A 114,177-nucleotide genomic window follows, 5' to 3' on the forward strand; every position below is an offset into this window, starting at 1 on the left:
ATGCTGCTGCACGCGCGCCGGCTGATCGTGCCGCGCGGGGCCAGGGCGGCGATCGACGCCACGGCGCCGCTGCCGCCGTCCTTCGGCGCCGCCGGCTTCGGCGCCGGCATCGGGGATGCGGGCGATGCCGCCGCCTGAGAGCCACCCGGTGCCGGAGGAGGCGCTCTCCGAACGGTTCCTCGCCGCGACCGGACCGGGTGGCCAGAACGTCAACAAGGTGGCGACGGCCGTGCAGATCCGGCTGGACGTCTACGCGCTGCGGCTGGCGCCGGCGGTGTTCGCGCGGCTGAAGGCGCTGGCCGGCAGCCGCTTTACCGACGAGGGAGTGATCGTGCTCACTGCACGGACCCACCGGACGCGCGAAGCCAACCGGGCCGATGCGCGCGAGCGGCTGGGCGAACTGCTCGCCCGGGCGCATGTCGCGCCGGTGCGGCGGGTGAAGACGAAGCCCAGCAAGGCGGCCAAGGCGCGGCGGCTGGAGGGCAAGGGCCTGCGCGGCGCGGTGAAGCGGGCGCGCGGCCGGGTGGACATGGATTGACGGGGGCGGGATTGAGGGAGGCGGAGATGTACGAGTTCGCCATCGACACGCACGACAAGGCCGCGCTCTATCGCGACCTGCTCGCCGCCGCCGACGCGCTGACCGCGGGCGAGCCCGATCCGGTCGCGAACATGGCCAATGTCGCGGCCCTGCTGTGGCAGTATCTGCCACGGCTGAACTGGGCGGGCTTCTACCGTGCGCGCGGCGGCGAGCTGGTGCTCGGGCCGTTCCAGGGCAAGCCCGCCTGCATCCGCATCGCCTATGGCAGCGGCGTGTGCGGCACGGCGGCGGCGGCGCGGCGGCCGCTGTGCATCGAGGATGTCCACGCCTTCCCCGGCCACATCGCGTGCGATGCCGATTCCGCGGCCGAGCTGGTGGTGCCGCTGCTGCACGGATCGCGGCTGGTGGGCGTCATCGATCTCGACAGCCCGGTGCGCGGCCGGTTCGACGAGGAGGACATCGCCGGCTGCGTCGCCCTGGCGGCGCTGATCGCCGGGCGGGTGAGCGAGGGCTGAGCCCGCCACTGATCGCCGCGCGCCAGCGCGGCGGCGGCCATGCTCAGCCGTCCGCCCGCAGGCGATAGCCGACGCCGAGCTCGTTCGCGATCACGCTGCCGACGGGCTCGGGCGCCTCCAGCTTCTGCCGCAGGTTGCGGATGACGATGCGGAGATACTCCACGCGCGGATCCTCGTCGCCGCCCCACGCCGCCGCGATGATGCGGTCATGCGTCACGACCCGGCCGATGTGGCGGGCGAGGACCGCCAGCACGTCATGCTCCTTGCGCGTCAGATGCAGTTCCTCGCCGCCGCGATGGACGATGCGGCGATCGAGATCGATCGTCAGGTCGCCCTTCTTCACGACCTTCGGCGTCGTCTCCGGCCCGCCGCGATGGCGCAGCGCCACGCGCAACCGGGCGAGCAGCTCCTCGGTATCGAACGGCTTGGTCACGAAGTCGTCGGCGCCCAGATCGAGCGCGGCGACCTTCTCGTCCGTCGCGTCGCGGGCCGAGACGACCAGCACCACCGTGTCGCCATCGTGGCGCAGCAGCGGGATCAGGCCCAGTCCGTCGCGATCCGGCAGGCCGAGGTCGAGCAGCACGGCGCCCGGATGCTCGGCCGCAGCGCTTGCGATCGCCTCGCGCCCGTTGGCCGCCTCCACCACGCCGTAGCCCGCACGTTCCAGCGTGTTGCGCAGCAGCCGCCGGATCGCGACCTCGTCGTCCACCACCAGGATCCTGACCGGCATCAGGCGATGCTCTCGGGGGCGACGGGTCGCACGATCAGCGGCGTCGGGAAGACCAGGGCGAAGGCGGCGCCCGATCCGTCCTCGCGGTTGCCGGCCTCCACCGTCATCCCCATCGCCTCCGCGAACGCCTTGACGATGGCGAGGCCGAGGCCCGTGCCGCCGGCCGCGCGATCGGAGCCTTCGAGGCGGCGGAACGTCTCGAACACCTCGCTCTCGCGGCCCGGCGGCAGGCCCGGTCCGTTGTCCAGCACGGCGAGGCGGATCTCGCCGTAGCGGTGGCGCCCCTCGATCACGATCGCCGTGCCGGGATCGCCGTAGCGCCCGGCATTGTCGAGCAGGTTGAGCAGGCAGTGGTGCAGCAGCTGCGGATCGGCGCGGATCAGCGGCAGATCGGGCGGCACGTCCAGCTGCACGGCATGCCCTTTCAGCGCGCGGCGGGCGTCGTGCGTGGCGCTGGTGACGGCGTCGCTGAGGTCCACCGGCTCGACGTTCAGCTTCAGGGCGCCCGCCTCTACCCGGGCCATGTCGAGCAGATTGGCGACGAAGCGGTTCAGCCGCGCCGCCTCCGCCTTGATCGTGCCGATCAGCTCCGGCGTGGCGCCGTGATCGAGCTGGTCGGCGGCGGCGATCACCGCGGTCAACGGCGTGCGCAGATCGTGGCTGACCGAGGAGAGCAGGGCGGCGCGCAGCCGGTCCCGCGTCCTCACCACGTCCACGTCGCGCATCTCGGCCTCCAGGCGGAGCCGTTCCAGCACCAGCGCGGACTGATCGATGAGGCTGGTGAGCAGCGGACGCTGGTCCGCGCGCACGGGATCGCCGCCGGCGTCGCGGGCGATGCCCAGCACGCCGAGCACGTGATCGCCCGTCTTCAGCGGCTGGAACAGCCATTCGGAGGCGGTGAGCGTGCCCGATCCCTTGCCGGCGATGTTGCCCGTATCGAACGCCCAGGTGGCCGCCGCCTGATCCATCGTGTCCAGCCGATAGCCGGGATCGCTCGCCGCCAGTATCTCCAGCCCGGCCTGGGCGGCGGGGGCGAGCACCAGCACCTGCACGTCGAACAGCCGCTTGACGTCGTCGCAGATCATCTGCGCGGCCGCCGCGGCATCGTTTACGCTGGTGATCTGGCGCAGGAAGCCGGCGAGGGTCGCGTTGCTCCGCGCGCTCGCCGCCGCCAGATCGGCCTGCGCCCGCACCCGCGCGGTCAGCTGGCTGGTGGCGATGGCGATGCCGAGCAGCACGATCACGGAAACGAGGTTCTCCGGGTTGCTGATGCTGAGCGTGCCGACCGGCGGCAGGAAGAAGAAGTTGTAGGCCAGGCTGGCGGCGATGCCGGCGAAGATGCCCGTGCGGAGGCCGTAGAAGCTGGCGGCGGCCATCACCGGCAGCAGATAGAGCAGGGCGACGTTGCCGAGGTCCAGGATGTGGAACAGCGCGCTCGCCACGGCGGTGACGGCGGCGACCATCAGCGCGGTGATCGCATAGCCGGCGGGCGATCCCCAGGCGGCGGCCGGGCGCCGGCGGCCGGGGTCCGTCGGCGTCGGCGCATGTTCCATCGGCAGCACGTGCACCGTCACGCCCGGCGTATCGCGGATCAGCCGATCGACGACCGAGCCGTGACGCAGCTCGAACCAGCGCGAGCGGCGCGACTTGCCCATCACCAGCTGCGTGGCCCGCGCATCGGCGAGGAAGGTCTGGATGCCCTCCACCACGCCGGTCGCCGGAACCGTCGCCACGGCCGCGCCGAGCTGGGTGGCGAGCGTCATCGTGCTCGCCACGCGGCTGTGCTGCTCGGCGGTGAAGTGGGCGGTGCGCGGCGTTTCGATGAACAGGGCGGTCCACGGGCCGCGCAGGCCGTCCGCCACGCGCTTGGCGGCGCGGACGAGGGTGTCGGCGCCCGGCAGCTCGTTTATGGCCACGACGATGCGATCGCTGCCCGCCCAGGTTCCGCCCACGCCCATCGCGCGGACATGCTCCAGCATCTGCGCGTCCACCGCCTGCGCCGCCCGGCGCAGCGCCAGCTCGCGCAGCGCCGAGAGGTTCGACTTGGAGAAGAAATGGCCCAGCGCCCGCGTCGCCTCGTGCGGCAGGTAGACCTTGCCGGCCTTCAACCGCTCGATCAGCTCGTCCGGCGGGATGTCGACCACCTCGATCTCGGCCATTTCGAGGACGCTGTCGGGCACAGTCTCGCGCACGCGCACGCGGGTGAAGCTGGCGACCACGTCGTTCAGGCTCTCGACGTGCTGAATGTTGATCGTCGAATAGACGTCGATGCCGGCGTCAAGCAGCTCCTCGACGTCCTGGAAGCGCTTGGGGTGGCGGCTGCCGGGGGCGTTGGTGTGGGCAAGCTCGTCCACCAGCACCAGCCGCGGCGCCCGCGCCAGGATGGCGTCGAGGTCCATCTCGTGCAGTACGCGGCCCTCGTAGGGTACCTCGCGCCGGGCGACGATCTCGTGGCCGCGGGTCAGCGCCTCGGTCTCGGGGCGGCCGTGGGTCTCGACCACGCCGACGACCACGTCGACGCCGTCGCGCTTGCGCGACGCACCTTCGGACAGCATCTCGAACGTCTTGCCGACGCCGGGTGCCGCGCCCAGGAACACCTTCAGCCGACCGCGCCCCTCCTGCGCCGCCTGGCGCAGCAGGGCATCGGGATCGGGCCGGTCCCCACCGCCGCCGATGGGACCGCCGCCGGCCATCAGCGGCGAAGGGCGTCCAGCGCGCGGTTCAGGGCGAGCACGTTGACGGTCGGCTCGCCCAGCAGCGAGTCCTCCGTCCCGCGCGCCACCAGCGCCCGGACCTGTTCCACCGGCAGGCCGCGCATGCGCGCGATGCGCGGCGCCTGCGCCTGCGCGGCGGCCGGCGACAGATCCGGATCGAGGCCGGATCCGCTCGCCGTAACCAGATCGGCCGGAAGCGGCGTCGCCATCCCCTCCGCCCGACGCCGGGCCACGTCCGGCCGGACGCGATCGACGAGCGCCCGGCTGGCCGGCCCGAGGTTCGAGCCCGAGGAGGCGAGACCGTCATAGCCCTTGCCGGCGGCGGACGGGCGCGTCTGGAAGTAGCGGTCGGCGGTAAAGGCCTGCCCCACCACCTCCGACCCGATCGTGCGCCCGCCGACCGTGACGAGGCTGCCATTGGCCCGGTGCGGGAACACCGCCTGGCCGATGCCCGTCATCGCCAGCGGGTAGGCGAGGCCCAGCAGGAGAGCGAACAGGATCGTCATGACGATCGCGGGCCGCAGCGCCGAGGTGAAATCACTGCCCATCATCCGGATCCTTATGCGAGGCCGAGGCCGCCGACGACAAGGTCGATCGCCTTGATGCCGACGAACGGGGCGATCAGGCCGCCCAGGCCGTAGATTGCGAGGTTGCGCGCGAGCAGCGGGCCGGCGCCCATCGGCCTGTAGGCCACGCCGCGCAGCGCCAGCGGCACGAGCATCGGGATGATGATCGCGTTGAAGATGATCGCCGAGAGGATCGCCGACTGCGGCGTCGCCAGCCCCATCACGTTCAGCACGCCGAGCCCAGGATACAGCACCACGAACATGGCGGGGATGATCGCGAAATATTTCGCGACATCGTTGGCGACCGAGAAGGTGGTGAGCGCGCCGCGCGTCATCAGCAGCTGCTTGCCGAGGCCGACGACCTCGATCAGCTTGGTCGGATCGCTGTCCAGATCGACCATGTTGCCCGCCTCGCGCGCCGCCTGCGTGCCGGTGTTCATCGCCACGCCGACATCGGCCTGGGCGAGGGCGGGGGCATCGTTGGTGCCGTCGCCGCACATCGCCACCAGCCGGCCGCCGGTCTGCTCCTTGCGGATCAGCTCCAGTTTGTCCTCCGGCGTCGCTTGGGCGAGGAAATCGTCGACTCCCGCCTCGGCGGCGATGGCGGCGGCGGTCAGCGGGTTGTCGCCGGTGATCATCACCGTGCGGATGCCCATCTGGCGCAGCTCGCCGAACCGCTCGCGGATGCCGGCCTTGACCACGTCCTTGAGGAAGATGGCGCCGAGCAGCCGCCCGTTCTTGGCGACCGCCAGCGGCGTGCCGCCGGCGCGGGCGATCTCGTCGGTCACGCGGCGCAGCTCGGTTGCGGCGGCGGTCTCGCCAAGGCCGGCATTGGCCTTGAGGATCGATTCCACCGCCCCCTTCTGCACCAGCAGATCGGCCGTCCTGACGCCGGAGATGCGGGTCTGCGCGGTGAAGGGGATCACCTCGGCCGCGTCCGGCAGGGCGCTGGTGCGGATGCCGAACCTGTCGCGCGCGAGGACCACGATCGATCGGCCCTCCGGCGTCTCGTCGGCCAGGCTGGCGAGCAAGGCCGCCTCGGCGAGCTCGGCGTCGCTGGCGCCGCCCACCGCGCGGAACTCGGACGCCTGGCGGTCGCCGATGGTGATCGTGCCGGTCTTGTCGAGCAGCAGCACGTCGATATCGCCCGCCGCCTCCACCGCGCGGCCGGACTTGGCCAGCACGTTGAAGCGCACCAGCCGGTCCATGCCGGCGATGCCGATCGCCGACAGCAGCGCGGCGATCGTGGTGGGGATCAGCGTGATGAGAAGCGCAGCCAGGATCGCGACGGGGATCGACCCGCCGGCATAAGCGGCGAAGCCCGGAATGGTGCCGACCGCGATCAGGAAGATGATCGTCAGGCCGACGAGCAGGATGGTGAGCGCCACCTCGTTGGGCGTCTTCTGCCGCTCCGCGCCCTCGACCAACGCGATCATGCGATCGAGGAAGCCCTGGCCGGGATCGGCAGTGACGCGCACCGTGATCTGGTCGGAGATGACGCGGGTGCCCGCCGTCACCGCCGAACGGTCGCCGCCCGCCTCGCGGATCACCGGCGCGCTCTCGCCGGTGATCGCCGCCTCGTTGACCGAGGCCACGCCCTCGACGACCTCGCCGTCGGCCGGGATCAGGTCGTCGGTGGCGACCAGCACGAGGTCGCCGGCGCGCAGCTCGCTCGCGGCGACCTGCTCGGTGCGGCCGTTCCTCAGCCGCTTCGCCGTCAGCTCGGCCTTGGTGGCGCGCAGCGAGGCGGCTTGCGCCTTGCCGCGCCCTTCCGCCAGCGCCTCGGCGAAGGTGCCGAACAGCACCGTCAGCCAGAGCCAGGCGGCGAGCTGCGCCTTGAAGGCGACGCTCAGATCGTCCTGTCCGACGACCAGGAGGAGCGTCATCAGCGTCGCCACGGCGGCGGTGACGAACATGACCGGATTGCGGATCAGCTGCCGCGGATCGAGCTTGACGAACGACGCCCTGATCGCCGGCACGACGAGGTCGGCGGTGAACAGGCTCTTCGTCCGGGTTCGGCTTTGCGATGTCTGGGCCATGGTGGCGCCCCCCCGTCAGGACAATGTGCCGCGGATCATCGCGAGATGATCGGCGATGGGACCGAGCGCGAGGCTCGGCAGGAAGGTGAGGCCGCCCAGGATCAGGATGATCCCGACGAGCAGGCCGACCCAGAGGCCGCCGGTGGTGGGGAAGGAGCCCGCGCTCTCCGGCGTGTGCCGCTTCGCCGCCAGGCTGCCGGCGATCGCCAGCATCGGCACGATGATGAAGAAGCGGCCCACCCACATCGCGACGCCCAGCAGGCCATTATAGTAGGGCGTGTTGGCGGTGAGCCCGGCAAAGGCCGAGCCGTTGTTCGCGACGGCGCTGGTGAAGGCGTAGAGGATCTCCGAAAAGCCGTGCGGCCCCTTGTTCAGCGGCCCCGCCAGCCCCTGGCCGAGCACCGACGACAGAGCGGCCAGACCCAGGATGGCGAGCGGCAGCACCGCGATCGCCAGCACCGCCAGCTTCACCTCGCGGCTCTCGATCTTCTTGCCGACATATTCGGGCGTGCGGCCCACCATCAGCCCGGCGACGAACACCGCGAGAATGGCGAACAGCAGGAAGCCGTAGATGCCCGCGCCGACGCCGCCGACCACCACCTCGCCCAGCTGCATGTTGAACAGCGGGATCATGCCGCCGAGCGCCGTGAAACTGTCATGCATCGCGTTCACCGCACCGCACGACGCGGCGGTGGTGACGACCGAGAACAGCGCCGAGGCGGCGATGCCGAAGCGGACCTCCTTGCCTTCCATGTTGCCGCCGGCCACGCCCAGGCCGTGCAGCACCGGATTGCCGGCCGCTTCCTGCCAGTAGGTGACGGTGACGCCGGCGAGGAACAGGATGACCATCGCCGACAGGATCGCCCAGCCCTGGCGCGTGTTGCCCACCGCCTTGCCGAACGTCCACGTCAGGCCGAAGCCGATCACGAAGATCGACAGCATCTGGACGAGGTTGGTCAGCGCGGTCGGATTCTCGAACGGGTGGGCGGAATTGGCGTTGAAGAAGCCGCCGCCGTTGGTGCCGAGCATCTTGATCGCTTCCTGGCTGGCGACCGGGCCGATCGCCAGCACCTGCTGCGCGCCTTCCAGGGTGCCGACGTTCACCGTGCCGGCCAGGGTCTGCGGCACGCCCGAGGCGATCAGGAAGACGGTGTAGACGATGCAGAGCGGCAGCAGCAGGTAGAGCGTCACGCGCGTCACATCGGCCCAGAAATTGCCGACCGTCCTGCTCTCGCGCCGCGCGAAGCCGCGGAACAGCGCGAAGGCCAGGGCGATGCCGGTGGCCGCGGAGAGGAAGTTGTGGATCGTCAGCCCCAGCATCTGGCTGAGGTTCGACATGGTGCTCTCGCCGCCGTAGCTCTGCCAGTTGGTGTTGGTGGTGAAGCTGACGGCCGTGTTGAAGGCGAGGTGCGGCGACAGCCCGGCGAGCCCCTGCGGATTGCCCGGCAGCACGCCCTGCAGGCGCAGCACCGCATAAGTGAACGCCATCAGCGCGACGTTGAACAGCAGCATGTGCAGCGCGTAGCGCCGCCATCCCTGCTCCTGCTGCGGATCGATGCCGGCGAGGCGGTAGAAGCCGCTCTCGACCGGGCCGAGCACGACGTGCAGCGGCGTGCGGCGGCCCTCGTAGAGCGCGAACAGCCACGCGCCGACCGGCCGGGTGAGCGCGAGCAGGATGGCGACGAAGCCGAGGATCAGGATCCAGCCCTGTACGGTCATGATGCCGCCTCCTTCAGAAGCGTTCGGGGCGGATCAGGACCGCCACCAGGTAGAGGAGCAGGCCGAGCGCGGTGAGCGCCGCCAGCCACAGATCGAGGGTCATCGCATCACCTCAGGCGGGAGGGGGTCAGGCATTGTCGCACAGGCGGGCATAAGCGAGCGTCGCCGCCACCAGCCCGATCATGATCGCGATCCAGAGCAGGTCTTCCATCGCCGCTTCTCCTCAGAACGCCACGACCGGCCGGCCGCAGGCCACGCCGTGCCGCCCCCTGCCGGAGCCGGGCCGGGCGAGGCGGATCGCGCAATGCGGCGTCGTCGCCGTCGCGATGATCGGATGTGTGGACTTCATGCATGCCCCCAAGCGGAGTGGCCGCCGACACCATCGGCAAGGCCTTCAGGGACATGCGATTAGGCGCACGCCGCGTTTGAATGCGAGATCGATTCCGGTGTTTCGCATAGTGCGCGCATATGTTTCGGCCGATCTTCGGCGATTGCCGGCCGGCGTGCGCCCCGGCTAGGAAGATGGATCGATTGCGGAAGGGGAAAGCGCATGTCGGCAAGTGCCATCAGCCGCAGAGGATTGCTCGCGGCGGGCGGCGGCGGTCTCGCGGCGGCGCTCGCGGGCATTCCCGCCGCCGCGATGCCCGTCGGCGACTTCGCGCGCTTCGATCCCGCCTACATCGATGCCGAGGTCGAGCGGTTCAGGAAGGCGTTCGAGGTGCCGGGCTATGCGGTCGCGATCGTCGGGGCGACGCCGCAGCCGTACCTCAAGGGCTATGGCGTGCGCACGCTCGGCCGACCGGATCCGGTCGGCCCGCACACGCGCTTCGCCATCGCGTCGAACACCAAGGCGTACACGACGGCGGCGCTCGCCATCCTCGTCGACGAGGGCAGGCTGGGATTGGACGATCCGGTCGTCCGCCATCTGCCCGCGTTCCGCATGCACGATCCGGCGATCACGCCGCTGGTGACGGTGCGCGACCTGCTCTGCCACCGCAGCGGCCTGCCGCTGGGCGCGGGCGACCTGCTGTTCTTCCCCGACACCACGCACAAGGCGGCCGACGCGCTGAAGGCGCTGGCGTACCTGAAGGCCGAGCGCCCGTTCCGCAGCGGCTACGCCTATGACAATATCCTCTACACCGTCGCCGGGCTCCTGATCGCGCAAGTCTCGGGTATGCCGTGGCGCGATTTCGTCACGACGCGGCTGCTGCGGCCGATCGGCGCGGCGGACGCGGTGGCCAACCTGGACCTGCTCACCGCCACCGACGTCGCCGGGCGCCACGGGCGGCGCGGTGGCCGGCTGCTGGGCGAGGGGCCGATGACGGTCGTGCAGCCGCAGGGCGAGCGTGGCGACAATGTCGAGGCGGCGGGCGGGATCAACGCGAGCGTCGCCGATCAGGCGCGCTGGATGCTGACTCAGCTCGCCCGGGGCGTGGCGCCCGACGGCACGCGCATCTGGTCCGCCGCGCAGGCCGAGGAGATGTGGACGCCGCAGGTCATCGTCGGCACCAGCGACGGCCGGACGGCGGCGAATCCGGCGCGCTCGGTCCTCAGGGCCTATGCCCTGGGCTGGGGCGTCTCGGACTATCGCGGCGAACGGCTCATCGGCCATGCGGGCGGCCTGAACGGCCAGATCACCCGCACGGCGCTGTTGCCGGGAAGGGGGCTTGGCGTCGCCGTCTTCTCCAATGCGGAAGGCGCTTCGCCCGATGGACTGCGCAACGCGATCATCGATCATCTCATCGGCGCGCCGGCAGCCGACTGGGTCGCGATCCAGCGGGCCACCGATGCCGACAAGCGGCAGACGCTGCTGAAGACCGCGAACGCCTCGCTGGATCGGCCACCCGCCGGCGGCCCTTCGCTACCGCTGCAGGCCTATGCCGGGCGGTACGGCGATCCCTGGTACGGCGATGTCGTGGTGCGCCGATCCGGACAGGGCCTGGCGATCGCGTTCGTGCCGACGCCCGATCTGAAGGGCGCGCTGGAGCCGTGGGGTGCCGACACGTTCCGCACCCGCTTTCCGACCGGCTTCGAGGATGCCCTCGTGCGCTTCGCCGTCAGCGAGGGACGCGTGCAGCGGATCACCATGACGCCATTCTCGCCGCTGGCCGACTTCAGCTACGACTATCAGCATCTCGATTTCCGGCCCGCCTCGTGACGCACGGCCGTCGCCTACTCCGCTGATTGCGCGCGGAGGAAGGCGGCGCTTTCCGCCAGCACCGGCGCCAGGCCGCGGAACGGCCGGGAGAGCGCCATGACGATGCCCTGATGGCCGAGCCCGGCATAGGTGCGCAGCACCGTGCGGCGGCTGCCGAGCGCGCGCTGCCGTGCGGCAAGCGCGTAGGCGTTGCGCGGGCGGATCGTGCCGTCGGCGGTGCCGGTGGCGAGCCAGAGCGGCGGCGCATCGGCGCGGGCGAAGGTGATCGGCTGGGTCTGGCGCGGATCGGGCGCGGCGCCCATCGCATCCCGCGCCGGTTGCCAGGTGAAGGGATAGAAATCATAGGGGCCGGCCAGCCCGGCGGCGGCGCGCACGACCGCCGGATCGATCCCCTGCGCCGCCAGATAGCGTCGGTCCAGCGCCAGCATCATCGCCAGATAGCCCCCCGCCGAGTGACCGACGAGCAGGATGCGATCGGGATCGCCGCCGTAGCGGGCGATGTTGCGATGGACCCAGGCGACCGCCGCCGCCGCATCGCTGACGAAGGTGGGGAAACGCACGCCCGGCACCTTGCGATAGTCGGGCACCACGGCGACGAAGCCTTCGCCGGCATAGGCACGGGCGACGAAGCCGTAATCCTGCCGCCGCCCGCTCACCCACGAGCCGCCGTAGAAGAAGACGACCACCGGCCGCCGCGCGCCGCCGGAGGCCGCCGCCCAGATGTCGAGCCGGTCGCCCGCGGCCGGCGCGAACGGTACGCCCTGCGCCACGCGTGCGGCCGTGCCCAGGGTGAACAGGCGATCGACGGTGTCGAGCGCCCCCGGCGGCGATCGGGCGTAGAGCGCGCCGAGCGCGCCCGCGATCGCGATCAGCACCAGCAGCGCGCCGCCCGCCGCCCGCCGCCAGCCGCGCGGCTGCCCGGAGTGTGGCGGCGCGATCACTTGCTGCCGCTATTGTGCCAGACGCCGTTCCAGTCGGCGGCCGGCGGATCGGCGGCGAGCGCGTTGGCGCGATCGAGCATCAGCAGCGACGGCCGATCCTGCGGGTTGTTGACGAGGGCGGCGGCGAAATCGGCGGCGGCGCCCTTCCAGTCGCGCGCGAACAGGCGCTCGCGGCCACGGCGATAATCCGCCAGCATCGCCGCGCGGCCCTGCTCCACGCCACCGGCATCGTGCAGCACCTGGAAGATCTTGGCCGGCCGCTGCCGCCCGCGCACGGTGATGACGTCCAGCTCGCGCAGCTCGTGGCGATCGGCCACCGCCGCCGCCGTCGCCTCGTCGACGAGGATCTCGACGCCGTAGCCCTTGGTGAGATCCTGCAGGCGCGAGGAGAGGTTCACGCTGTCGCCGATCACGGTGTAGTCCATCCGCTTGGGGCTGCCGATCGTGCCGGCCACCACCTCGCCAGTGGCGATGCCGACGCCCAGGCGCAGCGGCGGCAGCGATCGCGCGGCGCGGCCCTGGTTCAGCAGGTGCAGCGCGCGCAGCATCTGCACGGCGCTGGCCACCGCGTTCTCCGGATCGCGCCCGGTGGTCAGCGGCGCGCCGTACACCGCCATGATCGCGTCGCCGATGAACTTGTCGAGCACGCCGTCATAGGCGGCCACCGCTTCGAAGAACTCGGTGAACGCCTCGTTTAGCATGTCCACCGTCTCGCGCGGGGTCAGCGCCTCGGCCATGGTGGTGAAGTTGCGGATGTCGGCGAACAGCACGCTGGCCTGGCAGGCGGTGCCGAAGAGCAGCTCGTCCCCGCGCGAGAGGACCTGATCGACCACCTTCTGCGTCATGAAGCGGCGCATCGCGCCCTGCATGCGCTTGCCCTCGCTTATATCCTCGATCAGTAGCAGCAGGCCCACCGAGCCGCCGTCGCCCAGCAGCGGCACGATCGTGATGTTGGCCGAGATCGTCTTCTCGCCGCCGACGACGAGGTCGACGTCGATCAGCGACTTGCGCTCGCCCGTGGCGGCCACGGCGTCGATCTCGGTCAGCAGCCAGGGGTTGGTGTCAGCCAGCAGCTGGCGCGCGTTCACGCCCTCCAGCACGTCGGCCGGCAGGTTCAGGATGGCGCTGGCGGCGGCGTTCAGCTTCGCGATCTCGGCGCTGCGATCGAGCGTGATGACGCCGCTCGACATCGAGCGCAGGATGCTCTCGTTATAGTTGCGCGAGGTGACGACCTCGGAGAACAGGGTCGCATTGTCGATCGCGATCGCGGCCTGCGCGGCGAAGGCGACCATCCGCTTGACGTCGTCGTCGCTGAACGGGCGGCCGTCGCGGCGGTTCAGCGTCTGCATCACGCCCAGCCGCCGCCCGTCGCGCGCCGTGACCGGCATCGTCAGGATGCTGCGGGTGTGATAGTCCGTTGAGGTATCGACCGTCCGGCTGAACCGCTGATCGTTATAGGCATCGGCGACGTTGACGATCTCGCCATGGGTGAAGGCGTGGCCGGCGAGGCCCTGATCCGATCGGATGCGGATCTCCCGCGTGGTCAGCCCCTCGGCCACCAGCGACCAGAGCTCGTCGGTGCGCTCGTCATAGAGCAGCAGCGAGCTGCGGTCGGCGTTGAGGATGCGGCTCGTCACCTCGATGATGCGGGCGAGCAGCACGTCCAGCTGCATCTCGGACGTGATCGCGGAGTTCACCTCGATCAGCTCGCGCAGGTCGGCGTTGATATGCTCGGCGGAGACGATCGCCAGCGACCACCGCTCCGCCACCACCACGAAGTGCGAGAACAGCAGCATCAGCATGCCGAGCGGCAGCGAGGCGGTGCTGAGGCCGAGCCCGACCGGCATGATGCCGGACCAGACAAGCGCGGCGTTGACCGCGAACAGGGTGAACACGGCGATGCCGACGAGGAACACCAGCGCCCCGTCCCGCCCGCGCAGGGCCGCGCGCAGCACGATCGTCAGGATGCCCAGCAGGCTCGATCCCAGCACCAGCGGCCAGGCGATCGCGATCTTGGAGGCGAGCAGCGTGTCGCCCCGAGCGAAGGCGAAGCATTGCGCGAGGAAGAAGGCGCCGACCAGCGCGATCAGCGCGCGGAACAGCAGCACCGGCGTCTCGCGCGGAAACAGGGCGCGCGAATAGGCCAGGAAGAAGCCGATGAAGAGCGCGGTCGGGATATATTGCAGCGCCAGCACGGCGGTGAAGCTCAGGCCCGGCAGCGCCAGCAGCAGGATATTGTCATAGCTGAGGATCGCCGTGCCCGGTATGCCGCACAGCGCCGCCAGCGACAGATAGAGGGACGGCCGGTCCTGCCGGCGGAAGAGGTAGGCCACCAGCCCGTTCAGCGCCAGCAGCAGCAGCGCGCTGTGGAACAGCAGGTCCTTCATCCATTCCAGCGCGATCCAGCGGCGCATCGCCGATGCCTCGCCGAAGATCAGCGAATCGACGAAGCCGTTGTCGCGGTGCAGGAAGGCGCCGAGATCGATGCGCAGCGAGAGCGGCCGGCCGCCCGCCTCGAACGATATCTCGTGCGATCGCAGATCGTAGCGGGTGCCGGCGCGGTTCGTCGCGATGCGCCCGCGCGCCTCCACCAGCCGCCCGTCGATGAACACGCGGTCGGCGGCGAAGGTGATCGGGATGTGCAGCGTGTAGCGGCCCGGCGCCAGATCGCGGATCACCAGCCGGTAGCTGGCGACGCCGGACGGCGGCAGGCGTCCGCCGCCGGGCATCGGCAGGCCGGCCCAGCCGCCCGGCACGTCCGCCAGCGTGCTGCTGCCCGGCGGCACGTCAGACCCGTCGGCGCCCAGCCAGACGAGGCGCCACTTGCCGTCCAGCTGCACCGGGGCGGCGAGGCGGCCCCAGCCGCGATAGCTGATCGATCCGTTCTCCGCGCGGGGTGCATCGTGGGCGATCAGATCGACGAACATCGGCGCGCACAGCGCCAGCATCAGGCCGAGCACCAGGATGCCGAACAGCAGCCGGCCGCGCGAGCTGTCGCTGTCGCCGCCGAGCAGGCCGACGCGCCGCGCGAGGGACGTGCGCATCAGCACCGATCGGCCTCCGCGCCTGCGGCGCGGCCGATCGCGCGGGCCGGTGATCGCACGGACATCAACCCTCCTTCAGGACGGCAGCCTTATGCGTGCGCCACGCCTGGTTCGTCGAGTGCCTAACGCCCGGCCGGTCATCGCGTCCGCCGCCGGCTCAATCCGACGCGGCGAGATCGAGCAGGTAGCGCCCGTAGGCGGTCTTGGCGAACATCTCGCCGCGCCGGCGCAGCTGGTCGCGATCGATGAAGCCGTTGAGATAGGCGATCTCCTCCAGGCAGGCCACCTGCGTGTTCTGCCGCTTCTGGATGACGCGGACGAACTCCGACGCCTCGACCAGGCTGTCGTGCGTGCCGGTATCGAGCCACGCGTAGCCGCGCCCCATCTTCTCCACATAGAGCGCGTCCCGTTCCATGTAGAGGCGGTTGAGATCGGTGATCTCATATTCGCCGCGGGCGGAGGGGCGCACCTGCGCGGCAAGCTCCGTGACGCGGCTATCGTAGAAATAGAGGCCGGTGACGGCCAGGTTGGAGCGTGGCGCCTTCGGCTTCTCCTCCAGGCTGATCGCGCGGCCGTGCTCGTTCAGCTCGACGACGCCATAGGCCTCGGGATGATCGACATGATAGGCGAACACCGTCGCGCCCTGGGTGCGGGCGGTGGCGCTGGCCAGCAGCTCGCGCATGCCGGCGCCGAAGAAGATGTTGTCGCCCAGCACCAGCGCCGCCGCCTCGCCGGCGACGAAATCGGCGCCGATCACGAACGCCTGGGCCAGCCCGTCCGGCTTCGGCTGCTCGGCATAGTCGATGCGCAGGCCGAACTGCTCGCCATCGCCGAACAGGCGCCGGTAATTGTCGATATATTCGGGCGACGAGATGATCAGGATGTCGCGGATGCCGGCCAGCATCAGGATCGACATCGGATAGTAGATCATCGGCTTGTCGTAGATCGGCAGCAGCTGCTTGTTGATCGCCAGGGTCGCCGGGTGCAGCCGCGTGCCGGAGCCGCCGGCCAGGATGATGCCCTTCATGCCGTGTGTCCCAGCCGCTCGCCGGCATAGGCGCCGGAGAGGATGTCGCGCCACCAGCGCTCGTTGTCGAGATACCAGCGGATCGTCTTCTCGATGCCGGTCTCGAACGTCTCGCGCGGGCTCCAGCCGAGTTCGTCGCGCAGCCGGGAGGCATCGATCGCGTAGCGGAAATCGTGGCCCGGCCGATCCGCCACATAGCTGATCTGGGTGGCATAGGATTGCCCGTCGGCGCGCGGGCGGATGCGATCGAGCGTATCGCAGATGGTGGTGACGACCGTCAGGTTCGTCCGCTCCGAATTGCCGCCGACCATGTAGCTTGCTCCCAGGCGGCCGCGCTCGAACACGGCGCGCAGCGCGCGGACATGGTCGTCGACATACAGCCAGTCGCGCACGTTGGCACCCTTGCCGTAGACCGGCAGCGCCTCGCCCGACAGGCACTTGATGATCATCAGCGGGATCAGCTTTTCGGGAAAGTGATACGGCCCGTAATTGTTCGAGCAGTTGGTGATGACCACCGGCAGCCCGTAGGTGTGGTGCCACGCGCTCACCAGATGATCCGATCCCGCCTTGGACGCGGAATAAGGCGAGCGCGGATCGTAGGCGGTGTCCTCGGTGAAATAGCCCTCGTCGCCCAGCGCGCCGAACACCTCGTCGGTGGAGATGTGGTGGAAGCGGAACGCCTGCTTCTCCGCACCCTCCAGCGAGCGCCAGTGGTCCAGCGCGGCCGACAGCATCGTGAAGGTGCCGACGACGTTGGTCTGGATGAAGGCGGCCGGCCCGTCGATCGATCGATCGACGTGCGATTCCGCCGCCAGATGGGTGACGATCGTCGGCCGGAACTCGGCGAACAGCCGGGCCATGGCGGCGGCATCGCAGATGTCCGCGCGGGCGAAGCGGTAGCGCGGGCTGCGCGCCGCCTCCGCGACCGAGCTCTCGTTGCCGGCATAGGTCAGCGCGTCGACGTTCAGCAGCTCATAGTCGCTCTCGGCGATCAGGCTGCGCACCAGCGCGGAGCCGATGAAGCCGGCGCCGCCGGTCACGAGGATGCGGGTTGGGCCTTGGTCTGTCATCGTCTTCCCCCGCGATCAGAGAGAGGCGAGCGGCTGCAGCGGCCGGCCGTCATAGGCGAACGGGCTGGTCCACTGGGCCAGGCGGGGCAGCCTGCGATCCTTGTCGGACAGGACGGGGCCGTCCGCCGGCGCCGGCCACGGCAGGGCGATGTCCGGATCGTCCCACGCGATGCCGCCGTCGCAATCGGGCGCGTAATAATCGTCCACCTTGTAGATCACCTCGCTGTCCGGCTCCAGCGTGACGAAGCCGTGGGCGAAGCCGGCCGGCATGAACAGCTGATCGCCATTATCGGCCGAGAGCGTGGCCGCGACCCACTGGCCGAAGGTGGGCGATCCGTTCCGCACGTCCACCGCCACGTCCCAGATGCTGCCGCGCACGCAGCGCACGAGCTTGGCCTGCGCGTGCGGCGGCGCCTGGAAGTGCAGGCCGCGCAGCGTGCCGACCGGCCGGGAGAGCGAGTGATTGTCCTGGCAGAAGACGGTATCGATGCCCTGTTCGGCCAAGCGGCGCTGATGATAGGTCTCCGAGAACCAGCCGCGATCGTCGGCGAAGCGCTTGGGGCGGATCAGTTGAACGGGCAAGATAGGGTTCCGGTCTCGTTGCGAACGACGCTCGATAGCGCAACTGTGCGCCGCGGCGAAACCTTAAGCTGTCGCGATCGATCGCACCACCGGAACGATCGCTCGATATCGGCGCGAACGGGGCGCAAGCGGGGGTGACGGCGACCGCCGCCTGCGCCGGGCTGATCCTGGATCCCGGCCGGCCCGCGCGCCGCGCGGCTGGCACTGGCGACCGTCGCGCCGCCGCCGCTCGTTTCCTGCATCATGGCGACGCGCGGGCGGATCGAGCCGGCGCGGCATGCGATCGCCTGTTTCGACCGGCAGACCCACGCGCCGCGCGAGCTGGTGATCGCCTGTGCGACGCCCGGCAGCGCGGTGGCGCGCCACGTGGCCGGCCGCACGGACGTCAGGCTGGTGGAGGTGCCATCCGCCGCCACCGTCGGCGCGCTGCGCAACGCGGCGATCGCCGCCGCCGCCGGACCTCTGCTGTGCGTGTGGGACGACGACGATCTCGCCTGCCCCGACCGGCTGGCATGGCAGGTGGCGGCGCTGGCGGAGGCGCGGGCGGCCGCCTGCGTGCTGGCGCGGGTGCTGCTGTGGTGGCCGGCGCGGCGGCGACTGGCGGCCTCTGCCGGGCGGATGTGGGAGAACAGCCTGCTCGTCACCCGCGAGGGCATCGGCGCCTATCCCGATGTGGCGCGCGGCGGCGACACCGCGGTGGTCGCCGGCATCCGCGCCGCCCGGCGCATCGTGGCGCTCGATCGGGCGGACGCCTACTGCTACGTCGCGCATGGCGGCAACCTGTGGGGCGAGCGCCACTTCGAGATGCTGTTCGCCCGCGCGACACAGACCTTTTCCGGCGCCGCCTACGACGCGGCGGTGGAGCGCCTCTCGGCGCTGCCGCTCGACGCCTATGCCGCCGGGCTGGCCGGCTGACCGCCGCCTCCGACATGTGGCAGGCGCGCGATCCCGCCGGCTGCTGCTAGGCATCGCGCCGAGAGACGCCGAGGGAGAGAGCGATGATCCGCCATGTCGTGATGATCAAGTTCAAGAAGGACGCGCCGCGCGAGAAGATCGACATCTTCCTTGAGGAGGTGAAGAAGCTGCCGCACCTCAACAAGGAAATTCGCGACTACAGCCACGGCGAGGTCGTCCATACGCGCTATCATAGCGGCGACTTCGATTTCGCCAATTGCTGCGACATCGACAGCTACGAGGCGATGGAACGCTATATGTCGCACTGGGCGCACCTGCGCATGACGCCGTTCCTGCCCGACATCCTGGAGAACATGATCTCGTTCGACTGGGAGATCGACTATTGGGGCCCGGGCTTCGACACCAAGGCGGCCAAGGAGGAGGCCGAGAAGGAGACGGCGCGCGTGCTGCCCCGGCACGACGACCCCGCCAAGGCCTTCGTCCCCGAGGTGCGTGGCCAGACGAAGAAGCGCGCGATCGAGATGCTGAGCGCCGTCGGCCTGGAGCTGGACCCCGAGGTGGACGAGATCATCGGCTCCGTCTGGGCGCCGGACCGGATCATGTTCGTGACCCCGGAGGCGGGCGCCGAGGTGGACAAGGGCACGAAGGTGAAGATCGGCATCACCGGCGACTGGCTGACCGGCCCCGCCGTGCCCGCCGAAGCGACCGCCTGGTAAGCGAAGGGACACCGGATGATCATTCTGAACGGACGCATCAAGACCTCTCCCGAGGATGTCCGCGCGCTGGCGGCCGATCTGGTCGCGGGCGTCGCGCGCACCCGCAAGGAGGATGGCTGCATCGAATATGGCTTCGCGCTGGAGGATGCCGAGGCGGGCACGATCCTGGTGATCGAGCGGTGGCGCGACCAGGCATCGCTCGACACCCATCTCGCCACGCCCGAGATCGCCGAGCTGTTCGGCAAGTGGGGCGGCCGCTTCGAGGCGCAGGTGCGCATGTTCGATGCGTCGAACGAGCGGGGCATGGGCGAGTAGAGCGGGGGAGCGAAGCATGAGCGAGCCGGCGAGGATCGTCCAGAATTGCTATGTCGTCCGCAACCTGGAGGAGGCGTGCGCGCGGATGCACGCCCTCTACGGCATCGGCCCGTTCATCGGCGGGGTGGAGGCGGAACTCTCCGACCACGAATATCGCGGCCGGCCCGCCCCGCCGATCCGCCTGCGCGGCGTGTTCGTCCAGTCCGGCGATCTCAACATCGAGCTGGTCGAGCTCGTCTCGACCAGCCCCAGCGCCTTTCACGACATGTTCGCCGCCGGCGCCGAGGGCTTCCACCACGTCGCGATGTTCTGCGCGGACTATGCGGCGGAGCGGGACGCGATGATCGCGCAAGGGTATGCGCTGGCGAGCGAGTTCAGCGTCACCTTCGGGCCGGGCGACGTGGCGCAGATCTGCTACCTCGATGCGCGCGACACGCTGGGCCACATGATCGAACTCTATCCCGAGCACCCCGTGATCCGCGATATGTACCGCCAGGCGCGCGTCGCGCCGGACGGGTGGGACGGCCAGCGGCTGATCATTCCCTGGGGCGAGGTGTAGGCCGCGGCGCGGGGAGCGCCGGGCTCAGCGGAGCGCCAGCAGCCGCTCCGCCTGCTTCAGGTGCGGCCGGTCGATCATGCGGCCGTCCAGCGAGAGGGCGCCGGCGCCCGGATCGGCGGCGAAGGCGGCGACGATCGCCTCGGCATGGGTGATCTCCGCCTCGGTCGGGGCGAAGGCCTGCTCGATCACCGGCACCTGCGAGGGGTGGATCGCCATCATGCCGGTGAAGCCGTCGCGCCGGGCGCGCGCGGCGAAGGCGGCCAGGCCCGACAGGTCGCGGAAGGCGGGATAGACCGTCTCGATCGGCGCGACGCCGGCCGCGCCCGCGCCGAACAGGGTGAGCGCGCGGCACATCTGGTAGGGTGCGGTGAAGCTGCCATCCTCCTCGCGCGAGGTGCTTGCACCGATCGCGGCGGGCAGATCCTCCGCCCCCCAGGTGATCCCGGCCAGACGCGGCGTGACGCCGCCATAGCTGCCGAGCCGGAACACGGCGGCCGGCGTCTCGCTGGCGATCGGCAGGATGGCGATGCCGCCCAGCGGCAGCCCGTGCAGCACCTCGCCCCGCGCCAGCGCGTCGTCCAGCGCCGCCAGCGAGGCGGCACCTTCCGCCTTGGGCAGCACGATGCCGTCCGGCCGGCCCGACATCACGGCGGCGAGATCGTCGTCGCTGAGGCCGCTATCCAGCGGGTTGATCCGCACGAACAGGGCGCAGCGCCGCTCCGCCGTGGCGAGGAAATCCGCCACCATCCGCCGCGCCTCGGCCTTGCGCGGCGGCGCCACGGCATCCTCCAGATCGAGGATCAGCGCCCGCGCGCCCAGCCCCAGCGCCTTCTCCATCCGTTCCGGCCGGTCGCCCGGCACGAACAGCAGCGATCGCAGATTCATCGCCGGCGTCACCGCGACGCCGCCGCGGCGACAGGGCAGGCGGTCGCGCCGATCGCGCCGAGCGCCAGGCAGCGCCCGTCCACGTCGCCCGGCGGCGTGAGGCCGAGGATCGCGGCGAGCGTCGGCGCGATATCCACCGTCTCCACCGGCAGGAAGCGGGTCTGCGCCGGCGCGCCCTTCCACCAGAACAGGATCGGCACGCGGCGATCATAGTTCCACACGCTGCCGTGGCCGGCGATGTAGCTGCCCGGGCGCGGCAGCGGCGCCGTGTACGGCCGCGCCGCGACCAGCAGATCGCCGGATCGGCCGCGATAGGCGCTCTCGGCGAACCGCTCCTGCAGGCTCAGTTCGTCGGGCGCCTTGCCGCGCGGCACCGGCGTGGCGAGGATCTCGTCCAGGGTGAAGGCGGCGGCGACGTCCGGCTCCCCGGCCAGCGCGCGCTTGGCGGCGGCCAGCATGCGCGGGCGATCGGCGGCGGCGATGGCAGGCACCAGCGCGAGCTCGTCGAGGCTGCCGGCGAATGGCGCGACGGTGGCGCCGGTCTCCGCCATCACCGCCGCGTTCATCCGCTGGACGATCGCGTCGCCATCGACGCGCCCGGCCGGATAGCCCTCGGCCGCGAGCCGCTCGACCAGATCGGAGCCGCCATGATCGGCCGTCAGCATCACCAGATAGGGGATCGCCAGCTTGTCCAGCTTGGCGAGCAGCGCGCCGATGCCGGCGTCAAGGCTGTGCAGCTGCTCGCACATCTCCGGCCCGCGCGTGCCGTAGGCGTGGCCGACATAGTCGGTGCCGGAAAAGCTGATCGCCAGCAGGTCCGTCGCCGGGCCGCGGCCCAGGCGGTAATGGTCGATCAGCCGCTCGGCCGCGGCCTCCGTCATCCGGTCGTCTGTGGGGGAGGCCATGACGTTGCGCCAGAGATCGGCCGGCTTGTCCGACGTGCCGTAGCCCGCAGGCGGCAGGTCCGAGCGGAACGGCTGGCCGGCGACCGTCCACGTTCCGGCGGCGGCGCGGCAATCGGCGTGGGCGTAGGTCCAGCGCGGCGGCTTCAGCCAGTTCCCCTTGAGCGAGGTGGTGAGGGCGGCCAGCGGGGCGAGCGCCTTGGCGCCATCCTCGCCGGGGCGGACATAGGTGGTGAAGCCGTAGCCGGGGAACAGCCAGAACACCCCGTCCGGATTGTGCCCGGCCATGTTGATCGCGCCGCGATCCTTGCCGGAGACGGCGACGACGCGGCTCTGCGGCGACGCCGCCTTCAGCCACTCGCCCAGCGTGTCGACGCGCAGCTTCTTCGGGCTGACGCCGGGCGCGGTCTTGTCGTGCGCCAGCTGCACATCGCTGTCGGCGAGGCAGTAGACCGTCTTGCCGCTGGTCTCGTCCCGCAGCGAGTTGGCGACGATGCCGGTCTTGTTCGGATGGCGCCCGGTGAGCATGGTGGAGTGGCCGGGGCACGTCTCCGTCGCGGCGTGGCTCTGATAGCCGCTCGGATAGACGATGCCGCCCGAGAGGCGCTTCAGCCCGGCGGTGAAGCGGGGCCGCCACTCCTCGAACAGGTTGGCGCTGAACTGATCGACCGAGATCGCGACGACCAGCCGCGGCGGCGCTGCGGCCGCCGTTGCCGGCTGCGCGCCTGCCGCGGCGGCGGGCGCGGTGGCGGCGGCCAGGCCTGCCGCCAGGCCGATCGACGTGAGGAAAACGCGCATCGGGAAACTCCTTGGCGCCGCGCGACGCGGCAGTACGGCCGATCCCCGGCCGTAGCTCCGCCATGTTACAGCGCCGTGCCAGCGCCGCGCCAGCCTCTATTCGACGGCCCTAGAGGGTGGTGGAGAAGGGCGTGAAGTTCGTACCCTCGTCGAAGATGTCGACGCCCTCGCGCCGTTTGAGGAAGCCCACCACCGCGTAGGTCAGCGGCGTCAGCAGCACCTCCCACGAGACTTTCAGCACCCACTGGGTGACGAGCACCTTGCCGACGAGCGCCGGCGTCCACCCCGCCGCGCCCAGGAAGGCGAGCGGGTAGAAGATCAGGCTGTCCACCCCTTCGCCGAACACGGTGCTGCCGATCGTGCGCATCCACAGGTGGCGTCCGCCGCTCCACAGCTTCATCCGGGCGAGGACGTAGCTGTTGGTGAACTCGCCCGCCCAGAAGGCGAGCATGCTGGCGAACACGATGCGCGGCACCTGGCCGAACACCTGCTCGTAGGCGCCCTGTCCCGTCCAGTCGGCGGCGGGCGGCAGGGCGACGACGATCCAAGACATCGCAGCCATGAACAGCAGCGCGCCGAACCCGGCCCACACGCAGCGCCGCGCGCGGGCATAGCCGTACACCTCGGTCAGCACGTCGCCCAGCACGTAGCCGACCGGAAAGAACAGGATGCCCGCGCCGAACGGCCAGTCGCCGATGCCGGGCAGCCGGATCGTCGCGACCTTGCCGGCGCCGATCACGTTGGACAGCAGCAGGATCGTGACGAACGCGGCCATCACGAAGTCGAAGTAGCGCAACGGGCGCGCGCCCAGCGTGGCGGCGCCGATCGCGGCGGGTCCAGCGGTGTCGCGGCGGCTCATGCCGGCGAGACTAGAGCGGTTTGCGCCTGTGTGGAACCGCTCCGGTCGGTTGTCTGCCGCGGTTGTCGAACCAGAAGGTAATTCCACCCGCCTTGCGACTGCTCTGATCGGTCGGCGCGCGGCGCAATGGCGCGCAAGGATGTCGGCCATTCCGGGGCGACAGGATCGGATTGCATGCTAGGGCGCGGACGGATCGGGAGATGATCGTGATAGCGTTCGACGCATCGATGGACGCCTATGAGGCATGGCTGCGCGCGCGGCTGGGCGAGGATCTGCGCGAGGACGACCTGGCCGAGAAGCACCGGAAGATGGCGAAGGGGCCGTTCGCCTTCCTGCGCGCGACCTACTGGCGCTGGGCGGAGACGATCCTGGAGATCTGCCCCGATCTGGCGGAGGCGCCGGCGGTGCTGGCGATCGGCGACATCCATCTGGAGAATTTCGGCACCTGGCGCGATGCCGAGGGGCGGCTGGTGTGGGGCGTCAACGATTTCGACGAGGCGGCGACGATGCCGGCCGTGCTCGATCCGCTGCGGCTGGCCGTCAGCGCGATGCTGGCGGGCAAGGTGCCGGCCGAGACGGTGTGCGACGCGATCGCGGCTGGCTACGCCGCTGGTCTGGAGGCGCCCGGCGCGACCGTGCTGGAAAGCGGCCAAGGCTGGCTGCGCAAGGCCCTGCTGCCGCCCGAGGAGGAGCGGGACGGCTTCTGGACGAAGCTGGCGGCGCCGGCGGAAGCGATCCCGCCCGCTTACGCCGCGGCCCTCCGCGACGCGCTGCCACCGGACGCGACGGACGTCCGCACCTTTCCGCGCTCCGCCGGCACCGGCAGCCTGGGCCGGCCGCGCTTCGTCGCCCTCGCCACCTGGCGGAACGGGCCGGTGGCGCGGGAGGCGAAGGCGATGCTGCCGCCCGCCTGGTCGCTGCACCATGGCGGCGCCGCCGCGATCCGCGCCGGCGAGATCGCCGCTGGCCGCTATCGCGCGCCTGATCCGTGCTACCGGACCGGCGCCGGCGACGGCATCGCGACGCGCCGCCTGTCGCCGGACAGCCGCAAGATCGAGGCGAAGGGCGATCCGGAACGCTTCCTGGCGCGCGACATGCTGGTGGCGATGGGGCATGACATCGCCAGCTGCCACGCGGGCGACGCGGGCGCGCTTGCCGCCGTGCGCGAGGACTGGCGCGGGCGCCCGCGCGGCTGGCTGGCCGCCGCGGCGACGATCGCCGCCCGCGCCGTCACGCGCGATCAGGATGCGTTCGAGCATGCGTGCGGACGCGGGCGGCGCTAGCGGCTTGCGGATCAGTCGCGAAACCGATCTAGGAGCAGTGGATGCGCATCTTCACCATCGGCTACGAAGGCGCGACCCAGGCCGAACTGGTCGCCGCGTTGCAGACCGCCGGCGTGCGCCGGCTGATCGACGTGCGGGCGGTGCCGCTGTCGCGCAGGCCCGGCTTCTCCAAGAACGTGCTCGCCAACGGGCTGCGCGAGGCGGGCATCGACTATGTCGGCCTGAAGGCGCTGGGCACGCCGCCGGAGGGGCGGGAGGCGGCGCGGCGGCACGACCATGCGACCCTGGAGCGCGTATATGACGGCCAGCTGGAACTGCCCGAGGCGATGGCGCAGGCGGCGATGATGCTGGATCTGGCGGCCGAGGCACCCGCCGCCCTGCTCTGTTTCGAGCGCGATCCGGCCGGGTGCCACCGATCGCTGCTGCTGCGCCGCGTGGCGCCCGACGCCGAGGTGATCGACCTGTTCGCATGAGCGGCCGTCGGTTGTCAGCCCGCCTTCTGGACGATTATCAGGTATGACGTGGCGATATAACCCTGCATCGCCAGCTTGATGTGACGGCTACCCGTCGAGAAATAGGGAGGCTCGTCATAATCGAGATCGTAGCGGTGCGTGCCGAGATCGAAATTGAGCGGCTCCAGCCCGCATCGCATCGGACGCAGGCTGTAGTCGAGCCGCTCCAGATCCTGCTTGCGGTAGATCACCGCGCCGCCATCGGTCACGGTATCGTCGTTTGAACTGCAATTATACTCGGTGGTGTGAACCGCGACGCCGCCTGGCTTCAATAGTCGCATCGCGTTGCGAACGAAGTCGAGCCCCTGATCCAGCCCGCCGAGATGCTCTATCGCGCAGGAACTCCACGCGAAGTCCCAGCTCGCGTCCGGCAGGCCGCTCAGATCGTTCATGTCGGTCGGCCGGAAACGGACGAGCCGGCGGAACGTCGCCTCGTCAAGATAGCGCGGATGGAACAGCGCATCGACGCTGACCGAGTGCTGGCTGCTCTGATCCCAGAATCCGTCCGACATCTCCTCCGGCAGATCGGAGGCGAGCACGTCCACACCGTATGACGCGAAGATCGAGGGTAGCGCCTCCATGCCGACGGCGAAGCCGATGCCCGCGCGGCCGGCTTGCAGCATCCCGCGCTCGGCAAGTGCCTGCATGATCGCGGACCATTCCCACAGCTTGCGGTAGCTGAGCGGCAAATCGTCGGACACGCCGGCGGGGTGGCCTGTCAGCGTCGCCCAGTGCGCATACCATTCCGTCTCGAAATGCTCATAGCGGCAGGCCATCGATCCGAGCATGGAGATCCTCTCAAGCGTCCAGATGTTTCTCCGCGATCACCGCCGCCAGCGGCAGCACGCCGTAGACATGGGGGAACAGGGCGCCGCCGCGCGAAACCTCCCACTTCACCGGATCGGCGACCAGATCGAGATCGATCGTCGCCACCACCAGGCCCCGCTGGCCGGCGAAATGCTTCTCCAGCGTGCCCGCCACCTGATCCCCGGTCGACAGGTGGATGTAGCCGTCCGCCACATCCACCGGCGCGCCGGCGAAGATGCCGTCGGCGGCGAACGCGGCCCACTGCTCCGCCGTCAGGATCTTGTAGGCGAGGGTCACGCGCCCTCGCCGCCGTCCGAGAGATCGTCGTCCGTGTCCGCGTCGCCGTCGTCGGGGTCGATCGCCGGCTCCGTGATATCGGCGGCCGGGCGCAGGTCCGCCTCGGCCTCCTCCTCATTCTCCTCGATGCGGGCGGCGCCGACGACATGCTCGTCGTCGGCCACGTTGAACAGGCGCACGCCGGCGGAGTTGCGGCCGATCACGCGGGTATCGCCCACCGTCATGCGGATGAGCTTGGCCTGATCGGTGACGAGCATCAGCTGCTCGCCATTATGCGCCGGGAAGCTGGCGACGACGGGGCCGTTGCGCTTGAGGTTGTCGATGTTGGTGATGCCCTGGCCGCCGCGTCCCGTGCGGCGATATTCGTAGGCCGAGCTGCGCTTGCCGTAGCCGTTGGCGCACACCGTCAGGATGAACTCCTCGGCGGTGGCGAACTCCGCCATGCGATCGGCCGGCAGGGTCGGCCCGGCGTCGTTCTCCTTCCAGGGCGCGGCGCGCAGATACTGGTCGCGCTCCTCCGGCGTGGCGTCGAAGCCGCGCAGGATGGAGAGGGAGATCACCTCATCCTCGCCGTTCAGGCTGATGCCGCGCACGCCGGCCGCGGTGCGGCTCTGGAACTCGCGCACGTCGGTGGCGGCGAAGCGGATCGCCTTGCCGCAGCGCGTGGCCAGCAGCACGTCGTCCGCCTCCGTCAGCAGCGACACGCCGATCAGGCGATCGTCCGATCCCTCTTCGAAGCGCATGGCGAACTTGCCGGCGGTGGGCACGTTGGCGAAGGCGTCCATCGAGTTGCGCCGCACCGAGCCCCGTGCGGTGGCGAAGAGGATATGGAGTCTCGCCCACTCCTTCTCGTCCTCCGGCAGCGGCAGCACGGTGGATACCGTCTCGCCGGGCGCCAGCGGCAGCAGGTTCACCATCGGCCGGCCTCGCGCCTGCGGCGCGCCTTCCGGCAGGCGCCAGACCTTCTGGCGATAGACCTTGCCGTGGGTGGAGAAGAACAGCACGGGCGTGTGGGTGGAGGTGACGAACAGCGCCGTCACCGCGTCCTCGTCCTTCGTGGACATGCCGGAGCGGCCCTTGCCGCCCTTGCGCTGGGCGCGGAACGCCTCCAGCGGCGTGCGCTTGATGTAGCCGCCGTGGGTGACGGTGACGACCATCTCCTCGCGCTCGATCAGATCCTCGTCGTCGATGTCGATGCCGCCGGCGGTGATCGTCGTCCTGCGCGGGGTGGCGAACTCGGCGGCGATCGCGTCGAGCTCCTCCTCCATCACGGCGTAGAGCCTCGCCCGGTCGCCGAGGATCGCGAGCAGCTCGCCGATCGAGGCGGCCAGCCTGGCGAGCTCGTCGCCGATCTCGTCGCGGCCGAGGCCGGTCAGACGGTGCAGGCGCAGATCGAGGATGGCGCGGACCTGGGTGTCCGAGAGGCGGTAGGTGTCGCCCTCCACCTCATGCTCCACCGCCTCGACTAGCGCGATATACTGGGCGATGTCGCCGATCGGCCATTCGCGGGCGGACAGCGTGGCGCGTGCCTCGGCCGGGTTGGCGGAGCCGCGGATGATGCGGACCACCTCGTCGAGGTTGGTCACGGCGACGACGAGGCCGAGCAAAATGTGGGCCCGCTCGCGCGCCTTCAGCAGCTCAAACTTCGAGCGGCGGGTGATGACCTCCTCGCGGAACCGGACGAACGCCTCGATGATGTCGCGCAAGGACAGCGTCTCGGGCCGGCCGCCGCGAATGGCGAGCATGTTGGCGGGGAAGCTCGTCTGCGCCTGGGTGTGGCGCCAGAGCTGGTTCAGCACCACGTCCGGCGTGGCGTCGCGCTTCAGCTCGATGACGATGCGGACGCCGAAGCGGTTCGATTCGTCGCGGATGTCGGAGATGCCCTCGATCCGCTTGTCCTTGGCGGCCTCGGCGATGCCTTCGACGAGGCCGCTCTTGCCGACCTGGTAGGGGATCTCGGTCAGCACGATGGCGCGCTTCTCGCCGCGCCCTTCCTCCACCTCGTGGCGGGCGCGCATGATGATCGAGCCCTTGCCCGTGTGATAGGCGTTACGCGCGCCGCCCTTGCCCAGGATCAGCCCGCCTGTCGGGAAATCGGGGCCGGGGATGATCTCGTGCAGCTCGTCCACGCTGATCGCGGCCGCCTCAGGATCCAAGGAACGCGCGATGTACGCCTTGCAGCCGGCGATCACCTCGCCCAGATTGTGCGGCGGGATGTTCGTCGCCATGCCGACGGCGATGCCGCCCGCGCCGTTGACCAGCAGGTTGGGGAAGCGCGCGGGCAGCACCAGCGGCTCCTCGCGCGAGCCGTCATAGTTCGGGCCGAAGTCGACCGTGTCCTTCTCGATGTCCTCCAGCAGCGTCATCGCCGCCTTGGTCAGCCGCGCCTCGGTGTACCGCATGGAGGCCGGCATGTCCGGATCCATCGAGCCAAAATTGCCCTGGCCGTCCATCAGCGGCACGCGCATCGCCCAGTCCTGCGCGAGGCGGGCGAGGGCCATGTAGATCGAGCTGTCGCCGTGCGGATGGTAGTTGCCCATCACGTCGCCGACGATCTTGGCGCACTTGCGATAGGGCCGGCCGGGGACGAAGCCACCCTCCTGGCTGGCGAACAGGATGCGGCGGTGGACCGGCTTCAGGCCGTCGCGCACGTCCGGCAGCGCCCGCGCGACGATGACCGACATGGCATAATCGAGGTAGGACGACTTCATCTCGTCGACGATCGAGATGGGCGAGATATCGGCGTTTTCGATGGACGGCGGGACGCTGGCCAATGTGGGTTCCGTGGGTAGTGGCAGGGGATCGCGCGCCGTGCGGCGGCACGGGCTCTACCGTAGCGGGAACGTCACGAAAACGCCAACACCAAAGGGGTCAGCGGCCGCGCACGAACCGCCAGACCGCCTCGTCAGAGCCCTCGGCGACGAAGCGGTAGCCGTCGCTGTCGAAGCCCTTCAGGTCCTCCGCCGCGCCGATGCGATGCTCGCACATCCAGCGCGCCATCATCCCCCGCGCTCGCTTGGCGGCGAAGCTGTTGAAGCGCAGGCCGTCCGGCCCTTCCTCGCGGAAGTCGATCGAGAGGATGCGCGCGCCGGCGGGCGGCGCCTGTTCCACCACGTGCCAATATTCCTTGCTGGCAAGGTTCACGATCACGGCCGATCCGCTCTCCGCCAGGTCGGCGGCGAGCAGGTCGCTGACCCGGTTGCCCCACCAGCGGTAGAGATCGGGCTTGCGGCCGGGCGCCCACTTCGTCCCCATTTCAAGCCGATAGGGGCGGATCATGTCGAGCGGACGCAGCAGGCCGTAGAGGCCGGAGAGGATGCGCAGATGGTCCTGCGCGAAGGCGATCGCCGGCTCGTCCAGCGTCTTCGCCTCGAACCCGACATAGACGTCGCCGGCGAAGGCGCGGATCGCCGGCCGCTCCGGCGCGTCGGCATAGTCGCGGAAGCGCTGGGCGTTCAGCTTCGCGAGCGTATCGGAGATGTGCATCAGGCCCATCAGCTTCTTCGGGCCGAGCTTGGCGGCGGCGGCGGCGAGCGTCGCCGCATCGGCGGCGAAGCGCGGCGCGGCCGTGGCGAGCGGCGGCAGCGGGCTCTTATAGTCGAGCGACTTGGCGGGCGAGATGAGCGCGATCATGCCGGGCGCGTAGCAGGCGGCCACCCCGCGGCAAAGTGGCGCCGCGCATCGGCCATGGACCCGATGGGGTTCAAGCGTCGTTCAGCGCACGGGCGGCATCCCGCCCGGCGTGCCCCGCTTGTATGGCTTGCGGGCGAGAGTGTATGAACGGGCAGCGAGGCGGCGTGACCGCAAGAGGAGGCTGAAGGGATGAAGTTCGTTTCCACGATGGCGCTGGGCGTGGCCCTGGCGCTGGGCGGCGCCGCGATCGTCGGCGTCGCGCCGGCCGTCGCCAAGGAGAAGGCGGAGAAGCCCGCCAAGGCCAAGAGCTACAATCTGAGCAAGCCGGTGCGCGAGGCGGTGGCCGCGGCGCAGGCGGCGCTCGCCAAGGGCGATGCGGCGACGGCGCAGGCCAGCGTCTCCACCGCGCTGGCGGCGGCGACCACGCCGGACGACAAATATGTCGCGAGCTCCGTGCAGTATGAGATCGCCGCCAAGAGCAACGACCAGGCGAAGATCAGCGACGCGGTGGACGGCATGCTCGCCAGCGGCGTGGCGCCGGCGGACCAGCAGGTCCAGCTCTACGCCGTGCAGGGCAAGCTGGCCTACAACGCCAAGAACATGGCCAAGTCCGAGCAGGCGCTGCAGCAGGCGGTAACGCTCGGCACCACCGATCCCGACGTCTACGCGCTGCTGGTCGAGGCCAAGGCGCGTGCCGGCAAGCCGGCGGAGGCGATCACCATGCTGGAGACCTCGATCGCCAAGCAGAAGGCCGCCGGCCAGAAGGTGCCGAGCGAGTGGTACGGCCGCGGCATCGCCATCGCCTACGGCGCCAAGCTGCCGAACGAGACCGAGCGGCTGACCCAGGCGTGGCTGGCCGACTATCCGGCGAGCAACAACTGGCGCGACTCGCTGATCACCTATCGCGATCTGCACAAGCTGGACGCCGACTATAATCTCGATCTGATGCGCCTGATGCGCACGGCCAAGGCGCTGAAGGGCGAGCGGGACTATTCGGAATATGCCGAGGCGGTGTACCTGAAATATCCGGGCGAGGGTAAGAGCGTGCTCGACGAGGGCGTCGCCGCCGGCATGGTGAAGCTGACGGCGGGCAGCAACTTCAAGTTCATGAGCGATCAGGCCGGCGGCCGCGTGGCCGCCGACAAGGCCGATCTCGCCTCCGCCTCCAAGGCCGCCAAGGCATCTGCCACCGGCAAGTCCGCCGCCGCCACCGCCGACAGCTATCTCGGCTATGGCGATTATGCGAGCGCGATCGATCTCTACAACGTCGCGCTCCAGAAGGGCGGCGTCGATGCGAACACGATCAACACGCGCCTCGGCATGGCGCTGGCGAAGGCCGGCCGCAAGGACGAGGCGAAGGCCGCGTTCGCCAAGATCACCGGGCCGCGCGCGTCGCTCGCCAAATACTGGATGATCTACCTGGACGCGCCGGCCGCCGCCTGAGGCTTACGCCGGCAAGGGGAGGGGCGGCGGGGCTCATGCCTCGCCGCCCCTCCTTTTTTTGCCCTCGCCGCGCCTACGAGTCCGCGCCGGGATAGGGCGATTTCGCCAGCAGGCCCGCCAGATGTGCCGCGTTCGTCGCGACGGTGGCGGCCGTCTGGCGGACCTTCTCGGGCACGGGATCAAGCTCGTTGAAGTTCTTCGATCCCATCGCCTCCCCCACCCAGTAGCAGGCGCCGACCGCCGGGATCGTCCAGCCGACATCGTTCAGCGCCTGGCCCAGTTCCGCCCACACATGGTGCGCGCCATCCTCGTTGCCGACGATCGCCGCCACCGCCACCTTGGACGAAGGCGGCATGCGGCCCTGATCGTCCGTCTCGCTGATGAAGGCGTCCATCCGCTCCAGCACGCGCTTGGCCACGCTACAGGGCTGGCCCATCCAGATCGGCGTGCCGAAGACGAGTATGTCGGCGGCGAGGATCTTCTCGCGCAGGTGCGGCCAGTCGTCGCCGTCGCCCTCGTCGGAGGTGACGCCGGGCAGGATCGCGTGCGCGGCCATGCGGATCGTCGGCTGCACGGTGACACCGCGCGCGGTGAGCGCCGCGGCCACCACCGCGATCATCGCATCGGTGGAACTCGCCTCCCCGGCCTTGAACTTCAGGGTGCAGTTGATCGGTAGTGCCGTCAGTGCCATCGCATCCTCCATCCCAGCGCAAGGCACGACGCGGGGCGGGGGAGCGGGTTCCCGCTCAGGCCGGATCGACGGGTATGCCGGGCTCGTCCTTCGAGGTGCGGATGGTGAGCGAGGTCTTCACGCTCGCGACGTGAGGCGCGGTGGTGAGGTGCGAGGTGAGGAAGGACTGGAACGCCTGGAGATCGTGCGCGACGATCTTCAGGATGAAGTCGATCTCGCCGTTCAGCATGTGACATTCGCGCACTTCCGGCAGATCGGCGACATGCGCCTCGAACCGCCGCAGATCCTCCTCGGCCTGGCTGCGCAGGCTGACGAGGGCGAACACGGTGATGGCGTAGCCCAGCGCGCGCGGGTTCAGCCGGGCATGATAGCCTTCGATGACGCCGCTCTCCTCCAGCGTGCGCACGCGGCGCAGGCACGGCGGCGCGGTAAGGCCGGAGCGGCGGGCGAGCTCGACATTGGTGATGCGCCCTTCGGCTTGCAGTTCGGCGAGAATGGCGCGATCGATGGAGTCGAGGGACGGAGACGAGACCAAGACCAATCCTTTCCGTCTATATGGCCATCTTATAATATAATTTCACGGCAATGCAATTGTCCCACAATGCGACGGGCGCGCATCGCGGCTGCGAAGCGGCTGTTGCAAGAGGGCCGGGCACGCTATCTAAGGCGCGGTGACGGCGTGGTAACCGCGCCGTAAATCATCGACAGGGGAAGGCCTTGCGCTTCGACGACAAGCTGGCGACGGTGCTGGCGCAGCCGCGGACAGACGCGGCGGCGCGCGCCGCCGCGTGGCGGCAGATCGTCGACATCCTGGCGCAGCGCTCGGCCGCCGAGGCGGATGTGCCGCTGGCCGACGACGCCCTGGCGCTGCTGCGCGCGCTGCGCGACGAGGTGCCGCAGGCGGTACGGGCGGAGGCAGTCGCCGCGATCGCCGGCCGCCGCGTCCACCCGGCCATCGTCGGGCTGATCGCCGAGGAGCGGCCCGCCATCGCCGCCGCGCTGATCGGCCGGGTGGTGCTGGACGATGCGGCGTGGCTGGCACTGCTGCCGCGCCTCTCGCCGGTGGCGCGTTCGCTGCTGCGGCACCGGCGCGATCTCTCGCCGGCGGTGACGGCTGGGCTGGCGAGCTTCGGCACGAGCGATTTCGCGCTGCCCCCGGCCGATCCGGCGCCGGTCGCGGCCGCGCTGCTGATCCCGCTGGAGACGCCGCAGCCCCCGGCCGAGGGACCGAGCGGCGAGACGCAGATCCGCGACCTGCTGGATCGCATCGCCGCCTACCGGCGCGACGAGCCGCCGGTCGCCGCCGCGACGCCGGTGTTGTCGCCGGCCGAGACGTTCCGCTTCGAGACGGGCGCCGACGGCGTCATCCTGTGGGTGGAAGGCGCGCCGCGCGGCCCCCTGATCGGCGCGACGATCGCGCGCGCGGCCGCCAGCCTGGGCCACGGCGTCGATGGGCAGGCGGCCGGCGCCTTCCGCCACCGCGCCGCCTTTCGCGAGGCGCGCCTCTCCGTCGCCGGCGAATCGGCCGCCTCGGGCGAGTGGCGCATCGCCGGCGTGCCGGTGTTCGATCCGCGCGACGGCCGCTTCACCGGCTATCGCGGCACCGCCCGCCGGCCAAGATCGGACGAGCGGGCGGCGGTGGACGGCGGCCTCTACGGATCGGGCCTGCCGGCCGATTCGCTGCGGCAGCTGGTGCACGAGCTGCGCACCCCGCTGAACGCGATCGTGGGCTTCGGCGAGATGATCGAGCGGCAGGTGCTCGGCCCCGCCGCCTTCCCCTACCGCGCCCGCGCCGCCGAGATCGTCGATCATGGGCGGCGGCTGCTCGGCGCGGTCGACGATCTCGACATGGCGGCGCGGATCGACACGCGGCGGCTGGAGGCGACGCCCGACCGCATCGACGCCACCGCGCTGCTGCACCGCCTGCGCGAGGATTTTCGCGGCGTCGCCGATGCGCGCGGCGTGGTGCTGACGGTAGCGGTGGCGGGCGGGATCGGGCCGGTCGCGGCCGATCCGCTGGCGATCGAGCGCATGTTCGCCCGGCTGCTGGCCGCCACCATCGGCCTGGGCCAGCCCGGCGAGACGATCGCCATCGATCTGGCGAGCGCCGGCGACGACGTGCTGCTGCGCCTGTCCCGCCCGGCGATCGTGGGCGGGTGTGACGAGCGCGGGCTGCTCGATCCCGGCTACACGCCCGAGGGCGACTGGCCGGACGCGCCGGTGCTGGGGCTCGGCTTCGCGCTGCGGCTGATCCGCAATCTGGCGGCCGGCGCCGGCGGCGAGCTGACGATCGAGCCGGGCAGCTTCCTGCTGCGCCTGCCCGCCGCGGGCCAGGCCGGCGTGCGGACGGGGGCGGCGCCGCTCTGACTTGCCACGGGGCCGACGCCTCCGCTATCGCGGGCCGGCATGGCGGGCCTGTAGCTCAACGGTTAGAGCTGGCCGCTCATAACGGCTAGGTTGCGGGTTCGAGTCCTGCCGGGCCCACCATGCCGTTGCCGCCGCGCGATCCTCAGCCTCGCGGCGCGAGCAGGATCAGGAGCGCGCCGGCCAGGCACAGCAGGCTGCCGCCCGCGTCCCAGCGATCCGGCCGCACGCCCTCGACCAGCCACAGCCAGACGATCGAGGCGATGATGTAGACGCCGCCATAAGCGGCAAAGGCGCGGCCGGCGGCATCCGCCGGGCTCCAGCTGAGCGCCCAGGCGAAGAACAGCAGGGCGGCGACGCCCGGCACCAGCCACCAGGCCGGGCGATCGAGCCGCAGCCAGCCCCAGAAGGCGAAGCAGCCGGCGATCTCGGCCATAGCGGCCAGCGGATAGATGAGGGCGGTCTTGACCATCGCCGCCACCTGGCGTCCTAAGCGGCACCAAGGCAAGCGTGTTGCGGAGGCGACCATCGGCAGCGGCCATCACCACGGCGGTCAGGCACACGGGCACGCCCACGATCACGCGCACGATCACGCCCACGATCACGGGGCGCACGCGCATGGCGGCCACAGCCACGCGCCGGCCGATTTCGGCCGCGCCTTCCTGATCGGCATCACGCTAAACCTGGGCTTCGTGGCGGTGGAGGCGGGGTTCGGCCTGGCGGTCGATTCGATGGCCCTGCTGGCCGATGCCGGGCACAATCTGTCGGACGTGCTGGGCCTGGTGATGGCGTGGGGCGCCTTCACGCTGGGCCGCCGCCCGTCCAACGAGCGGTTCACCTACGGCATGGGCGGATCGACGATCCTGGCCGCCCTGTTCAACGCATTGCTGCTGCTCGTCGCCTGCGGCGCGATCCTGCTGGAGGCGGTGCGCCGCTTCGCCACGGCGCCGGAAGTGCCGGGCGTGCCGGTGATGGCGGTGGCGGCGGCGGGCATCGTCGTAAACCTCGCTACCGCGCTGCTGTTCGCGCGCGGGCGGGAGGGCGACGTCAACCTGCGCGGCGCCTATCTCCACATGGCGGCGGATGCGGCGGTCTCCGCCGGGGTGGTGGTGGCGGGGCTGCTGACGCTGGTGAGCGGCATACGGTGGATCGATCCGGCGACCAGCCTCGTCATCGTCGCGGTGATCCTGGCGGGTACATGGGGGTTGCTGCGCGAATCGCTGACGCTGGCGCTGCACGCCGTGCCGCCCGGTATCGATCCGGCGGCGGTGACGGCGGCGCTCTCCGCCGTGCCGGGCGTCAGCGGCGTCCACCACGTCCACATCTGGGCGACGAGCACCACCCGCACCGCGCTGACCGCGCATCTGGTGATGCCGGCGGGGCCGCCGGGCGACGCCTTCCTGCGCGCGCTGGCCGACAATCTGGAGCATCGCTTCCGCATCGGCCACAGCACCTTCCAGGTGGAGCGCGGCGACGATCGCGACGGCTGCGGCGCCCACGCGTGACGGCAACGGCGCTGCAAGGATTGGCCGCTATCGTGGCCGGCGCCCGCCAGACGAGACCCAGCCGATGACCATGCCCGCCCGCGTCCACCTGATCGCCGCCGCCCGGCCGAACTTCATGAAGGTCGCGCCGCTGTGGCACGCGCTGGCCGCCGCGCCCGATTTCACGCCGGTGCTGGTGCATACCGGCCAGCATTACGACGCCAACATGTCGGACGCGATCTTCGCCGATCTGCGGCTGCCGGCGCCGGACCATCATCTCGGCGTCGGTTCCGGCACCCATGCCGAGCAGACCGGCCGGGTGATGATCGCCTACGAGGCGGTGGCGATGGCCGACCGGCCGGACTGGCTGATCGTCGTCGGCGACGTGAACTCCACCGCCGCCTGCGCGCTGGTCGGCACGAAGCTGGGCATCCCGACCGTGCACCTGGAGGCGGGCCTGCGCAGCCGCGACCGGGCGATGCCGGAGGAACTGAACCGGCTGATGACGGACGTGCTGGCCGACGTGCTGTGGACGCCCTCGCCGGACGCGGACGCGAACCTGGCCGCCGAGGGTATTCCGCCGGCGCGGGTGACGCGGGTCGGCAACATCATGATGGACGCGTTCGAGCTGACCCGTCCGGCGATCATGGCGGCGGACTATCCCGCCGCGCTGGGCTTCACGCCGGGCGGCTACGGCGTCGTCACCCTGCACCGCCCGTCCAACGTCGACGATCCGGCGCAGCTGGCGCGGCTGGTGGCGGCGCTGGAGCAGGCGCAGGCGCGGCTGCCGCTGGTGTTCCCGGTGCATCCGCGCACGGCGGCGCGGCTGGCCACGGCGGGCCTGGACACGCGATTGGCGGCCGCGGGCGTGCGGCTGGTGGCGCCGGCGCCCTATGTGCGGTTCATGAGCCTCGTCACCCAGGCGGCGGCGGTGATCACCGATTCGGGCGGGATCCAGGAGGAGACGACCTATCTCGGCATCCCCTGCCTCACCCTGCGCGAGAATACCGAGCGGCCGATCACGATCAGCGAAGGCACGAGCCGGCTTGTGCAGGTCGGCGATCTCGTCGCGACCCTGGTCTCGGCGCTGGCCGAGCCCCGGTCGCAGCGGCGCAGGCCCGATCGCTGGGACGGCAGGACGGCGGCGCGGTGCCTGGCGGACCTGCGGGCGCGCACCGCGGGAGCAGCCAGCGCGGCGGCGTGATCCGATATTCTTGGGGGATGGCGGTGCGCGGCCGCCGTGCCACGCTTCGGCGGGGGGAGCCGAAGCGTGGTCCAGCCGGCGATCAGAGCCGCTGGAGCGCTTCCTTGATCTTCAGCTTCTGCTTCTTCAGCGTCGCGAGCAAAGTGTCGTCGGGAGCGGGACGACTATTCTCGCTCGCGATTCGCGCTTCGATACCGGCATGCTTGGCGAGCAACGCGGAAGAATGGGCCGATTCCATAGGGATGTCTCCTTTCGTCTCCGATTGGGCGAACCAATAGATCACCAATGGATTGGAAAGTCGCGCGGTTAATAGCGTGAATGCGGCAGTTACCATCCTGAGCGGGATGGCCCGCGCGAGGGGCGGCCGGCGGCCTTGAGCGCCGCGCGCATCCGCCCTATCGACCCTCTGCAGGAAGCGGAGGAGCCGTGAGCTTGGATCAGGATGAGATCAGCCAGCGCGTCGCCCGCCTCCGCCAGGAGCATCGCGATCTCGACATGGCGATCGATGCGATGGGATCGGCGCCAACGATCGACCAGCTGGTGATGGCGCGCATCAAGAAGCGCAAGCTGCGCCTGCGCGACGAGATCGCCGCGCTGGAGGACCAGCTGATCCCGGACATCATCGCCTGAGGCGGGCATGTAAAACGGGGCCGGTCCGCATGGACCGGCCCCGTTTTACGGATCGCGGATCAGGCGGCTTCGCGCTGTTCCTCGACGCGTGCCTCGACCGTCGTCGGCGCGATGCCGTCGATGGCGATGCGGCGCGGCTTCTTGTGCTCCGGCACCTCGCGCACCAGCGAGATGTTCAGCAGGCCGTTCTCGTAACCGGCGCCCGTCACCTTGATGGTGTCGGCGAGCTGGAAGCGGCGCTCGAACGCGCGCTTGGCGATGCCGCGGTGGATGAACTGGCGGTCGCCCTGATCGGCGGGATCGCCCGCGCGGCCGACGACGATCAGCATATTCTCCTGCACCGTGAGATCGAGCTCGTCCTGGCCGAAGCCGGCGACGGCCATCGAGATGCGGTAGGCGCCTTCGCCGACCTTCTCGATATTATAGGGGGGATAGGCATCGTCGCCGCCACGGGTGGCGAAATCGACGAGGCGGTTGAGGTTCTCGAACCCGATCGAGGACCGCAGCAGGGGGGCGAAATCAACAGTACGCATGGCTCTCAACCCTTTCACATGGCGATGAGTGTGGATGCCCGCGGCAGCGCCGCCGGGCCTGCCGGCCAACCCCGAAGGCGATGGCCTGACGATTGCGGAAATGGGAACCGCACGCGTGCATTCAAGAGGGCGGGACGGCGTTCACCATCTTTGTCCGTTCTCGCTTATCCGGCGATATGGCATGGTCGCGGCCGTGCTGAGAGGAAATGATCCGATGCGGAGCAACGGCTTGACGATGCGGCTGGTCGACGCGCTCTACACCGAGGCGATGATCCTGGCCGACGAGGCGCGCGGCTACTTCGACGAGCGCGGCCGCTTCGAGCGGGAGGCGCTGGCGCCGATCGCGCGCGTGGCGTTCACCTGCGAATCGCTGAAGGTGACGACGCGGCTGATGCACATCATCGCCTGGCTGCTGACGCGGCGCGCATTGGAGGCCGGCGAGATCAGCGCGGAGGAAGCGCGCGAGCCCGCCCGTAGGCTGGGCCGCATCGACGCCGCCGATCCGGCGAGCGCGGCGGCGCTGCCGGAAACGGCCCTCGCTCTCGTCGCCGCGAGCGACGATCTCTACCAGCGCGTCCGCCGGCTGGACGAAGGGCTGGAGCAGCCGGCCGAGGCCTGCCCGGCGCACGGGCTGCTGCGGCGGCTGGAGCGGGCATTCTGACAGCGGCCTGCCGACGCGTCCGGCGCGGCGGGAAACGGCAGACAGCGGTGGTGCGGGCGGGGGGGATCGAACCCCCAAGGCCTTGCGGCCGACGGATTTTCTTACCCGCCACGGCTTTCGCCGCCATCCGCGCCGCCTGAGCGGCGGGATGTTCGGGGTCTGGACTATCCCTTCACCATCCCGGCCCGGCGGCAAGCCGGCGGCGGGTACAGGTGCTGCCCGTCTAGTCTCTACACCTTCCCGCGCGCCGTGCGGCGGGCTTGGCTCGGGATCGCCATCTTACAGGGTTCCCCGAATTTGAGCAGTTCTGCATCGCGGGTTTCCCGCGCGAGCACCCAATCGTTCAAGTCCGTTGCGTCTACCAGTTTCGCCACGCCCGCACGGCGCCGCGCACCGCGTGTAGAACGGCGCGCGCGAGCGGCCAAGCTCAGACGTTGAGGCGGAGCCGCATCTCCTTGCCGGGCTTGAAATAGGGCACGCTCTTGGCATCCACCTCCACCGGATCGCCGGTGCGGGGGTTGCGGCCGACGCGGGCGACGCGGGCGCGGGTGGAGAAGGCGCCGAAGCCGCGCAGCTCCACCCGCCGGCCCGTGGCGAGATGGGCCGCGATCGTATCGAAGAAGACACTGACGATTCGCTCGACCTCGCGCTGCGCAAGGTCCGGATTCTCTTCGGCGAGCAGCTGCACGAGCTCTGACCGGATCATCTCACATTCTCCCGCACCTATCCCCCCCCCGGGGATCGTGACCGAACGCCCTCCCGAAAAGGCGAGGGTAATGAATATCGCCCCTCGTGGAGGCGGCGATTACACACATACGTTAGTTGTTCCACCTGCGAAGCTTTTGCAACCGTTCCGTCTTGCCATAAAAGGGCGCAGTCGATTGTCCGGTCGGGTCCACCGGGAATGTTGGGAGAGTGTATGTCGCTGCGCCTTGACCATTGTTTAACGATGCTCGCCGCCGTCGCGAGCCCGGCCGCGCTCTCGGCCGCGCCGCTGCCGCGCCCGCCGGCCTTCGCGATGTGCGGCGTCTGCCACAAGACGGTCGCGACCGAGAAGTCCGTGCTCGGGCCGAACCTGTGGGGCGTCGGCGGCCGCAAGGCGGGCACCATGCCCGGCTTCGCCTACTCGCCGGCGATGCAGAGGTCGGGGATCGTCTGGAACCGCGATGCGCTGCTGGCCTTCGTCACCGCGCCGCAGGCCAAGGTGCCGGGCACGAAGATGGCCTATGGCGGCCAGAAGGATCCGAAGGTGGCCGGCGCCATCGTCGACTATGTGCTCTCGCTGAAGTGAGCCGCTAGCCAAAAGGGGCGCGGACCTCGCGGTCCGCGCCCCTTTTCTTTGTCCCCTGCGGGCGACGATCAATTCTCGTCGCGGCGGGCCTTCAGCGCGGCGCCCAGGATGTCGCCGAGCGACGCGCCCGAGTCGGACGAGCCGTACTGCGCCACGGCCTGCTTCTCCTCGGCCATCTGCATGGCCTTGATCGAAAAGTTCGGCTTCTTCGAGCGATCGAAGCCGATCACCATCGCGTCGAACTTCTGGCCGACCTGGAACCGCTCCGGACGCTGCTCGTCGCGATCGCGGCCAAGGTCGCCGCGACGGATGAAGCCGGTCGCGCCGTCGTCGCCGGCCTGCACGTCGAGGCCGCCGTCACCCACGTTCAGCACCGTGACGGTGACGATCGCATTCTTGTTCAGGCGGCTGCCGCCACCCGCCGATTCGCCCGCGCCGCTGCTGCCGCCGGCCGCGACGCCGCCGCGCTCCAGCTGCTTCATGCCCAGCGAGATGCGCTCCTTCTCGGTGTCGATGTCGAGCACCACGGCCTTCACCGTCTCGCCCTTGTGGTGCAGCGCCAGCGCTTCCTCGCCGGACACGCCCCAGGCGATGTCGGACATGTGGACCATGCCGTCGACGTCGCCGTCCAGGCCGATGAACAGGCCGAATTCGGTGGCGTTCTTCACCTCGCCCTCGACGACCGAGCCGACCGGATGCTGATCCAGGAACGAATCCCACGGATTGTTCTGCGCCTGCTTCAGGCCCAGCGAGATGCGGCGCTTGTCCTGATCGACCTCCAGGATGACCACGTCCACCTCCTGCGAGGTCGACACGATCTTGCCCGGATGGACGTTCTTCTTGGTCCACGACATCTCGGAGACGTGGACGAGGCCCTCGATGCCCGGCTCCAGCTCCACGAAGGCGCCATATTCGGTGATGTTGGTGACGCGGCCGGTGAACTTGCCGCCGATCGGGTACTTGGCGGCCGCACCCTCCCACGGATCGCTCTCGAGCTGCTTCATGCCGAGCGAGATGCGCTGCGTGTCCTTGTTGATGCGGATGATCTGCACCTTCACCACGTCGCCGATGTTGATCATCTCGGACGGGTGGCCGACGCGCTTGTAGCTGAGATCGGTGACGTGCAGCAGGCCGTCGATGCCGCCCAGATCGACGAAGGCGCCGTAATCGGTGATGTTCTTGACGACACCCTCGATCACCTGGCCCTCGGCGAGGCTCTGGATCAGGCCGGTGCGCTGCTCGGCGCGGGTCTCTTCCAGCACGGCGCGGCGGCTGACGACGATGTTGCCGCGGCGGCGATCCATCTTGAGGATCTGGAAGGGCTGCGGGATGTCCATCAGCGGGGTCACGTCGCGCACCGGGCGGATATCGACCTGGCTGCCGGGCAGGAAGGCGACGGCGCCGGAGAGATCGACGGTGAAGCCGCCCTTGACGCGACCGAAGATCACGCCCTCGACGCGGCTGTTGTGGCCGAACTCGGCCTCCAACTTGTCCCATGCGGCTTCGCGGCGCGCGCGATCGCGCGACAGCATCGCCTCGCCATGCACGTTCTCGACGCGATCGACATAGACCTCGACCTCGTCGCCCACCTTGAGATCGGCCTTCTGGCCGGGCGCGGCGAACTCGCGGAGCGCCACGCGGCCCTCGGACTTCAGGCCGACGTCGATGACGGCCATGTCGTTCTCGATGGCGGTGACGGTGCCCTTGACGACGCGGCCCTCGAAGCCTTCGCCCTCGCCGAGGGATTCGTTGAGCAGCGCCGCGAAATCATCGCGGGTGGGGTTGGCGGCAGTTGCCATATGCTAGCGGTTCCTGTCAGTCATGTTTCCGGCCATCCGGTTGTGTCCGGAGGTCTTGTGGCCGTTGACGCCACGGCGGCACCATGCCGGTCGCGGCACCGATCGCCCGTTTGCCCTCGCGAAAGCGACGAATGGCGAAAATGGGCACGCCGAGGAGCCGGTCTCACCGGATCCCCCGCGCACCTCGTTCCCTGGAGCAGCCGTGCCGGCGGGCGAGCCCGTCAGTCGTTGGCGGCCGCCCTGATCCGGGCCTCCACGAGCGCAAGCGCCCGATCGACGGCCGCCTCTATATCCATGAAGGTCGTGTCGAGCAAGTCGGCGTCGGCGGCCTGGGTGAGGGGCGCGTGATCGCGCAGCATGTCGCGCTTGTCGCGCTCGCGTATGTCGGCCAGCACGCGATCGTAGCTGATCTCCAGCCCGCGCGCGACGATCTCGTCGTGGCGCCGCCGCGCGCGCACGGCCGGCGCGGCCTTCACGAACAGCTTGGCGGCGGCGTGCGGCGCGATCACCGTGCCGATGTCCCGCCCGTCCAGCACCGCGCCGCCCGGCTGGCCGGCGAAGGCGCGCTGCCGCTCGATCAGCGCCGCGCGCACCGCCGGATGCGCCGACACGACCGAGGCGGCGGCACCGGCGGCCTCGCTGCGCAGCTGCTCGTCGGCCAGCAGCGGATCGGTGAAGGCGCAGGCGGCGAGGGCCGCATCCGGATCGGACGGATCGCCGCCGGTCCGCAGCACCTGCAACCCAACCGCGCGGTAGAGCAGGCCGGTATCCAGATAGGGCAGCCCGTAGTGGCGGGCGATGGCCCGCGCGATCGTGCCCTTGCCGGACGCGGCCGGCCCATCGACGGCGATGATCATGCGGCGACCGCCCCCAGCGCGGTCATCATGGCGGTGAAGCCGGGAAAGCTGGTGGCGACCGGCGCCATGTCGTCGATCCGCACGCCATCGCGGGAGGCGAGCCCCGCCACCGCGAAGCTCATCGCGATGCGGTGGTCCAGTTCCGCGGCGACCGTCGGGCGGGTCTCGTCGCCGGCCAGCGCCGCGCCGCCGCTGCCCTCGATCACCAGCCCGTCGGCCGCTTCCGACACCCGCGCGCCGCAGCGGGCCAGGCCGCGCGCCATCACGGCCAGCCGGTCCGATTCCTTTACGCGCAGCTCGTCCAGCCCACGCGTCACGGTGCGGCCCTCGGCCAGCGCGGCGGCGACGAACAGGATGGGGAACTCGTCGATCATGCTCGGCGCGATCTCCGGCGGCACCTCGATCCCGCGCAGCGCGGAGTGGCGCACGCGCAGGTCCGCCACGGGTTCGCCGCCCACCTCCCGCTCGTTCAGCAGGGCGATGTCGGCGCCCATCATCCGCAGCACATCGAACAGGCCGGCGCGGGTGGGGTTGATGCCGACGTTCGTCACCGTCACGTCCGATCCCGGCACCAGCAGCGCCGCCACCACCGGGAAGGCGGCGGAGGAGGGATCGCCGGGTACGACGATGTGCCGCGCTTGCAGGTCCGCCTCGCCCCGGAGCGAGATGATGCGGGCACCGTCGCCCGCCGTCTCCACCGTCAGATCGGCGCCGAAGCCGCGCAGCATGCGCTCGCTATGGTCGCGCGTCGCCACCGGCTCGATCACGCGGGTGATGCCGGGCGTGTTGAGGCCGGCGAGCAGCACCGCCGACTTCACCTGCGCCGAGGCGACCGGCAGGCGATATTCGATCGGCACCGCCGGGCACAGGCCGCGCAGCATCAGCGGCAGGCGATCGCCGCCATCGCCGCCGGGTGTGGCGAAGAACTCCGCGCCCATCCGCCCCAGCGGCTCGATCACGCGGGCCATCGGGCGGCGCGACAGGGAGGCGTCGCCGGTGAAGGTCGCGGTGATCGGGTGGCTGGCGACGACACCCATCAGCAGGCGGGTGGAGGTGCCGGAATTGCCCATGTCCAGCGCCGTCTGCGGCTGGAGCAGGCCGCCGACGCCGACGCCGTGGACGTGCCAGGCGCCGGCCGCGTCCCGTTCCACCGTGGCGCCCATCGCCCGCATCGCCCGCGCGGTGGCGATCACGTCCTCGCCCTCCAGCAGCCCCTCGATCACCGTCTCGCCCACCGCGAGCGCGCCGAGCATCAGCGCGCGGTGCGAGATCGACTTGTCGCCGGGCACCGCCACGGTGCCGCGCAGGCGGCCGGGCGCCGAGAAGGAAGCGGGGCGGGGCGGGGCGGCGGACGACATCGGCGCGGCTTTTGACAGCCGCCCTCCGCTATGGCAAGGCGCGCCGCGTCCATGGCCCGCAGCCCGCGCGGCCATGCCATATCTACTTTGAAATCGGAGGCCTATCGCGTGGTGAAACCTGAATGGGGCACCAAGCGGACCTGCCCTAAGTGCGGCACCCGCTTCTATGATCTGGGCAAGGACGACCCGGTGAGCTGCATCGAGTGCGGCGCCGCGTGGGAGCCCGATCCGATCCTCAAGTCCAAGCAGCCGATGCCCTACGACGCCCCCAAGAAGGAGGTCGAGAAGGAGAAGGACGATGCCGATCTCTCCGAGGATCTGGACATCGACGAGGACGAGGAGCCGAGCCCGGACGACGATGTCGACCTGGGTGGCGACGACGATATCGGCGTGGCGACGGGCGGCGACGACGACGAGCATTGATCGACGATATGGGGTTGCGAGCGCGCCGAGCCTGATCTAAAGGGCGCGCTCTCCCGATCGTTCCAGCCGATCGGGTGCGAAGGGATGGGGCCGTAGCTCAGCTGGGAGAGCGTCGCGATGGCATTGCGAAGGTCTGGGGTTCGATCCCCCACGGCTCCACCATTTCACCACTGACTGCATTTGCGGCGGCGACTGGCGACGGTTTCGGCATGTGCCGGGGCGATGGAAGCGCCAGCTCGGCCTTTCGCGCGGTCCCTCTCGCGGCCCTCCCTCCTCTACCTGAACGACTGGTCGAACGCGTCCTCTAGCCGGCACTGGCCGGTAATCGCGCCGGCTTCGGCGAAGTGGCGGAGCACGTCCCGCCCGCGATCGATCACCCGGGTGTCGATCGGTACGGGCTGCAGCTTCTGGCGCGCGGTGACGTAGCGGGCGACCGCCGCGGGATCCCGATGTCCTTGGCCGGCGCGTGCGGCGTTTCAAGCAAGCCGACGCCCTTCGGATGCGCCGCGCAGCTCAATCGCGCAAGCCGGCGCACGGGCGGGAACACAAGCCCGCCCAGCGCGTCATCGCATTCGCGCAGCCGTTGTGCGGGGATCCATGGGCCGGGACGCGAAGGGGGTCGATGCCGCAACTTTTCCGCCCCGGCGCCAACACGCTGGCCCGCTTGGCGCTGGCCGCGATCGCGATCGTACCGGCGGGGCTGCTGCTGCTGATCGCCGTGGTGACGCGATCCGGGGCGACGACCGGCGAGGGCCGCTTCGTCGAGCAGCCGGTGCCGTTCAGCCACCAGCATCACGCCGGCGAACTGGCGATCGACTGCCGCTACTGCCACGCGGGCGTGGAGACGGCCGCCACCGCCAGCGTGCCCGCCACCCATGTCTGCATGACCTGCCACTCGCAGATCTGGACCAATGCCGAGATGCTGGCGCCCGTGCGCGCAAGCCTGGCGAGCGGCCGGCCGATGGCGTGGCGGCGGGTGAACCGGCTGCCGGACTATGTGTATTTCGATCATCACGCGCACGTGAACAACGGCGTGCCCTGCGCCGCCTGCCATGGTGACGTCCGCCGCATGCCGCTCACCCGACAGGCCGCGCCGATGACGATGGGCTGGTGTCTCGATTGCCATCGCGCACCCGGCGACCGGATCGTCGCAGCCGACCGGCGCTTCGAGGCGGCGCCCTATCAGGATCGCAGCGCGGCGGACCGGCGGGCCGCCCGCGCGACGACGATCGCCATCGCCCGATCCGGCCGCAGGCTGACGGACTGTTCGACATGCCACCGATGACGCCGCCGCCGATCGACCGCCGCACGCTGCTCGGCATGATCGCCGCCGGGGCGGCCGCCACGGTGGCCGGGTGCAGCAAGCCCGACGAGACGATCCACCCGATGGTCGACCAGCCGGACGGGACGCGCCCCGGCGAGACGCGGCGCTACGCCACGGCGCTGCCGTTCGCCGGCTACGGCCGCGGCGTCACGGGGCTGGTGGTGAACGAGCGGCCGGTGAAGCTGGAGGGCCTTGCCGCCCACCCCGCCAGCCTGGGCGCGACCGATGTGTTCACCGAGGTGTCGATCCTGGATCTCTACGATCCGCAGCGGCTGAAGGCGCCGGTCGGGCCGGCCGGCCCGTCCAGCTGGCCGGCGGCGGCGCGCGCCATGCGCGAGCGCCGGTCGGGGCAGCAAGGCGGGCGGCTGGCGCTGCTGACCGGGCGGATCACCTCGCCTACCCTGCTCGCGCGCATCGCTGCGCTGAAGGCGGTGTATCCGGGCGCGCGGCATGTCCGCTGGGAGCCGTTCGACGACGATGCCGCGCTGGCGGGCGCCGAGGCCGCGTTCGGGCGGCGGCTCACCCTGCGCCCACGGCTGGCGGAGGCGGACGTCATCCTGTGCCTCGATGCCGATCCGCTGGGGCCGGGGGCGGAGCAGGTGGCGCTGGCGCGGGCCTGGGCGACGCGGCGGCGGACGGGCGCGATGCCGCGGCTGTTCGCGATCGAGCCGTCACCCACCGCGACCGGCGCGATGGCGGACGCCCGCGCCGCCGCCACGCCGCGCGAGATCGCGCTGGCCTGCCGCTTCCTCCACGCCCGCCTTGCCGGCGCCGCGCCGCCGGCGCTGCCGCCGGAGGTGGAGCGCGTGTTGCTGGCGGCGGTGGCGGCGCTGGCGGCGGCGCGCGGGCGGGCGCTGGTGCTGGCGGGCGATCGGCAGCCGGCCGGGGTCCACGCCTTTGCCGCCTGGCTGAACGGGCAGCTCGGCGCGCCGATCGATCATATCGCGCCGGTCGATCCCGACCCGGCGCCGCATCGCGCCGGGCTGGCGGCACTGGCGCGCGACATGCACGCGGGCACGATCGACACGCTGATCGTGATCGACGCCAATCCCTGCTACGCGGCGCCGCCGGCCCTCCGCTTCGCCGAGGCGATGGCGCGCGTGCCGCTGACGATCGCGGCGACGCGGATGCCGGACGAGACGAGCATGCGGGCGAAGTGGCGCCTGCCGCTGTCCCACCCGCTGGAGGGCTGGCATGACTGGCGCGCGCCGGACGGCACCGCCAGCATCGCCCAGCCGCTGATCCGACCGATGTGGGACACGCGGACGCCAAGCGACGTCGTCGACCTGCTGATCGATCCCGCCGCCGGGCCGGCCAGCTACGCGCGGGTACGGGAAACATGGGCGTCGCTGGACGCTGCCGGGTGGCGCGCGGCGGTGGCGGCGGGGATCGTGGCGGATACGGCGCGCGCGCCCGAGCCGGTGCCGGCGGCGCGGCTGGTGCTGCCGCCGGTGCCGCCGCCCGCCACGGCGATCGCGCTCACCATCGCGCCCTCGCCGGCGCTGCATGACGGGCGCTGGTCCGCCAATGCCTGGGCGCAGGAATGTCCCGATCCGCTGACCAAGGAGGTGTGGGGATCGAGCGCGCGGATGCACCCCGACGACGTGGCGGCGCTGGCGGCCGAGGATGGCGACCTGATCCGCATCGGCCAGGGTGGCGCCGTGGTGACGCTGCCGGTGCGCGCGGTGGCCGGCCAGGCGCGGCGAACGGTGACGCTGCTGGCCGGCTATGGCCGCGACGGTGCCGGCGCCATAGCGGACGGCATCGGCGCGAACGCCTTCGCCCTCGCCGACCACGGCCCGGTGCGGGTCGAGCGGGTGGGCACGCGGCGGCCGGTGGTGACGACGCAGCACCAATTCGCGCTCGCCGGCGAGCTGGACAAGCTGTTTCCGGTGCTCGCGCCGCAAGCGGCCATGCCGGCGCGGCCGCCGCTGCCCTCGCTGCTGCCCAACCCGCCCGCAAAGGGGAGCCCGCCGCGACAGTGGGCGATGGCGATCGACACGGACGTCTGCATCGGCTGCAACGCCTGCGTGGTCGCGTGCCAGGCCGAGAACAACGTGCCCGCGATCGGCCCGGCCGAGATGGCGGTGGGCCGCGACATGCATTGGCTGCGCGTCGACCGCTACGAGACGGCGCACGCCACCGGCTTTCAGCCGGTGCCATGCATGCAGTGCGAGGCGGCGCCGTGCGAGCCGGTATGCCCGGTGGAGGCATCGGTGCACGATGCGCAGGGGCTGAACGTGCAGGTGTATAATCGCTGCGTCGGCACGCGCACTTGCCAGGCGAATTGCCCCTACAAGGTGCGCCGCTTCAACTTCCGCGACTATGCCGGCGCATCGCTGTGGGGCGATGCGGCGGACGCATCGGTGACGGCGCAGCGCAACCCCGACGTGTCGGTGCGGGCGCGCGGCGTGATGGAGAAGTGCACCTACTGCGTGCAGCGCATCTCCGCCGCCACGCGGGACGAGGATGCCGGCGGCATGCCCGGCCCGGTCGCCACCGCCTGCCAGTCCGCCTGCCCGACGCAGGCGATCCGTTTCGGCACACTGGACGATGCCGCGATCCGGGAGGCGCGCGCCGATCCGCGCCACTATGCGCTGCTGGAGGAGCTGGGCACCAGGCCACGCACCACCTATCTCGCGCGGCGGAAGAACGGCGGATGAAAGCGCACGCCGTTCCCGGCCCGCGGCGCTGGACGCTGCCTTCGATCGTCACGCTGGAAGACGTGACGGAGACGGTGGCGGCGCCGCTGATGGATCGGCGGCCGGCACGCGGCTGGTGGATCGCGATGGGGCTGTGCGCGATCGGCGTGCTCGTCGGCGCGCTGGCGATCGGCTTCAGCCTGGCGCTGGGCGTCGGCCTGTGGGGCAATAACAGCGCGGTGGTGTGGGGCTTCCCGATCGCCAACTATGTCTGGTGGATCGGCATCGGCAATGCCGGCACCCTCATCTCATCGCTGCTGCTGCTCACCCGGCAGAAATGGCGCGGCTCGATCAACCGCTTCGCCGAGGCGATGACGCTGTTCGCCGTATCGATGGCGGGCATCTTCCCGATCCTGCACCTGGGCCGGCCGATGTATTTCTATTGGCTGGCGCCGTATCCGAACACGATGCAGCTGTGGCCGCAGTGGCGATCGGCGCTGGTGTGGGATTTCTGGGCGATCCTGAGCTACCTGCTGTTCTCGCTGCTGTTCTTCTACGTCGGCCTTATCCCCGATCTCGCCACCCTGCGGGACAGGCCGGGCAAGCGCGGCTGGCGGCGGCTCTACGGCTTCGCGGCGATGGGGTGGCAGGGCACGCCGACGCAGTGGCGCGCGCAGGAGCGGCTGCACCGAACGCTGGCCGCCATCGCCGTGCCGCTGGTCTGCTCGGTCCACTCGATCGTCGGGCTGGATTTCGCCGCCAGCCTGATGCCGGGCTGGACGGAGAGCATCTTCCCGCCCTATTTCGTCGTCGGCGCGCTGTTCTCCGGCTTCGCGATGGTGGTGCTGATCGCGCTCGTGATCCGCCGCGCGATGGGGCTGGAGGCGCTGATCGTGCCGGCCCATTTCGACGCGATGGCGCGCATCATCCTGGCCGCCGGCATCGTCATGGGCGCCAGCTACGCCGCCGAGTGGTTCGCCGCCATCTGGAGCGGCGAGGCGGCGGACGTGCGCGTCGTCGCCTACGAATTCACCGGCGACTACTGGCCGCTATATGCCGCGATGCTGGCCGGCAACGTGATCGCGCCGCAGATCTTCTGGATCAGGCGGTGGCGCACATCCGTGCCGGCGCTGGTGGGCGTCGCCGTGGCGGTGCTGATCGGCATGTGGCTGGAGCGGATCCTCATCATCCTCAACACGCTGTCGATCGGCTATGTGCCGAGCTTCTGGCGCACCTACGCGCCGACGATCGTCGATTTCGCGATCCTGGGCGGCACGGTGGCGGCCTTCACCATGCTACTGCTGCTGTTCGCGCGGGCGCTGCCCGTCGTCTCGATGCACGAGGTGCGCAAGCTGGTGGCGGAGGAGCGGGGATGACGGCGCTCGCCATCGCCTGCTTCGACGACGAGGCGCCCTATGCGCGGGCGCGCGCCCGCCTGCTGGCGGCGGATCGGCGCATCCTGGGCGAGTGGCTGCCCTACGCGGCCGATGCGCTGGGCGACGGCGCCGGGCAGCGCCACGTGCGGCCGGTGGCGATAGCGGCCGGCGTGGCGGTGGCGGCCGGGCTGTTCGCGCTGACCGTGTGGAGCGCGGTGTGGGCCTATCCGTTCGATGCCGGCGGACGGCCGCCGTTCAGCTGGCCCGCCTTCCTGATCGCGCCGATCGAGTTCGGCGCGCTGGCGGCGGCGATCGCCGGCGTCGTGATGCTGTTCCGCAACGGCGGGCTCACGCGGCTGCACCACCCGGCCTTCGACATCGCCGAGATGCCGGGCGCGAGCCAGGGCGCCTTCGTGCTGGCGATCGGTTGCGACGCGGGCGCGGATGCCAATGCCGTGATCGCCCTGCTGGCGGAGGCCGGCGCGACGCACAGCCGGCTGGTGACGGGATGAGGCGGGCGATGCTGCTGCTGCCGCTCCTTGTCGGCGGGTGCGACCTGTCGATGAAGGATCAGGCCAAGGGCACGGCGCAGGGCAGCGACCTGCTGTGGCCGGGCGGCCCGCCGCGACAGGCGCCGCCGGCGGGTACGATCGCGATGGACCAGCCGGCGCGGGATGCCGCGCTCGCCACGCCGCCGCCGCTGACGGCGGCGCTGATCGATCGCGGCGAGGAACGCTACGGCATCTACTGCGCGGTGTGCCATGGCGCGGGCGGGGCGGGGGACGGTACCGTGGTGCGGCGCGGCTTCCCGCCGCCGCCATCCTTTCACGCCCGTCGCCTCGTCGCCGCGCCGGCGCGCCACATCGTCGACGTCATCACCAACGGCCACGGCATCATGTACTCCTATGCCGACCGGGTGGAGCCGGCGGACCGCTGGGCGATCGCCGCCTATGTGAAGGCGCTGCAACGCCTGCCGGAGCCGGGGCGATGAGCGTGGCCGGCAGCCTTGCCGCCGCCTGGCGCATCCTGTTCCTCACCGCCGGCGCGCCGGTGATCGGCGCGGTGCTGCTCGCCGCGATCGGGCGGGTCACTGGCGCAAGCTGGCAGGCGGCCATGCCGTCGCCGATCGCGCCCCGGCTGCTGATCGCCGGCGCGGCGCTGATCGGCATCGCGCAGATGGCGACGCCGCTGCCGCCGCATCTGGCCTTGTGGATGAGCCCGCTGTTCGTCGGCGTGCGGGCGGTGGTGGCGACCGGGCTGCTCGCCTTCGCCGGTGCGCGGCTGCGTGGCGGCGCGACGGTGACGGAAGCGGCGATCGTGCTGGCGCTCTACGCCGCGCTGGTGACGCCGATCGCGACCGACTGGCTGCTGGGCCACGTGCCGGGCCACGCAGTGTCGTCGGCCGGGATGATGCTGTTCGTCGAGCAGATCGCCGGCGCCTGTGCGCTCACCCTGGCGACGGGGCGCGGCGAGGCGCGGTTCCGCGCCGACATGGGCAAGCTGATGGTCGCCGCCGCGCTCGGTCTCGGCTACCTCGCGTTCATGGATTACCTCATCATCTGGTTCGGCAACCTGCCGGCGAAGATCGGCTTCTACGCGGAACGCGACGGGGCGGCCGGCGGCGCCCTCGTCTGGGCGGCGCTGCTGCTGGGCCTCGCCGCGCCGATCGCGCTGCTGGCGACGGGGCGGCAGCGGCTGGCGGGGACGGCGGTGCTGGCGGCGCTGCTGGCGTTCAACATGTGGTGGATCGGCGGCGGCCCGCTCGCGCTGGTTCTGGTGGTGGCGCTGGCGGTGGCGGGATGGCTGGGCGTGGCCGCGCTCGTCCGCTGGCGCGGGGGGCGGTCGGCGCATGGCTGACGACGCGCCCGAGGGCTGGCGCGTGCCGCAGCGCCCGGCGATGATCGCGGCGGCGGTGGTGCCGGCGGCGCTGCTCGCTTTGGTGGCGCTGGCCGGCTGGGCGTATGAGCGCGAGATCGCGCCGCGCCGCCATGCGCCGATCACGACCTTCCCCGCGCCGGGCATCGAGACCTTCGTCCACGACGGCGCCGGCGACCCGCCCCGGCCGGAGCCGCGCCGCGCCGCCGACCCTCGCCTGGCCGCCGCGAAGCGCGCCGTCGCCGCGGGAGGATGGCCGCGATGATCGCGCGGGCGGCGGCCGCCATCCTCCTCGCCGCGTCCGCGCCGGCCGGGGCGGCGCTGAGCCAGGACGAGCTGGCGGTAGCCGTCGCCCGGCCGCCGGCCGCCGCTCGCCTGCCGGGCGACCTGACGTTCACCGACGTGGCCGGGCGGCGCGCCACGCTGGGCGCGATCGCGGCGGGGCGGCCGCTGGTGCTGCTGTTCGCCGACTATACCTGCGCCCACATGTGCGCGCCCGGCCTGGCGCTGACGGCGAACGCGCTGGCGCGGAGCGGGCTGGCGGCCGGGCGCGACTATCGCGTCGCGGTGATCGGGCTCGATCCGAAGGACGGCGCAGGCGCGGCGCGCGCGATGACGGCGGGCATGCTGGCCGATCCTGCGGTGCGGCGGGTGACGACCGTGCTGCTGGGCGACGTGCGCGCCACGGCGGCGGCCGCGCGCGCGCTCGGCTACGGCTATGCCTATGATGCGGGCAGCGACCAGTTCGCCCACGACGCGTCCGTCTACGTCTTCGCGGCCGACGGCAGGCTGTCGGCGACGCTGCCCGAACTGGGGCTGATGCCGGCGACGGTCAAGGCGGCGCTGGCCGGCGCGGTGCAGGCCGACGCGGCGCAGGCCGGCGCGGCCGAGCGGCCGGGGCTGGCCGACCGCGTGGCGCACCTGTGCTACGGCTTCGCCGCCGCGCACGGGCGCTACGGCCGGCCGATCGTGATCGGCCTGCAGGCGTCGTCGGCGCTGCTGCTGCTCGGCTTCGGCGCGTTCCTGCTGCGGCGCTGGCGCGGCGCATGATCCAGGCCTCCACCTTGGCGCCACGGGTCGACGGCATCTTCTGGATGCTGACGGGGCTGTCGGTGGCGATCATGCTGCTGGTGGGTCTGCTGATCCTGATCTTCTCGTTCCGCTACCGGCGCGGCTCCAAGGCGAAGCGCGGGCCGGTGCCGGAGAAGCTCTCCGGCGAGATCGAGATCGGTTGGACGGTGGCGACGCTGTTCGTCTTCGTCTTCGTCTTCTGGTTCGCCGCCGCGCTCGATACCGAGCAGTTCGAGATCCCGAAGGACGCGATGGAGATACACGTCGTCGCCAAGCAGTGGATGTGGAAGCTGGAGCATCCGAACGGCGCGCGCGAGATCAACGCCCTGCACGTGCCCGTCGGCGTGCCGGTGAAGCTGGTGATGACGAGCCAGGACGTGATCCACAGCTTCTTCGTCCCCGCCTTCCGCACCAAGCAGGACGTGCTGCCCGGCCGCTACGTGCAGGCGTGGTTCCAGGCATCGAAGGTGGGCACCTACCACCTGTTCTGCACCGAATATTGCGGCACCGATCACAGCCGCATGATCGGCGGCATCATCGTGCAGTCGCCGGCCGACTATGCGCGCTGGTCGTCCGGCCAGCCGCAGGGTGACAGCCTGGCCGATCAGGGCGCCGGGCTGTTCGTGGCGATGGGCTGCACCGGCTGCCACGGCGGATCGGCGGTGGTGCGCGCGCCCAGCCTGGCCGGGCTGTACGGCCGCGCCGTGCCGGTGGGCGACGGCCGCTTCGTCACCGCCGACGAGGGCTATCTGCGCGACTCCATCCTGCTGCCGCAGAAGGATATCGTCGCCGGCTACGCGCCGGTGATGCCGAGCTACCAGGGGGTCGCGAGCGAGGACGATGTGGTGAAGCTGGTGGCCTATCTGAAATCGGGGAAGGTGAAGTGAGGGGCGGGCTCCGTCCGACGCCCGCGCCGCAGTCGGCACTCGCGGGGAACGGCAGGTTACGAGAAAGGTTCGGGGCGACGGTGAGGCGATCGACGACGGGAGTGTCGCATGGGTGACGCGCCCGAGGCCGGGCTGCTCGGGCGGGAGCCGGGGGAGCGCAACTATCTCACCGCCGGCACCACGGTGCGATCGTGGCTGCTGACCACCGACCACAAGCGCATCGCCCTGCTCTATGCCGCCGGCATCACCTTCTTCTTCTTCCTGGGCGGGGCCGCGGCGACGCTGATGCGGGCCGAACTGGTGACGCCGGCCGGAGATCTGCTGACGGCGGACGAGTATAACCGCACCTTCACGCTCCACGGCGTCATCATGGTGTGGTTCTTCCTGGTCCCATCAATCCCGACGACGCTCGGCAACTTCCTGCTGCCGCTGATGATCGGCGCGAACGAGGTCGCCTATCCCAAGCTCAACCTGTTCAGCTGGTATCTGTGGCTGGCGGGCGGCCTGCTGACCCTGTTTGCGCTGCTGGCCGGCGGCGTGGATACCGGATGGACCTTCTACACGCCCTTCTCCACGCTCTATTCGAACAGCCACGTGCTGCTGGCGGCGGCGGGCGTGTTCGTCGCCGGCTTCTCGTCGATCGCGACGGGGATCAACTTCATCGCCACGCTGCACCTGCTGCGCGCCCGCGGCATGACGTGGATGCGCCTGCCGCTGTTCGCCTGGGCGATGTATGCGACGAGCCTGGTGATGGTGCTGGCCACGCCGGTGCTGGCGATGGCCCTGCTGCTGCTGTTCGCCGAGCGCGCGTTCGGCCTGCCCATCTTCGATCCGCGCGCCGGCGGCGATCCGGTGCTGTTCCAGCACCTGTTCTGGTTCTACAGCCACCCGGCCGTCTACATCATGATCCTGCCGGCGATGGGCGTGGTGAGCGAGGTGATCGCGTGCGAGGCGCGGCGGCGCGTCTTCGGCTACGAATTCATGGTCTACGCCATGCTGATGATCGCGATCATCGGCTTCATGGTGTGGGGCCACCACATGTTCATCAGCGGCCAGTCGCCGTTCGCCAGCCTCGTCTTCTCGGCGCTGTCGTTCGTGATCGCGGTGCCCAGCGCGATCAAGGTGTTCAACTGGACGGGCACGCTCTACCGCGGCCAGATCCGCTTCTCCACGCCGATGCTGTACGCGCTCGGCTTCGTCGGGCTGTTCACCCTGGGCGGGCTGACCGGCCTGTTCCTCGCCAGCCTGCCGTTGGACGTGCACCTGACCGACACCTATTTCGTGACGGCGCACTTCCACTACATCATGGTCGGCGGGTCGGTGTCCGCCTTCTTCGCCGGGCTGCATTTCTGGTGGCCCAAGATCACCGGCCGGCTCTATTCGGAGACGCTGGGCCGGTTCGCCGCGGTGAGCATGTTCTTCGGCTTCAACTTCACCTTCTTCCCGCAGTTCGTGCTCGGCTATCTCGGCATGCCGCGGCGCTACCACGAATATCCGCCCGAGTTTCAGGCGTGGCACGTGATGAGCTCCACCGGCGCCGTGGTGCTGGCCTTCGCCTATCTGTGGCCGCTCTGCTATCTCGGCTGGAGCCTGGTGAAGGGGGAGCGCGCCAGCGACAATCCCCACGACGCGACCGGGCTGGAATGGCAGACCCGGTCGCCGCCGCCGACCGACAATTTCGCCGAGCCGCCGATCGTGACCGGGCCGCCCTACCGCTATCACGAGGAAGGCTATGCGCCGCACGCGCCGGCCGCCGCCGACGAGCCGCAGCGGCCGTGAGCGATACCGCGCTCAACGCGCCGTGGGCCACGGCCGATCGCCAGCGCGTGGCGACGCAGTTCGGCATGTGGGCGTTCCTCGCCACCGAGACATTGTTCTTCGGCGCGATCTTCCTGTTCTACGCGGTGGCGCGCTGGAGCCACCCGGCCGGCTTTCTCGCCGGCGCGCGCGAAGCGGACGCGTGGTTCGGCAGCGCCAACACGATCGTGCTGCTGACGAGCAGCCTGACGATGGCCATCGCCGAGCGCGGCGTGCGCGCCGGCCTGGTGGCGCTGGCGCGCGCGATGTACGCGCTGACGATCGCGCTCGGCCTCTGCTTCCTGACCATCAAGGGCTTCGAATATGCGAAGGACATATCCGAGCATCTGATCCCCGGCCGCCGTTTTCCGCTGGCCGAGACGGGGGCGAGCGCCTTCTGGGCGTTCTACTGGACCGTCACCGTGGTCCACGCGATCCACCTGACGATCGGCCTCGGCATCGTCGCGCGGATGCTGCTGATCCCGCGCGACCGGCTCGCCGCGCGATGGACCACGGCCGAGGGCACCGCGCTCTACTGGCATCTCGTGGATGTCGTGTGGGTGTTCCTCTACCCCCTGCTGTACCTGGCCGGGCGATGACGCGGGACGAGCGCAACCATGTGCTGATCGCGCCGCTGAAGATCTATGCGGGGCTGATGGCGCTGCTGGCGCTGACCATCGCCTACGCCTTCGTGCCCGGCCTGCCGTTCAAGACCGAGGCGGGGCTGGCGATCGCGCTGGCCAAGGCGCTGCTGATCGCGATCCTCTTCATGCAGCTGAAGGGGGCGACCGGCATCGTCCGCATCGCCGCGATCGCCGGCGTCGCGTGGGCGAGCTTCCTGTTCATCCTGACCTTCGCCGACCTGCTGACGCGGTGAGGCGGCCGGCGGCGAGTGCCGCCTCGGCCGAAACCTGCTATCGTCCGGCCAAGATGCTGGACGTAAGGGGAAATTCATGACGGGCGCACCATGTCGCTGACCCGGCGGATCGTGATCGCGCTGGCGCTCGGCCTCGTGTGCGGCCTGCTGCTGGCGCGGTTCGGCGGCGGCGCGCGGCAGACGCTGCTTGCGATGCTGGAGACGATCGGCAGCGCGTGGGTCGGCGGCCTCAGGATCACGATCGTGCCGCTGGTGTTCGCGCTGATCGTCACCGGCATCGCGTCCGCCGCCACGTCGGCGCGGGCGGGCGGGGTGGCCGGGCGGGCGCTGCTGTTCATCGCCATCGGGCTCACCGCATCGGCGCTGGTGGCCGGGGTGGTCGTGCAGGGGGCGCTCGCGGTGTGGCCGGTGCCAGAGGGCGCGATCGGCGCGCTGGGCGGATCGGCCGCCACGGTGCCGCCGGAGGCGACGGCGATCACCGGCCAGTGGCTGCTGGGCTTCATCCCGACCAACCCGATCAAGTCCGCCGCCGAGGGCGAGATGGTGCCGCTGGTGATGTTCGCCCTGCTGTTCGGCTTTGCCGCCACGCGGATCGCGCCCGAACGATCGGCCGGGCTGATCGGCTGGTTCGAGGCGGTGGTGGATACGCTGATGGTGATCGTGCAGTGGGTGCTGCTGCTGGCGCCGATCGGCGTGTTCGCGCTGGCCGCCGTGGCGGGCGCGCGCGCCGGCCTGTCGGCGGTGGGCACGCTGGCGCAATATGTCGCGGTGGTGGTGGCGGCATGCGTGGCGGTGACGGTGCTGGTCTACCCGGTAGTGCTGCTGTTCGGGCGCATCGGCCCGCGCCGCTTCGCCCGCGCCGTCGCCCCGGCGCAGGCGATCGCGTTCAGCACGCAATCCTCGATCGCATCGCTGCCGGCGATGATCGAGGCGGCGGGCGGCCCCTTGGGCGTGCCGGCGCCGGTGCGCAGCCTGGTGCTGCCGATGGCGGTATCGATCTTCCGCGTGACGAGCGCCGCCGCCAACTTCGCCGTGGCGCTCTACTGCGCGGCGCTGCACGGCATCGCGATCGGCCCGGGTCTGTTCGCGATCGGCGTGGTGGTGGCGACGGTGGTGAGCCTCGCCGCCGTGGGCCTGCCGAGCCAGGTCTCGTTCTTCACGGCGATCGGCCCGGTCTGTCTGGCGATGGGCGTGCCGGTGGACCTGCTGCCGCTGCTGCTGGCGGTAGAGACCATCCCCGACATCTTCCGCACCGTGGGCAACGTGACGGCCGACATCGCCCTGACCCGCATCGTCGCGACCCGGGCGGGGACAGAGGGCGATCCCGCGGCCTGAGCCGGGCGCGCGCTACTCGCGCGGCGGCGTCGCCGGCGGCGTCGTCCAGCCCAGGCCGAGCGCCTTGTGGATCGCGATATAATCGCTCGTCAGCCCGGCCTCGGCGTTGACGAGCCTCTGGGTGGCGACGATCTGCTGGCGGCGTGCGCCGAGAACGTCGATCAGCGTGGCCGTGCCCGCCTGGTATCGCTGATCGTTGAAGGCCACCGCCTCGTCGGACGATGCCTTCGCGCGCGCCAGGGTCGCCACCGCGACGCGGCCGTAGCGGAAGCGGGAGAGCGAATCCTCGGCATCGCGCAGCGCCGCCAGCACGGTGGCGCGATACTGCCCCTCCGCCTCGTCGCGCACGCCCTCCGCCTGGCGCACACGCGCCTTGTTCCGGCCGAAGTCGAGGAAGCTCCAGCTGAGCTGCGGCGCGCCGACCGCGACGAAATCGTCGAGCTTCGTCAGATCGGACAGCGACGTGCCGCCGACGCCGACGATCCCCATGAAGCTGAGCCGCGGGAAGCGGGCCGCCTCCGCCACGCCGATGCGCGCCGTCTGGCTCGCCAGCCTGCGCTCCGCCGCGCGAATGTCCGGGCGCTGGCGCAGCATGGCGGCGGGATCCGGGATCGCCAGCGCCGCCGGCGGCAGCGGCAGCGGGGCGGGGGGCGTCAGCAGCGCGTCCAGCGCGCCCGGCTCCTCGCCGGTCAGCGTGGCGAGCTGATCCAGGCAGGCGTCCAGCTCGGCATTCAGCGGCGCGAGATCGGCGCGGCCCTGATCCACCTCGCCCTGCAGGCGGCGGACGTCCAGGCGCGATGCGGTGCCCTGCGCCTCGCGCTGGCGGGTGAGGGCGAGCGCCTGCTCCTGCATCGCCACCGCCTGGTTGCCGAGCGCGATGCGCCGCTGCCGATCGCGCAGGTTCACATAGGCGGTCGCCACCTCGGCCGAGAGGCTGACCTGCGCATCGGCGACGTTCGCCTCGGCTGCGTCCAAGGTGGCGCGCGCCGCCTCCACCGTGCGCTTGTGACCGCCGAACAGGTCGATCTCCCAGCTGGCGTCGAAGCCGAGATTGTAGAGGTTCAGGTCGTCGCTGCCGCCGCCGCCCGCTTCGTCGTCGCCCGATCGGTCCAGATCGACGCCGGGCAGGTGGGCGTGGGCGTAGAGGGCGGTGGCATCCAGCTTGGGCGCGCCGTTCGCCCGTTCCAGCCGCAGGGCGGCGCGCGCCTGGCGCAGCCGCGCCTGCACCACCGCCACGTTCGGGCTGCCGGCAAGCGCACGGGAGACGAGCGTATCGAGCACGGGATCGGCGAGCGTGCGCCACCAGGCCGCGCCGGCGGGCGCGGGCGCGGGCGCGATCGCCAGATCGCCCGCGCGCACGAAGGCGCCGGCCACCGCCGCCTTGGGCGCCGCGACCGGCGGCCCTTCATAGTCGCGCCCCGCCGTACAGCCGGCGAGTGCGAGCGCCGCCAGCGCGCAGCCGGCCAGAGGAAGCGGGATCGGGCGGTGGGGGCGCATGACGTTCCCTAATGCGACGCGACGGGCTTCGCGCCCCTGGGCAGCGGGCGCAGGAAGAGGATCAGCGGCATCACCGCGACGATGCCGACGGAGAGGATCCAGAACAGGTCGATATAGGTCATCGTCAGCGCCTGAACCTGGATCGTGTTGCCGAGCGAGCGATAGGCCGCCGCCTGCCCGCCCAGCATCTGCGCCTGCCCCGCCATATAGGCCTGCACGTCCACCCCGTTGGCGGAAAGGCTCTCCTCGATGCGGCGGCTGTGCAGCCACACGCGTTGATCCTGGATCACGGCGATGCCGGCCAGCGCGAGGGATCCGCCCAGGTTGCGCGCCGCATTGTAGAGGCCCGCCGCGTCGCCGGCGAGTTCGGGCGGCACCGATCGGATCGCCGCCTGGTTCAGGAACATCATCACGAAGATCGTGCCGACGCCGCGCAGCAGCTGCGAATCGACGAACGCCTCGCCGGTGGACAGCGAGGTGAGGCCGGTTTCGAGGAAGGCGCTGATCGCCAGGATCACCAGGCCGAAGGCGACGGCGGCGCGGATATCGACGAAGCGGATCAGGAAGGGCGTGAACGGCATCAGCAGCAGCGACGGCACGCCCGCCAGCAGCACGATCTCGCCCGCCTGAAGCGAGTTGTAGCCGGCGATGCCGGACAGGAATTGCGGGATCGTATAGGACGTGCCGTAGATCACCATGCCCACGACAGTCACCATTACGACGACGCTGCCGAACTGGCGATCGCGCAGCAGGGCCAGCCGGATCACCGGCTTCCGCGCCGTCAGCTGGCCGATCGCCAGCAGCACGAAGCCCACGGCCGAGATCACCGAAAGCAGGCCGATCGTGGGCGAGGAGAACCACTGCTCGCGCTCCCCCTCCTCCAGCACCACGGTGAGGCCGCCCAGACCGAAGGCCAGGCCGGCGATCCCCAGCCAGTCCGCCTGCCGAAGCTGGTCGAGGCGGGAGCGTTGGTGCGGCAGCGCCACCAGCAGCAGCGTGATGAGGGTGGCGCCCACCGGCAGGTTGATGAAGAAGGCGTAGTGCCAGCTGACATTCTCCGTCAGCCAGCCGCCGATCACCGGGCCGATCACCGGCCCCAGGATCACCGTGCAGCCGAACAGGGCGTTGCCGATCGGCTGCTGGTCTCGCGGCAGGCGGGTGGCGATGATCGTCATCGCCGTGGGGATCAAAGCACCGCCGGTGAAGCCCTGGCCCACGCGGCCGACGATCATCATCGGCAAGGTGGTGGAGATGCCGCAGACCATGGAGAAAATGGTGAACAGGGTCGCCGCGATCAGCAGCAGCGTGCGCAAGCCGAGCAGCCGCTCCAGCCAGCCCGAGAGCGGGATGACGACGATCTCGGCCACCAGATAGGCCGTCGCAATCCATGTGCCCTCGGTGCCGCTCGCGCCGATCTCCCCCTGGATCGTCGGCAGGGAGGAGTTGACGATCGAGATGTCCAGCGTCGCCATGAACGCGCCGAGCGTGCCGGCGGCGACGGCGAGCCAGGCGGCGGCGTCCGCGCGCGCGATCGCCGGCGCCGGGCGCACGGCCGCGGCGTCCGCCTCGCCGGTGCTGGATGCGCGCGTGCTCACCATGGTCGGGCTGGCCACACGCCGCGCGATCGTGCCGGCGTGGCGCTCACTGGCCGCCCGCCCGGCGCGCGCGCTCCTGCTCGAGGATGCGGCGGGCATCGCCCTTGGCGCCGATCGTGTCGACCTCCACCGTCACGGAAAGGCCGGGCACCAGGATCCGGCGCGCGTCAGGCCCGGCATCTATGGCGATCCGCACCGGCACGCGCTGCACGATCTTGGTGAAATTGCCCGTCGCATTCTGTGGCGGCAGCAGCGAGAACTGCCCGCCCGTGCCGGGCGACACGCTCTCCACATGGCCGCGCAGGTTCACGCCGTCCAGCGCATCGACGTGGATCGTGGCGGGCTGGCCCGGCCGCATCAGGCCGATCTGGGTCTCCTTGAAATTGGCCTGCACGTAGATGGAGGCGAGCGGCACGATCGACATCATCCGCGTGCCCGCCTGCACGAACTGGCCCACCTGAACGCTCTTGTTGCCCACCCGGCCGTTCACGCTCGACCGGACGGTGGTGGCGCCGAGATCGACGTCGGCCGCCGCCAGCTGCGCGCCAGAGGCCTCGCCCTGCGCCTCCGCCTGCCGCACCTGCGCCTTCAGCGAGCCGATGCGGCTGAGGGCGCTGGCGAGGGCCGCGCGCTGGGCGATCACGGCGTTGGCCGCCTGCGTCGCGCGGTTGCGGAGATCGTTCAGCCGCTCCCGCGTCTCGGCACCGCTCGCGGCGAGCGGCGTGTAACGCGCGACCTCGCCCGCGGCGAAGCGCGCGTCGCTCCGCGCCGAGGCGAGCTGCGCGCGCGCCTGCGCCACGGCCGCCTCCTGCTCCCGGATGCCGGCGCGGACATTGTCGGCATTCGCGCGGGCGACATCCACCTGCGCGCGATATTGCGAGGTCTGCGCCCGATAGTCGCGCGGATCGATGCGCAGCAGCGGCTGCCCGATCTTCACATCCTGGTTGTCGATCACGAACAGCCGCTCGACATAGCCGGCGACCCGCGGCGAGACCGTGACCGCATCGGCCTGGATATAGGCGTCGTTCGTACCCTCGACATATTTGCCGTGCGTCTCGTACCGGACCAGCCAGAGGATCAGGAGGACGATCGCGACAGCCGCGATCGCGCCCAGCACCAGCCGGACGGCCGGGCGGCGGAACGGAGACCGGCGGACGGCGACGTCGCCTTGCGGGCGGTCCACCAACTCCTGATCGTCCACGCGGCCTTCCGCCATATGCATCATCCCGAAAGGCCCGCGCGGGCGATCCCGATCCGCCTTGCGCCGCGAGGCGGCATGCGGCAAGCCTATAAGATATGGTCCATCACGAAATCCGCTGATGATCGAGGATGTCGCAGCCGACCTGCGTGACCTGTATGTCGGGTCGCAGCGCGCGCTCAACCGGATCATGCGGATGCATGGCGCCTCGTACGCGCGGACCAAGCTGCTGATGTTCGTGGATCAGGCGGAGTGGGTGCGCGGGATCGACGTGGCGGAGACGTTCGGGGTGGCGCCGCGCACGGTGACGGAGGCGATCGACGGGCTGGAGCGGGACGGGCTGGTGCGCCGCGACCCGGACCCGGTCGACCGGCGCACGAAACGGATCTCGATCACGCCGGCCGGGCGACTCGTGATCCGCAATTCGGAGCCGGCGCGGCAGGCGTTCGTCACCGAGGTGTTCGGGATACTCGATCCTGCCGAGATGGCGCTGCTGCGCCAGGTGCTGGACAAGCTGCGCGCGCGCGTGCGCGAGGTCGACCGGCGCTCCGCCGCTCAGCCCGGCGTCGCGGAGGACGATTCAGCCGAGTAGGACGTAGACCGTGGCCGCGATCGACGAGGTGATCGCACTGGCTAGGCACAGCAGCCCGAAGCTGCAGCGACACAGGGCCGGCTCAATCCGTTCCATCAGACCCTTCCCGTTCCCGTCGCTCTGTGGCGGCGTGAGGGCAGGTTACGCCGTTTTTGCGGGCACGCAAGCCTCCTCGATGCGGTCGGCCTGTGCTTGCGCAACGGCGCTGTGCGGAGAGGCCGGGTCAGAAGTCGATCGAGGCGGACAGTTTGGCGGTGCGGGGCGCGCCCTGGAGCAGCGCCTGGTTGAAGCTGTCGAAGGCGGACGCCCAGTAGCGCTTGTTGGCGACATTCTCCACGCCGGCGCGCAGGGTGATCGGCTTGTCGCCGGCCACCAGCACGAAGCGCGCGCCGAGATCGAAGCGGGTCCAGCCTTTGATCTGAAGGGTGTTCGCCTGATCGACCTTCTGCTTGCCGGTGTAGATCACGCGGCCGGTGAGGGTGAGGCCGGGCACGAACGGCGTGTCCCACTCGACATTGGCGTTGCCCGTATATTTCGGCACGCCGGGCGCGTAATTGCCGTCGTTCGCGCCGAACGGCGTGTCGCGCAGCTTGGCCTTCACGAAGGCGCCGCCGGCGATCACGCGCAGGCCCTTCGTCAATTCGCCGTCCACGCTCAGTTCGACGCCGCGATTGCGCTGCTCGCCGAACAGGCCGAAGCGCAGAAAGCCGGGGGCAGCGGGATCGGGCGTCACCTGACCCAGCGGCAGCTTGATCTGGTAGACCGCGACGCTGGCGTTGAACCGGCCGAAGGTGGCCTTGGCGCCCGCCTCATACTGAGTGGAGCGGAACGGCGCGAACACCTGGCCGAGATTGCTGACGGGCTGGGTTGTGCCGGTGATCGCGTTGAAGCCGCTGGCCGGCGCGGTTGGCCCCTGCTGAAGCCCCTCGATCCGGTTGGCGAACAGCGACACCCCCGCCACCGGCTTGACGACGAGGCCGACGACCGGCGTGAGGCTGCTCTTCTCGTAGGAGGGTGCCGCCGATCCGTCGAAATACGAGTAGGAGGTCGTCTTGATCTCCTGCAGGCGGATGCCGGCGGTGAGCAGGATGCGATCCTCCCACAGCCCGATCGTGTCGGATGCGAACACGCTGCGCAGCCGGGTGCGCGAGATCGGGAACGGATCGTCCAGATTGCCGCCCTGGAAGGTGGAACTTGGCAGCGGCACGTCCGGCGTGTCGTAGATGTTCGTCTGGAAGCCCGCGAAGCCGGGGCCGTAGAGGAAATCAAAGGCGTTGCGGTTGACCTGCCAGGTCAGGCTGGCGCCGGCGTTGAACTCCTGCGTGATGCCGCCGGCCGCCAGCTTCACCCGCGCGCCGGCGGTCGCCGCCTCGTTATTGTCGGTGCGCGGCACGAACAGGGCGTTGCCGGTGGCCGCGCCGGTGACGGCGTTGGTGACGGTGAGGCCCTGGTAGACGCCCTTCTCCGATCCGTCGCGCGCACCGATCACGGCGTAGAGCATCGCATTGTCGGCCACGTCCCACTCGGCGCGGGCGGTGCCGAAGATGTCGCGCAGCGTGGTGTAGGCCCAGGGCTGCGCATAATTGTGGCTGGCCCTGGGCACGCGCGGGATGGTGGCGGTGCCGATCGTCACCTTGGGGCGCAGGCTGTTCACCTTGAAGCGCTGATAGGCGAGATCGAGTGACAGGCGCACGCTCTCGCCACGGAAATCGAAGCCGCCGCCGATCACGTAGGCGCTGCGGAACTCGTCGTCGATCGCCACGTCGCCGCGCCGTGCCGCGCCGTTGATGCGCACGCCGAACCGCCCGCCCTCGCCGAAGCGGCGGGCGACGTCCACGCTGCCGCCGACATGCGCGTCCGACGTGTAATTCGCTGTGACGCGGTTCAGATCGTCATCGCCGGCGCGCTTGGCCGCCAGGTTGATGTTGCCGCCGATCGCCGAACCGCCGGGCGCGGCGCCGTTCAGGAAGGCGCTGGCGCCGTTCAGCACCTGCACCTGATCGTAGAGTTCCGGCGCCACCAGCTGGCGCGGCGTGATGCCGTAGAGGCTGTTGAAGCCGACATCGTCGCCGAACACCGGGAAGCCGCGGATCACGAACAGCTCTGCCGCATTGCCGAAGCCGTAGGTGACGCGGATCGCCGGATCGTTCTGCAGCACGTCGCCCAGGGTGTTCGGCTGCTGGTTCAGGATCAGCGCGGCATTGTAGCTCTTGATGCTGAACGGCACGTCCTCCGCCGGCTTGTCGCCCAGCGCGCCGAGATCGCCGCTGCGGATGACCTGCGTCTGGTTGTTCTGCTGCGCGGTGACGATGATCTCCTCCGCGCCGACCGTCGCCGCCTCGTCGGCGGCGGTCGCGACTGCCTGCGCGCGGGCCGGGGCCGACAGCGCGAAAAGCGAGCAGGACAGGGCCAGAGCGGCGACACGGCACGTCTTCATCGGTAGATCCCCTTTACGCGCGCACGGTCTCTGCCGATAGACGCGCTACAACTGCAAGTCATTAGCAGTAGCCGTTATCGCGCTCTCCAGCGATCGACAAGTCGTAAAAGACGTCTTGATGACGTCGAGGCGGCGTCAGGCGCTCGCGTCGTCGTGCGCGGCGATGCGGTCGACAGGCACGATCAGCGGCCAGCCGTCCGCCGCTTCGATGCGGGCCGCGATGCCGTAGACGTGCGCCAGCCGCTCCGGCGTGAGGACGGCCAGCGGCGCCCCCTCCGCCACCAGCCGGCCGCGATCCAGCAGCAGCAGCCGATCGCAGTAGCGCGCCGCCATCGTGAGATCGTGCAGCACCGCGATCACCAGCTTGCCGGCCCTGGCCTCGCCGGCCAGCAGGTCCATGACGTCAAGCTGGTGGCCGGGATCGAGCGAGGCGAGCGGCTCGTCGGCGACGAGGGCGGGTGCGTCGACCGCCAGTGCCCGCGCCAGCATCACGCGCGCCCGCTCGCCGCCGGACAGTTCGGTCGCCACCCGCGCGCGCAGGTGGCCGACGCCGGCGCGCGCCATGGCCTCCTCGACGATCGCCATGTCGCGCGGCGATATACGCGACAGCGGCGCCAGGTGCGGCAGCCGGCCGAGCGCCACCAGCCGCTCCACCGAGAGCGGCCAGTGCAGCGTCTGGCCCTGCGGCAGATAGGCGAGCGACCGCGCGACGGCGCGGCGCGGCAGGCCGGCCACCGGCTGCCCGTCCAGCAGCACCGCGCCCCCGTCCGGGCGCAGCAGCCCCAGCAACGTGCGCACGAGGGTCGACTTGCCGGCCCCGTTCGGCCCGACGATGCCGATCAGGGCGCCCGGCGACATCGTGGTGGAAACGCCCCGCAGCACCGGCCGCGCGCCCAGCGACACGCTTGCGTCGCGGAAGGTGAGCGTCACCACAGCCGCCGTTCCCGCAGCAGATGGACGAGGAAGACGGGAACGCCGAGGAAGGCGGTGACGACGCCGAGCTTGAGCTCGTTCTGGGTCGGCACCAGCCGCACCGCGATATCGGCGAGCGTCAGCAGCGCGGCCCCCGCCAGCAGCGACGGCAGCAGGACGGACGAGGGGCTCCGGTCCGTCAGCGGCCGGACCAGATGGGGCACGATGAGGCCGACGAAGCCGATCGATCCGGACACCGCCACGGCGCCGCCGACGCCGATGCCCACGCCCAGCAGCAACCGGAGCCGGGTGCGCGCGAGATCGACGCCGAGCGCCTGCGCGCCGTCCTCCCCCAACGTCAGCGCATCGAGCGCGCGGGCGTCTACCAGCAGCAGGGCCATGCCGATCGCGATGCACGGCAGCGCCACCCAGACATGATCGATCGAGCGGTTCTCGATCGATCCGAGCAGCCACGTCGTGATCTCCATCGCCGCGAACGGATTGGGCGAGAGGTTGAGGGCGAGGCTGATGCCGGCGCCGGCCATCGTGGAGACGGCGATGCCGGCGAGGATGAGCGTGAGCGGACTTTCCGAACGGCCCGCCAGCGCGAAGAGGAGGAGCAAAGCGAGCAGGCCGGAGGTGATGGCGAGAGCCGGCAGGATGAGGATGTGCAGCTCCGACAAACCGAAATAGAGCGCGCCGACCGCGCCGAGCGCCGCCGCGTTGGACGCGCCGAGCACCGACGGCTCGGCCAGGGGATTGCGCAGGAAGCCCTGCAGCGCCGCGCCCGCCAGGCTCAGCATGCCGCCGATCGCCAGACCCAGGATCGCGCGCGGCAGGCGCAGATCGAACAGGATCGCGGCCGCGATGCGATCCCCATGGCCCGCCGCCGCAGCCAGCAGCCGCGCCGGTGCGATGGTGGCGGCGCCGATGCCGAGGGAGGCGATGCCGGCGAGGATCGCCAGCATCAGCAGGCCGGGCAGCAGCAGCCGGTGGCGCGCCTCAGGCGGACGGGGCATGGCAGCAGCCGCCTGGCGGGGGTGGGATGGCGGCGCGCTGCCGGTGCGCTGCGCCGGCCGGGGCCGCCGCGTCGGCACGGCCGCCCGCCTTCGTCAACGGCGTGGCTATCCGACCGGCACCGGCACGCTGATCGACGGTCTGATGATGCACGCCGGTTCCGTAGGACTCGCCGGCAGGCCCGGCAAGCCGCTTCTCAGACGGTGCGGGTTCGCCAGGCCATGAACCAGATGGCGAGGCCGCCCAGCGCCAGCAGCGCCCCGATCGGCCCGGTCGAGGTCCAGCCGAGCCCGGCGGCGATCGCCACGCCGCCGAGCCATGCGCCCAGCGCATTGGCCAGGTTGAACGCGCTGTGGTTGAGCGAGGCGGCCAGCGCCTGCGCGTCCGCCGCGATGTCCATCAGCCGCGTCTGCAGCGGCGGCCCCATCGAGAGGGCGGCGAAGCCGACGAAGAACATGTTGACCGTCACCGCCGCCACATCGTGCGCGGTAATCGCGACCAGGCCGAGGGTGACCACGTTGAGCGCCAGGGTGATCCAGATCGCCCGCATCACGCCGCGATCCGCCAGCCAGCCGCCGAACAGGCTGCCCGCCACCATCCCCGCGCCGATTACCGAGAGGATGATCGGCACGTGCGCCTCCGCCATCCCGGACACCTCCGTCAGCATCGGCGTGATGTAGCTGTAGACCGCGAACACGCCGCCGAAGCCGATCGCGGCGATGCCGAGCGTCAGCCACACCTGCCCGCGGCGCAGCGCGCCGAGCTCGGTCAGCGGGCTCGCATCGTCCGGCGCCGGGATCGGCCTCAGGGCGAAGCGGCACAGGATGGCGGTGGCGAGGCCGATCGCGGCGACGACGACGAACGCCCCCCGCCAGCCCGCCACCTGGCCCACCCACGTGGCGAACGGCACGCCGACGATGTTGGCGGAGCTGAGCCCCAGCATCATCCGCGCGACGGCCTGCGCGCGCTTGTCCGCCGGCACCAGCGACGCCGCGACCAGCGAGGCGATGCCGAAATAGGCGCCGTGCGGCAGGCCGGCCAGGAAGCGCGCGGCGACGACGAGGCCGTAGCTGGAGGCGAGGGCGCACAGCAGGTTGGCGCAGGCGAAGAAGGCCATCAGCCCGATCAGCATCGCCCGTCGCCCCGCCCGCGCGAACACCACCGCCAGCAGCGGCGCGCCGATGACGACGCCGAGCGCATAGGCGCTGATCATGTGCCCGGCCACCGGCACGCTGACATGCACGTCGCGCGCGACGTTGGGCAGCAGCCCCATCGACGCGAACTCCCCGGTGCCGAGCGCGAAGCCGCCGAGCGCCAGCGCCAGTTCGGCCACACCGGCGCCGTAGGGCGGCGTATCACACCGATCGCGGGGGATCGCGGAGACGGCGGTGGACATGAGCGGGGCATCCTCGGGTTGGTTCCGGCGGCCTCTCCCGAGCCTGCGGCTGGTGCGCCGCCCGCGCCCATGTGGCCCCGACGGCCCTCGCTTGCAACGGGAACCGCCCGACCCTTCCTCCACCAGGGCATTCGACATTCAGCGGATGAAGCCGGTTTCGTTTGCCTCCTATGCAAACCGCTCATTCTGAGGAGCCATTGATCGCGGTCACTCAGCCCCTCCTCAGGACGAGCGGACATGCAGGAAGCGGAGTGTCGATCCGACATGGGGGGCCAGTCAGGCGCGCCCGTCGGCCGGTCACGCCGGCACTGTCGCCGAACCGTGGGCGCGGTGCCGGCGCATCACCCCGCCGACCAGCGCGAAGGGCCGGCGCAAGATGAAGCAGGCGCGTTGAAAGTAGAGGCGCGCAGATGTCGGCGTTTCGTCTCGCCGGGTACGACTGCCATCGCCCGTTCATTTGCCGGCGCTATGGTCGTGACCATGCAGAGAGACACCTACAAGAAGATCGGCCTCGCCGCCGTGATCCTGCTCGCGCCCGGCGGGTTCATCCTCGGGGCGACGCTGGCGGCCAATCACTACCGTAGGAAGCGGGGCGAGCGGGCGGCGGCCCAGGCGGACGAACCCGCCGGTCCGGAAAGCTGAGGCCGGGGAGGGCGCGCATCGCCCTCCCCGGCCGGGGCATCAGCGCGGGATCGTCCAGCGGATGCGGTCGGTGGTGTTCGTCGCGGTCGGCTGGCCGGCATCGTCGCGCGCGGGGGTGAAGCGGGCGCGGCGCTGGTAGAGCCGGCACGTCGCCTCGTCGAGCAGCGGGAAGCCGCTGGAGGCGGTGACGGTGCAGTCGCTCACCCGGCCGTCCGCGCCGATGCGGGCGCTGATCGAAACGGTGCCTTCCTCTTCGTTGCGCAGCGATCGGGCGGGATAGTCCTCCGCCGTGATCCAGCCGGCGCGATCGCCCCTGGCCGATGCCTTCGCGGCGCGCGAGAGGGCGGCGGGCTGCGGCGGCGGCGGCGGCGTCACCTCGACCCGCCGCGCTTCCGGCAGCGGCGGCAGCGGCAGCGGCGTCATGTCCGGCCCGCAGGCTCGATCCGGGTGACAGGGCGTCCGCAATCGGACATCAACGGCGTGAACTATCGTATGCCGATGCAGGCCGGAGCCGGAGTGACCCCATGAAGACATACGCCGCGATCGCCCTTCTCTCCGGCATGGCGGTGCCGGCCGGCGCCGCCCCGATCGCCCTCGATCATGTCCGTCTGTTCGCCGGCGGCGGGGCGCCGGTGGAGGACGCCACCGTGCTGATCGACGGCGATCATGTCGTCGCCGCGGGCAGGGCAGTGCCCGTTCCGCCCACAGCGGAACGGCGCGACTATCGCGGCTACACGGTGATGCCCGGCCTCATCTCGGATCACAGCCATGTCGGCGCCGTATCGGGCGTGTCGACCGGGCCGCAAAATTATACGGCGGAGATCATCGCCGGGCAGCTGGCGCAGTATCGCCGCTACGGCGTCACCACCGTGGTGGCGCTCGGCAACAACCGCCCGCTGTTCGACAGCCTGCGCGTGCAGGCGCATGCGGGCAGGCTGCCCGCCGATCTGTTCGGGGTCGACCAGGGCATCGGCGCGCCCGACGGCGCGCCGCCGCAGGCGATGATGAAGAGCGCGCCGGACCAGCTGTACCGGCCCGCGACGGTCGCCGAGGCGAAGGCGGCGGTGGATCGAATGGTGGCGGCGAAGACCGATCTGGTGAAGATCTGGGTCGATACGTTCGGCGGCACGCTGCCGAGAAAGATGCGGCCGGAGATCGTCGCCGCCGTGATCGCGCAGGCGCATGCCAGGGGCGTTCGCGTCGCCGCGCACATCCATGATCTGGCGGATGCGCGGATGGTGGTGGCGGCCGGCGCGGACATTCTGGCGCACGGCGTCCGCGACCAGCCGATCCCGCCGGAATTCGCGGGCGAGCTCAAGACGCGGGGCGTCTGGTACGTCGCCACGCTGGAACTCGACGAGGCGACCACCGCCTGGGCCGAGCAGGCGCCATGGACGCGGACGGCCTTCGCCCGCGCGGCCCTGTCGCCCGAACTGGCCCGGCAGGTGGACGATCCGGCGTGGCGCGCGAGGACGCTGGCCGATCCCAAGGCGGCGGAGGCGCGCACATCGCTGGCGATGAACCTGCGGAACCTGAAGATCCTGCACGATGCCGGCGTCAGGATCGGCTTCGGCACGGACAGCGGCGCCGCCCCGTTGCGCGTGCCCGGCATCGCCGAGCATCGCGAGCTGGCGTTGATGGTCGAGGCGGGGCTCAGCCCCGTCGAGGCGCTGACCGTCGCGACCAGCCGCGCGGCCGAGGAGATGGGCCTCGCCGATCGCGGCACGATCGCCGCGGGCAGGCGCGCCGACCTGCTAGTCGTGCGCGGCGATCCGACGCGGAACATCGCGGCGATCGACGACATCGTCGAAAGCTGGTCAGCCGGAACCGTCGTGAAAGGGCCGCTGCCGGCGCCGGAGCATGCCCTGCGGGACTGATCCTGGCCGTCACCAGGCACGACCGCCGGGCCGGTCGCGTCCGCCGCCTACGCCTATGCGGTGGCGTTATCCCGGCGGAGTCACATGCGGAAGCGCAAGCCGATCAGGCCGTTGTGGCGCGGTCCGTCACCGAACTCGCCGGCATAGGTGCCGAACAGGCTCAGCTGCCCGGTGAGGTCCACGCCGATACCGCCGCCGGCCGTCGCGACGGTGCGGTCGCGCGCCGCCCCCGGCACGGTGAAGCCGGTGCTGGCGCCGCGCAACGCCGCCGTGGCCAGGCTGCCGCGCCCGTCGATCGCCCGTCGCACGCCCAGCGAGACGTAGGGGTGCACGCGTGCGCCCGCCTCGCGGCCGCCGATCACCGCGATGTCGCCGTTGACGAACCAGCGTTCCGCACGATCGCGTGCGACGTCGAGCAGGAACGGGCCGGTGCCGCTCTCGGCGACCCGCCCGCGCGTGGACCGGACATAGCTGACGCCGACGCGCGGCTGCACCGCCCAGCCGCCCAGCATCGCCGTGTAGCGGGCCGTGACGTCGCCGATCCAGCTGTGCAGATCGTAGCGCCCCGCCGCGCTGGCGGAGCCGGGCAGCGCGCGGCGCGTCGTCGCCTTGCCGCCGTCATAGGCGACGAGCGCGCCGAGGGTGAGCGCGTCGAGCGACACCTCCCCCTGCACGCCGGCGATCACGCCGTCCGCGTCCGTCCTGGCATCGATCGCGCGGAGCCGCTGGCGACCGTCGAGATAGCCGACGAAGGCGCCAATCCAGCCCCGTTCGGCGCCGATGCCGATGCCGCCCATGCCGCCATAGGTCTGCATCCGCGCGGACGCGGTGCCCTGCAGGCGGTCGCCGGGGATCGTGCGGTGGTTGGTCAGCGCTTGGCCGAAGGTGAACAGGCCGGCGGACGTCGCCGTGGTGCGGCTCTGCGCGCGCGCCGCCTCGATGATCGTCAGGCCGTTCTCGGCCCCCAGCTGCGAGGCCGCCGCATAGGCTTCCGGCGAGAGACGGCGGAACGCATCCGGGTTGCTGGCGCCACCCGCGGCGAGCAGCTGCGGCACCGCGGCGACGAGGGCCGATCCGCCCTGGCCGGAGACGAGCACGCCGTTCACGTAGCCGATCGTGGCGTTCACCTGTGGCGAGAAGCCGGCATCGGTGCGGAAGGTGCCGAGCAGTTGCAGGCGATTGGCCGACTGGCTGAGGAAGCCGCCGACCGACGCCGCCTGGCTGATCGTGCCGAACGTGCCGCTGATGCCGCCGGTAGCGACGATCAGGTCGAGCGAGATGCCCGGCGTGAGCGGGCGCGTGCCGACGAGCGACAGGCTGGCGCCCGAGGCGATCGTGACCGCGCCGGACACGACCAGCTGGTCGCTGAGCGAGGGGCTGAGCTCCAGCAGCGTCGTCGATCCCGCCGCGAGGGCGACGTTGCCCGTCACCGCCATCGTGCCCGGCGACGCGCCGGGGCTGAGCGTGCCGGCGACCACGATGTTGCCGATCACCGCGCCGGCCGAGCCGAAGGTGGCGCCGCTCGCGACGGTGATCGTCGGCGCCGTCAGCCGCGATCCGGCGAGGCCGATCAGCCGGCCGCCCGAGATGGCGGCGGTGGCGAAATCGAGGTTGCCGGCGAAGCTGGCGACGCCGGACTGGTGCGCCAGCGCCTCGAAATTGACGAAGCGGGTCGTGCCGAGCGCCGTCGGCGCCGCCTCCGTACCGGACACGGCGACCTCGAAGCGATCGCTGCCGGCGCCCGCATCGATGCTGCCGGAGATCGCCGGCGATCCGGTCAGCCGCAGCACGTCGTCGCCCGCGCCGAGATCGACCGCGCCGGCGAACGTGCCGGCCAGCGTGAGGCGGTTGGCCCCCGCGCCGAAGCTGGTGCTGCCGGCCACCAGCGTCGCGCCGGCATCGACGGTCAGCGCATTGTCGCCGAGCAGCACGGTATCGAACCGGGCGGTGCCGCGCGCGATGCGCAGGGCGCCGCTGTCGGTGGCCTCCAGCACCTCGAACTGGCCGAGCCGGTCGCCGTCGATGGCGAGGTCGGCGGTGAGTTCCAGCACCGCGCGATCGCTGCCGTCCCCACCCGAGACGGTGCCGTCCAGGGCGGCGCCTGCGGCGAGCCGGAACATGTCCGCGCCGCCGCCCAGCGACACCGCGCCCAGCAGCCGCCCGCCGGCGAGCAGGGTCAGCGCGTCGCCGGCATCGCCGAAGGTCGTCCGGTCGGCGGCGGCGCCCAGCGTGCCGGCGACATCGAGCCGTCCGCCGGCGAGGGCGATCGTCTCGAAGCCGCTGGCGGTGCCGGCCAGCGTCACCGTGCCGGGGGCGGTCAGCGTCAGGCGATCGCTGCCGGCGCCGCCATCGTAGCTGCCGCTGAGGCGATCGCCGGACAGGGCGAGATCGTCATTGCCGCCGCCGAGCGCCACGGCGGCGGTGTCGCCGCGCACCGCCACGCTCTCGCCGCCATCGCCGCCGGCGATGCGGGCGACCGCGAAGCCCGAGGGGTCCAGCGCGAGGCCGGTGCCGGCCAGGCTGATCATGTCCCACGCCTGATCGAGCCGCAGCGTCAGCGTGCCCGCGCCGGTCACGCCGAGCCGCTCGAACCCGGACCGCGCGCCAAGGCCCGTCCGATCGCCGGCGAGGGCCGCGATATAGGTGTCGATCCCGTCCCCGCCGTCCACGCCCGCGGCGGCGGTGCTGCCCGCCCCCTCGACGAACGTGTCGGCACTGGCGCCGAGCATCACCGCGCCGCGGATCGTGCCGCGATTGACGACGGAATCGTCGCCGCCGCCCAGCGCAACGCCGCCGGCGATGGTGCCGGCATTGTCGATCGACTCGCCGCCGCCGCTGCCCGTGAAGGTGATCGGCCCCGCCGTCGACACGGTCTCGCCGGCCGCGATGGTGGCGGTGCCGCCGGCCAGCCCGATCGTATCGACCGCGAATGCGCCGGAATAGGCGACGCTGCCGCTGCCGCTCTGCGTGACGCTCTCGAAATTGACGTAGCGCATCGCTGCTACGGTGCCGCCTCCGGTGGCATCGATGGCCAAGGCGTCGATGCCGTCGCCGCCGTCGATCACGCCCGTCACGATCGCGCCGGCGCTCTGGACGAAGCGATCGTTGCCGCTGCGCAGATAGACCATGCCGTCGATCAGGCCGCTATTCTCGATCACGTCGTCGCCCGCACCCAGATCGATCGAGCCGGTGATCGTGCCGCTGTTGCGGATCCGGTCGCCGCCTTCGCCCGTCTGGATCGCACCGGCGATGAAGCCGTCCGCCACCAGGCCGCCATTACCCAGCAAGGCGAGCGTGTCGGGCTCCACCGCGGTGCCGGCGCCGCCGGTGATGGTGCCGGCATTGACGAGGTCGAGCGTGCCGCCGGGCACGACCAGAGCGACCGAGGCGACGCCGGGCGCGGCGATCCTGCCGCCCGCCGCGTTCACGACCGAGACGACGCTGCCGCTATCGGCCACGGCGACCAGCCCGGCGGAGAAGCGGGGCAGGCCGGCGTCGGCCAGGCCGTCGCGCCGCGCGATGACGGTGCCGCTGTTCGTGATGCTGATGGTCGAGGTCGATTCGTCCAGCGCGTTCGCGGCGACCAGCAGCGCCGCACCGCCGGTGCCGGTCGCCTCGATCATGCCGCTGTTCGCGGCGACGAGCGTGTTGCCCGTGTCCGTGAAGTTGCCGATGCTGACGCTTGTCGCAGCGAAGCCGCCGCGGCTTATCGTGCCGCCGTTGACGAACGAGACGGACGAGGATTGCAGCGAGGCGGCCAGGCCGCCGCTGATCTGCCCTTGGTTGGCGATGGAGACGGGCGCGGCGCTGCCTTCGTTCGGCAGGCCCTGAGAGAGAGCGACCGCCGCATAGAAACCGTTGGAAGAGTCGCCGGTGCCAAGGATGGAGCCGGTGTTTGAAAAGGTGAACGCCTCCTCGGCCGTGCCGAACAGCAGCACGCTGTTCGTGCGGGAGGCAGAGCCGATCGTGCCATCGTTGACGAAGCTGCGGGCAAAGCCGGTCACGCCCGTGCGGAGCGTCGCCTGGTTGGTGAAGCTCGCGGCCGCACTGTCGCCCACGAAGCTTCCTCTCAGATCCTCGCCGAAGCTGACACTGTAGAGGGAATCCTGGCTGCCGAGCACGTCGGCGCGATTGACGAACATGCCGTCGCCGTAGAGCACCAGGCCGTTGGCGGCGCCGGCGGCCGGGCCGTTTATCGTCACGATCGTGTCGCGCCCGATCGCCTCCACCGCCTCCTCCTCGAAGGTCGCCGGCAGTGGCCCGCCGATGGTGATGCTGCCGCTGGCGGAAAAGCTGGTGCCGTAGCGATCGATGCCGTCGCCGGCGTCGATCGTGCCGCTCACCCCGGTCGTGCAGTTGCGCACCAGCAGCGTGTCGTTGCCGGGGCTGAACAGCAGGTTGCCGTTCAGGCGTCCGCCTTCCGCGACATAGACCGAGCCGTTGCCGAACGAGAAGCTGCGGCCGAGCAGGACGTCGCCCTCGATCGTGCCGGCGTTCGTGACGATGGTACGGCCGTCGTTCCGAATCGCCACGCCCGCGCCGCCGCTGATCGTGCCACCGGCGAGATTGGCGACGGCGAGATCGGCGAAGATGCCGCGGATCGCCGCATCCCCGGTGCTGGCGATGCGGCCGCTGTTGGTGATGCTGGCGAAGCTGGTCGCCGACACCGCCCATCCGCCCGTCTCGATCGTGCCGCTGTTCGTCAGATCCCCGTTCACGGAGACGCCGATCGACGCGGCGCTGCCGCCGGGCGCCTGCACGATCCTGCCGCGATTGATGATGCCGGTGTTGCCATTGCCGCTGATGCCGATCGATCCATCCAGATTGATCGTGCCGGAATTGACGATCGTGCGGGTGCCGCTGAAGGGGAAATCCGAACCGAAGAGGCCGATCGCGCGTCCGCTCACGCCAGGCGCGCTCGTGACGTTGAGCGTCCCGGCATTCTCGAACGTCGAGTTCGCGGTGACGAGCACGCCGGAGAAGCCGCTCGACGGGGAGATCAGCGTATAGGAGAGCGTGCCCCGGTTCACGATCGACAGGGCCGACACGTCCGCATTACCGACGCCGACGGCGAGCAACTGATCGAGCGTCGAGGCGGCGGTCGAGACGACCGGATCGTTGATCGTCGCGATATCCGCGCCGAGATCGACGCTGCCGCGGCCGGTCAGGTCCAGCGTGGTGGTGAGCGGCCGGGCCGAGGTGAGCCGAAGCGCCGCGCCGTTCGCCAGCTCGTAGCCGATGCCCTCGAACCCGGCCACCGGCACGATCGCCGCCGTCAGGTCTCCGGTGACGCGCAGGCGCACCTTGTCCAGCCCTTCGCCGCCGTCGACGATCCCGCTGATGCCGGTGAAGCGGCCGTCGACCAGCCGGCCATAGTCCGTCAGCAGCAGATCGTCGCCGCCGCCCAGGCGCAGGTCGCCGGCGAGCGTGCCGCCCGTATCCGCATAGACGTCGGACGACGTGTCGAAAGCGCCTGGATGGGAGAGATCGACGGCACCCTCGATCCGGCCGGCGTTGACGATGATCGCCTCTCTGCTGAAGAAGCTGCTACCGAAGCCGATCGCCGCGATCGTGCCGCGGATCAGGCCGCCGGCCCGGTTGTCGATCGTCGAGGAGAAACCCGGATCGACGCCGATGCCCGCCGTGGCGCCGATCGTGCCGGTATTCACGAGCGTGATCGCGCCCGTCATCACGCCCCGCGCGGCGCCTTCGATCGTGCCGCTGTTCGTCGAGCTTATGCTGCGGACCTGCCCGCCACCCAGTTCGATGACGGCGGCGGTTCCCCCGGTCGAGCGGATCGTGCCCGAATTGGTCAGCGGCTGGCCGGATATGTACACCGCCGTGCCGCTGGCGGTGATCGTGCCTTCGTTGACGAGACCGCCCCCATCGTCCGAGACGGTTCGCGACGCATCCACCGCGCCCCCGCCGATGGCGGTGATGGTGCCCCGGTTCACGAAGGAGAATAGCTGCGGCGGCGCCAGCGCGTAGGTGGTGGGATCGGCCAGCGTGGAGACGATGTCGCCGAGGTTGGTCACGCTGATCCGCGAGGATCCGCTGTACCGATCCGGAAAGGTGACGAGCGGGCCGTTGACGGCGATCGTGCCGCTCGTCGTGAGGCTGCCGCTGCCGGCGAGCGCGATCACATAGCCCGGCGCGGACGCCAGCGTGAGCGCGGCATCGTTCGACAGGGTATATTGCACCTTGCTGAAGCGTGCCGCTGCAGCGAGGCCGTCAATCGCCCCGCCCGTCGCGAGAGCGAACTCGGCCCGGTTGCTGCCGCCGCCGACGTCGATGGCGCCGGTGATCTCACGGATGCGGCCGGTCGCCAGATCGAGCGAGACAGCGAGGCGATCGTCACCGTCGCCCAGCCGCACGTCGCCATCGATGAGGCCGCCGATCGTGTCGACCTCCGATCCCGCAGCTCCGGTGGCGACGACCGATCCGTCGATCGTTCCGCGGTTCACCAGCGTCAGCGATCCGCCGCGCACGGCGAGCGATCCGCCGCTCGCGATGAGGCCGCCAGCGCGATTTTCGAGCGACAGGTTAACCGTCGAATCGATGGCGGCGCCCGGACCGGCATTCGCGATCGTGCCGGAGTTGAGCACGAACGAGCCGTTCCGCAGCGCGAGCGTCGCCGCATCGCCGGCATTGCGGATCGTGCCGCTATTCTCGCCGCCGATGGTCGCGGCGCTCATGCCGCCGCCGGCGATCGTGCCGTTGTTCACGAAGCTGCCGATGGTCGCCTGGATCGCACCGATCGTGCCGGTCTGCCGATTGTTGATCGAGACCCTGGTACGGCTCTGGCCCTCTGCGACGATCGCCGCGCCGCCGGTGGAGGACTGGATGCTGCCGGCATTGTCCAGCGTGGCGAACACCTCGCCGAACATGTTCTCCGGCGCCAGCCGCAACCGCAGGGGCGTGGCGCCGGTGATGCGCCCGTCGGCCCCGACGACGATGTTCAGGCCGATCGACGGGAAGGAGAAGCCGTCGGCCGGGTCGTTCGTCTCCAGCACGCCGTTGGCGCCGGCGCCGTCGACCGTGCCGTCCACCCTGAGGCCCACGATGCTGCCGAACGGCGCGCCGGAAGTGGTGGCGGTGAAGGCCGCCGCGTCGCCCGCGCCCGCCGTCAGCGATGCGCCGGCCTGAACGACGACGGACGTGCTGTTGGACGTCACGCGAAGACTGCCGTTGCTGCCCGAGCATATCGTCGTCACGCCCGCCCGGGGCGGTCGCGGATCGCAGGCGGCCTGCGCGCCGCTCGCCAACATCATCGTCATCGCCGCCGCGCTGCACGACGACAAGACCCCGCAAAGACGCGCCTTCGGCTGCGTCACGCTCCCGCTGACCAACGATGTTCCCCCTGCCCTGACGGAGCATCCTTAGTCATGGGTGGGCTTGGCTGTCGAGGCCGGTCCGGCTTCGTATTTGTGACGGATCTGCCGCTGCTGGCGCGTGATCGGCGCGATCGGCGGCGTTTCATATCCGTATTGGTGCAGATATATCGCTGATACTCGGCTGGGCAGCGGCGGGAGCCGTTCAGGCGTCGACGCGCCTTGGCTGTCCCGATGGCCCGTCCGGCGCGACTTGCCCGTCTACCAGGCGTGTTCGTCGCCGGTCCATTTCAGGAACTTGCCGTTGTCGGCCGGCGTCAGTCCCTCGATTACGGCGATGTTCATCGCCGCCGCCTCGTCCGGCTCCAGATCCGCGACGGCGCCCGCCATCTCGGTACGGATCCAGCCGGGATGCAGCAGCACGACGGTGACGCCCTTGCAGCCGAGTTCCTGCGCCAGCGCCGTCATCACGCGGTTGGTGCCCGCCTTGGCGCTGGCATAGGCGTAGCCGACGACATGATCGTAGGAGTGGGCCGCCGTCTGGCTGGTGATCGACACGATCCTGCCGGCACCGGAGGCGAGGATGTTGGGCAGGAAGCTCTCCACCACGCGGAACGGCCCCATCAGCATGATGTTCAGCTCATGCGCCCAATTGTCATAGTCCATGCTGCCGAGCACCTGCCCCGGCAGCCCGCCCCACACGCCGGCATTGTTGACGAGGATGTCGACCGGCATGTCGCCGATCTCGGCCCGGCACGCCTTGACCGACTCCGTGCTGCCAACGTCCATGGCATGGACCGTCAGCGTGCCGCCGGATGCGTCGGCGGCGGCGCGCAGCGTGTCGGCCCTGCGCGGATCGCGGCACGTCGCCAGCACGCGATGCCCGCGTCCGGCCAACTGCCGCGCGAGTTCGTAGCCTAGCCCGCGCGCGGCGCCGGTGATCAGGATGGTCGCCATGATCGCTCCTCAATCTTCGAGATATTTCATCAGGGTCCGATGCATGTGGCGGATGCGGACCTCCTGATAATTGGCCAGCGTGACGCCCGGCCGGCCGAGCGTCATGCAGCCACGCTGCGCCGCTTCCATGTTGCCGGTATCCTGATCGTAGACGTTGCCGATATACGGATCCATGCCCGGCACCGTGGTGAAGGACTGCGCGGAGGCGAGGCGCACCGGCTGCGCGGTCTCCCACGGCGTGCCGTCCTTCGGCCTGGGCTTCAGGATGACGAGATCGAAGATCGATCGATCGTGGTGCATCCCGTCCGGCCGGAAGCGGTAGACGATCGGAAAGGAGATGCCCGAGAAGAATTGCTGGTTGGGGAAGACGAAGTACGCGATCGAATCGACGATCTCGCTGTCGGTGGTGGCAGACAGATCCGGCCCGCCGCGTGCCGCCACCGTATCGCGGAAAAATTGCGCCATGATCCGCCGCGCCGTCTCGCCTTCGCCGACCATCAGCTTCTCGGTCACGTCGCCGCGATCGCCGATCAGGAAGCTGTCGAGGATCGCCTGCTCGGTCATCGGCTCCTCGATGAAGGCGCTCGGCGATCCGGCGACGTTGATCAGGCGGTTCACATTGTCGCCGTAGACATCATATTGCGTGTTCGCGTCGCCGTTGGTGCGCATCAGCTGCGGGTGCGTCTCCATGACGTGATAGGCCTCGAGGAACGCCTCCGACGCGATCTTCCAGTTGCAGTTCAGCTCCTTCTGCACGTGCGCGGCGATGTAGCGATCCTCGAACACGGCGCCGGGCACGTGGCCGGGCAGCGGCGCGAGATATTCGGCGAGCGGCGGCGCATCGGGATCGAGGTTGACGAAGACGAAGCCGCCCCACGTCTCGACCCGCACGGCCCCGAGCGCGTAGCGTTCGGGCGAGACGTGCGGGAAATCCCAGGCGCACGGCAGCGACTTGAGGCTGCCGTCGAGATGCCATGTCCAGCCGTGATAGGGGCAGCGGATCTGCCCGGCGCTGCCCTCGCTGAAGCTGGGCTTCAGCTGGGTGCCGCGATGCATGCAGGCGTTGCGATGCGCCCTGATCGCCCCGTCCTCCGCCCGCACGACGATGACCGAGTACGGCCCGAAATCGTAGACGACATAGTCGCCGGGCTCCGGGATATGCTCCTCGCGGCAGGCCCACTGCCACACGCGCGGCCACAGCCGGTCGATCTCGCGGCGGAAGAAATCGGGGGAGGTGTAGCGTTCGGTCGGAATATCCTCGTCACCGAGAAACTCGTACGATTCCCGTGTGAGATAGTCGGGCACCGGGCGGCTGTCCGCGCGCAGCAGATCCTGCACGCTCAGGCCGGGGCACCGCGCGGCACCCGGTCGCTCCACGCTCTGGCTGGCCATGTCGTCTTCCTCTCGAGTCAGGCCGCCAAGGTGGCGGCGGGTATCGCCTCGACCGAGGCGGACCAGATCGGCGCGCCCGTCGGGCCGTCGCTCTCCAGATCGAACGGCATGGGAGGCTGGTAGCCGGTGGCGTCGCGCTTCGTGCCGGGCACCTTCGCCGGCTCCGGCAGGTGGGTGCCGGAGTGCCGTTCGTCGTAGGCCGCGAACTCGCAGTGGCTCATGATCTCACCTGTCGTTGCGGGGTTCGGCGCGCATATTGTCGTCCGTCAGGCCTGCGCCGCCTGCCAGTCGCGCTCGGCGCGCTCCAGATCATGCTTCAGCGGATTGCGGCGCAGGGTGAGGCCGCCATTCACCTGCAACGCCTGGCCGGTCATGAAGCATTGGTCGCGCGCCAGCCACACGGCCGCCTCGGCGATGTCCTCCGACGTGCCGTAGCGGCCGAGCGGGGTGGCTTCGGCGAACACCTGCTTCATCCACGCGGGAATGTCGCCGCCGCCGAAATTGTCGTGGTGCATCGGCGTATCGGTGTGCCCGGCGGCGATCGTGTTGACGCGGATGCCCTCGCGCCCGAACTGGTTGGCGACGGCGCGGACGACATGGTCGATGCCGGCCTTGGTGCCCATATAGGCATCGTAGCCACCATCCACCGTGGTCGACGGCTGCGCCACCGCCGAGCTGATCTGGATGATCGATCCGCCGCGCCCCAGCATGGCCTGCACCATCGCCTGCAGGAAGAAGAAGGAACCCTTGAACTGCAACGCGATCAGCGTGTCGAGATTGGCTTCGCCGAACTCGAGGAACGGCGCGCCCAAGGCGAGGCCGGTGGAGTTCACCGCGATGTCGATGCCGCCCATCTTCTCGATCGCGAAGTCGGCCAGGGCGTGGACGTCCGCCTTGCGCGTCAGGTCGCAGGCGGTGCTGTGGCCGCCGATCTCGGCGGCGAAGGCGGCGGACTTCTCCGCCCGGCGGCTCGCCACCGTCACCTGGGCGCCTTCGTCGCGATAGCGGCGAGCGATCGCCTGCCCCATGTTGCCGGGCTCCGCCGCGCCGATCACGACCGCCCTCTTGCCTTCAAGCAGACCCATTTACCGTATCCCTCGATAACGCCGCATAAGCTGGACCCGCACGGTGCGCGAAGCATCGGCGAGCCCCGGCATCTCGGCCGGGAGGACGACATTCGTGCCGCTTCCGCCGCCGCTGCTCGGTGCGTCGCGGATACCGCCGATGTGGAAGAGGTTCGTCAGGTTGCGCCCGATCGGCGCCGCTGCCGCGCGACAGCTTCGCCGGCTGCCCCGCATGGGTGGTCGCCGCGAATGTGCGCGGGCGGAACCGGAGGCGACCGGAACCGCCAAGGTTGACGGGTGCCGTCCGCTTGCAACGCGCGAACGTGCGTACATCCGAGATATCGGCCGACACCATGACAGCCACCCCTCCGATTTTTATGCAATGGGCGTATTAAATAAAGGGGTGCGCAGCGCCTGTCGAAAGGAATAGGTGGTGTTTGCGCCAAGGCGAACATCGCTCTGCCGCAGCAGAGCTCCTGTCGGAGAACAGGCGATGCTCATCCGCTTCGGCCAATGCCAAGGATTGCGGACCGATCCGGCAGCTGCGTTTCGCTTTGAAGCAACTTACGAGGCGCTAAACTTTCAAAGCCGGCGATGAGTGTTCAACTCTTGTCTATCTCAAGCTGTCATATTCGGGCAGTTTCGCTATCGGCTCTACCCGATCAACTATGACAGTTCGGCGGCATTGGCCTTTCGGATGGATATCGAGGTTGTGCTGTGCGGTGTACTCTCGATACCCTGTGCAAATTCACCCCTAGCGTCGAGGATCGATGTCGGCGCGCGGGGTCGCCGTCAGGGCTGGATGCGCACGGCGCCGGCCCGGCGCAGTGCGGCGACATCGACGAAGCCGTTCACCGCCATCAGCAGATCCGCCTCCGCCAGCAGCGATCGCAGCACGTGCACCGCGCCCTCCGCGCCGCCGAGCTCGAGGCCGTAGGCATATGGCCGGCCGATGCCGACCGCCGCCGCACCCAGCGCCAGCGCCTTGGCGACGTCGCTGCCCGAGCGGACGCCGGAATCGAACAGCACCGGCGTGCCGCCCGCCGCCGCCACGACCGGCGGCAGCAGATCGATCGCGGCCAGGCCGCCATTGGCCTGCCGCCCGCCATGGTTGGAGCAGTAGATCGCATCGGCCCCCTCGTCGATCGCGCGGCGTGCATCGTCCGGGTGGCAGATGCCCTTCAGCACGATCGGCAGCGTCGTCAGCGATCGCAGCCACGGCATGTCCGCCCAGGTGAGCACCTTGCCGAAGGTTTCCGTCCACACCTTCACGGCGCCGGGCACATCCTCCTCCGGCGGCCGCCCGACCATCGCGCGAAAGCGTGGATCGGACCAGTAGTTGGCCATGACGTGGCCGCGCAGCTGCGGGAAGTTGGCGGCGTTCAGGTCGCGCGGCCGCCAGCCGGTGGTCCAGGTGTCGAGGGTGACGATCAGCGCCTTGTACCCCGCGGCCTCGGCGCGACGCACCAGGCTCTCGGCCAGCTCCCGGTCCTTCGGCGTGTAGAGCTGGAAGAAGCCGGGCGTGTCGCCCATGCCGGCCGCGACATGCTCCAGCGGATCGTTGGTCAGCGTCGATACGGTCAGCGGTACGCCGGTCTCGGCCGCGGCGCGGGCGGCGGCGAGGTCGCCATGGCCGTCCTGGGTGCAGAGGCCGGTGACGCCGATCGGCGCCATGAAGACCGGCGTAGGCAGGCGCATGCCGAACAGATCGATCGATAGGTCGCGGGACGAGCAATCGACCATCATGCGCGGGACGATGCCCCAGTGGCGGAACGCCGCCGCGTTGCTGCGCTGGGTATGCTCGTCGCCGCAGCCGCCCTGGACGTATCTGAGAAGCGAGGGAGACATGGCCGCCTCGGCCCGCTGCTCCAGCCCGGCGAAGTCGACCGGATATTTCGGCACCACGCCGCGCAGCCCGGCGAGGTAGATGTCGAACTGATAGTCGCCGAAGTGCGGCATCCTCGTCCCCCGAACATTCCGGCCGCACCCGCCAGGGCGCGGAGGCGCGGGCGGGCTGGCGGCGGCCGGTCGCGCATCGTGGCCATCGGCCGCCAGTTTCCGGGGCCTCATCCCGCGTTGCAAGTGGGCGCCGCCTCATGCGCCGTCCGCCGCGCTAGCGTTAAGGTGCATCCGGCAACTGCGGCCCACGCCTGCGCGACGCCGCATCGCGGCAGACCAGTCCGACACCGTCGCGGCGACGCGCCCTATCGTCCGTGAAGGTAGACAGGCGGTTCATCGCGTACAAGGCGAAAGAGGGTGCGCGCGTGCTGGCCGGCAAGGGCTCTCGCGGTGCCCTCGCGCTCCGTCGCGCCGGCGTGGTCAATCGCGTGCGGCGGCCCCGGCCGGCGACGACTCCCCCGCGCGGGCGGCGGCGAGGACGGAGCGCATGGCGCATCCGGCGGAGAGGATCAGCGCCGGTATGGCGGTGACGGCGATCGCCTCCAGCAGCCGGCCGTGCAGCGCCAGATCGGAGAGCGAGCCGGCGATCAGCGGCCCGACGGCGCAGAAGATCGAGACGACGAAGCTCCAGATCGCGAAGCTGCGCGCGCGCAACGTGGCGGGCGTCAGATCCTGCAGCATGGTCGGCACCAGCGCGTTGGCGGTGCAGGTGACGAACAGGAACGATCCCACCATCAGCAAGGCGTGGTCCACGTCGTCGACGATTATCAGCAGGGCGGCGAAGGGGATCGCGGCCAGTGCGCAAGCGCCCATGATCAGCGGGCGGGCGGCCAGCCCGAAGCGCCGCCGCAGCGTGCGATCGAGGAAGCCGGCCACGGGCAGGCAGCCGATGCTGGTGAGCAGGGTGACGATGCCCAGCGCGTGGCCGATCGGCCCCAGATCGGCGCCGAAGCGCCGTTCCAGCGCCAGCGCGATCAGCGGGTTGAGCGCCTGCACCGCGCTCATCAGGCTGCCGGCCACGCCGACGAACAGGCCCACCGCCTGCCATCGCGCACGCAGGAACAGGCCGAGCGAGCCGCCGGTATCGACCGCGTCGGCGGCGGCCCGGCGCGGCGGATCGCTGACGAACAGGCCGAGCAGCAGCAGCGGCAGGCCGGCGAGCGACAGCAGCAGCATTGCCTTGCGCCAGGGCTCGATCGCGCACGGGACCAGCGCGTTGGCGGCGGCGACGATCGCCTCGCCGAAGTAGAAGCCGGCGCTCGCCCCCGCCGCCATCAGCGCGGCGAAGCCGAGGTTCGCCGTCACGCGGTGCCGCTCCGGCGCCAGATCCGGGATCATCGAGTAGACGATCGGGATCATCGCGAACTCGGTGACGCCGGAGGCGGCGCGGCCGACGAAGAACAGCGGGAAGCTGGGTGCGACGGCGCTCAGCATCATCAGCGCCGCCCACGCGGCGATCAGGCCGATCAGCACGCGCTTGCGCGACAGGCGATCGGCCAGCCGCGCCAGCGGCACCGCCACCGCACTGCCCACCAGCACGCCCGCCAGCCCCTGCAACGCGCCGATCGTCGCATCGCTGACGGCGAAGCTGTGCTGGATGGCGGAGAGCAGGATCGCCTGCAGCCCGCGATCGCTCATCTGGATGCCGGCCGTCACGCCCAGGAAGCCGATCGTCAGGAGCGCGCGCAGCGACCACACGGCCGGGATGGCGTGCGCCTCGCGCGGCGCGGTGGCGAGGACGGCCACGGATCGATCCGCCGGCTCAGCGCGTCAGGATGGCGCCGGGCTTGGTGATGGCCTGCTTACCGCGTTCTGCCGTGGCTGGCTTCATGGGATCCTCCCGCCAGTCGAACCGAACGACTGCGCGACGCCTTGTTGCGCATGATTCGCAGTCGCGGCAATCTCTTTCTCGCGGGCGGAGTGGATCAGGATCGGCGCAGCGATACATCCGCGATGCGTGGGCGGGGTTCGCTCCAGGCGGGGAAGGGCTGCGCGATCCACCCATTGTCGGCCGATCGCACCATCGGCCTGCCGCAATCGGCGCAGATGCTGACGCGATGACCGGCTCCCCCGGCGACGAGCGCTGCCGCCGGCCAGTGCCGCCCGATCAGGCAGGCGAGGCCGCTGGCCGCCAGCCAGCCCGGCCCGTCATGGCGATCCCGGATTTGTCCGCCCTGATCTGTCGCCGGCACCTGCTTCATCGTCGTTCCCCTTGGCTCGGCGCCCATCTTCACGCTTCCGCCGCCTTGCGCTGTGACGATGTTCACAGATTGTCCGGCTGACAGATTGTCCGGCTCACAGATTGTCCGGCTTACTGGCGCCGCAGCAGCCGCATCGCATCCAGGCTGCGCTTGCGCTCGGCGGCCTTGCGCTCCTCCTGCTCGGCGGCGGCGATGTCGGGAGCCGCCGGCGCGGCTGTGGCGGAGACGACGATCGGCGTCCGCACGCCGGTGTCGGCGCTGGCCAGCGCCGTCGTGTCGGACGCGGCGGGCTCGGCGGCCGGCAGGCTCGCGGGCGGGGCGGGGGCTACGCGATCCGCCTTCGGCAGTGCCTCTGCGATCGGACGGCGAACGCTGGACGCAGTCGCGACCGACACTGAAGCCCGGCGTGGCGGATCGGCGCGACGCGTGCGCTCGGGCGCTGTGCGCGGGCGATCGGCTTCGGCGACGGAGGCGTAGTAGGCGGTCTCCGCAGGCTTCGCCGGGCTGACCGGCACCCGCGTCGCGCGATCGGCCACGCGCGGCGGCGGGGCCGGGCGGGGGCTCGGCGGGATGCTCGCGCGCACGTCGCCGGCGGGCGGCCCGGCGGCGGGGCGCGCCAGCATCAGCGCGAGGCCCGACGTGGCGAGGACCAGCAGCGCCGCCGCCGCCGCACCGGCGCGCGCCACCGGCCGCCTGCTCTTCGCTGCCGTATCGGGCAGCGGCAGCAGCGTCGGATCGAACCCCAGGATCGCGCCGACGTCCCGCTCGATCGGCCCGGCCTCGATCATGCCGCCTCGCCTGGCCCGGTGGAGAGCAGCAGGCGATCGCTCCCTTCCAGCATCAGCGCGGTCAGCGATCCGGTGCGGTAGGCGCCGGTATCGATGCCGATGCGGTTGGCCCGCAGCTCCGGCCCGCGCGCGCTGATCGAGTGACCGTGGACGACGACAAGGCCGTGATCCGCGCCGCTGTCCAGGAACTCGCGGCGGATCCACAGCAGGTCCGGCTCGGTCTGGTCGGCCAGCGGCACGCCCGGGCGGATGCCGGCATGGACGAACAGATAGTCGCCGATCCGCAGGGTCGTCGGCAGCGCGCGCAGCCATGCGATCGTGGCCGCCGGTACATGCGCGCGCGCGTCGGCGATGCATTTGTGCGGCGGGCCTTCCGCGATCAGCGCGGCATCGACGCCCCAGCTGGCGAGCGCCGCATCGCCGCCGTTGCGCAGCCACAAGGCGAGCGCGTGCAGGTTGCCGCCGAGCGCGTCGACCATCATCGCCTCGTGATTGCCTTTCAGCACCACGAAGCGGTCCGATCGTTCGGACAGCGCCCGGCACCGCGCGACCAGCTCGGCCGAGGCGGGGCCGCGATCGATGATGTCGCCCAGCAGGATCAGCCGCACCGTCGCCGGATCGCGCGCCTCGTTGTCGCGGCGGATCTGATCGAGCAGCGCCTGGAACAGGTCGATCCGGCCGTGGATGTCGCCGATGGCGTAGATCCGCTCTCCCGCCGGCACGCAGGGCGGCGCCACGATGGGATCGAACCGGGAGAGGGATACTGTTATCATGTTGTTACTTCGACGCTTTACAGTCGCGATCGTCGGCCGTCGTCAGAATTCTAGCGCCAGGCTCACGCCGCCCGAGGCCGCCGCCGCGCCCTTGGAGAGGCCGCCGGTGCCGAACACCGTCGCCCGCACCTCGCTGCCGGGCAGCTTGGTCGACGCGCCGGCGAAAAGCTCGTGCGAGTCGCGCACCAGCCGCGTCGCGGCGCGGGCATAATGATAGGAGACGAGGCCGATCGCCCGCTCGCCGAGGCTGAAGGAGGTGCCGGTCGAGGCGGCGAAGCCGTTGCGCAGGTTGATCGCCGCCGGATCGCCGAACACGCGGTAGGTGACGGAGGCGAACGGCGCGAAGCGGCCGATCGGCTGCGTCACCTGAAGGCCCGCCGAATAATCCGTCTTGCCGCTGGAGATCCGCCGCGACTCCTCCGCGGTCGGGATCTTGACGCGGCCGGAGAACTCGATCTCCGGCTTCCCCTCGCCGGTCGGCAGGGTGTAGGCGGCACCGAGCGTCAGGTCGCCCACGCCCTTGTTCGTCACCTTGCGGCCGGGCGTGCCGCCGCTCACGATCAGCGGCGTGCCGTCGATGCCGCTGAAGATCGATCCGCGCCCGCGGATGTGCAGGTAGGGCAGGGACGCCGTGAGGCGCAGCGATCCGATCGCGTAGCGTGCGCCCACGGCCGTGGACCACAGAGTGGAGCGCTGGCCGGTGCCGAAATTGCCGCCCGCCACCGACGTGCCGAGCGAGACGCCGAAGGTGGAGCCGCCCGTATAGGTGGCGAGGCGATCGTCGGTGCGGACCATCGCATCGGCGACGGTGACGGCGGACGCGGTGCCGTTGGCGTTGGACGGGGTGCCGGTGGCGATCGCGACGTCCTCGGCCGGCTTGGGCGGATCGCCGGAAGCGGGCTGCGCCGCATGCGCGCCGACGGGCAGGACGACGATGGCCAAAGCGAGGAAGCGATCGACCGAACGTCTGCTCATCTGAAGTTCCACACATCTCTCCGGCCGTGTACCTCCGGCCTCAACCATCAACCACGGCCCGCGCCTGACGTTCCGTAAGCGATACGTTCCATCGTCCCGTATAGGGACGCGCGAGCGGTGCGTTTCGCGCCGCCCGGCTCGGGCGTCAGGAGGCGACCATCGTCAGCGCCGTCGCCACCACCTTGGCGCCGGCCTGCTCCAGCATGTCCTTGGCCATCCGCGTCGCGTCCGCCGGGGTTCGCCGCGCGCGCGCCACCAGCAGCACGCCGTCCGCCATCGCCGCAAGCTCCCGCGCCTCGGAGAGAGCGAGCGTGGGCGCGGTATCCAGCAGCACCAGATCGTAGACGCGCTCCAGCTGGCGGACCAGCGCCTCCATCTGCGGCGTGGCCACCGCGCCATGGATCACCGGGCGCTCATTGGCCTGGGCGAGGAACCACGCGCCGGAGGGTACGTCCACCTGCAGCGCGTCGCGATAGTCGACGCCATCCTCCAGCACCTGCGCCAGGCCGGTCTTGACATAGGGGCTCAGCGCGCGGCTGGCGGCGGGGCGGCGGCCGTCGCAATCGACCAGCACCACGCGCAGCCCGGCGAGCGCGGCGGAACGGGCGAGGCACAGAGCGACGGTCGTCTTGCCCTCCTCGGCCAAGGCGGAGCAGATCGCCACCGAGCGCAGGCTGCGGCCGGAGACGCCGAGCCGGAGGCCGGTGTGGATCGTGCGGAAGGCTGCGGCGAACGGCGAGCGCCGATGATTGTAGAGATAGTCGGGCGGCCCCATCGGATCGTCCGCCGGGAAATCGGCGTCCGCCACGCGTGCCAGATCGGGCACCATGCCGATCACCGGCCGGCCGATCTGCCGCTCCATCTGCTGGCGGGAGCGGAAGCCCCTGGTGGCAAGCTCGCGCACCAGCACCACCGCCAGCGCCGCCAGCAGCGCCGCCGCCAGCCCGCCAAGCGCGAACAGAAGCGGATCCGGCACCCGCCGCGCGCCCGGCACCGTGGCGCGCGAGATCACATAGGCCGTGCCCGGATCGCGCCGGGCCTGCGCGACCAGCGCCTGGTAGCGGGTGGCGAGATCCGTGTAGCGCAGCCGCGCCGTCGCCGCCTGATCGTCCAGCCGCTTCTTCAGCGCCGTGGCATCGTCCGCCGCTTTCAGTTCCCCAGCGGCGCGGGCGCGGGCGGAGCGCAGCAGGTTGGCGCGGCCGCGCGCCGCGTCCGCCGCATCGGCCAGGCGGGTCACGCGGCGGATCTCGGTCGCCAGATCGCGCTGGACGTCGCCGCCACCGAACCAGCCCGCATCCGCCGAGCGGGCGCGCAGATCGCGGATGCGGGGGGAGGTGATCCGCTCCGTCCCGCCGCCCTGCGCCGCCTTCAGCCGCGCCTCCGCCGTCGTCTCCTCGCCCGCCGCCTCGCGGATCGCGCCGTCCAGCGAGGCGAGTTCGGTGCGGATCGCGGCGCGCTCCGCCGGGCTGCGGGCGAGGCCGATCGCCTCGTCGTAACCACGCACCGCCGCCACCCGCCCGATCGCCGCCTCCCGCGCGGCGGCCACCTGCGCCTGCAGCGCGTTCCGCCTGCGCCCGAGTGCGCCGCCGGTGCGTCGATCGGCGACGTAGCTGTCGACCAGATGGTTGAGGATGCCGGTTGCGAGCACCGGATCGGGCGCGGCGAAGCGGACGGCGACCGCATAGGAGTTGCCGTTGGTCTCGATGGCGAGCGTATCCGCGATCGTATCGATCGCGGCGCGCCGGGCGTCCGCCGCGGCCACCGGCGGCCCCGCCTGCGGCTGGCCGATGCCGCGCACGTTCGCGAGGCCCATGCGATCGACCACCGCGGCGGCGAGATCGCGCGAGCCGAGCAGGCGCAGTTCGGTGTTGCGCGCCAGCGGGCTGTTCGAGGCGGCGATGGTGCCGGCCGCGCCCAGCCGCTCGAACCCGTGATCCAGCCACAGGTCGGCGCGGGCGGTGAAGCGGCGCGGCACGAGGGCGTAGGCGATCGCGGTGGCGGCGAGCACCAGCAGCACCGTGCCGATCACCCAGCGGCGGTGGTGGCGGATCGCGGCCACGATCGGCGCGATCCGTCCGGTGCGTGCCGGCGGCAAATCGTCCATCGGATCGAACGAGGCATCGGCCGCCCGCGCGGCGGCCCGGTTATCGACAGCCGCGTTCCTGTGCCCAGTGTCTGGCCTGTCCTCAGTGTCTGGAGCTTCGGCCTGCTCGACGATCACCTGAACGCTTTCACAAAAATGACTGGCCAGGCTCTACCTAATGGTTTTCAGCCCGTTTACCAAGTCTGTCGAAAAAGGTCGTTCCGTGTAAACAACAACTTGTCGCCAGCCGGGACATAAGCGGCATGTCGGCCGCATGGTTGCGGCGCAACAGGGCGCGCGTAAAGAGGGGCGGCGCGGCCGGCACCGGCGGCACGGGACGGAACGGGACGAACAGGGACGTGCGCGACGAGACTCCGCCGGTCAGCCGGCTCATCCCCCTCGCGCCGCACGAGGTGCGCCTGAGCCGTGCGGCCGGGCGCTTCGGGCCGGAGATGATCCTCAGCGCGGTGCGACGGCGCATCGGCATCTTCCTGGCGGTGCTCGGTACGGCGATCGCGGTGGCACTGGCGGCCAGCCTGCTCCAGCCGTCGCTCTACACCGCATCGGCCGAGGTGCTGCTCGATGCGAGCGGCGGCGGGCGCGGGCCGGCGGGCGACGGCGCCGGCGACGAGATGCTGATCCTGCGATCCCGCGAGATGGCCGTGGCGGTGGCGCGCGGCGTGCGGCCGGACGCTGCCGCGCTCGATGCGCGCGGGCCGGTGGCGCGGCTGATCGGCGGCGCGGCGGCGGACGGCGAGCGGCAGGTGGTCGACCGCCTGATCGCCGGGCTGGCGGTTTCGCGCATGGCGGACACCTATGCGCTGACGATCGCCTATACGGCGCGCGACCCGGCCGTCGCGGCCCGCATCGCCAACGAATATGCGCGGCAGTATGTGGCCGGCCGGCTGGCCGGCATGGAGGGCACCGCCTCGCCGCTCGATCGGCCGTTCGCGCGGATCATCTCGGGCGCGGAGCCGCCGTTGCTGCCTTCCTCGCCCCGGCCGCTGCGCGCCGTCGCGCTGGGCGCGCTGGCGGGCCTGCTGCTCGGCATCGTCGCGGCCCTGCTGGCGGAGCGGCGCTTCGCCGGCATCACCAGCGGGCGCGACATCGGCGAGCGGCTGGGCCTCTCCCACCTGGGCAGCGTGCCGACGCTGAAGAGCGTGCTGCCGCAGGCGGCGTCGCCGCTGGAGGCGATGGTGAGCGCGCAATCGTCCGGCTTCGCCGAGGCGTTTCGCGGCGTGATGATGGCCATCCGCCATGCCGGCGGACGCGGCACGCAGCTGATCGCGATCAGCTCCGCTCTGCCGAACGAGGGCAAGACGACCGTCTCCGCCTGCCTCGCCCGATCGATCGCGCTGGGCGGGGAGAGCGTGGTGCTGATCGACTGCGACGCGCGGCGGCGCGACACGACCGCCCTGTTCGGCCTCTCCGCCAGTCGGCCGGGCCTGGTCGAGGTGCTGCGCTACGAGGCGACCCTGGACGAGGCGCTGGTGCGCGACGAGGCGAGCGGCGCCTGGATCCTGCCGCTCACCGGCCCGGCGGAGGAGATATCGGAGCTGCTGGCGGGGCAGGGGATGGTGGCGCTGCTGGAGGATCTGCGGCGCCGGTTCAAGCGCGTGCTGATCGATACCGCGCCGATCCTCGCCATCTCCGCCACCCGCGCCATCGCGACGATGGCCGACGTGACGGTGCTGGTCGTGCGCTGGCGGGCGACGGCGGACCACGCGATCATGGCCGCCGCGAAGCTGCTGCCAAGCGAGCATGTGCGCATCGCCGGCGTGGTGCTGGCCCAGGTCGATCTCGCCCGGCAGACGAAGTTCGGCCACGGCGACCCGACCTTCTACTACGAGCAATATTCGAAGTATTACAGCTGAGGCGCCACGGCCGGCGCCGTCACGTCCAGTAGAGGATCCGTGCGGCCGGCAGGGCATCGGCGATGCGGCGTTCGAGGAAGGTGCGAAGCAAGCGCATCGTCGCGGCATCGTAGACCTGCTTCTCGCTGCCGAACTTGGTGCGCTTGGTCACGCGGTTGCGGGTCGTCATGTCGAGCGCGGAGCCGGGATACCAGCTGTCCAGCACCGCCTTCGATCCGCTGTTGAAGCGGTGGGTGATGAGCTCCACCGTCAGATCGAGGCCGGGCATGGCGGCGAGTGCGGCGGCGACGTCGTCGATCAGCGTGCCATAGGCCTGCTCCCAGCCGTCTGCGGCGATGATCGGCGCGATCGTCAGCCCGATCGGATAGCCCGCCGCGGCCATGCGCCGCAGCGCGCCGATCCGCTCCGCCACCGGCGCGGTGCCGCCCTCGAACCGGGCGAAGGCGCGCGGATTGAGCGAGGCGCGCATCCGCGTGCGGCCCTGATGATCGATCGCGAGCAGCGGCGCCACGTCCGCGAACTTGCTGGTGAAGCGCAGCTGCGCCTCCGCCTGCCACCGCCCGAACCAGGCGATGGCGGCGGAGAGCGATCCGGTCAGCGGTTCCAGCGCCAGCGGGTCGGTGTAGCACGATGCCTCGAACGTGGTGCCCTCGTGCGCCCGCGCCGCGCTGCGCGTGGTGATCGTGCCCTGGCCGAGATAGGCGGGCAGCCCGTCCAGTATCTCGTCCAGATTGGCGTAGACGCGCGTGATCGGCGGGCCTTTCAGGGAGCCGGCGAGGTAGCAGTAGCTGCAATGCGCCGGGCAGCCCTCGGCAAGATCGACGCGCCAGTCGGCACTCGGCGCGATCGGCTGGAGCCGGCGCTTCGATGGCGGCGCGACGACCAGCGCCAGCGTCGCCTTGGCCTCGACATAGGCGCGGCGCGGATCGTCGGGCAGGTCGAGGTTCAGGCGGTCTCCGGGCAGCTCGACGATGTCGACGCCCAGCGCGGACGCCCGCTCCAGCACGCGGCGGCCGTGGGCGTGCCCCAGCGCCGAACGCGTGGCGAGCAGGCGACGAGGCCGCCATCCGGCGGGCGGGCGAGGTTCGGTCTCTTGCTCGGCGATCACCCGACCCGAACGAGCGGGGCAGGCGCTTGTTCAGGCGAAGCGGCCTACCGCCGCGAGCGGATCGATCCGCCCGGACCTTCCTCGCGATGCCGGACGGACGAGCATTATCCTATGATCGAACGCCGCCGCCGCGTACCAGAGGCTCAAATGGGGGGAGAAGCGGGATGACCCTGTCGACGATCGATCTGGCGGTGGTGATCGCCTATGCGATCGGCATATTCGCGCTGGCCCAATATGTCAGCCGCGATCGCGCCGGGCACCAGAAGGACAGCGCGGACTATTTCCTCGCGTCGAAATCGCTGCCGTGGTGGGCGATCGGCGCGTCGCTGATCGCGGCGAACATCTCGGCCGAGCAGATCGTCGGCATGGCGGGATCGGGCTATGCGATCGGGCTGGCGATATCCTCCTACGAGTGGATGGCGGCGCTGACCCTGCTGATCGTCGGCAAGTGGTTCCTGCCCATCTTCCTGCGCAACGGCATCTACACGATGCCGCAATTCCTGGAACAACGCTTCGGCCCGCGCCTGCGCACGCTGATGGCGGTGTTCTGGCTCGGCCTCTACGTGTTCGTGAACCTCACCTCGATCATCTGGCTCGGCTCGATCGCGGTCAATCAGGTGGCGGGCATCGATCAGGATGTCGCGCTGATCGGGCTCGGCCTGTTCGCGCTACTCTATCAGATACGCGGCGGCCTGAAGGCGGTGGCGATGACCGACATCGTGCAGGTGACGCTGCTGGTGTTCGGCGGCCTCTGCGTGTCCGCCATCACCCTGTCGCGGATCGGCGGGGCGGCGGGCATCCTCGGCGGCTTCGCCCGGCTGCAGCAGGCGGTGCCCGGCCATTTCGACATGATCCTCTCCGCCGACAATCCGTTCTACAAGGATCTGCCCGGCATATCGGTGCTGATCGGCGGCATGTGGATCGCCAATCTCAGCTACTGGGGCTTCAACCAGTATATCATCCAGCGCGCTCTGGCCGCCAGGGATCTGGGCGAGGCGCAGAAGGGCATCGTGCTCGCCGCCTTCCTGAAGATACTGATGCCGTTCGTCATCGTCCTGCCCGGCATCGCCGCCGTGGTGCTGGCGCCCGATCTCGCCAAGCCGGACCAGGCCTTTCCGACCATGATGCGGCTGCTGCCGCCGGGTCTGCTGGGCCTCGTCTTCGCGGCGCTTATCGCGGCGATCGTCGCGTCCACCGCGTCCAAGATCAACTCGATCGCCACGATCTTCACGCTCGATCTCTACGCCAAGCGCCGCGGCGCGAGGACGGCGGCGGAGGACGATGCGCCCGGCCGGCGCGCGATCGAGCGGCAACTGGTGCTGGTCGGCCGCATCGCCGCGGCGGTGGCGATCGTGCTGGCGATGCTCACGGCGCGCCCGCTGCTCGGCCAATCGGACCAGGCGTTCCAGTACATCCAGGAATATACCGGCTTCTTCACCCCCGGCATCACCGTGATCTTCCTGATGGGCCTGTTCTGGAAGCGCGCGACAGAGGCCGGCGCGCTGACGGCGGCGATCGCCTCGTTCGTGCTGTCGCTGGGGTTGAAGACGGCGGCGCCGGCGATCCCGTTCATGGACCGGATGGCGATCGTGTTCGGGGCGGCGGCCCTGCTCGCCGCCATCGTCTCGCTGCTGCGTCCGCAGGCGCGGGAGGTCAACCGCGTCGTCACCGGCGACGTGGTCTATGCGACGTCGTTCAGCTTCAACGCCGCCGCCGTGGGCGTGGTGGCGATCCTGGCGGCGCTGTACGCGACGTGGTGGTGAGCGGGATTACGCCCGCCCGCCCGGTCGATCTCACGCCAGCCCGAGTTTCCCGCGTTCGCCCGCGCGGGGCGTCGAGAGGTCGTCGGGCGTGACGAAGCCGGCGAGGTCGGCGGCCTCGAAGAAGGGCCGGATCTCGATCTCGCTCGGGCCGGGCATGGGGTTGGGGCAGCGGCTGGCCCAGGCGACCGCCTCGTCCATGTCGCGGACTTCCCAGATCGAGAAGCCGGCGACCAGCGTGCCCGGATCGGCGAACGGCCCCTCGACGACGGTGCGGGCGGCGCCGTCGAAGGCGATGCGCCGGCCCTCGGCGCTGGGCTTCAGGCCGGCGGCGGCCACGAACACGCCGGCCGCGACCAGTTCCTCGGTGAAGGCGTCCATCGCCGCGAACGCCGCCATCGTCTCGGGCGTGGGGTCCATGCCCCGCTCGCTGTCCTCTGTGGCCTTCATGAACACCATCACGCGCATGGTCCGTCTCCCACAATCTAACGGGTCGTACCGGCGATTACAGCGTGCCGCCCTCGGCAAGCGTCTTCAACTGGTCGGCCATCGCGCCCCAGCCCTGTTCGAAGCCCATCGCGCGGTGCTGCTCCAGCGCCTCGTCGGTCCAGTGGCGCGCGGTGGCGGTGAAGCGGGTGCCGTCACCCGCCGGCGCGATCTCGAACACGCCCACGATGAACGGGCCGCTCGGATGCCAATCGCCCTTGAAGGCATCGGTGAACACGAAGCGGCGGTTCGGCTGATAGTCCAGGATCACGCCCTCGTTCGGCATCTCCTCGCCGTCCGGCCCGTGCATCACCACCAGGCTGCGGCCGCCGGGGCGCCAATCGATGTCGCGCGCCTCCGCCCGCCACGGGCGGGGGCAGAACCACGCTTCGAAGCGATCGATCATCGTCCGCCAGACATCCTCGACGGGGGCGGCGATGTGGCGCGCGACGCTGAGTTCGCGGGCGGGATCGGAGGCGTCGGTCACATGATCTCTCCTCGACGGAGCACTAGCGGCAGGACGATGAACGAGGGCAGGCTGGCGGATGTGTACACCCGCTGTCGCGCCGATACATAGTCGGCCGCCGTCGCTTTCGGAATGCTCGGCACGAACGTCTGCGGATTGCGATCGATCACGGGAAACCAGCTGGACTGCACCTGCACCATGATGCGGTGCCCGGCGCGGAACACGTGATCGCGGTCGCGCAGCGGCACCTGCCACTTGACGGCCTTGTCGCGGGGCAGCGGCGTCGGCCGCTCGAAGCTCCGGAGGAAGCGCCCGCGCCGCACCTCCATCGCGATCGGCAGCTGGTAGCCGTTCGGGCTTCTCGCATATTCGCCGGGCTTCGGCCCTTCGGCCAGCGGATCTTCCGCGCGCGTCACCTGCGGCTGTTCGGGAAAGACGTCGATCAGCTTGACCACGAAGTCGCTGTCCGTGCCCGAGGTGGAGGCGAACAGTTCCGCGCTCACCGCCCCCGCGATCGTCAGATCCGCCTCCAGCGGCGCGCTGGTGAAGGTCAGCACGTCGGGCCGGTGGTCGACGAAACGCTGGTCGGCCGACTCCCAGTCCGGCCACTCGCCGCCGGGGTAGGTGGGCGAGACCGGGCGCTGCCGGTACGGCACCGGATTGGCGGGGTCGCTGACATATTCGCGATAGGCCGGCTCGCCTGGGGCTGGCGCGGTGAAGCTGAGGCTGCCGTCCGCGTGCAGGTACAATCTGGTCGGAGTGGAGGCCGGCGGCCAGGACTTGTACGTGCGCCATGTGTTCGATCCGGTCTCGAACATCCGGGCGGCATAGTCCGGCTTCTGCCCCTTGCCGTGCAGCCAGTAGGCGAAGAACGGCGCCTCGATCTCGCGGCGGAAGCTCTGGCCGGTATCCTGCCCCAGCGCCATCGGCCCCAGCTTCGATGCGTCGCGCCGCCACGCGCCGTGGTTCCACGGCCCCGCCACCATCAGGTTGATGCCGTCGGGATCGGACGTCGCCGCCCGCCGGTGGATCTGCCACGGCCCCCACGGATCCTCCTGATCCCAGAAGCCGGCGACGTTGAGGGTCGGCACGCGCGCCCGGTCGATCGCCTTGTACCAGGCCTGGCCCTGCCAGAAATCGTCATAGTCGGGATGGGCCACCGCGTCGTTCCAGCTGCCGATCCTGCCGTGCAGATATTTGTCGTTGAACGCCGAGAGCGGCCCGGCCGCGAGATACCAGTCATACGTGTCCCAGCGGTCGAAGCCGAAGCGGGTGTTGGCGGTCTTGTCGGCTTCTTCCAGCACGCCATATTCGAACACGTAGCTCAGCCGCAGCGCGCCGTAGCGGTGGCCGTCGTCGTTCATCCAGTCGTCGGCGGGCGAGGCCTGCTCGCTCACCGCCTTAAGCGCCGGATGCGGATCGAGCAGGGTCGCCGCCGAGGTGTAGCCGCTGTACGAGACGCCGAAGATGCCGACGCGGCCGTTGTTGCCCGGCACGTTCTTCACCAGCCAGTCGATCGTGTCCCAGCCGTCGTGCGTCTCGATCGTGCCCTTGCCGGGCGTCACCTTGAAATCGTCGGTGAGGCTGAACACGCCCTCCGATTTGAAGCGGCCGCGGATGTTCTGGTAGACGAAGATATAGCCGTCCGCCGCCAGCGCCGCGCGGGAGGGCGGGATTTCGGCGGGCGCCTTGTCCGGCACGCCGTAGGGCGTGCGGGTAAGCAGGATCGGCAGCGGCCCGGTGGCGTTCGTCGGCGTCATGATCACGGTCTGCAACCGCGCGCCATCACGCATCGGCACCATCACCTCGCGATATGTGAACAGCGCGCCGACCGGGGCGGAAGGCTCGCCCACCGGCGGAGCGGCGGCAGCGGCGGCGGGCAGGGCGCCGGCCAGCAGGATCGCCGTCAAGGCGCCAAGTCCGCCCATGTTCTTCCCCCTCGGCTTTGCGGCCCCGCCGGGCCGCGTGGCATCAACATGCGGCAAGGCGACCGGCGGCGAAAGACGTGTCGGACGCATCCGGTTCAGATTCCATTTGGCTTGGGCGGCTAAGGGCGAGGGCGTTCGAGGGTATTCCACCGAGGTCTGGCGGAATCCGGATGGAGCCGCCTGTTGATCCTGCCCTCGGTCGCCATCTGGACCATCTGCGCCGTCGCTATCGCGGGCGTCGTCGTGCGCCCCTTCCGCTGGCCGGAGGCGATCTGGGCCATGGCGGGGGCGGCCATCCTGGTGCTGGCCGGGCTCGTCGCGCCGGCCGCGGCGCTGGGCGCAGTGGGCCGGGGGCTGGACGTCTACCTTTTTCTCATCGGCATGATGCTGCTGAGCGAGACGGCGCGGGAACATGGCCTGTTCGACTGGATCGCGGCGACGGCGGCGATCCACGCGCGCGGATCCTCGCCGCGCCTGTTCGTGCTGATCTACGCGGCCGGGATCGTCACCACCACCTTCCTGTCGAACGATGCCACCGCCGTGGTGCTGACGCCGGCCGTCTACGCCGCCGCGCGCAAGGCCAAGGCGGAGCCGCTGCCGCTGCTGTTCGCCTGCGCGCTGATCGCCAACGCGGCCAGCTTCGTGCTGCCGATCTCGAACCCGGCCAACATCGTCCTCTACGGCGGCACGATGCCGCCGCTCGGGCGATGGCTCGCATCGTTCGCGCTGCCCTCCATAGCGGCGATCGGGGTGACGTTCGTGATGCTGCGCTGGGTTGAACGCGCCCGCATCGCCGGCACCTGCGCCGCCGATATCGCGCGGGACAAGCTTTCGGCGGGCGGCAAGGCGGCGCTGGCCGGCATCGTCGGCACGGCGGCGCTGCTCCTCCTCGCCTCCGCCTTCGATACCGCGCTGGGGCTGCCCGCCGCGCTGGCCGGCACGATCACCACCCTTGGCGTGTGCGGCATCGCGCGGCGATCGCCGCTGGTCCCGTTCCGCTCCGTCTCGTGGAGCGTGCTGCCGCTCGTGGCGGGCCTGTTCGTGCTGGTCGAGGCGCTGACGCAGACCGGCGTCACAGCTTACGTCGCCGATCTGCTGCGGCACGCCTCGGCCGATCCGGTGCGCGGCGCGGCGCTGGCCGGCACGGCGCTGGCGTTCGTCTGCAACGCGATGAACAACCTGCCGGCCGGCCTGCTCGCCAGCATCGCGGTAGCGCAGGCGGAGCCGGCGCGGATCGTGACCGATGCGCTGCTGATCGGCCTCGATCTCGGCCCCAATCTGTCGATCACCGGATCGCTCGCCACGATCCTGTGGCTGCAGGCGATCCGGCGCGAGGGCGAGGATGTCGGCTTCTGGCAGTTCCTGAAGATCGGAACGGTGACGATGGTCCCGGCGCTGATCGCGGCGATCGGCGCCCGCCTGATGCTCGGCTGAGGACAATCACAGGGGATCATGATGACGACCGACACCGCCGCCACCGCCGACGCCACGGGCAGGCACGTGCCCACGCGCACGCTAGACGCGCTCAACTTCTTCCTGGCCGACGTGCGGGACGGGCTGGGGCCGTATCTGGCGATCTACCTGATCGCCGTGCGCGGCCCCGCGCACGGCTGGAACGAGGCGACCGTCGGCGTGGTGCTGACGATCGCCGGCATCGTCGGGCTGCTGGCGCAGACGCCGGCCGGCGTGCTGATCGATCGCGCGAAGAACAAGCCGCGGATCATCATGGTGGCGGCGCTGCTGGTGACGCTCAGCAGCCTGTCGCTGCCAATCGTCTCCGGCTACGCGATGGTGACGATCACGCAGTCGATCGCGGCGATGGCGGGCGCGGTGTTCGCGCCCGCTATATCGGCCGTCACGCTCGGCCTCGTCGGGCCGAAGCTGTTCGCCAAGCGGGTGGGCCGCAACGAGGCGTTCAACCATGCCGGCAACGCGGTATCGGCCGCGCTCGCCGGCGTGCTCGCCTGGAAGTTCGGCCCGGTCGTGGTGTTCTGGCTGATGGGCGGGCTAACCGTAGCCAGCATCGGCGCGGCGATGCGGATCAGGAACGACGACATCGACAATGCGGTCGCCCGCGGCCTGGACTGCGAGCCGGAGGAGGATTGCGAGCAGCCGAGCGCGTGGCGCTGCCTGATCGAGAACAGGCCGCTGATGCTGTTCGCGGCGATCGCCTTCACCTTCCACCTCGCCAACGCCGCGATGCTGACGTCGGTCGGGCAGCTGCTGGCCAAGACGGTGGGCAAGGATCAGGCGACCTCGCTGACGGCCGCCTGCATCGTCGCGGCGCAGCTCGTGATGGTGCCGGTCGCCATCGTCGTCGGCCGCAATGCGGAGCGCTGGGGCACGAAGCCGATCTTCCTCGTCGCCTTCGGCTTCCTGGCGGCGCGCGGCGCGCTCTACACCGTCTCGAACGATCCGTGGTGGCTGGTCGGCGTGCAAGCGATGGACGGGGTGGGCGCCGGCATATTCGGCGCGCTGTTTCCCGTCGTCATCGCCGATCTGACGAAGGGCTCGGGCCGCTTCAACGTGAGCCAGGGCGCGGTCGCGACGGCGCAGGGGCTGGGGGCGGCACTGTCGGCGACGCTGGCCGGATCGATCATCGTCGCGGCCGGGTACAGCGTCAGCTTCCTCACGCTGGCCGCGATCGCCGCCGTCGGCTTCGTCCTCTATCTGGCGGCCATGCCGGAGACGAAGGCGTGACGCCTTAAGGCCGCCGGCGGCGCACCCGATCTTCGCGAGCCCGCCTACCTGTGTTTTCGGAGTCGCTAGCAGCGGTCCTGAAGGACGGTGCGCTCGTCGCGAGCGGCATGCCGCGCTTCGCCGAACTCCGGCCTGACGGGAGTGCGCTGCAAGCCTGTTTCCGCCGCGAGGCACGCCGCGCGCTGGCGGCCGATCGGGTACAGCGCCGCTGCGAGGCACCGTGCAGTGATGCGGGCGGCCGCAGCGCGGACTTTTGTCGGCCCGACGATGCGCTCTGGGCGTCCACGCTGTACGGCGGCGGCACCACGGTGGCGCTGCCCGGCCCTCAGGCGGAATCGTGCGACGTCTCGAACTGGATGACCATCGGAGCGCTGGGAAACGTCATCTCGTAGGCGCCGACTGCCGTGCCGTCCTTGTCGAAGCCGATCGAGGTCAGCGACAAGGCAGGAGAAAAGGGTTCGAGCGCGAGCAGCGACGCCGCCTCGGCGTCCACGGCGATCGCCTTGACCTCGAAGTGCGAGCGGACGAGGGAAATGCCATATTGCTCCTGGAGCAAGCGGTAGAGGGGATAACGCGCGAGACGGTCGGCGGTCAGCCGATCGAGGTGTGCGTCCGCGAAATAGAGTTTGCCGTAGGACCACGGCCGCTCGTCGCGAAACGCCAGCCGCCGAACGAAGGCGAGTTGCGCCGAGGCCGGGAAATAGCGCGCGAACTGCGGCGGGACGTCCGTCACTCCCCGCTCAAAAATCTCCGCCGGTTTCGAGAACTCGCGCGAGTAGAGCGCCTCCAGCGAAGTCATCGTCTCGCGGGACAAATGCTCGGGCTGGCTGACATAGGTGCCGCTGCCGCGACGCCTTGCGACAAGGCCCTCCTGTTCGAGCACGCGCAGCGCCTGTCGTACCGGCACCACGCTGATGCCATAGGATTGCGCCATCCGTACCTCGGGATCGAGCCGATCGCCGTGCCGGCGTGTTCCACTGAGAATTTCGGTGCGGAGGATCTGCGTCAGCTGATACCAGATCGGCAGACTGGAGGAGAATTGGTTCATGCGCGCCCCAGAGCACAACCCGGCAGCCTTGCCTATCATGTCGGGTGCGGCGTTCAATCGATCAGGCACGGCGTCGGGCCGGGGCTGCGGCAAGTGCGCCTTGCGAATGCACGTATTAGAGAATACGTGATTTCCGGACTGTCCGGCAACGTCCACTCCCGTGATTGTCCGTCGTTTCGGACGCGCCGGATCGCCGGCACCCGTTCATTCTGTCGAACGAAGGATAGGTCTTGTCTCGAACCGCCGTCATCAATCGCCGCGATCTGGACTTCCTGCTGTTCGACTGGCTCTGCCTGAACGACGTGCTGGCCTATCCTCGTTTCGAAGGACACAGCGTCGACGATGTCGCCGCCATGCTGACCGTAGCGCAGGACTTGGCCGAGACCGAGATCGCGCCGCACCTGCGCGACTCCGACAGCATCGAGCCGCGCTTCGAGCGGGATGGTCGGGTGATCGTGCTGCCGGCGGTGGCGGACGGCGTCCGCAGGATCGCCGAACTGGGCATCTTCGGTGCGGTCTTCGATCATGATCTGGGCGGGCTGCAACTGCCGAACATGGTCTATGTCGCCACCATGGGCCTGCTGATGAGCGGGGCGATCGCGACACCTTCGTTCATGCTGCTGACGGTGGGCAATGCGCGGCTGATCGCCGCCTTCGGATCGCCCGAGCAGGTGGACGCCTTCGCCCGCCCGCAGGCAGCGGGCGAGGCACTGGGAACGATGTGCCTGTCGGAGCCGGGCGCCGGCTCGTCGCTGGGGGACATCCGCACCATCGCCCGCCCGGACGGCGAGGACGATCTGGGACGCCGCTTCCGGCTGTTCGGGAACAAGATGTGGATCTCCGGCGGCGATCACGACATCACCGACAACATCGTCCACCTGGTGCTCGCCAAGGTGCCCGGGGAGGATGGCCGCATGGTCGAGGGGACGCGCGGTATCTCGCTGTTCATCGTCCCCAAGATCCTGCCGGACGGTGCCGAGAACGACGTCGTCGTGGCCGGATTGAACCACAAGATGGGGTATCGCGGCCTGCCGAACTGCGCGCTGAACTTCGGCGAGGGGCACCGCCAGCCCGCCGGCGACGCGGGGGCGATCGGCTGGCTGATCGGCGAGGTGGGCAGGGGCCTGCCGCAGATGTTCCAGATGATGAACGAAGCGCGCATCTCCGTTGGCCTGGGCGGCGCGATGCTGGCCTATCGCGGCTATCTGCTATCGCTTGACTATGCGCGGAACCGCCTGCAGGGCCGCCGCCCCGGCCAGCGCACGGGCGCGCAGATCGCCATCGCCGAACATGCCGACGTCAAGCGGATGCTGCTCGCGCAGAAGGCCTATTGCGAGGGGGCGCTGGCGCTGGTCCTCTATTCGGCGCGCCTGCTCGATGACGAGACGTCGGGCGCCGGCGACGCGGCCGAGCAGGCCGGGGCGCTGCTGGCGCTGCTGACGCCGGTGACGAAGACCTGGCCCAGCGAGTTCGCGCAGCGTTCGCTCGACCTGGCGATCCAGATCCACGGCGGGGCCGGTTACACGCGCGACTATGAGGTCGAGCAACTCTATCGCGACAATCGCCTGAACCCGATTCATGAGGGTACGACCGGCATCCAGGCGGTCGATCTCGCGGTCCGAAAGATCCGCGGCGACGATGGTCGGACGCTGCATGCCCTGCGCTTGCGGGTGGAGGCGACGATCGCCACGGCGAAAGGCTCGGCCCGCTTGGCCGCGCAGGCGGAGGCGGTCGCGGCTGCATGGGCGCAGGTAGACTCGGCAACGCGCCGCCTGCTCGACATCGCCGACGATGCCGCGGCGATCGTTCACGCCACGCCGTTCCTGTTTGGCTTAGGACATGCCGTGATCGGTTGGCTGTGGCTGGACGTTGCGGCGGCGGCCGAGCGACGGCTGGCGACGGCGGACAGCGGCGGCGAGCGCAGCTATCTGGACGGCAAGATCGCGGCCGGCCGCTACTTCGCCGAATTCGAATTGCCGCGCGTGGCGGCATGGCTCCACCCGATCGCCCTCGATACGGATGTGATCGCCGCAATGCAGATCCACCAGTTCCTGGGCGAGGCCGGTTGACCCGGTCCGGCAGTTTGAGGCGGCGGCGATCATCTTGGAAGGTGTGCGCGCCAGTCGTTGAAGGATTCTCGTCGGCTTGGACGCCGAACTGGTCGACCAGATGGTACGCGCCGCAGTCGGGATGTTCCGAGGGCTAGCTCGCCTCGTCCGGCTCCGAACCAGTTCCGCGGTCTGCCACCGTCCGGAGGATTTTTGCCAGTTCGTCGACCGAATAGGGCTTGTGCAACAGCTCGAACCCGTAAGTGCCACCTTCTGCAAGCACGCTGCTGTACCCGCTCGTGAGAATGACCGGCATATCCGGATGCCGCCGCTTGATCTCCTGACCGAGTTCGACGCCGCTCATTCCAGGCATCACGACGTCGGAGAACACCACGTCGAACGCTGCCCCGTCAGCCTCGAGCTTCTCCAGCGCCGTCTTGCCGTCCGCGGCGAGCACGGTGTTGTAGCCCATCTCCGTCAGCGCCTCGGTCGCGAACAGACCGACCTCGGGATTGTCCTCCACCACGAGGATGCAGCTGCCCTTCACGAGCGCGGGCGCTTCGTCCGTCGGCGTGTCGACACGTGCGGCTGCTTTCGGAGCCGCGGGAAGGTACATGACGAACGTCGCGCCTTGCCCCTCGACGCTGTCGACCAGGACCTCCCCGCCCGACTGCTTGGTGAAGCCGAAGACTTGGCTGAGACCGAGCCCGGTACCTTCCCCGACGCTCTTGGTGGTGAAGAACGGCTCGAAGATCTTCTCGATCTTGTCCGCGGCGATACCCGTGCCGGTATCGCGAACGGCGATGGTCACGAACTCGCCCGCGACCGCTGGATGTGAGCGGACGGCGGGCATGCCACGTGCGGTCGCGACCGTCATGACCAGTTCCCCCTCTCCGGCCATCGCGTCACGCGCGTTCACCGCCATGTTGATGAGGGCCGTATCGAACTGGCTGCGGTCCGCGTGGACGATGCATGGCGTTTCGGGAACGTTTACGGTGATCGACACGCGCGAGCCCACCAGCGTGCGGACCATCGGCTGAATAGCCTGCACGCTGTCGCCGGCGTCGAACACTTCCGGGTTCAGCGCCTGTCGCCGCGCGAAGGCGAGTAGCTGCGCGGTCAGCCTGGCCGCACGGTCGGCAGTATCGGCGATAGCGTCGATGTACCGGCCGCGGCGCTCCTGCGAGACGTCGGGTCGGCGGAGGAGATCGACCGAGCCGCGGATGACGGTAAGCAGATTGTTGAAATCGTGCGCGAGCCCCCCGGTCAGCTGACCGACGGCTTCCATCTTCTGTGATTGTCGCAGCGCCTCCTCCGCGGTCATCAGTTCGGCGGTACGGGCCGCCACCTGCTGCTCCAGCGAGGCGGCGAGATCAGCCAGTTCGTGTTCCACCCGGCGCCGCTCGGTGGCCGCGCGCGTCCTCTCGGCGACCTCTCGAATGAACAGGGCGTCCTCGGGCTGCCATGTTCTGGGCGCTTCATGGTTGACGAAGACCATTGCGACCATGTCGCCCTGTTCGACCAGCGGCATGTTGATGAACGATCGGGCGGAGATCGCCTCCAGGGCAGGGGCGGTGTCGCTGGTCCGCGGATCGGTGCGAGCATCCTCGATTGTCGCGGTTTCGCCACGTTTCAGATCGTCGATGTACGAGCCGTAGTCGCGGAACGCCAATATGCCGGCGATGGTCGTCACCCCGGGCGCGTTCCAATCGCGTTCGATGGTGATCGTCTCGGCCTTGCGGTTCACAACGCCGTACCCGGCCCGGCTGACTTCCAGCGTGCGCCCGATGACCTCGGCCGCGGCGAAGGAGATGTCCGCAGCATCATCCAGGTCGCGCAGGGTATCGCCCAACTCTGCAAGCGCGAGCCGGCGACGCTCCGCACGCTTCACCGCCGTGATGTCGAGCGACACACCCGTCAGCTTAACCGGTCGGCCGTCCGCGCCCAGGAAGGGCTGTCCGCGGGTCACCAGCCAACGGTCAGCCCCGGACGGGGTCGTGATCCGGTACTCGACCTCGTACTCCACTCCTTCTCTGATCGTGCGCTCGAGAGCCGTTCGTGTGCGCTCCCGATCCTCCTCGACGACGGCTGCCGTGCGATCCTCGAAGGTGAATGGCGCCTCGGGCGGCAGGCCGAACAGCGCCTTGCACTGGTCCGAGGACGTTAGCTCGTAGCTGTGCAGGTCGAGGCTCCAGGTGCCGAACCGACCGGCCTTCAGCGCGAAGTCGAGCTCCTGCTCGCGCTCCTGCTGCGTGCGCAGACGCGTAGTCAGCTCGGCCATCAGGGCCGCATTGTCGCTCTGGAGCCCGGCGAGGCGTTCGCGCTCGATCGTCACGTCGACCTGGCTGGCGAAAAAATAGGCGAGCTGCTGATCGGCGTCGAACACGGGTGCCATCAAGAGGCGGTTCCAGAACGGCTCGCCATCCTTGCGGTGATTGCGGATGTCGATCTCGATGGGCTCGACCCGTTCGACCGCGTCGTGGATCTTCTTCACCGTCTCGGGATCGGTCTCCGGCCCCTGGAGGAAGCGGCAGTTGCGTCCGACGATCTCCTCGCGTTCGTACCCGGACAGGCGGCAGAACGAGTCGTTGGCGAAGACCACCGGGTTGTCCGGCAGTCGGGGGTTGGTGATGATCATCGGCATGCGTGTCGCGTGCACGGCCGCGACGAACGGATCGGTATGTCGGTCCAGACCGGCCAGCTCAGTCGCGATGCGTTGTTCGTCCTGACGCTTCTGCTCGGACGGCTGTCGATCCTGCACGTTGCACTCCACATCGATCATCGCCCTTGCCCTAACCGACCGGATTCCGGATGGAAATGGCGATCGACTGCGGGCTGCGCTGATGCACCGGGCGGGGATGGCGATCCACGACCGAATATCCAGCACTGCCTGGCCGCCTCGCCAGACCGGCCGCTCGTTCACGATTTGAACGGCTCGGGCCTCCGCAGGATGAAGGCGATCAACCGGATCATGTCCGACCCATTCGCAAGATGATCGAGCACGCAGTTGCGTGCCTGTGAAATTTCGATGCGAGGACTGCGATCCGCAAATTCAGCTGAGTGCCCGAATTTACGATATGGTGACCCCTACGGGAGGTGAACGCGCCAGTAAAAAACCGCAGAAATCCATGGGTTTCGGTGCTGCAAAATCGCAGCGCTGTACCCGTTGGCTGACTCCCCGCTGTACCTGCTGATTAGTGGTGGCGGTCTCTTACCGGAGAGCAAAGCCGAGCGCCAGCGTGCAGGCGGAGATCGATGTACCGCCGGCACAAAAGCTGCGTTTATGGATGACGGACAGCTACTTAGGTTCGGTCCGCTTAGCCAGGCTCCGCAGGACCGGCACTTGCTGTTCTGAGCCGGTACCCGCAGCGGTGGCTCACAAGGGTATGGTCTAATTGGCCAGCCAGGGGAGCAGGGCAGGGCGACTGCCGTCGAACAGTGCTGGTCATCGGGCAGATCGGCGCGGCACTGCGATAAGGCGGTTGTTCGGAGAGCCCGCAAAAGTCCCGTTTCTCCATGTCCGAAACAACGTTTCAGGAAACGCGCTTGGGAACAGATTTCGGGAAAGCGGTCTCCACGAACGGCTCAGGATAACCGATCTCGTTAGGGTATCCCCTTGAAGGTTCCCAATTGGGAAGCCCGACAGCTATCGCTTCGGGAGCAGAGAGTTAGATTTCATCTGGTAAGCCGACCAATTCCGCTAAGATATGTTGTAGCTCAACCGCTTTCCGCGGAACAGCAAATCGGTGCAGATCGCATGCGTACGCTATAGCGCACGCCATCGCTCCACTAAGGCATCCGATAAAAATGACGGCAGAGCCGATAAATCGGGAACGAATGGCACTTGGTGCCATTATAGTCAGGTGTTTATCGTTCATCATCTGCCTGCCAGCCGCTCCCACCGCATCCTCTGGCTGTTGGAGGAGCTGGGGCAGCCCTATGAGATCGTCTTGCACAAGCGCGATCCGCAAACGATGCGGGCGTCGCCTGACCTTGGTGATGTGAGCCGGTTCGGCAAAGCCCCTGCGCTGAATGTCGACGGCGCCACGCTGATCGAGTCCGGCGCGATCGTGGAAGAGGTGCTGCGCCGTATAGGCGGAGGACGGCTTGTCCCTAAAGATAATGACGCCCGCGAGCGGCACACCATATTTCTCCACTTCGTCGAGGCAACCGCCATGCCGGCGTTGCTCGTCGACATGACCAAAGGGATGGGCGCGTCCGTGCCGGAGGCGATCCGCTGGATGCTCGGTCCTGAGGGGAGCGACGTTCTCACCTTCATCCAGGAGGAATTGGGCGAAGGCTTTTACCTCTTCGAGAACGCGCTGACCGCCGCAGACATCATGCTGTGGTACGCCATGCGCGTTGCGTCCTCCCGGCCAGACTGGGGCCGACATCCCAGACTTGCGGCATATCTTGCACGACTGGAGGCCCGACCGGCGTTCCAGGCGGCCGTCGCACGCGGCGGATCGGTTGAAATGCGGACTGAGTGAGCAACCGGCCGGGTTTGGCGGCCGACCGTCGCAATGCCGTGATCGATGCCGCTATCACCGAATTTGTTCGCGCGGGCTTTGAGGCGACAACGGTAGACGTGATCGCTCGGCTCGCCGGCGTGTCCCGCCGCACCGTGTTCCGCTATTTCGCGGCAAAGGAGGACATCGTCGTCGCCTGGTCGATGGCGACAGGGCCGATGCTCGCCGCAGCCATAGATGCGGAACTGACCAGGCGGGCGCCGCTCGTTGCGGCAACATCGGCTGTCCTCTGCCACTTGGGAGATAACGAACATATACAGGGCCTGTCGCTTGAGGTCGCGCGATTGATCGAGGCGACTCCGTCGCTCAAGGCGCGTGCTCACGAGAAATATGCCGCGTGGGAGGAACTGATCGCCGATACGCTGGCTCGGCAAGGTGCCGATCCGATCGCCGCGGCGATGGCGGCAACGGTCGCGATCGGTGGCCTGCGCGTCGCGGTCACGCAGTGGTTGCGGCTGGACGGCGCGCGCAGCGTCCTGGCCCTTACGCAAGACGCTTACGCCGCATTGCCGCGGCTCAATGGAGACGGATGATGGAAGGATTGCAGGACAAGGTCGTGATCGTGACGGGCGCTACCGGCGGTCAAGGCGAAGCCGAGGTGCGCCTCCTCGTCGCCGCGGGTGCCAAGGTGGTATTCGGTGGCCGCAGCGAGGCGGACGGCACCCGCATCGCCGACGAACTTGGCGACCATGCCGTATTTCAACGGCACAATGTCGGGGATGAAGCCGAGTGGCAAGCGATCGTCGCGACCGCCGAGGAGCGGTTCGGGCGTGTCGATGGCCTCGTCAACAATGCGGGCGTCACCATCACTGGCCTGCTTACGGACGTCGATGCAGGCGAGGTGATGGACGGCATCCGTACCAACCAGCTGGGCGTGCTGCTCGGCATGAAACATGTCGTGCCTGCCATGCGTCGCGCGGGGGGCGGGTCCATCGTCAACATCGGTTCGGAGGCTGGAACTCGCGGCTATCCGCAAGCAATCGCCTATTCCGGCACCAAGGCGGCGGTTGCAGGCATGACACGCACCGCCTCTGCCGAACTGGCGGCCGACCGCATCCGCGTGAACCTCGTCATGCCGGGGCCGATCGACACGCCGATGATCTCCAACGCAAGCGGTAGCGACGCGGCCGACAGATTGGCCAAGACTGTCAATCGGCTCGGGAAGTTGACCCCGTATCGGCGTGCAAGTTTGACCCCCTTTTCTGATGGCAGCCGGGTTGTCCCGGTAGTCCACAGGAGGGCCCCGCGGCCGGCGCCGCGCGCCGCCACGAGCGCAGGCGGTGACGGCCGTGGGAGGTGCCTGTGGACCCACCGGGTCAACCCGGGGGATGGGGGTCCGGGGGAAGGGTTTCAGGCGGCTTCGCGGTTCTTGAAGCGCCAGCTCTCGTTGCCGGTCTCGACGATGTCGCAGTGGTGGGTGAGCCGGTCGAGGAGCGCGGTCGTCATCTTGGCGTCGCCGAAGACCGTGGGCCACTCGCCGAAGGCAAGGTTGGTCGTCACCACCACCGAGGTCTGCTCGTAGAGCTTGCTGACGAGGTGGAAGAGCAACTGGCCGCCCGAGAGCGCGAAGGGCAGGTAGCCAAGCTCGTCGAGGATGACGAGGTCGAGCCGCGACAGGTGGTCGGCGATGCGCCCGGGGCGCCCGGCACGGGCCTCGGCCTCGAGCTGGTTCACGAGGTCGACGGTGTTGTAGAAGCGGACCCTCGCTCCGCCCCGCACGCAGGCACGGCCCATGGCGATGGCGAGATGCGTCTTGCCCGTCCCGGTGCCGCCGACCAGCACGACGTTGCGCTGCGCTTCGAGGAAGGCACCCGTGCCGAGATCGCGGACCAGGCCTTCGTTGATGCCGGTGCCGGCGAAGTCGAAGTCGGCGAGCTCCTTGGCGAGCGGCAGCTTGGCGGTCGTCATCTGGTAGCGGATGGAGCGGGCCTGCTTCTCGTCTATCTCGGCCTTGAGCAGGTCGCCGACGACGCGCTGAGCGGAGTGCTGCCGCTTCACGGCATCGGCGACGACCTCGTCATAGGCATGGCGCATGCCGACGAGCTTCAGCGTTCCCATCATCTCCAGGATGGCGTGACGTTCCATAAGGCCTCCTCAGGCTGTCGTAGCGGGCGCAGTCGGCGACGGGCTCGCGGGCGAGCCGCAGAGCCTCGGGCGTGGCGATGCTGGCGGGCGCGGCGGTCTGGCGCTGGCGGGTGAGCACGTTGAGCACGACGTCACGGCTGACGGTGCCGCCGGCCAGCGCCTCGGCACAGGCCGCCTCGACGGCGTCCAGTCCGTCCGTCGTCACCGCCGCCAGGATGCCCACCATCTGGCGGTCGCCGTCGGCATGGCCCGCCAGCCTCCGCCTGACGCGTTCCAGCGCCACCGGCAGCGGCCAGTCCTTGAAGGGCGCACCGTTCCTCAGCGCACCCGGCTTGCGCTCGAGGACCGGCACATAGTGCCAAGGGTCGTAGACCGTTTGGTCGCGCCCGAAGCGCCGGGCATGCTCGCCGACGACTTCGCCGTCCTGCCGGATGACGATGCGCTCGGCATAGGCGTGCACCTCGACCGGGCGCCCGCCGCCTTCGCGTGCACCGAGTATTTGTTGTAGTCGAAGCGGACCAGCAGCGTCTTCGACACCGCCGCCGGCAAGGCGTGGAAGCCGTCGAAGGGACCACGGTAGGCGATGAGCGCAGGCTGGTCGGCCGCCTCGAACACCTGCCAGACTGTGTAGTCCCTGAGCTCGGGATGCGCGGCACGCTGGGCATGGGCGGTGCAGCGGTCGAGCAGCCAGGCGTTGAGCTCGTCGTAGCTCCTGAAGCGCAGCCGCGGCGTGAAGAAGCGCTCGCGCACGAGCCCGACCTGGTTCTCGACCTGGCCCTTCTCCCAGCCCGATGCCGGCGTGCACGCCACCGGCTCGACGAGGTAGTGGCCGCACATCTGCTGGAAGCGGCGGTTGTAGCGCCGCTCACGACCGACGAAGATGGCGTCCACCGCGGTCTTCATGTTGTCGTAGATGCCGCGCTGACAGGCGCCGCCGAAGAAGGCGAACGCCCGGTCGTGGGCGTCGAACACCATCTCCTGGCTCTCGCGCGGATAAGCTCGCACGAAGAACATCCGGCTGTGGCAGAGCCGCATGTGCGCAACCTTCACCGTCGTCGTCGCGCCGGCGATGACGACGACCTCGTGGCTCCAGTCGAACTGGTAGGCCTCGCCGGGCGCGAAGCTCAGCGGCACGTAGGCCGCGGCCGTGACCGCCGACCGCTCACGCTGCCATGCCGTGGCATAGCGACGCACGGCATCGTAGCCGCCGCGGTAGCCCAGCCCCTGCAGCTCCTCGTACACCCGGACCAGCGTCAGGCGCTCGCGCCGCTGCTTGCGCTCGTTGGCCTCCAGCAGCCGCTCGAGATCCGCCGACCATGGCCCGAGCTTCGGCAGCGGCTGCACCGTCCGCTCGTAGGAGAAGTCCGTCTCGCCGGACCGCAGCACCTTGCGCACCGTGTTCCGCGACACCCGCAGGTCGCGCACGATCTCCTTGATGCTCTTACCCTTGACGTAGAACTCGCGCCGGATGCGCGCCACCGTCTCCACGACCAGCATTCTCCCCGACCGCTCCTGCGCAAAGCGCCGGGCGTGAACCGCTCAGTTCAGGGGGGTCAATTTTGCACGCCGATCAGCCCCGAACGGGGTCAACATTGCACGCTGATTCACATCGGACGCGGATTTTCGAACGGCGCGGTATTCCCTCTCGCCGATCCCAACGGGAACGGCGCACTCGAAACCGCAGCGCCTTATGAGAGGGCCGCGCCAGAGGTTTGTAACAGCAGCGCCCGTATCCAGCGCTGCCCCTCGTCGTTGTGCGTACGCCCGTGCCAGACGGCGAGCTTGGTAAAGCCAGGCACAGCGACCGGCGGGTTGACGAAGACCAGCCCATCCGCGCCGGCAGCAAGGCGGTGTGGCACCACGGCGATCAGGTCGGTCGCGCGCAGCACCTCGGCGAGCGCCAGGAAGCTGTGGAAGGACAGCGCGACATGTCGGTGCCGGTGCAATCCGGCAAGCACTTCGTCGGTGACGCCGTGGAACGCGCCGCCCGAGAAGGAGACGAGCGCGTGATCGAGCGCACAGAAACGATCGAGCGACAGGGTGCCGTCTGCATCCGGGTGTCCGGCGCGCAGCGCGCAGACGTAAGTCTCATCGAACAGCCGACGCGAATGAAGGTCCGGTGGGGCGGTGTCCGGGGTCATCAGCGCAAGATCGAGTTCGCCGCGCTCGAACTGCCGGGCGACGAGCGCATTATCGACGGGTCGCGTCGCAACCCGGATACCGGGTGCCTGTCGGCGCAGCGCCGTCACGAACGGCACCACGATGGCTTGCAGCGCATAGTCGGTGGCCGCGATCGTCAGCGTGAAGCTCGCCGTCGCCGGATCGAAGGCGGCCGGCCGGAGCAGCGCCTCGATCTCCTCCAGTATCTGTTTGACGGGCGCCGCCAGCGTCAGCGCCCGCAGTGTTGGCTGAACGCCGCGCTGCGAGCGCACGAACAGGGGGTCGTCGAAGCTTTCGCGTAGCCGTGTGAGCATGCCGCTGACCGCCGGCTGGGTCACGCCGAGCCGATAGGCTGCCTTGCTGACGTGTCTCTCGTCGAGCAGCGCATCCAGCGCGCGGAGCAGGTTGAGGTCGATCGTTCTGATATCACGCACGCTGATGCGCCTGATAGTTGAGGCTTATTGGCGTTATCGTGCCACGATGGCCATTTGCTGGGAAGCGGCAGCACGCCGACGCAACAAAAGCAGGTCCGACATGAATGCGATCCACTGGCCGGACGGCTACGTCCCCGGCTTCACCGACAACTTCGCCTCCAACGAGGTCATCGTCGCGGGGCTGTCCGCAGCAGATATCTGGCCGTTTCTCGCCGAGGCGTCGCGCTGGCCGGGCTACTACGGCAACAGCGCCAACATTCGCTTGCCTGACGGCGCCGGTCCCGAGCTGGCCGGGGGTATGCGCTACTACTTTGAGACATTCGGTTTTCCGGTCGATGCTGAGGTAGTTGAATATGTCGAGCCATCGAGCGACGAACCCGGCCGCGTCGCCTGGCACGGTTGGTCGGGTGACGGTGACACCCGCCTCGACGTGCATCATGCCTGGTTGATTGAGAACCTATCGGATGGTCGCGTTCGCATTCTGACGCAGGAAACGCAGAACGGCCGGCCTGCCAAGGACCTGGCAACCACCAAGCCGAACCCGATGATCAACGGGCATCAGGACTGGCTCGACGGTCTCGTCTCCGCCGCCCGCAAGGCGAAGGGCTGAGCCTTTCGCAGCCGATCGCCACGACATCTCACGAGGAACATGCATGTCCGCTCTCTTCCAGCCCTTCACGCTCAAGGGCGTGACGCTTCGCAACCGCATCGCGGTACCGCCGATGTGCCAGTACAGCGCCATCGATGGGCTCACCAACCGCTGGCACTGGGTGCATTACCCCTCGATCGCACGGGGCGGGGCGGGGCTGGTGATCGTCGAGGCGACCGGTGTCTCGCCCGATGGCCGCATCACTCCCGGTTGCACCGGCCTGTGGGACG

100 protein-coding genes, 2 tRNA genes and 2 pseudogenes (2 of these 104 running past the window's edge) are annotated in these 114,177 nt (G+C 70.1%); 47 read left to right on the forward strand and 57 right to left on the reverse strand.

The window, feature by feature from the left end:
- The 3 genes in view from GNT64_RS02390 to GNT64_RS02400 are tightly spaced (at most 26 nt apart) and all read left to right on the forward strand, a layout consistent with a single transcriptional unit that may run on beyond the window.
- Positions 1–138, forward strand: partial view of an RluA family pseudouridine synthase gene (locus GNT64_RS02390; RefSeq protein ID WP_156681380.1) — the 3' portion only. 552 nt of this gene lie to the left of the window's left edge; the window shows 138 of its 690 coding nt (coding positions 553–690); its start codon lies off the left edge, out of view; the stop codon is at positions 136–138.
- The gene (gene arfB / locus GNT64_RS02395; RefSeq protein WP_156678061.1) at positions 125–538 is read left to right on the forward strand and encodes an alternative ribosome rescue aminoacyl-tRNA hydrolase ArfB; all 414 of its coding nucleotides are present in this window, start codon (positions 125–127) and stop codon (positions 536–538) included. Before GNT64_RS02390 ends, arfB begins: the two co-directional genes overlap by 14 nt.
- A gap of 26 nt (positions 539–564) precedes the next feature.
- Positions 565–1,053 (forward strand): GAF domain-containing protein, encoded by a 489-nt coding sequence (locus tag GNT64_RS02400; protein ID WP_156678062.1) that lies wholly within the window; start codon positions 565–567, stop codon positions 1,051–1,053.
- Positions 1,054–1,096: 43 nt separating this feature from the next.
- Here GNT64_RS02400 and GNT64_RS02405 read toward each other — a convergent pair whose 3' ends face one another.
- The 7 genes from GNT64_RS02405 to GNT64_RS22155 all read right to left on the reverse strand — a co-directional run bounded on the left by GNT64_RS02405 (position 1,097) and on the right by GNT64_RS22155 (position 9,170).
- Complete coding sequence (locus GNT64_RS02405) at positions 1,097–1,783, reverse strand: response regulator transcription factor (RefSeq protein WP_156678063.1); 687 nt, start codon at positions 1,781–1,783, stop codon at positions 1,097–1,099.
- A complete protein-coding gene (locus GNT64_RS02410; protein ID WP_156678064.1) occupies positions 1,783–4,476 on the reverse strand; it encodes a sensor histidine kinase in 2,694 nt (897 codons plus the stop codon). The genes GNT64_RS02405 and GNT64_RS02410 overlap by 1 nt, the downstream gene beginning before the upstream one ends.
- Positions 4,476–5,045 (reverse strand): potassium-transporting ATPase subunit KdpC, encoded by a 570-nt coding sequence (gene kdpC / locus GNT64_RS02415; RefSeq protein ID WP_156681381.1) that lies wholly within the window; start codon positions 5,043–5,045, stop codon positions 4,476–4,478. Before kdpC ends, GNT64_RS02410 begins: the two co-directional genes overlap by 1 nt.
- Before the next feature lie 11 nt (positions 5,046–5,056).
- Positions 5,057–7,102 carry a potassium-transporting ATPase subunit KdpB gene (gene kdpB / locus GNT64_RS02420; protein ID WP_156678065.1) on the reverse strand — a complete coding sequence of 682 codons (2,046 nt, stop codon included), beginning with the start codon at positions 7,100–7,102 and terminating at the stop codon, positions 5,057–5,059.
- 15 nt (positions 7,103–7,117) lie between these two features.
- A complete protein-coding gene (gene kdpA, locus GNT64_RS02425) occupies positions 7,118–8,821 on the reverse strand; it encodes a potassium-transporting ATPase subunit KdpA (RefSeq protein WP_156678066.1) in 1,704 nt (567 codons plus the stop codon).
- A gap of 13 nt (positions 8,822–8,834) precedes the next feature.
- On the reverse strand, positions 8,835–8,924 hold the full coding sequence (gene kdpF / locus GNT64_RS02430) for a K(+)-transporting ATPase subunit F (RefSeq protein WP_038665721.1): 90 nt from the start codon (positions 8,922–8,924) through the stop codon (positions 8,835–8,837).
- Between the two features lie 120 nt (positions 8,925–9,044).
- Positions 9,045–9,170: a hypothetical protein gene (locus GNT64_RS22155; protein ID WP_277873257.1), complete on the reverse strand. Its 126-nt coding sequence runs from the start codon at positions 9,168–9,170 to the stop codon at positions 9,045–9,047.
- 201 nt (positions 9,171–9,371) lie between these two features.
- Here GNT64_RS22155 and GNT64_RS02435 point away from each other — a divergent pair, with 201 nt between their 5' ends.
- Complete coding sequence (locus tag GNT64_RS02435) at positions 9,372–10,979, forward strand: serine hydrolase (RefSeq protein ID WP_156678067.1); 1,608 nt, start codon at positions 9,372–9,374, stop codon at positions 10,977–10,979.
- Positions 10,980–10,993: 14 nt separating this feature from the next.
- Here GNT64_RS02435 and GNT64_RS02440 read toward each other — a convergent pair whose 3' ends face one another.
- The 5 genes from GNT64_RS02440 to rfbC all read right to left on the reverse strand — a co-directional run bounded on the left by GNT64_RS02440 (position 10,994) and on the right by rfbC (position 17,643).
- The gene (locus GNT64_RS02440) at positions 10,994–11,920 is read right to left on the reverse strand and encodes an alpha/beta hydrolase (RefSeq protein WP_231639200.1); all 927 of its coding nucleotides are present in this window, start codon (positions 11,918–11,920) and stop codon (positions 10,994–10,996) included.
- Positions 11,917–14,964 carry an adenylate/guanylate cyclase domain-containing protein gene (locus GNT64_RS02445; RefSeq protein WP_156678068.1) on the reverse strand — a complete coding sequence of 1,016 codons (3,048 nt, stop codon included), beginning with the start codon at positions 14,962–14,964 and terminating at the stop codon, positions 11,917–11,919. Before GNT64_RS02445 ends, GNT64_RS02440 begins: the two co-directional genes overlap by 4 nt.
- A 157-nt stretch (positions 14,965–15,121) precedes the next feature.
- A complete protein-coding gene (rfbA, locus tag GNT64_RS02450) occupies positions 15,122–15,991 on the reverse strand; it encodes a glucose-1-phosphate thymidylyltransferase RfbA (RefSeq protein WP_156678069.1) in 870 nt (289 codons plus the stop codon).
- Positions 15,988–17,061 (reverse strand): dTDP-glucose 4,6-dehydratase, encoded by a 1,074-nt coding sequence (gene rfbB, locus GNT64_RS02455; RefSeq protein WP_156678070.1) that lies wholly within the window; start codon positions 17,059–17,061, stop codon positions 15,988–15,990. Before rfbB ends, rfbA begins: the two co-directional genes overlap by 4 nt.
- A 15-nt stretch (positions 17,062–17,076) precedes the next feature.
- Positions 17,077–17,643 (reverse strand): dTDP-4-dehydrorhamnose 3,5-epimerase, encoded by a 567-nt coding sequence (gene rfbC / locus GNT64_RS02460; protein WP_156678071.1) that lies wholly within the window; start codon positions 17,641–17,643, stop codon positions 17,077–17,079.
- Between the two features lie 243 nt (positions 17,644–17,886).
- Here rfbC and GNT64_RS02465 point away from each other — a divergent pair, with 243 nt between their 5' ends.
- The 4 genes from GNT64_RS02465 to GNT64_RS02480 all read left to right on the forward strand — a co-directional run bounded on the left by GNT64_RS02465 (position 17,887) and on the right by GNT64_RS02480 (position 20,148).
- Positions 17,887–18,558 (forward strand): glycosyltransferase family A protein, encoded by a 672-nt coding sequence (locus tag GNT64_RS02465; protein ID WP_156678072.1) that lies wholly within the window; start codon positions 17,887–17,889, stop codon positions 18,556–18,558.
- Between the two features lie 83 nt (positions 18,559–18,641).
- Positions 18,642–19,274 (forward strand): Dabb family protein, encoded by a 633-nt coding sequence (locus GNT64_RS02470; RefSeq protein WP_156678073.1) that lies wholly within the window; start codon positions 18,642–18,644, stop codon positions 19,272–19,274.
- A gap of 15 nt (positions 19,275–19,289) precedes the next feature.
- Positions 19,290–19,589, forward strand: a complete 300-nt coding sequence (locus tag GNT64_RS02475; protein ID WP_156678074.1) for a putative quinol monooxygenase — start codon at positions 19,290–19,292, stop codon at positions 19,587–19,589.
- Positions 19,590–19,605: 16 nt separating this feature from the next.
- Positions 19,606–20,148: a VOC family protein gene (locus GNT64_RS02480; protein ID WP_197277254.1), complete on the forward strand. Its 543-nt coding sequence runs from the start codon at positions 19,606–19,608 to the stop codon at positions 20,146–20,148.
- A 24-nt stretch (positions 20,149–20,172) separates the two neighbouring features.
- Here the strand turns inward: GNT64_RS02480 and GNT64_RS02485 are convergent, their stop codons facing one another.
- From GNT64_RS02485 to GNT64_RS02495, 3 genes are all read right to left on the reverse strand, one after another.
- The gene (locus tag GNT64_RS02485) at positions 20,173–21,033 is read right to left on the reverse strand and encodes an HpcH/HpaI aldolase/citrate lyase family protein (RefSeq protein ID WP_156681383.1); all 861 of its coding nucleotides are present in this window, start codon (positions 21,031–21,033) and stop codon (positions 20,173–20,175) included.
- A gap of 8 nt (positions 21,034–21,041) precedes the next feature.
- Entirely contained in the window at positions 21,042–22,733 is a 1,692-nt protein-coding gene (locus GNT64_RS02490) for an alkaline phosphatase family protein (protein WP_156678076.1), read from the reverse strand.
- A gap of 109 nt (positions 22,734–22,842) precedes the next feature.
- Complete coding sequence (locus tag GNT64_RS02495) at positions 22,843–23,592, reverse strand: queuosine precursor transporter (RefSeq protein WP_156678077.1); 750 nt, start codon at positions 23,590–23,592, stop codon at positions 22,843–22,845.
- Positions 23,593–23,792: 200 nt separating this feature from the next.
- Here GNT64_RS02495 and GNT64_RS02500 point away from each other — a divergent pair, with 200 nt between their 5' ends.
- Entirely contained in the window at positions 23,793–24,875 is a 1,083-nt protein-coding gene (locus GNT64_RS02500; protein ID WP_156678078.1) for a DUF2252 family protein, read from the forward strand.
- A gap of 41 nt (positions 24,876–24,916) precedes the next feature.
- Entirely contained in the window at positions 24,917–25,348 is a 432-nt protein-coding gene (locus tag GNT64_RS02505) for a DUF488 domain-containing protein (RefSeq protein ID WP_156678079.1), read from the forward strand.
- A gap of 14 nt (positions 25,349–25,362) precedes the next feature.
- Here the strand turns inward: GNT64_RS02505 and GNT64_RS02510 are convergent, their stop codons facing one another.
- The 4 genes from GNT64_RS02510 to yaaA form a co-directional block, all read right to left on the reverse strand.
- A complete protein-coding gene (locus GNT64_RS02510; RefSeq protein ID WP_156678080.1) occupies positions 25,363–26,175 on the reverse strand; it encodes a methyltransferase domain-containing protein in 813 nt (270 codons plus the stop codon).
- Between the two features lie 10 nt (positions 26,176–26,185).
- A complete protein-coding gene (locus GNT64_RS02515; RefSeq protein ID WP_156678081.1) occupies positions 26,186–26,491 on the reverse strand; it encodes a DUF952 domain-containing protein in 306 nt (101 codons plus the stop codon).
- The gene (gene gyrA / locus GNT64_RS02520) at positions 26,488–29,202 is read right to left on the reverse strand and encodes a DNA gyrase subunit A (protein WP_231639202.1); all 2,715 of its coding nucleotides are present in this window, start codon (positions 29,200–29,202) and stop codon (positions 26,488–26,490) included. Before gyrA ends, GNT64_RS02515 begins: the two co-directional genes overlap by 4 nt.
- 160 nt (positions 29,203–29,362) lie before the next feature.
- A complete protein-coding gene (gene yaaA / locus GNT64_RS02525; protein WP_156678083.1) occupies positions 29,363–30,124 on the reverse strand; it encodes a peroxide stress protein YaaA in 762 nt (253 codons plus the stop codon).
- Positions 30,125–30,313: 189 nt separating this feature from the next.
- Here yaaA and GNT64_RS02530 point away from each other — a divergent pair, with 189 nt between their 5' ends.
- Complete coding sequence (locus tag GNT64_RS02530) at positions 30,314–31,567, forward strand: tetratricopeptide repeat protein (RefSeq protein WP_156678084.1); 1,254 nt, start codon at positions 30,314–30,316, stop codon at positions 31,565–31,567.
- A 73-nt stretch (positions 31,568–31,640) separates the two neighbouring features.
- Here the strand turns inward: GNT64_RS02530 and GNT64_RS02535 are convergent, their stop codons facing one another.
- Both GNT64_RS02535 and GNT64_RS02540 read right to left on the reverse strand, forming a co-directional pair.
- On the reverse strand, positions 31,641–32,258 hold the full coding sequence (locus GNT64_RS02535) for a flavodoxin family protein (protein ID WP_156678085.1): 618 nt from the start codon (positions 32,256–32,258) through the stop codon (positions 31,641–31,643).
- Positions 32,259–32,313: 55 nt separating this feature from the next.
- A complete protein-coding gene (locus GNT64_RS02540; RefSeq protein ID WP_156678086.1) occupies positions 32,314–32,793 on the reverse strand; it encodes an Lrp/AsnC family transcriptional regulator in 480 nt (159 codons plus the stop codon).
- A 182-nt stretch (positions 32,794–32,975) separates the two neighbouring features.
- On the opposite strand from GNT64_RS02540, the gene GNT64_RS02545 reads away from it, so the two are divergent.
- Both GNT64_RS02545 and GNT64_RS02550 read left to right on the forward strand, forming a co-directional pair.
- Positions 32,976–34,625: a sensor histidine kinase gene (locus GNT64_RS02545; protein WP_156678087.1), complete on the forward strand. Its 1,650-nt coding sequence runs from the start codon at positions 32,976–32,978 to the stop codon at positions 34,623–34,625.
- Positions 34,626–34,669: 44 nt separating this feature from the next.
- Positions 34,670–34,745: transfer RNA gene (locus GNT64_RS02550), tRNA-Ile, on the forward strand.
- A 22-nt stretch (positions 34,746–34,767) separates the two neighbouring features.
- Here the strand turns inward: GNT64_RS02550 and GNT64_RS02555 are convergent.
- Entirely contained in the window at positions 34,768–35,094 is a 327-nt protein-coding gene (locus GNT64_RS02555) for a YnfA family protein (protein WP_156678088.1), read from the reverse strand.
- Between the two features lie 55 nt (positions 35,095–35,149).
- Here GNT64_RS02555 and GNT64_RS02560 point away from each other — a divergent pair, with 55 nt between their 5' ends.
- Both GNT64_RS02560 and wecB read left to right on the forward strand, forming a co-directional pair.
- Complete coding sequence (locus GNT64_RS02560) at positions 35,150–36,127, forward strand: cation diffusion facilitator family transporter (protein ID WP_231639618.1); 978 nt, start codon at positions 35,150–35,152, stop codon at positions 36,125–36,127.
- Between the two features lie 64 nt (positions 36,128–36,191).
- Positions 36,192–37,310 (forward strand): non-hydrolyzing UDP-N-acetylglucosamine 2-epimerase, encoded by a 1,119-nt coding sequence (wecB, locus tag GNT64_RS02565; RefSeq protein ID WP_156678090.1) that lies wholly within the window; start codon positions 36,192–36,194, stop codon positions 37,308–37,310.
- A gap of 82 nt (positions 37,311–37,392) precedes the next feature.
- Here wecB and GNT64_RS02570 read toward each other — a convergent pair whose 3' ends face one another.
- Positions 37,393–37,548, reverse strand: a complete 156-nt coding sequence (locus tag GNT64_RS02570; RefSeq protein ID WP_156678091.1) for a YdcH family protein — start codon at positions 37,546–37,548, stop codon at positions 37,393–37,395.
- 194 nt (positions 37,549–37,742) lie between these two features.
- Here GNT64_RS02570 and GNT64_RS02575 point away from each other — a divergent pair, with 194 nt between their 5' ends.
- A complete protein-coding gene (locus GNT64_RS02575; protein WP_156678092.1) occupies positions 37,743–37,940 on the forward strand; it encodes a YdcH family protein in 198 nt (65 codons plus the stop codon).
- A 59-nt stretch (positions 37,941–37,999) separates the two neighbouring features.
- Here the strand turns inward: GNT64_RS02575 and GNT64_RS02580 are convergent, their stop codons facing one another.
- Complete coding sequence (locus GNT64_RS02580) at positions 38,000–38,473, reverse strand: Hsp20 family protein (RefSeq protein WP_156678093.1); 474 nt, start codon at positions 38,471–38,473, stop codon at positions 38,000–38,002.
- A 214-nt stretch (positions 38,474–38,687) separates the two neighbouring features.
- Here GNT64_RS02580 and GNT64_RS02585 point away from each other — a divergent pair, with 214 nt between their 5' ends.
- Complete coding sequence (locus GNT64_RS02585) at positions 38,688–39,134, forward strand: DUF1465 family protein (protein WP_156678094.1); 447 nt, start codon at positions 38,688–38,690, stop codon at positions 39,132–39,134.
- A 427-nt stretch (positions 39,135–39,561) separates the two neighbouring features.
- Here GNT64_RS02585 and GNT64_RS02590 read toward each other — a convergent pair whose 3' ends face one another.
- The gene (locus GNT64_RS02590) at positions 39,562–39,840 is read right to left on the reverse strand and encodes an integration host factor subunit beta (protein WP_156678095.1); all 279 of its coding nucleotides are present in this window, start codon (positions 39,838–39,840) and stop codon (positions 39,562–39,564) included.
- Positions 39,841–40,083: 243 nt separating this feature from the next.
- Here GNT64_RS02590 and GNT64_RS02595 point away from each other — a divergent pair, with 243 nt between their 5' ends.
- The gene (locus tag GNT64_RS02595) at positions 40,084–40,425 is read left to right on the forward strand and encodes a c-type cytochrome (protein WP_231639204.1); all 342 of its coding nucleotides are present in this window, start codon (positions 40,084–40,086) and stop codon (positions 40,423–40,425) included.
- Between the two features lie 68 nt (positions 40,426–40,493).
- Here the strand turns inward: GNT64_RS02595 and rpsA are convergent, their stop codons facing one another.
- The 3 genes from rpsA to aroA form a co-directional block, all read right to left on the reverse strand.
- Entirely contained in the window at positions 40,494–42,224 is a 1,731-nt protein-coding gene (gene rpsA, locus GNT64_RS02600) for a 30S ribosomal protein S1 (RefSeq protein ID WP_156678097.1), read from the reverse strand.
- 221 nt (positions 42,225–42,445) lie between these two features.
- Entirely contained in the window at positions 42,446–43,081 is a 636-nt protein-coding gene (cmk, locus tag GNT64_RS02605; protein WP_156678098.1) for a (d)CMP kinase, read from the reverse strand.
- Positions 43,078–44,439 (reverse strand): 3-phosphoshikimate 1-carboxyvinyltransferase, encoded by a 1,362-nt coding sequence (gene aroA, locus GNT64_RS02610; RefSeq protein WP_156678099.1) that lies wholly within the window; start codon positions 44,437–44,439, stop codon positions 43,078–43,080. Before aroA ends, cmk begins: the two co-directional genes overlap by 4 nt.
- Positions 44,440–44,547: 108 nt before the next feature.
- Between aroA and GNT64_RS02615 the strand changes: the two genes are divergently transcribed.
- From GNT64_RS02615 to GNT64_RS02685, 15 genes are all read left to right on the forward strand, one after another.
- Positions 44,548–44,862, forward strand: a complete 315-nt coding sequence (locus tag GNT64_RS02615) for a TIGR02300 family protein (protein ID WP_156681384.1) — start codon at positions 44,548–44,550, stop codon at positions 44,860–44,862.
- 86 nt (positions 44,863–44,948) lie between these two features.
- Positions 44,949–45,024, forward strand: a tRNA-Ala gene (locus GNT64_RS02620).
- A 460-nt stretch (positions 45,025–45,484) separates the two neighbouring features.
- Positions 45,485–46,147: a cytochrome c3 family protein gene (locus GNT64_RS02625; protein WP_156678100.1), complete on the forward strand. Its 663-nt coding sequence runs from the start codon at positions 45,485–45,487 to the stop codon at positions 46,145–46,147.
- Positions 46,144–48,849, forward strand: a complete 2,706-nt coding sequence (locus tag GNT64_RS02630; protein ID WP_197277255.1) for a 4Fe-4S dicluster domain-containing protein — start codon at positions 46,144–46,146, stop codon at positions 48,847–48,849. Before GNT64_RS02625 ends, GNT64_RS02630 begins: the two co-directional genes overlap by 4 nt.
- Positions 48,846–50,204: an NrfD/PsrC family molybdoenzyme membrane anchor subunit gene (nrfD, locus tag GNT64_RS02635; protein ID WP_156678102.1), complete on the forward strand. Its 1,359-nt coding sequence runs from the start codon at positions 48,846–48,848 to the stop codon at positions 50,202–50,204. The genes GNT64_RS02630 and nrfD overlap by 4 nt, the downstream gene beginning before the upstream one ends.
- Positions 50,201–50,716, forward strand: a complete 516-nt coding sequence (locus GNT64_RS02640) for a quinol:electron acceptor oxidoreductase subunit ActD (protein ID WP_156678103.1) — start codon at positions 50,201–50,203, stop codon at positions 50,714–50,716. Before nrfD ends, GNT64_RS02640 begins: the two co-directional genes overlap by 4 nt.
- An 8-nt stretch (positions 50,717–50,724) precedes the next feature.
- The gene (locus tag GNT64_RS02645; RefSeq protein ID WP_231639205.1) at positions 50,725–51,195 is read left to right on the forward strand and encodes a c-type cytochrome; all 471 of its coding nucleotides are present in this window, start codon (positions 50,725–50,727) and stop codon (positions 51,193–51,195) included.
- Positions 51,192–52,061 carry a hypothetical protein gene (locus GNT64_RS02650; protein WP_156678105.1) on the forward strand — a complete coding sequence of 290 codons (870 nt, stop codon included), beginning with the start codon at positions 51,192–51,194 and terminating at the stop codon, positions 52,059–52,061. The genes GNT64_RS02645 and GNT64_RS02650 overlap by 4 nt, the downstream gene beginning before the upstream one ends.
- Positions 52,054–52,344: a hypothetical protein gene (locus tag GNT64_RS02655; protein WP_156678106.1), complete on the forward strand. Its 291-nt coding sequence runs from the start codon at positions 52,054–52,056 to the stop codon at positions 52,342–52,344. The genes GNT64_RS02650 and GNT64_RS02655 overlap by 8 nt, the downstream gene beginning before the upstream one ends.
- Positions 52,341–53,129 carry a thioredoxin domain-containing protein gene (locus GNT64_RS02660; RefSeq protein ID WP_156678107.1) on the forward strand — a complete coding sequence of 263 codons (789 nt, stop codon included), beginning with the start codon at positions 52,341–52,343 and terminating at the stop codon, positions 53,127–53,129. The genes GNT64_RS02655 and GNT64_RS02660 overlap by 4 nt, the downstream gene beginning before the upstream one ends.
- Positions 53,126–54,037, forward strand: coding sequence for a cytochrome c oxidase subunit II (gene coxB / locus GNT64_RS02665; RefSeq protein ID WP_156678108.1), 912 nt, complete (start codon positions 53,126–53,128; stop codon positions 54,035–54,037). Before GNT64_RS02660 ends, coxB begins: the two co-directional genes overlap by 4 nt.
- A 108-nt stretch (positions 54,038–54,145) precedes the next feature.
- A complete protein-coding gene (locus tag GNT64_RS02670) occupies positions 54,146–55,816 on the forward strand; it encodes a cytochrome c oxidase subunit I (RefSeq protein WP_156678109.1) in 1,671 nt (556 codons plus the stop codon).
- Entirely contained in the window at positions 55,813–56,433 is a 621-nt protein-coding gene (locus GNT64_RS02675; protein ID WP_156678110.1) for a cytochrome c oxidase subunit 3, read from the forward strand. Before GNT64_RS02670 ends, GNT64_RS02675 begins: the two co-directional genes overlap by 4 nt.
- Complete coding sequence (locus tag GNT64_RS02680) at positions 56,430–56,711, forward strand: hypothetical protein (protein WP_197277256.1); 282 nt, start codon at positions 56,430–56,432, stop codon at positions 56,709–56,711. Before GNT64_RS02675 ends, GNT64_RS02680 begins: the two co-directional genes overlap by 4 nt.
- 90 nt (positions 56,712–56,801) lie before the next feature.
- Positions 56,802–58,046 carry a dicarboxylate/amino acid:cation symporter gene (locus tag GNT64_RS02685; RefSeq protein WP_156678112.1) on the forward strand — a complete coding sequence of 415 codons (1,245 nt, stop codon included), beginning with the start codon at positions 56,802–56,804 and terminating at the stop codon, positions 58,044–58,046.
- Between the two features lie 12 nt (positions 58,047–58,058).
- Here GNT64_RS02685 and GNT64_RS02690 read toward each other — a convergent pair whose 3' ends face one another.
- From GNT64_RS02690 to GNT64_RS02700, 3 genes are read right to left on the reverse strand one after another with little or no spacing between them, the layout of a single operon-like run.
- Positions 58,059–59,543 carry an efflux transporter outer membrane subunit gene (locus GNT64_RS02690; RefSeq protein WP_156678113.1) on the reverse strand — a complete coding sequence of 495 codons (1,485 nt, stop codon included), beginning with the start codon at positions 59,541–59,543 and terminating at the stop codon, positions 58,059–58,061.
- An 8-nt stretch (positions 59,544–59,551) separates the two neighbouring features.
- Positions 59,552–61,141: a DHA2 family efflux MFS transporter permease subunit gene (locus tag GNT64_RS02695; protein ID WP_156681385.1), complete on the reverse strand. Its 1,590-nt coding sequence runs from the start codon at positions 61,139–61,141 to the stop codon at positions 59,552–59,554.
- A gap of 43 nt (positions 61,142–61,184) precedes the next feature.
- The gene (locus GNT64_RS02700; protein ID WP_156678114.1) at positions 61,185–62,354 is read right to left on the reverse strand and encodes an HlyD family secretion protein; all 1,170 of its coding nucleotides are present in this window, start codon (positions 62,352–62,354) and stop codon (positions 61,185–61,187) included.
- 43 nt (positions 62,355–62,397) lie between these two features.
- Here GNT64_RS02700 and GNT64_RS02705 point away from each other — a divergent pair, with 43 nt between their 5' ends.
- A complete protein-coding gene (locus GNT64_RS02705) occupies positions 62,398–62,928 on the forward strand; it encodes a MarR family winged helix-turn-helix transcriptional regulator (RefSeq protein WP_231639207.1) in 531 nt (176 codons plus the stop codon).
- A gap of 223 nt (positions 62,929–63,151) precedes the next feature.
- On the opposite strand, the gene GNT64_RS02710 is transcribed toward GNT64_RS02705, so the two are convergent.
- The 4 genes from GNT64_RS02710 to GNT64_RS02725 form a co-directional block, all read right to left on the reverse strand.
- Positions 63,152–65,365: a TonB-dependent receptor gene (locus GNT64_RS02710; protein WP_156678115.1), complete on the reverse strand. Its 2,214-nt coding sequence runs from the start codon at positions 65,363–65,365 to the stop codon at positions 63,152–63,154.
- A 135-nt stretch (positions 65,366–65,500) separates the two neighbouring features.
- Positions 65,501–66,298: an ABC transporter ATP-binding protein gene (locus GNT64_RS02715; protein ID WP_156678116.1), complete on the reverse strand. Its 798-nt coding sequence runs from the start codon at positions 66,296–66,298 to the stop codon at positions 65,501–65,503.
- Positions 66,292–67,296: a FecCD family ABC transporter permease gene (locus GNT64_RS02720; protein WP_156678117.1), complete on the reverse strand. Its 1,005-nt coding sequence runs from the start codon at positions 67,294–67,296 to the stop codon at positions 66,292–66,294. The genes GNT64_RS02715 and GNT64_RS02720 overlap by 7 nt, the downstream gene beginning before the upstream one ends.
- A 194-nt stretch (positions 67,297–67,490) precedes the next feature.
- Positions 67,491–68,690, reverse strand: coding sequence for an MFS transporter (locus tag GNT64_RS02725; RefSeq protein WP_156678118.1), 1,200 nt, complete (start codon positions 68,688–68,690; stop codon positions 67,491–67,493).
- Between the two features lie 321 nt (positions 68,691–69,011).
- Here GNT64_RS02725 and GNT64_RS02730 point away from each other — a divergent pair, with 321 nt between their 5' ends.
- Positions 69,012–69,332 carry a hypothetical protein gene (locus GNT64_RS02730; protein ID WP_156678119.1) on the forward strand — a complete coding sequence of 107 codons (321 nt, stop codon included), beginning with the start codon at positions 69,012–69,014 and terminating at the stop codon, positions 69,330–69,332.
- Positions 69,333–69,371: 39 nt separating this feature from the next.
- On the opposite strand, the gene GNT64_RS02735 is transcribed toward GNT64_RS02730, so the two are convergent.
- Entirely contained in the window at positions 69,372–69,755 is a 384-nt protein-coding gene (locus tag GNT64_RS02735) for an energy transducer TonB (RefSeq protein WP_197277257.1), read from the reverse strand.
- A gap of 101 nt (positions 69,756–69,856) precedes the next feature.
- Between GNT64_RS02735 and GNT64_RS02740 the strand changes: the two genes are divergently transcribed.
- A complete protein-coding gene (locus GNT64_RS02740; RefSeq protein WP_156678121.1) occupies positions 69,857–71,209 on the forward strand; it encodes an amidohydrolase family protein in 1,353 nt (450 codons plus the stop codon).
- 80 nt (positions 71,210–71,289) lie between these two features.
- Here the strand turns inward: GNT64_RS02740 and GNT64_RS02745 are convergent, their stop codons facing one another.
- Entirely contained in the window at positions 71,290–78,384 is a 7,095-nt protein-coding gene (locus tag GNT64_RS02745) for an autotransporter outer membrane beta-barrel domain-containing protein (RefSeq protein ID WP_156678122.1), read from the reverse strand.
- On the opposite strand from GNT64_RS02745, the gene GNT64_RS02750 reads away from it, so the two are divergent.
- Positions 78,374–78,592, forward strand: a complete 219-nt coding sequence (locus GNT64_RS02750; RefSeq protein WP_156678123.1) for a hypothetical protein — start codon at positions 78,374–78,376, stop codon at positions 78,590–78,592. The two genes, GNT64_RS02745 and GNT64_RS02750, sit on opposite strands and share 11 nt — an antisense overlap.
- A 209-nt stretch (positions 78,593–78,801) precedes the next feature.
- Here the strand turns inward: GNT64_RS02750 and GNT64_RS02755 are convergent, their stop codons facing one another.
- The 11 genes from GNT64_RS02755 to GNT64_RS02805 all read right to left on the reverse strand — a co-directional run bounded on the left by GNT64_RS02755 (position 78,802) and on the right by GNT64_RS02805 (position 90,693).
- Complete coding sequence (locus tag GNT64_RS02755; RefSeq protein ID WP_156678124.1) at positions 78,802–79,497, reverse strand: SDR family NAD(P)-dependent oxidoreductase; 696 nt, start codon at positions 79,495–79,497, stop codon at positions 78,802–78,804.
- Between the two features lie 9 nt (positions 79,498–79,506).
- Complete coding sequence (locus tag GNT64_RS02760) at positions 79,507–80,889, reverse strand: aromatic ring-hydroxylating oxygenase subunit alpha (protein WP_156678125.1); 1,383 nt, start codon at positions 80,887–80,889, stop codon at positions 79,507–79,509.
- A gap of 17 nt (positions 80,890–80,906) precedes the next feature.
- Complete coding sequence (locus GNT64_RS02765) at positions 80,907–81,110, reverse strand: hypothetical protein (RefSeq protein ID WP_156678126.1); 204 nt, start codon at positions 81,108–81,110, stop codon at positions 80,907–80,909.
- 45 nt (positions 81,111–81,155) lie between these two features.
- On the reverse strand, positions 81,156–81,974 hold the full coding sequence (locus tag GNT64_RS02770) for an SDR family NAD(P)-dependent oxidoreductase (protein WP_156678127.1): 819 nt from the start codon (positions 81,972–81,974) through the stop codon (positions 81,156–81,158).
- Positions 81,975–82,745: 771 nt separating this feature from the next.
- A complete protein-coding gene (locus tag GNT64_RS02775; protein ID WP_156678128.1) occupies positions 82,746–83,912 on the reverse strand; it encodes an alpha-hydroxy-acid oxidizing protein in 1,167 nt (388 codons plus the stop codon).
- A gap of 360 nt (positions 83,913–84,272) precedes the next feature.
- Complete coding sequence (locus GNT64_RS02780) at positions 84,273–85,598, reverse strand: MFS transporter (protein ID WP_231639209.1); 1,326 nt, start codon at positions 85,596–85,598, stop codon at positions 84,273–84,275.
- Between the two features lie 179 nt (positions 85,599–85,777).
- Positions 85,778–86,086 carry a hypothetical protein gene (locus GNT64_RS02785; RefSeq protein ID WP_156678129.1) on the reverse strand — a complete coding sequence of 103 codons (309 nt, stop codon included), beginning with the start codon at positions 86,084–86,086 and terminating at the stop codon, positions 85,778–85,780.
- 77 nt (positions 86,087–86,163) lie between these two features.
- The gene (locus GNT64_RS02790; protein WP_156678130.1) at positions 86,164–86,841 is read right to left on the reverse strand and encodes a hypothetical protein; all 678 of its coding nucleotides are present in this window, start codon (positions 86,839–86,841) and stop codon (positions 86,164–86,166) included.
- Entirely contained in the window at positions 86,838–87,614 is a 777-nt protein-coding gene (locus GNT64_RS02795) for a metallophosphoesterase family protein (protein ID WP_156678131.1), read from the reverse strand. Before GNT64_RS02795 ends, GNT64_RS02790 begins: the two co-directional genes overlap by 4 nt.
- Before the next feature lie 42 nt (positions 87,615–87,656).
- Entirely contained in the window at positions 87,657–88,589 is a 933-nt protein-coding gene (locus GNT64_RS02800; RefSeq protein WP_156678132.1) for a hypothetical protein, read from the reverse strand.
- Between the two features lie 145 nt (positions 88,590–88,734).
- Positions 88,735–90,693: a polysaccharide biosynthesis tyrosine autokinase gene (locus GNT64_RS02805; RefSeq protein ID WP_156678133.1), complete on the reverse strand. Its 1,959-nt coding sequence runs from the start codon at positions 90,691–90,693 to the stop codon at positions 88,735–88,737.
- A gap of 338 nt (positions 90,694–91,031) precedes the next feature.
- Between GNT64_RS02805 and GNT64_RS02810 the strand changes: the two genes are divergently transcribed.
- Positions 91,032–92,546: a tyrosine-protein kinase domain-containing protein gene (locus GNT64_RS02810; RefSeq protein ID WP_197277259.1), complete on the forward strand. Its 1,515-nt coding sequence runs from the start codon at positions 91,032–91,034 to the stop codon at positions 92,544–92,546.
- A gap of 19 nt (positions 92,547–92,565) precedes the next feature.
- Here the strand turns inward: GNT64_RS02810 and GNT64_RS02815 are convergent, their stop codons facing one another.
- Positions 92,566–93,654: an SPL family radical SAM protein gene (locus GNT64_RS02815; RefSeq protein WP_156678135.1), complete on the reverse strand. Its 1,089-nt coding sequence runs from the start codon at positions 93,652–93,654 to the stop codon at positions 92,566–92,568.
- A 164-nt stretch (positions 93,655–93,818) separates the two neighbouring features.
- Between GNT64_RS02815 and GNT64_RS02820 the strand changes: the two genes are divergently transcribed.
- Positions 93,819–95,417, forward strand: coding sequence for a sodium/sugar symporter (locus GNT64_RS02820; RefSeq protein WP_156678136.1), 1,599 nt, complete (start codon positions 93,819–93,821; stop codon positions 95,415–95,417).
- Between the two features lie 30 nt (positions 95,418–95,447).
- Here GNT64_RS02820 and GNT64_RS02825 read toward each other — a convergent pair whose 3' ends face one another.
- Genes GNT64_RS02825 through GNT64_RS02835 form a run of 3 tightly spaced genes read right to left on the reverse strand, consistent with a single transcriptional unit; the run spans position 95,448 to position 98,294 of the window.
- A complete protein-coding gene (locus tag GNT64_RS02825; RefSeq protein WP_156678137.1) occupies positions 95,448–95,882 on the reverse strand; it encodes a YciI family protein in 435 nt (144 codons plus the stop codon).
- 37 nt (positions 95,883–95,919) lie between these two features.
- Positions 95,920–96,387, reverse strand: a complete 468-nt coding sequence (locus GNT64_RS02830) for an SRPBCC domain-containing protein (RefSeq protein ID WP_156678138.1) — start codon at positions 96,385–96,387, stop codon at positions 95,920–95,922.
- Positions 96,384–98,294 carry a CocE/NonD family hydrolase gene (locus GNT64_RS02835; protein WP_156678139.1) on the reverse strand — a complete coding sequence of 637 codons (1,911 nt, stop codon included), beginning with the start codon at positions 98,292–98,294 and terminating at the stop codon, positions 96,384–96,386. Before GNT64_RS02835 ends, GNT64_RS02830 begins: the two co-directional genes overlap by 4 nt.
- Before the next feature lie 183 nt (positions 98,295–98,477).
- On the opposite strand from GNT64_RS02835, the gene GNT64_RS02840 reads away from it, so the two are divergent.
- Positions 98,478–99,728, forward strand: coding sequence for an arsenic transporter (locus GNT64_RS02840; protein ID WP_156678140.1), 1,251 nt, complete (start codon positions 98,478–98,480; stop codon positions 99,726–99,728).
- 21 nt (positions 99,729–99,749) lie between these two features.
- Positions 99,750–100,994 carry an MFS transporter gene (locus GNT64_RS02845; protein WP_231639211.1) on the forward strand — a complete coding sequence of 415 codons (1,245 nt, stop codon included), beginning with the start codon at positions 99,750–99,752 and terminating at the stop codon, positions 100,992–100,994.
- Positions 100,995–101,319: 325 nt separating this feature from the next.
- On the opposite strand, the gene GNT64_RS02850 is transcribed toward GNT64_RS02845, so the two are convergent.
- The gene (locus GNT64_RS02850; RefSeq protein WP_156678142.1) at positions 101,320–102,081 is read right to left on the reverse strand and encodes a GntR family transcriptional regulator; all 762 of its coding nucleotides are present in this window, start codon (positions 102,079–102,081) and stop codon (positions 101,320–101,322) included.
- A 191-nt stretch (positions 102,082–102,272) separates the two neighbouring features.
- Between GNT64_RS02850 and GNT64_RS02855 the strand changes: the two genes are divergently transcribed.
- Positions 102,273–104,111: an acyl-CoA dehydrogenase gene (locus GNT64_RS02855; protein WP_156678143.1), complete on the forward strand. Its 1,839-nt coding sequence runs from the start codon at positions 102,273–102,275 to the stop codon at positions 104,109–104,111.
- Between the two features lie 133 nt (positions 104,112–104,244).
- Here GNT64_RS02855 and GNT64_RS02860 read toward each other — a convergent pair whose 3' ends face one another.
- Positions 104,245–106,872, reverse strand: a complete 2,628-nt coding sequence (locus GNT64_RS02860; protein WP_156678144.1) for a PAS domain-containing protein — start codon at positions 106,870–106,872, stop codon at positions 104,245–104,247.
- 1,081 nt (positions 106,873–107,953) lie between these two features.
- Between GNT64_RS02860 and GNT64_RS02865 the strand changes: the two genes are divergently transcribed.
- The 3 genes and pseudogenes from GNT64_RS02865 to GNT64_RS22255 form a co-directional block, all read left to right on the forward strand.
- Positions 107,954–108,580, forward strand: a complete 627-nt coding sequence (locus GNT64_RS02865; RefSeq protein WP_197277260.1) for a glutathione S-transferase family protein — start codon at positions 107,954–107,956, stop codon at positions 108,578–108,580.
- A complete protein-coding gene (locus tag GNT64_RS02870) occupies positions 108,577–109,152 on the forward strand; it encodes a TetR family transcriptional regulator (protein ID WP_156678146.1) in 576 nt (191 codons plus the stop codon). Before GNT64_RS02865 ends, GNT64_RS02870 begins: the two co-directional genes overlap by 4 nt.
- A pseudogene (locus GNT64_RS22255) lies at positions 109,152–109,724 on the forward strand (SDR family NAD(P)-dependent oxidoreductase); the annotation flags it as partial. The gene GNT64_RS02870 and the pseudogene GNT64_RS22255, both read left to right, overlap by 1 nt.
- Before the next feature lie 245 nt (positions 109,725–109,969).
- On the opposite strand, the gene istB reads toward GNT64_RS22255, so the two are convergent.
- From istB to GNT64_RS02890, 3 genes and pseudogenes are all read right to left on the reverse strand, one after another.
- Positions 109,970–110,704 (reverse strand): IS21-like element helper ATPase IstB, encoded by a 735-nt coding sequence (istB, locus tag GNT64_RS02880; protein ID WP_156677938.1) that lies wholly within the window; start codon positions 110,702–110,704, stop codon positions 109,970–109,972.
- Positions 110,637–112,201: pseudogene (gene istA / locus GNT64_RS02885) on the reverse strand (IS21 family transposase). The gene istB and the pseudogene istA overlap by 68 nt, the downstream one beginning before the upstream one ends.
- A 191-nt stretch (positions 112,202–112,392) precedes the next feature.
- Positions 112,393–113,298, reverse strand: a complete 906-nt coding sequence (locus GNT64_RS02890; RefSeq protein WP_156678148.1) for a LysR family transcriptional regulator — start codon at positions 113,296–113,298, stop codon at positions 112,393–112,395.
- Between the two features lie 4 nt (positions 113,299–113,302).
- Between GNT64_RS02890 and GNT64_RS02895 the strand changes: the two genes are divergently transcribed.
- Complete coding sequence (locus tag GNT64_RS02895) at positions 113,303–113,908, forward strand: SRPBCC family protein (protein WP_231639213.1); 606 nt, start codon at positions 113,303–113,305, stop codon at positions 113,906–113,908.
- A gap of 43 nt (positions 113,909–113,951) precedes the next feature.
- A protein-coding gene (locus tag GNT64_RS02900; RefSeq protein ID WP_156678149.1) for an NADH:flavin oxidoreductase/NADH oxidase crosses the window boundary here: on the forward strand, positions 113,952–114,177 show its beginning. 890 nt of this gene lie beyond the right edge of the window; 226 of the gene's 1,116 nt are visible here — the first part of the coding sequence; its start codon is at positions 113,952–113,954; its stop codon lies off the right edge, out of view.

It is taken from the genome of Sphingomonas profundi, from assembly GCF_009739515.1.
In the GTDB taxonomy this organism is placed as follows: Bacteria; Pseudomonadota; Alphaproteobacteria; order Sphingomonadales; family Sphingomonadaceae; genus Alterirhizorhabdus; species Alterirhizorhabdus profundi.

Excerpts from the sequence above, each read along its gene's own strand:
- GNT64_RS02860 (WP_156678144.1), bottom strand. The coding sequence starts at position 106,872 with ATGATCGATGTGGAGTGCAACGTGCAGGATCGACAGCCGTCCGAGCAG.
- GNT64_RS02735 (WP_197277257.1), bottom strand. The coding sequence starts at position 69,755 with ATGACGCCGCTGCCGCTGCCGCCGCTGCCGGAAGCGCGGCGGGTCGAG.
- GNT64_RS02640 (WP_156678103.1), top strand. The coding sequence starts at position 50,201 with ATGACGGCGCTCGCCATCGCCTGCTTCGACGACGAGGCGCCCTATGCG.
- GNT64_RS02495 (WP_156678077.1), bottom strand. The coding sequence starts at position 23,592 with ATGAGCCGCCGCGACACCGCTGGACCCGCCGCGATCGGCGCCGCCACG.
- GNT64_RS02570 (WP_156678091.1), bottom strand. The coding sequence starts at position 37,548 with ATGGAATCGGCCCATTCTTCCGCGTTGCTCGCCAAGCATGCCGGTATC.
- kdpC (WP_156681381.1), bottom strand. The coding sequence starts at position 5,045 with ATGGGCAGTGATTTCACCTCGGCGCTGCGGCCCGCGATCGTCATGACG.
- GNT64_RS02480 (WP_197277254.1), top strand. The coding sequence starts at position 19,606 with ATGAGCGAGCCGGCGAGGATCGTCCAGAATTGCTATGTCGTCCGCAAC.
- GNT64_RS02685 (WP_156678112.1), top strand. The coding sequence starts at position 56,802 with ATGTCGCTGACCCGGCGGATCGTGATCGCGCTGGCGCTCGGCCTCGTG.
- GNT64_RS02505 (WP_156678079.1), top strand. The coding sequence starts at position 24,917 with ATGCGCATCTTCACCATCGGCTACGAAGGCGCGACCCAGGCCGAACTG.
- GNT64_RS02595 (WP_231639204.1), top strand. The coding sequence starts at position 40,084 with ATGCTCGCCGCCGTCGCGAGCCCGGCCGCGCTCTCGGCCGCGCCGCTG.
- GNT64_RS02825 (WP_156678137.1), bottom strand. The coding sequence starts at position 95,882 with ATGCGCGTGATGGTGTTCATGAAGGCCACAGAGGACAGCGAGCGGGGC.
- GNT64_RS22155 (WP_277873257.1), bottom strand. The coding sequence starts at position 9,170 with ATGAAGTCCACACATCCGATCATCGCGACGGCGACGACGCCGCATTGC.
- GNT64_RS02590 (WP_156678095.1), bottom strand. The coding sequence starts at position 39,840 with ATGATCCGGTCAGAGCTCGTGCAGCTGCTCGCCGAAGAGAATCCGGAC.
- GNT64_RS02670 (WP_156678109.1), top strand. The coding sequence starts at position 54,146 with ATGGGTGACGCGCCCGAGGCCGGGCTGCTCGGGCGGGAGCCGGGGGAG.
- GNT64_RS02510 (WP_156678080.1), bottom strand. The coding sequence starts at position 26,175 with ATGCTCGGATCGATGGCCTGCCGCTATGAGCATTTCGAGACGGAATGG.
- aroA (WP_156678099.1), bottom strand. The coding sequence starts at position 44,439 with ATGTCGTCCGCCGCCCCGCCCCGCCCCGCTTCCTTCTCGGCGCCCGGC.
- istB (WP_156677938.1), bottom strand. The coding sequence starts at position 110,704 with ATGGAACGTCACGCCATCCTGGAGATGATGGGAACGCTGAAGCTCGTC.
- GNT64_RS02660 (WP_156678107.1), top strand. The coding sequence starts at position 52,341 with ATGATCGCGCGGGCGGCGGCCGCCATCCTCCTCGCCGCGTCCGCGCCG.
- GNT64_RS02690 (WP_156678113.1), bottom strand. The coding sequence starts at position 59,543 with ATGCGCCCCCACCGCCCGATCCCGCTTCCTCTGGCCGGCTGCGCGCTG.
- GNT64_RS02710 (WP_156678115.1), bottom strand. The coding sequence starts at position 65,365 with ATGAAGACGTGCCGTGTCGCCGCTCTGGCCCTGTCCTGCTCGCTTTTC.
- coxB (WP_156678108.1), top strand. The coding sequence starts at position 53,126 with ATGATCCAGGCCTCCACCTTGGCGCCACGGGTCGACGGCATCTTCTGG.
- gyrA (WP_231639202.1), bottom strand. The coding sequence starts at position 29,202 with ATGAAGTCGTCCTACCTCGATTATGCCATGTCGGTCATCGTCGCGCGG.
- nrfD (WP_156678102.1), top strand. The coding sequence starts at position 48,846 with ATGAAAGCGCACGCCGTTCCCGGCCCGCGGCGCTGGACGCTGCCTTCG.
- GNT64_RS02845 (WP_231639211.1), top strand. The coding sequence starts at position 99,750 with ATGACGACCGACACCGCCGCCACCGCCGACGCCACGGGCAGGCACGTG.
- rfbA (WP_156678069.1), bottom strand. The coding sequence starts at position 15,991 with ATGAAGGGCATCATCCTGGCCGGCGGCTCCGGCACGCGGCTGCACCCG.
- kdpB (WP_156678065.1), bottom strand. The coding sequence starts at position 7,102 with ATGGCCCAGACATCGCAAAGCCGAACCCGGACGAAGAGCCTGTTCACC.
- yaaA (WP_156678083.1), bottom strand. The coding sequence starts at position 30,124 with ATGATCGCGCTCATCTCGCCCGCCAAGTCGCTCGACTATAAGAGCCCG.
- rpsA (WP_156678097.1), bottom strand. The coding sequence starts at position 42,224 with ATGGCAACTGCCGCCAACCCCACCCGCGATGATTTCGCGGCGCTGCTC.
- GNT64_RS02895 (WP_231639213.1), top strand. The coding sequence starts at position 113,303 with ATGCGCCTGATAGTTGAGGCTTATTGGCGTTATCGTGCCACGATGGCC.
- GNT64_RS02645 (WP_231639205.1), top strand. The coding sequence starts at position 50,725 with ATGCTGCTGCTGCCGCTCCTTGTCGGCGGGTGCGACCTGTCGATGAAG.
- GNT64_RS02410 (WP_156678064.1), bottom strand. The coding sequence starts at position 4,476 with ATGGCCGGCGGCGGTCCCATCGGCGGCGGTGGGGACCGGCCCGATCCC.
- GNT64_RS02555 (WP_156678088.1), bottom strand. The coding sequence starts at position 35,094 with ATGGTCAAGACCGCCCTCATCTATCCGCTGGCCGCTATGGCCGAGATC.
- GNT64_RS02650 (WP_156678105.1), top strand. The coding sequence starts at position 51,192 with ATGAGCGTGGCCGGCAGCCTTGCCGCCGCCTGGCGCATCCTGTTCCTC.
- GNT64_RS02435 (WP_156678067.1), top strand. The coding sequence starts at position 9,372 with ATGTCGGCAAGTGCCATCAGCCGCAGAGGATTGCTCGCGGCGGGCGGC.
- rfbB (WP_156678070.1), bottom strand. The coding sequence starts at position 17,061 with ATGACAGACCAAGGCCCAACCCGCATCCTCGTGACCGGCGGCGCCGGC.
- GNT64_RS02835 (WP_156678139.1), bottom strand. The coding sequence starts at position 98,294 with ATGGGCGGACTTGGCGCCTTGACGGCGATCCTGCTGGCCGGCGCCCTG.
- GNT64_RS02820 (WP_156678136.1), top strand. The coding sequence starts at position 93,819 with ATGACCCTGTCGACGATCGATCTGGCGGTGGTGATCGCCTATGCGATC.
- GNT64_RS02535 (WP_156678085.1), bottom strand. The coding sequence starts at position 32,258 with ATGGCACTGACGGCACTACCGATCAACTGCACCCTGAAGTTCAAGGCC.
- GNT64_RS02755 (WP_156678124.1), bottom strand. The coding sequence starts at position 79,497 with ATGGCGACCATCCTGATCACCGGCGCCGCGCGCGGGCTAGGCTACGAA.
- GNT64_RS02500 (WP_156678078.1), top strand. The coding sequence starts at position 23,793 with ATGATCGTGATAGCGTTCGACGCATCGATGGACGCCTATGAGGCATGG.
- GNT64_RS02625 (WP_156678100.1), top strand. The coding sequence starts at position 45,485 with ATGCCGCAACTTTTCCGCCCCGGCGCCAACACGCTGGCCCGCTTGGCG.
- GNT64_RS02485 (WP_156681383.1), bottom strand. The coding sequence starts at position 21,033 with ATGAATCTGCGATCGCTGCTGTTCGTGCCGGGCGACCGGCCGGAACGG.
- GNT64_RS02695 (WP_156681385.1), bottom strand. The coding sequence starts at position 61,141 with ATGGTGAGCACGCGCGCATCCAGCACCGGCGAGGCGGACGCCGCGGCC.
- GNT64_RS02765 (WP_156678126.1), bottom strand. The coding sequence starts at position 81,110 with ATGAGCCACTGCGAGTTCGCGGCCTACGACGAACGGCACTCCGGCACC.
- GNT64_RS02475 (WP_156678074.1), top strand. The coding sequence starts at position 19,290 with ATGATCATTCTGAACGGACGCATCAAGACCTCTCCCGAGGATGTCCGC.
- GNT64_RS02795 (WP_156678131.1), bottom strand. The coding sequence starts at position 87,614 with ATGATAACAGTATCCCTCTCCCGGTTCGATCCCATCGTGGCGCCGCCC.
- GNT64_RS02775 (WP_156678128.1), bottom strand. The coding sequence starts at position 83,912 with ATGCCGCACTTCGGCGACTATCAGTTCGACATCTACCTCGCCGGGCTG.
- GNT64_RS02470 (WP_156678073.1), top strand. The coding sequence starts at position 18,642 with ATGATCCGCCATGTCGTGATGATCAAGTTCAAGAAGGACGCGCCGCGC.
- GNT64_RS02700 (WP_156678114.1), bottom strand. The coding sequence starts at position 62,354 with ATGGCGGAAGGCCGCGTGGACGATCAGGAGTTGGTGGACCGCCCGCAA.
- GNT64_RS02790 (WP_156678130.1), bottom strand. The coding sequence starts at position 86,841 with ATGATCGAGGCCGGGCCGATCGAGCGGGACGTCGGCGCGATCCTGGGG.
- GNT64_RS02530 (WP_156678084.1), top strand. The coding sequence starts at position 30,314 with ATGAAGTTCGTTTCCACGATGGCGCTGGGCGTGGCCCTGGCGCTGGGC.
- GNT64_RS02630 (WP_197277255.1), top strand. The coding sequence starts at position 46,144 with ATGACGCCGCCGCCGATCGACCGCCGCACGCTGCTCGGCATGATCGCC.
- GNT64_RS02740 (WP_156678121.1), top strand. The coding sequence starts at position 69,857 with ATGAAGACATACGCCGCGATCGCCCTTCTCTCCGGCATGGCGGTGCCG.
- GNT64_RS02400 (WP_156678062.1), top strand. The coding sequence starts at position 565 with ATGTACGAGTTCGCCATCGACACGCACGACAAGGCCGCGCTCTATCGC.
- GNT64_RS02405 (WP_156678063.1), bottom strand. The coding sequence starts at position 1,783 with ATGCCGGTCAGGATCCTGGTGGTGGACGACGAGGTCGCGATCCGGCGG.
- GNT64_RS02760 (WP_156678125.1), bottom strand. The coding sequence starts at position 80,889 with ATGGCCAGCCAGAGCGTGGAGCGACCGGGTGCCGCGCGGTGCCCCGGC.
- GNT64_RS02445 (WP_156678068.1), bottom strand. The coding sequence starts at position 14,964 with ATGCGCACGTCCCTCGCGCGGCGCGTCGGCCTGCTCGGCGGCGACAGC.
- GNT64_RS02465 (WP_156678072.1), top strand. The coding sequence starts at position 17,887 with ATGGCGACGCGCGGGCGGATCGAGCCGGCGCGGCATGCGATCGCCTGT.
- kdpF (WP_038665721.1), bottom strand. The coding sequence starts at position 8,924 with ATGACCCTCGATCTGTGGCTGGCGGCGCTCACCGCGCTCGGCCTGCTC.
- GNT64_RS02805 (WP_156678133.1), bottom strand. The coding sequence starts at position 90,693 with ATGGACGATTTGCCGCCGGCACGCACCGGACGGATCGCGCCGATCGTG.
- GNT64_RS02680 (WP_197277256.1), top strand. The coding sequence starts at position 56,430 with ATGACGCGGGACGAGCGCAACCATGTGCTGATCGCGCCGCTGAAGATC.
- cmk (WP_156678098.1), bottom strand. The coding sequence starts at position 43,081 with ATGATCATCGCCGTCGATGGGCCGGCCGCGTCCGGCAAGGGCACGATC.
- GNT64_RS02770 (WP_156678127.1), bottom strand. The coding sequence starts at position 81,974 with ATGGGTCTGCTTGAAGGCAAGAGGGCGGTCGTGATCGGCGCGGCGGAG.
- wecB (WP_156678090.1), top strand. The coding sequence starts at position 36,192 with ATGACCATGCCCGCCCGCGTCCACCTGATCGCCGCCGCCCGGCCGAAC.
- GNT64_RS02490 (WP_156678076.1), bottom strand. The coding sequence starts at position 22,733 with ATGCGCGTTTTCCTCACGTCGATCGGCCTGGCGGCAGGCCTGGCCGCC.
- arfB (WP_156678061.1), top strand. The coding sequence starts at position 125 with ATGCCGCCGCCTGAGAGCCACCCGGTGCCGGAGGAGGCGCTCTCCGAA.
- GNT64_RS02850 (WP_156678142.1), bottom strand. The coding sequence starts at position 102,081 with ATGATAGGCAAGGCTGCCGGGTTGTGCTCTGGGGCGCGCATGAACCAA.
- GNT64_RS02655 (WP_156678106.1), top strand. The coding sequence starts at position 52,054 with ATGGCTGACGACGCGCCCGAGGGCTGGCGCGTGCCGCAGCGCCCGGCG.
- kdpA (WP_156678066.1), bottom strand. The coding sequence starts at position 8,821 with ATGACCGTACAGGGCTGGATCCTGATCCTCGGCTTCGTCGCCATCCTG.
- GNT64_RS02580 (WP_156678093.1), bottom strand. The coding sequence starts at position 38,473 with ATGCGTACTGTTGATTTCGCCCCCCTGCTGCGGTCCTCGATCGGGTTC.
- GNT64_RS02585 (WP_156678094.1), top strand. The coding sequence starts at position 38,688 with ATGCGGAGCAACGGCTTGACGATGCGGCTGGTCGACGCGCTCTACACC.
- GNT64_RS02720 (WP_156678117.1), bottom strand. The coding sequence starts at position 67,296 with ATGCCCCGTCCGCCTGAGGCGCGCCACCGGCTGCTGCTGCCCGGCCTG.
- GNT64_RS02800 (WP_156678132.1), bottom strand. The coding sequence starts at position 88,589 with ATGAGCAGACGTTCGGTCGATCGCTTCCTCGCTTTGGCCATCGTCGTC.
- GNT64_RS02725 (WP_156678118.1), bottom strand. The coding sequence starts at position 68,690 with ATGTCCACCGCCGTCTCCGCGATCCCCCGCGATCGGTGTGATACGCCG.